Below are 115343 nucleotides of genomic sequence, written 5' to 3'. Positions count from 1 at the left end.
ATCAGGCCGCGGAGCGCGTTGTTGTCACCGTCACCGCGCGGGACGCCGAGGGCGCCCGGGGGATCGGACGTTGGGGAGGGCACTTCGGACATGTCGACCGCCAGCGCGTGCCTGGAACGCGAGGAGATCGCGGCGACGCCACGTGGCGCCGATGCGCGGGTCCTGGGGCTGGAGCCGTATCTTGGGGATATGGATGCTCCAGCCGGGACCAGCGCAGGGAGGCCGACGGGCTTGGAAGAGGGCCAGGAGACAGCACGTGAGCGGGAGGAGCGCTTCGAGAGGGATGTGCTTCCCTTCCTCGACCAGCTCTACTCCGCGGCGCTGAGGATGACCCGTAATCCCGCCGACGCGGAGGACCTCGTTCAGGAGACGTTCGCCAAGCGTTCGGTTCGTTCCACCAGTTCAAGCGGGGGACGAACCTCAAGGCGTGGCTGTACCGCATCCTCACCAACACCTTCATCAACTCCTACCGCAAGAAACAGCGGGAACCGAAGCAGGCCGGGACCGAGGACGTCGAGGACTGGCAGCTGGCGCAGGCCGCCTCGCACACGGCCGCGGGGCTCAAGTCGGCCGAGGCCGAGGCGCTCGAACACCTGCCCGACACGGACGTGAAGCGGGCGCTCCAGGAGCTGCCCGAGGACTTCCGGATCGCGGTGTACCTCGCCGACGTCGAGGGTTTCGCGTACAAGGAAGTCGCCGAGATCATGGGCACGCCGATCGGGACCGTCATGTCCCGGTTGCACAGGGGGCGCCGGCAGCTCCGGACCCTGTTGGAGGAGTACGCGGTGGACCGCGGTTTCCTTCCGGTGGCGAGGGCCACGGCCTCCGCCGTCGCGTCGGGCGCGTCCGCGGTGGGTCGGGGACAGGCGAACGGGTCGGATCGAGGAGATCGGCAATGAGCGGCGGCCACGGCGAGGACAGCGAGACCCCGTGCAGCGAGGTGCTCGACAAGCTGTACACCTACATCGACGGTGAGCTCGAAGAGGACAACTGCGAGCAGATCCGGGAGCACCTGGACGACTGCGTACCCTGTCTCGACGAGTACGGCCTGGAGGAGGCCGTGAAGAAACTCGTCGCCAAGCACTGCGGATGCGATCCGGTCCCGCTGGACCTGCGCGACAAGGTCCTCGGTCGGCTCGCGCGCGCACGCGAGGAGTCCCTCGCGCGCGAGGTGAATGCACGCGAGGAGAATGCGGACGCGGAAGACCTCGTGCGCGAGGCGCGTTCGGAGTAGTCCCGGAAGCCTCGACCACGTGACCTGGGTCGGGCGGTGACGACACCCGAAGCGGTGGCTGGAATTCCAGCCACCGCTTCTTCTTTTCCTCTATGTATGTCGTTATCTGGAATTATCACCTCATATCGGTCTGTGCGTGGTCTGTAGGTGTTTGTGGGCATGTCAGGTTGGATTCCCCGTGTCTGCGCTGGTTTTGGTCACGCGCCGGTCGGGGCGGGGGTGGAGGGGCTGTCCGACACGCCCGGCGGGCTCGGGTGCTTTCGCGTCGTGACCGACTCGGAATGATTTTTCCCGGGGCGGGAATCGGAACGCACGTGTTGTGACTATGAGTAGTCACCGCAGGTTGATGCTGCCGTGCGGGCGGAGGAGGATCGTCCCCGGCGTCGGATTTCCCGCGTCGGCGATCCGCCTCGCCTGGTCACGCAGGGTTATCGGATGTGATTACGAGTTGAATTAGTAATTCCATAGTCCGGAAATAGACGGCGTTGTGGGGACGGTTGTCGTCCTCGGTTCGGGTTGGGGGTAATCGGGGAGCTGTGTTGGCCCGTTAAACTGGACGCCATATCCAACGAATGGGGCAATTCGCGCCGCGCGTCCAGGGGAATGGGCGAGGTGCGGCGTTCGGAGAGAGGGGACCACCGTGTTCATCGGCATGCTGCACGTGATGATGGTCGTTCTTTGGTCAGTATCCGCCTCGGTGGATGGTCTTGGTGGTAGAACGGAACCGGTGAAATCATGACAGTCCGGTCGTCGTCGGCGGGGGGTGAACGGGGGTGCGGGCTCTTCCTAGGCGCGCGCGCGTCTACGTCGGAATCATCGTTGTCAGTGCTGTCACCATCGTGCTGGTCGGGCCGTATTCGGGCATCAACCTGAAGACCCTGGTCCTCGTGGCCGTGCTTTTCATGGTCGCGGAGTCGATCAGCACCATCGTCGTCTCCAACGGCAGGATGGGGATGTCGCCGAGCTCGGCGGTGTCGCTGGCCGCGGTCGTTCTGGTGGGACCCGTCGGGGCGGCGGTGGTCGGTTTCGCCTCCTGCCTGACCATTCGCAAGCAGATCCTGGTCAAGCGGGCCTTCAACGGCTCGCAGTTCGCCCTGGCCGCGTACGCGGCCGGCCACGTCTACCTGCTGTGCGGCGGCACGGTCGGCGAACCGGTGCGCGAGGACTTCCCCGTGGTCCTGCTGCCCTACGTGGCGGCCGTGCTCACCCACACCGTGGTCAACTCCGTGCTCGTCGCGGCGCTGATGTGCACGCTCGGCGCGGTCCAGACCCGACGCAAGAGGCCCATCCACTGGCGACCGCTGGCCGCCGTGGAGCTGTCGTCGATCGGTTACCAGATGCTCGGCCTGGCCATCGCCGCGGTGTGGGGCGGGGTCGGGGTCATCGCGCCGCTGCTGGTCCTGTTGCCGCTGTTCATCGCGCGCTGGACCTTCGCCCAGCAGGCCGACGAGGCCCGCGCCCACGAGGCCACGCTCGCCACGCTCTGCCAGGCGGTCGAGACCAAGGACTACTACACCCGCGGCCACTGCATGCGTGTCGCCGAGGCCTCCGCCATGATCGCGCGGGAACTGGGTATGCCCGCCGAACGGGTGCAGAAGATCCGCTACGCCGGGATGCTGCACGACATCGGCAAGCTCGGGGTGCCCACCAAGGTGTTGCAGAAGACCGGGAAGCTCACCGACGAGGAGTACGCGGCGATCAAGCTCCACCCGACCCGCGGCTACGAGATCGTGCGCGAGATCAGCTTCCTCGACGAGGCACTCGCCGGAATCCGCCACCACCACGAGCGCCTGGACGGGCGCGGCTACCCCATGGGACTGGTGGGGATGGAGATCCCCGAGTCCGCCCGCATCATCACCGTCGCGACGTGTTCGACTGCCTGACCTCCACGCGTTCCTACCGCAAGGCCTGGTCGGTGGAGGACGCCATCGCCGAACTGCGGGCCTGCGTGGGAACCCAGTTCGACGGGCGCATGGTCGAGGCGCTCGTCCGGGCGGTCGAACGGGAGGGCTGGAAGACGCCGGACATCGCCGAGCCGCCCGGCGGCTGCTACGAGAGCGCCGACGCAGAGCCGACCGCCGGTGGGACGGCCGCCGAGCCAGCCGCCGACGCGCCGGGCGCGCGGCCCGCTCCCGCCGAGGCGGTAACGGGCGGGCGTGACCGATGATGACGCAGCGGCAGTCCGACGAAGCTCCGTCGCCCCGCCCCCCGCTCTCCGGACCGGAGGACGGAGCCCTGGGGCTCCCCCGGCGGAGGGGGCCGATCTGGCGCACCACGCGCCCCATCCGCGCCGTGCTGGTCGCGGTGGCGGGGGCCGGCGCGTTGGCGGCGGTCGTGTGGACCGCCGTGCACGGCGCCGTCGATCCCTATGTCGCACTCACGTTCTGCCTCGTCATCGCGGTCGGCGAGTTGGCCCGTATCACGCTGCCCGGGCACCGGGAGGTCGCGCCGATCGCCTCCGCCGGGGCGATCAGTTACGCGTTCCTGGTCAGTCTCGGCAACGCGCCCGTCGAGCACACCGCGTCCCAGGTCGTCGCCGTGGTCGGCCTCGGCCTGGCGCTGGGCGAGTTGCCGCACGTCGCGGTGGGACGGAGCCCGCGCCTGGAGGACCTGGCCCGCCGGGTGCTGGACGCCATGCTCCTGGCGGCGGCGTTCCGGCCGCTGGTGGCCGGGTTGTCGCTGGCGGAGCCGTCGGTGGGCGTCGCGCTGCTGATGACCTCGCTCGTGATGGCCGTCTGGCTCGTGGACGCCGCGATGGCCGGGATGATGCGCGCCGAACGGCTGCGGACCAACCTGCTGGTCGCGGTGCGCGACGAGGTGCGCGCCCAGTTCGCCACGGGCGCGGCGATCGGCGCCAGCGGCGTCCTCATCGCGCTGGCCTGCACGGTCACCGGCCTGGTGGGGCTGCTCGTGTTCAGCGCCCCCCTGCTGGTCTCGCAGGTGGCCTTCCGGCGGCACGCGGAGGTGCGCCGCACCTATCTGGAGACCGTGCGGGCGCTGTCACGGGTCACCGAGGTCGGCGGCTACGTGGAGAACGGGCACTCGCGGCGGGTCAGCCACCTGGCCCACGGGATCGCCTGCGAGCTGGGCTTCTCCGAGGACCAGCTGCTGGAGCTGGAGTACGCCGCGCTCATGCACGACATCGGCCAGCTCTCGCTGCGCGAACCCATCGCGGGCGGTGCGACCGTGCTCGCCTCACCCCGGGAGCAGCGGCGGATCGCCGAACTGGGGTCGGCCATCATCCGCGAGACCGGGGTCCTCGACAACGTCGCCGAGGTCGTCCGCCGCCAGTGCGAGCCCCTGGCGGGGGACGGGGACGAGGGCGTGCCGCCGCTCGGCAGCCGGATCATCAAGGTCGCCAACGCCTTCGACGACCTCGTCGGGGAGAACGGCGACGAGGAGCGGCGCGCCGCCGTGCTGGAGCGCCTGCGCATGGACACCGACAGCGAGTACGACCCGAAGGTCGTCGACGCGCTCGCCACCGTCCTCGCCCGCGTGTGAGGCGACCGCGGCAGGGAGCGGGATCAGTCCGTCGGCGGGCGCAGGCGCGTGACGAACTTGTACCGGTCGCCGCGGTAGAGCGAGCGCACCCACTCCACCGGGTGGCCGTCGGCGTCGAAGCTGTGCTGGCAGTGCAGGACGAGCGGCAGACCCACGTCGACCCCCAGCAGCCGGGCCTCGTTGGGGGTGGCCAGAACCGTTTCGATCGACGCCTCGGCCTCCGCCAGAGAGACGTCGTAGGCGCTCGCGAGAGCCTCGTAGAGCGACGCGTAGCGGTCGAGCTGGCGTCGTAGGCCGGGAAAGCGACGGGCGGCCAGGTGGGCGGTCTCGACGGCCATCGGCTCACCGTTGGCCAACCGGAGCCGTTCGATCCTCAGCACCCGACCGCCCGAACGGATCGCCAGCATCTCCGCCAGGTGGTCGTCGGCGTTGATGTAGCTGACGTCGAGGATCCGCGTGGCCGGGTGCAGTCCGTGCGCCCGCATCTCCTGCGTGTAGCTGGTCAGCTGGAGGATCTGCGCGACCTTCGGCTTGGCCACGAACGTGCCCTTGCCCTGGATCCGCAGCAGACGGCCCTCGACCACCATCTCCGTGAGCGCCTGGCGCACCGTCGTCCGCGACGTCTCGAACTGCGTGGCCAGAGCGCGCTCGGGCGGGACCGGGTTGCCCGCGGGCATCGCCTCGATCAGCTCCAGCAACTGCTTCTTCACCTGGTAGTACTTCGGCACCCTGGGGTTGCCGTCCAGTGTGCTCTGACCTGTCATCGGTGTCCTCCCACGCGTCCCGCTCCGTCCACACACCCCTCCGGTGTGGTCGGCGCGGCGGGCCCTCCGGCCGCCGACTGGTGTGGACCACTGGTCGAGTGCGTACCCCTTGAGTATGCACGCCTTCATGGGATGATTTGTGAGTGCCTCACCTCAGTGATCTCATCCGACGCCACACCTCGCTCAAGCAGGCGGACCTGGAGTGGATCCACTCGCTGGTCTCGGACTGGCAACTGCTCGCGGACCTGTCGTTCGCCGACCTCGTCCTGTGGGTGCGGTTGCGGGATGAGGACGGCTGGGTGGCGGTCGCCCAGATGCGGCCGACGACGGGGCCCACGGCCTTCCAGGACGACCTCGTCGAGACCGTGCTGCTCGACGACCTGACCGACATGACCTCGCGCTCGGCGCCCCGGGTGATCGGGCGGCGCGCCCTCATCGACCGGGCCTGGGCCGAGGGCCGGATCTGCCGGGACGGCGACCCCGACTGGTCGGGCGGGGTCCCCGTGCGCGAGGAGACCGTCCCGGTGCGCCGCGCGGGCCGGCTGATCGGGGTGATCCAGCGCAGCACCAACCTCAGTTCCGCGCGCACCCCCAGCCGCCTGGAGCTCACCTACCTGCAAAGCGCGGGTGACCTGGCGCAGATGATCGCCGAGGGCGCGTTCCCGTTCAGTGACCAGGAGCCGCTCATGGTGCGCTCGCCCCGGGTCGGCGACGGCCTGTTGCGGCTGGACCAGAACGGAGAGGTGGTCTACGCCAGCCCGAACGCCCTGTCCGCCTACCGGCGCCTGGGCCTGGCCGCCGACCTGGTGGGCGCCCGTCTGGACCGCACGACGCTCGAACTGGCCGCGCAGGGTGAGGCCCGCGACGAGGCCCTCACCTACACCGCGAGCGGCCGGGCGCCGCAGGAGGCGGAGGTGGAGGCGCGCGGGGTGACCGTCCAACTGCGCGCCATACCGCTGGTCATCGACGGTGTGCGGATCGGGGCGCTGGTGATGGTCCGAGACGTCACCGAACTGCGGCGGCGCGAGCGCGAGCTCATGACCAAGGACGCGACCATCCGCGAGATCCACCACCGGGTGAAGAACAACCTCCAGACGGTGGCGGCGCTGCTGCGGTTGCAGGCCCGGCGGCTGGACGTGCCCGAGGCGCGCGCGGCGCTGGACGAGGCGGTCGGGCGCGTGGGATCGATCGCGATCGTGCACGAGATGCTGTCGCACACGCCCGACGAGGTGGTGGACTTCGACGACATCGCCGACCGCGTCATGCAGATGGCCGCCGAGGTCTCCTCGACCGGGAGCACCGTGGTGCCGCGCCGGGAGGGCGGGTTCGGTCTGCTGTCGGCGCTGGTGGCCACACCGCTGTCGATGGTCCTGGCCGAACTGGTGCAGAACGCGGTGGAGCACGGGCTGGGGCAGGGGCCCGGTGAGATCGTGGTGCGGGTCCGCCGGTTCGACGCGGTGCCCGGCCACCCGAGGGCGAGCAGTCTGGAACTGGCGGTGTGCGACAGCGGCGGCGGGCTGCCGGCGGATTTCGACCTGGAGGGGACGACGAGTCTGGGTCTTCAGATCGTGCGCACGCTCATCGTGGGCGAACTGGGCGGGACGCTGGCGATCAAGCCCCGGGACGACGGAGGGACCGAGGTGGCGATCAGCCTGCCCCTGGAGCAGGAGGAGGCGGAGCTGCGCTGATCCGGCCCTCGCCGAGGGAGGTGTTCGGGGGCGTGGGCGGCCCGCGTTCGGCGTCGTGGGGGCGGCGCGCGGCCTCGCTCGTGTCGGCGCCGCCGTGCCTCCCCCTGGGGCACGGGCTCGGGTGACCGGTCGGGGCGCCTAGCTTCGGACCATGGAGCGGCGCACGGTGCCGCGCCCGCGCATCAGGCGGCGCTCGTCCTCGCTGGTGCCGCCCCAGACTCCGCCGTCCTGGCCGCTCTCCAGCGCCCACTTCAGACAGGCGGAGCTGACGGGGCAGCGCTGACAGACCGCCTTGGCTTCCTCGATCTGGATCAGTGCGGGGCCGAAGTTGCCGATGGGGAAGAAGAGCTCGGGGTCTTCGTCACGGCAGGCTGCTTCATGGCGCCAGTCCATGCGGTCCACTCCTCACAGTGAGGCGATCGGGGGTTGTGAACACTTTCACGATCGTGCTCGGGGCGCCCAGCGGATGGTTTCCACCGGGGGTTCAGGGCCGAGACGGCGAGGTTTCACCCCACCGCCATGTGGGAGGCGCCCCAATTAACTCGCCCGTAACTCGTGGCGATAGTTTGAGCGTGACAGGCTTGAAGGGCCGGTGCAAGAGCTCCCGGGACCTAAGGTCCTGATCGGCGTGTCGGGTGCGTCACAGTGGGCGGGAATGGTGTCTTTCCGGTCAATTAACAGATGATTCGTAATGCCTTCGGTACCGAGTGGAAGTTGACCCGTTCACGCTCTCCCAGGTACTCCCCGTCGATTTGGAAAGCCCGGGGATGGGTGGACGAGATCTCAAGTGAGTCCAGGTCGTGCCAGGTGAGGTATCCGTCGCCGATGGCGGGCAGACCCTTGGGAAAGAACATCTGCGAAAGTACCCACCCGGTGAGCGGGTGCGAGGAGTTGGTCAGCGCGAAAGCGTCCAACCCCAGCTCGAAACGGGACGAGGGCGTCGGTTGGAGGGGCAGCGACCCGGCGTAGGTCCACGGCGTGGTGTTGGTGACGAGGGCGAAATAGACTCCGTCCCGGGGCGGTCCACCCGCGGACACGCGTAGTGACGGGTCCCGGATATCCCCGCGGAAGAAGAGCTTTACCGCCACTTCGGCGTACAGGGCGGGCGTGGCCCTGCGCCCCTGGGCGCGCGCGTGCTCGACCTGCTGGACGACGTCGCGTCCCATCCGAAACCGGCGCAGAACGTGAAATGCCGGTCGTCCTCATCGCTCGTGATCCGGCCCAGGTTGATCTCCCGCTCCCGGCCCGCGCGGATGGCCTCCAACACCGCGCCGGCCGCCTCGACCGGTTCGCCGGGCACGCCCAGGGAACGGATGAAGACGTTGGCGCTGCCACCGGGGATCACGGCGTACCGGGGGCGCGGAAGATCGTCCGGGGTCGCCAGGAGCCCGTTGACGACCTCGTTGACCGTGCCGTCACCCCCCAGGCTGAGCACCAGTTCGAAGCCGTCCGTGGCGGCCTTGCGCGCCAGTTCGCTGGCGTGGTCGCGGTGGGTGGTCTCGACGACGGTGAGGTTCAGCTCCGCGGCCAGGGCCCCGACGATCACCTCACGGGTGCGTGACGTGGTCGTGGTCGCCTGGGGGTTCACGATGAAAAGGGCGCGCACGCCCTCAGTCTAGGGCGTGCGCCGCGGAGGCCGCCCGTCGCGAGCGGCGTTCCGGCGGCCGGGCGCACGCCGCCGTGCGCCCCGCGAACCGGTGTGAGCTGGGCGCAGACCCGGGGGCGGCGGTTCACGGTTCGCGTATAGGCTCGACGGGTGTCCACACGTCCCGTCACCGTCGTCGTCGCCGCCGCGTTGGAGGCCCTGATCGGGCTCGCCGTCGCCGTCGGCGGCCTCTACAGTTTGGTCACGGCGGCCACCGGTCAGGCCGCGTCGGTCACCTCGGCGATCCCGCTGGCCGTCCTCGGACTCGGATCGGGCGCCGTCCTGGTGTTCGTCGCGCGCGGTCTGTGGCGGCTGCGCGACTGGGCCCGCACGCCCGTGGTGGTCACGCAGCTCTTCCTCGCGGTGGTCGCCTACTACATGTTCACCAGCGACCAGCACGCGATCGGCGGGGTCCTGCTCGCCGTGGCCCTGTGCGCGGCCGGGGCGGTCCTGGCGCCACCGACGACCGCGGCGCTCTTCCCCCCGCCGGAGAGGAAGTAGCCCCGCGATCGCCGGTGGCCACCCTCGGGCCGCTCAGTCGTCCGTGGTCAGGGCCTGGCGCAGCTGGGCCAGCGTGCGCGCCAGCAGACGTGACACGTGCATCTGGGAGATGCCCAACTCCTGGGCGATCTGCGACTGCGTCATGTTGCCGAAGAAGCGCAGCAGCAGGATGCGCTTCTCCCTCGGGGGCAGTTGTTCCAGCAGTGGTTTGAGCGACTCGCGGTATTCCACACCCTCCAGGGACTCGTCGACGATCCCCAGCGAGTCGGCCACCGCGGGGGCGTCCTCGTCGCCGCTGTCGGGCGCGTCCAGCGACACGGTCGAGTAGGCGTTGGCGGACTCCAGGCCCTCCAACACCTCCTCCTCGGTCATCTGCAGGTGTGCCGCGAGTTCGGCGACGGTGGGCGAGCGTCCCTCCCGCTGCGACAGGTCGCTCACCGCCTTGGTCAGCGAGAGCTTGAGCTCCTGGAGACGGCGGGGCACCCGCACCGCCCAACCCTTGTCGCGGAAGTGCCGCTTGATCTCGCCGACGATGGTCGGTGTGGCGTAGGTGGAGAACTCCACCCCGCGCTCCAGGTCGAACCGGTCGATGGACTTGATCAGTCCGATCGTCGCCACCTGCGTCAGGTCGTCGAGCCACTCGCCACGGTTGCGGAACCGCCGGGCCAGGTACTCGACCAGGGGCAGGTGGAGCTCCACCAACTCGTCACGGATCCGACGCCGCTCCTCGGAGTCCGCCTCAAGTTCGTTCAGGCGCTCGAACAACTCTCTCGCGCGAGCCCGATCGGGCACCGCGTGCTCGGTCTTCGCTGTCAGAGCGGGCCCCCTTTCGCTCACGCGGACTCCAGCGTGCCGCGGCGCTTGTACAGGACGATGTGAACGCGGTCGTCCGCTCCGACGCCCGCGTCGACCTCGCCCGCCAGGGCGGACAGGACGGTCCAGGCGAAGGTGTCACGCGCGGGGAGGCGGCCGTCGGCGGTGAGCACCGACACGCAGATGCGCATGCCCTCGGGCGTGAGTTCGAACTCCGTGGTCAGTTCGGTGCCCGGCAGCGCCTGCGCCAGGAGCATGGCACAGGCCTCGTCGACCCCGATGCGTAGATCCTCGATCTCGTCGAGGGTGAAGTCGAGGCGGGCGGCCAGGCCCGCCGTCGCCGTCCGCAAGACGGACAGATAGGCGCTGTCCGCGGGCATGTTGACGGTGACGGCGTCCCGGACGCGATGGCGTCGGCCGTGGGCACAGCGGTTTCTTCGGTCACGTCCCTCCTTCGGGGGGCGAGGTTGCCGCTTGAATGCAATGTATCTCGTTTCACCCCGCCACTGCCGCAGGGAAGTGAGATCGTGTCCGTCCGATCCGGTACGAACGTGAGACGAACGGCGGTTCTCTGTCCTATCGTGAACCCAGAGCGCGCAGTGCGTCGCCGTCCAGACGGCGAACCGTCCACCCGTCCATGGACGTGGATCCGAGCGCGGCGTAGAAGTCGATGGCGGGCGTGTTCCAGTCCAGGACCGACCACTCCAGACGGGTGTAGCCGCGTTCCACGCAGATCCGCGCGAGCGTCCTGAGCAGTGCCAGGCCGTAGCCGTGGCCGCGCAGGTGCGGGCGGACGTAGAGGTCCTCCAGGTACACGCCGTGTCTGCCGGTCCAGGTCGAGAAGTTGAGGAACCACAGGGCCATCCCCGCGGGCTCCGACCGCCCGTCCTCCCCGACGTGCTCGGCGACGTGGCCGTACACGGCGCGCCCGGACCGAAGAGGGCGGTGCGGATGTCCTCCTCCGTGGCGGTGGCCGACCCCGGTTCCTTCTCGTACTCGGCGAGCTCCCCGATCATCCGGTGGATGAAGGGAACGTCGTCGGAGCGGGCTGGCCGGATCATCGGATCACCTCGGTCAGGGAGGAAACGAACCGTTCCAGCCTATGCGCGGAGCGGGGTGCTCCCGCGGGGAAACGGGTCAGGTGGGTCGGTGGGCGACCATCCGTTCCACCAGACCGAACAGGAGACGGTCGTGGTGGCCCACCTCGAATCCGACCTCCAGCGCGACCTCAAGGGGGAGCCGGCGCGGACGCGCGCGCCGGGCCCCCATCAGGCGGGTGGGCAGGCGCGCGTGCTCGACGCGGTCGACCAACAGGAGCCGGCCGCCCGGGACGAGGACGCGGAACATCTCCGCGAGGGCGGCGGTCTGGTCGGGCGCGATCCGAGCGCGAGGGTGGACACGACGGTGTCGAAGCACGCGTCGGGGAACTCCAGCCGACCCACGTCGCCCTCGACCAGCTGGACCGGGCGGCCCAGCCCGTCGGCGCGGGCCTGGGCCCTGGCCAGGGCCCCCGGGTCCGGGTCGACCCCCGTGAGGCGGATCTGGGGAGGGTAGTGGCGCAGGTTCCGGCCGGTGCCGATCGCCACCTCCAGGGTGCGTCCGCGTGCGCCCGCGCACAGGATCTCGCGGGTACGGCGGAGGGCGGCCCCCTGGAGGGCTCCGCCGAGGCCGTCCAGGGCCGCTCTGCGGTTCCGGGTGCCGCGTTCGCGCTCGGTGCGCGCCATGTCCTCCCCCGAAGGCCGTGTGGATGCCCCTGCGTCACGACTCTCGTGGCGCGGCGTCGCCGGGTCAAGCTCGGGAAGGGCGTTTCTTCGCCCGTTTCGGCCAGTTCGTTCGTCCGTTGGGCCCGGTGTCCCTGGTCGGTCCCCCCTCCCCCTCTACCCGTCCCGGGGCCGTCCATGGCACTCCGTGCCCGACTGTCCCGATCCGGCCATCACACGCACGTGACACACAGGCGACGGGAGCGGGCGCGCGCGAGGCGCGGGGCGCCCGGGGTCACAGCACCTTGGACAGGAAGGCCCGGGTCCGCTCGTGCCGGGGGTCGGTCAGCACGTCCTTCGGGGAACCCGACTCGACGACCACGCCCTCGTCCATGAAGACCAGGGAGTCGCCGACCTCGCGGGCGAAGCCCATCTCGTGCGTGACCACGACCATGGTCATCCCGCCCCGGGCCAGGTCCCGCATCACGTCGAGGACCTCGCCGACCAACTCGGGATCCAGGGCGCTGGTGGGCTCGTCGAACAGCATCAGCGACGGCTCCATGGCCAGGGCCCGGGCGATCGCCACCCGCTGCTGCTGTCCGCCCGACAGCTGCTCGGGGTAGGCGTCGGCCTTGTCCGGCAGCCCCACCTTCTCCAGCAGTTCCCTGGCGGTCGCGGTCGCGGCCACCTTCGGCACGCCCTTGACCTGCACGGGCGCCTCGATGATGTTGCCCAGCACGCTCAGGTGCGGGAAGAGGTTGAACCGCTGGAACACCATCCCGATGTCGCGTCGCTGGGCGGCGATCTCGTGGTCGCGCAGCTCGTGGAGCCTGCCGCGCCGCTGCCGGTACCCCATGAGTTCGCCGTTGACCCAGAGCCGTCCCGCGGACAGCTTCTCCAGGTGGTTGACGCACCGGAGGAAGGTGGACTTGCCGGAGCCGGAGGGCCCGATGACGCACATGACCTCGCCGCGTCGGACGGTGAGGTCGATGCCGCGCAGGACCTCCAGGCGGCCGAAGCGCTTGTGGACGTTCTCGGCGACGACGAGGGCGTCGTTCGTCTCGGTCATCAGTGCGCACCTCCGACGAAGCGCCCGCGGAGTCCGCGCTGGCCCGGGTTGAACCTGCGTTCGATGAAGTACTGGCCGACCATCAGGACACTGGTGATCGCCAGATACCACAGACACGCCGCGACCAGCATCGGGAAGATCTGGTAGCTGCGCGTCCCGATCGCCTGGAGTTGGTAGAACAGCTCGATGGTCACCGGCACGTAGGCGAGCAGCGCGGTGTCCTTGAGCATCGCGATGGTCTCGTTGCCGGTGGGCGGGATGACCACGCGCATGGCCTGCGGCAGGGTGATCCGCCACAGGACCTTGGCACGGCTCATGCCCAGCGCCTGGGCGGCCTCGGTCTGCCCCTTGTCCACGGACTGGAGACCGGCCCGGATGATCTCGGCCATGTAGGCGCCCTCGGAGAGGGACAGGGCGAGCAGACCGGCGGTGTAGCCGCTCAGCAGGGTGCGCGCGTCGATCTCGAAGAACCGGAGATCGCCCTCGACGCCGATCCAGGCCATGAGGTAGTCGTCGAACGGCACGCCCAGCTCGATGGTCGAGTACAGGATGGCGAGGTTGCCGAAGAGGACGGCCAGCACCAGGCGGGGCACGCCGCGGAAGAACCAGGTGTACAGCCAGGAGACGGAGACCAGGACGGGGTTGCCGGACAGCCGCATGACGGCCAGCACGACCCCCAGGACGACGCCGATGAGCATCGACAGCAGGGTCGCGCTGAGCGTCACGCCCACACCGCGCACGACCGGCTCGGAGAACATGTTCTCGAACATGAACGGCCAGTCGAAGGCGTCGTTCGTGACCAGCATGTTCACGAACATGGCGGCGAGGACCAGGATGAACGCCGCGGCGACCCAGCGTTCCGGATAGCGGACGGGTACTGCGGTGACGGGCTCGACGGGGCGGTCCGGGGCCGTGATGGGGACCTTCGGACCGCCCGTCGGTGCGCTCGGTGAGGACACGGTGGGGTCTTTCACTCGATGGGCGGAACGGGCGTTCGGGCGCCGTCGGGTTTCTCGAAGGCCAGGACCGCGCCGAAGACGTCCGTTGAGGGCGGTGGGTGGCGGGCGCACCCGGCCGAGGGGCCGAAGCGCGGCGCGGGCCGCGGGCCGACCCCGCTACCCCTCCACGGGCGGGTTGACCTCGGCCGCCTCGATCGCCCCGGCCTCGATGCCCCAGTCGGTGAGGATCCCGTCGTAGGTCCCGTTCTCCATGATCGTGCCGAACGCGTCCGCCAGCTCCTGCGCGAACTCCTCGTCGTCGAGGTGCACGACGATCCCGTAGGGCGCGGCGTTGTACTGCTCGCCGATGAACTCCAGGACACCGTCGCCCGTCTGCTCCAGCGCGTAGGCCGAGGTGGGCATATCGGCGAGCGACGCGTCGTTGAGACCGGAGACGACGGTCTCGGTGGCCTGCGGCTGGCTCGGGAAGCGCTCGATCGTGACGGCCTCCTCGCCCGCCTCGACACACGCTTCGCCGCGGGCGGTGATGTCCTCGTCGTGCGTGGTGTTGGACTGCACGGCGATGCGCATGCCGCACGGGTTCTCCGGGTCGACGCCCTGGGGGTTGCCCTCCTGGGCGAACCACTGCGTACCGGAGGAGAAGTAGCTGACCATGTTGACGGCCTGCATACGCTCCTCGGTCACGGTGAACGAGGAGGCGCCGAGGTCGTACTCCCCGCTCTGCACGCCGGTGATGATCGAGTCGAAGGCCGAGGGCACCCACCGGGCCTCCATGCCCATCTCGGCGAGGGCCGCCTCGACCAGGTCGACGTTGAAGCCCTGGACGGTCTCGCCGTCGTCCTCCAGGAACTCCCCGGGAGGGTACGAGGCCTCGACACCGATGGCCACCGTGTTGGAGTCCTGCTCTGATCCGGAGGAGTCGCCGTCGTCACCGCTGCCGCCGCCGCAGGCGGACAGGGCCAGGATCCCGGCGAGGGAGAGGGCGCCGAACGCGGTGCGGCGTGCGTGGTCGGGCGTGTGGGTGGCCATGAGTGGGGTCTCCTTCGAACGCACATCGTGCCTGGCCAGGGTCCGGGAAGGGGGCCCGATCGCCAGTTCCCAGGCAACATCCACGACATTCTGTACAAAAAGGGGGTACTGAGACTCCGTCCATGGTTGCCACCCGCGATGTTCCTCCGGTCACCGTTGTGAGAGGATTGCGTAACGGGTCAACCCCGTGAGAGGCGGCCGCGCAGTACTCGCATAGGAGTCCGGCGAAGCACGACCCTTCTCGGAACGCACCTTGGGTCCGACGGGACCGGGGCCGAGGAGGCTCCCCTAGCGCTCACACGTCTTCGCGCGCAGCCCCGCCGCTACCAAGTCCGCCCCCGTCATGGCCGACGCCGGGCGTACACGCGAAACCTGAGGGGTTTGAGAAGTTGTCCACTGATTCGCACACCAAGACGCCCGCACACCTGGACCAGGATCCCGCCTTCGCCCTGCACCGCGGCGGCAAGCTCCACGTGACCTCCTCCGTCGACGTCGACGACCAGGCGAGCCTGTCGCTCGCCTACACGCCCGGCGTCGCCCGCGTGTGCGACGCCATCGCCGAGCACCCGGAACTCGTCGAGACCTACACCTGGAAGAGCAACCTGGTCGCCGTCGTCACCGACGGCACCGCCGTCCTGGGGCTCGGCAACATCGGTCCCGAGGCGTCCCTGCCCGTCATGGAGGGCAAGTCGCTGCTGTTCAAGCAGTTCAGCGGTGTGGACTCCGTGCCGATCGCCCTGGCCTGCACCGACGTCGACGAGATCGTCGAGACCGTCGTGCGCATGGCCCCGTCCTTCGGCGGCATCAATTTGGAGGACATCTCCGCGCCGCGCTGCTTCGAGATCGAGCGCCAGCTGCGTGAGCGGCTGGACATCCCGGTCTTCCACGACGACCAGCACGGCACCGCCATCGTGGCCGTCGCCGCGCTGCGCAACGCCGCCCGCGTGACCGGCCGGACCTTGGGAGACCTGCGCGTGGTGGTCTCCGGCGCCGGTGCGGCCGGGGTCGCGGTCACCAAGATGCTCCTGGACGGGGGCATCGGCGACGTCGCCGTGGCCGACTCCAAGGGCATGATCTACGGGGGCCGCGAGGGGCTCACCCCGGTCAAGCGGGAGCTGGCCGCCCTCACCAACAAGGCGGGGCTCCAGGGCTCGATCGAGAGCGCCCTGGACGGCGCCGACGTCTTCATCGGCCTCTCCTCCGGAGAGGTGCCCGAGTCGGTCGTCGCCACGATGGCCGACAACGCCATCGTCTTCGCGATGGCCAACCCGAACCCGGAGGTCCATCCGGACGTCGCGCGCAGGTACGCGAGCGTCGTCGCCACCGGGCGCAGCGACTTCCCGAACCAGATCAACAACGTCCTGGCCTTCCCCGGCGTGTTCCGGGGCGCGTTCGACGCGGGCGCCAGCGACATCACCGAGAGCATGAAGCAGGCCGCCGCCACCGCGCTGGCCGAGCTGGTCGGCGACGACCTGTCCGCCGACTACATCATCCCCGGTCCCTTCGACGAGCGGGTGGCCCCCGCCGTCGCCGCCGCCGTCGCCGCGCAGGCGCGCGAGGACGGTGTCGCGCGGAAGTAGCGACCACACGACGGGTGGGCCCGCAGCGCGTCCTCGCGGCTGCGGGCCCGACGTGTTCGCTCGGGGTTCCTACGCCTTCGTGTCCCCGGTCCGGTCGTCCCCGCCCTCCTGCTCGCTGACCGCGGTGCCCCAGGGGTCGGCGGCGGTGCCGCCGTCGACGGGCGGCATCGGCCGGGCCTCCTCGGCGGGCTCCTCGGGGCGGGGCCTTCCGGCCGCCGGTCCCGCGTGTGCGTCGGCGCCCTCGGCCCCCTCGGCGGGCTTGCCCTCCTCATCCTCCTCGCGCCCGTCCTCCTCGGCGCGGTCGCGCGGCGGACCCCACCGGCGCACGTCGCGGCGGATCACCTCGACCGTGTCGTCGAGGATGCGCCGCAGGTCGGTGGCGGCCGCCTCGCCGACGTGACCCGCCTCCCGGACGACGTCGCGGACGCGCTCGGAGAACTCGCGCAGGGCCTGGTCGAACTCCGGGGTGTGCGAGCGGTCCGAACCGCGGCCCCAGGCCGCGCCGAACGCGCCGCTGAACCCCTGGGCGAAACGCTCCCACTCGCGGGCCCACGGGCCGCCCTCGCAGGACCGTTCCCGCTGGTCGCCCCCGTGGCGCCCCTCGTCCGCCCCGGGTTCCCCGCCGGTCGCCGTCGCGGGCCCGTCCGCGTCCTCGGGCGTCTCGGGCTCCGTCTGGGGAGCACCGCCGCCCGCGGCCCCCGCGGACGGGCGGCGCGCGCCTCTGGCGGCGTACTTCAGCTCCTCGCGCAGGGAGCCGATGGTCGCGCGCACGTCCTGCTTGACCGCGCGGGCGACGTCGCGGACCGAGTCGGTGATCTCCCGTTCCAGGTCGTTCAGGTCACCGCTGCGCTCCCGCAGCTCCTGGCGCCCCTTGTCGGTGAGGCGGTAGACCTTGCGGCCGCCCTCCTCGGTGTGCGTGACCAGTCCCTCCTCCTCCAGGCGGGACAGACGCGGGTAGACCGTGCCGGGGGAGGGCGAGTACACGCCCAGGAAGCGGTCGCGCAGGAGGCTGATGATCTCGTAGCCGTGGCGCGGGCTCTCGTCCAGCAGTTTGAGCAGGTAGAGCCGGAGTCTGCCGTGACCGAAGATGGTGCTCATTCAGGCTCCCTCGGGGATCGCGGCGGGTGTGGCGGGCGCGCGGCGCAGCAGCGCGGTTCGGGCCGACACGGTGGTGGTGGTGACGGCGGCGGGATCGACCCCGGGGCCGATCTTCCCGCTGAGCACGTTGCGCGCCGGGGCGCTGCGCCGGTCCAGGGAGAAGTCGCTGTCGAGGGCGCCGGTGACCGAGCGCATCTCGACGTTCGCCGACGTCTCGGCGGGAACGCGTAGGGCGATCTCGCCGGAGACGGAATTGAGCCGGACCCGCCCGGAGGGGGACAGGTCGGTGTCCGCGAGGATCTGGCCGGACGCGGTCTTGGCGCTGAAGTCCGACAGGCGTCCGCCCGCGACGGCGAGCTGGCCGCTGACGCTGTTGAAGGTCAGGGATCCGGACGGGTTGCGGACCGAGGCCTGGCTGTTGGCGGTGGTGACGTCGGTCGCGCGGAGGGGTCGTCGAGGGTGATCTCGCCGGAAGCGGTCCGGATGCTGGTGCGGGCCCCCAGGCCGGCGGCCACGACGGGCGCGCTGACCGTGTTGATCTCCACCGGGCAGTCCTTCGGGAGACGCAGGTTCACGGTGGCCTTGCGGCTGCCCATGCTCCTGTAGCTGTTGAGCTGGATGGGACGGAGGCGGTCGAGGAGACCCTGGCTGGTCAGGTCCTCGTAGTGGATGGTGAGGATTCCCGCCTCCTGGGTCACCAGGACGGGTTCGCCGACGATGTCGGTGACCTCGAAGGTGACCGGGTCGTCGGTGGGGAGGATGTTGACGTGACCGCCGATGATCCTGACCTTCAGCGCGACGATCCCGTCGAGTGTGTGGGTCATCGGCTTGTCGATGGTCCAACGTGCCATCGTGCACCCTTTCGCTCGCTCGATGTCATCACGATATGTCGCGAGTCGGGCGAACTCAAGATATGTCGCGGATCTCGGGGAGGGTTCAGGGGAACGTCGGGGATCACCCCGGGACCGCCAGGTGTCCGGTGTCCGTTATGTCATCTCTGGGCGGTTCGCTGAGAGGGTCGCGCGGCGCTCCCACCGAACGCGGTGTCGCGGTTGACACCCGGGGATCGGGCTGTCTCGGTCACGTCCCCGGTCTCGGCCAGCTGGCCCAGGAACCGTTCCCGGAGACGGGCCAGTTCCTGCTCGGAAAAAGGCACGGTGGCCGCAACCTCCTGAAAGTCAGAGTGTTGCGACCACCGTGGGAACCCAGGATGACCCGGGCCCTTCCGCGTTCGGCTCGGACCTACTCGTCGTCCTCGTCGTCCAACCGGGCCAGCCAGGTGGCCAGGCGGTCGACGGGCGTCTCGAACTCGGGATTGACGTCGGTGAACGTCCTCAGCTGCTCGGCGAGCCAGGCGAAGCTGACCTCCTCGTCGCCGCGGCGGTTCTCCAACTCCTCGATTCCGCGATCGGTGTAGTACACGTCGCCCCGCCCGTCCTAGTCGGCCGGCGGGAACACCGTGTCCACCAGGGCGCGCTGCTCGGCCTCGTGCCGCTTGGCCGACCCCGCCGCCGGGGCCGAGGAGGCCGGGCGGGAGATCCGGGTGAACGGTCGGTCGAGCTGCTCGGAGAAGACCAGCGCCACGAACGGCCACGGGCCCATGTTGGCGGGCTCCTCCTGGACCCACAGGACCTCGCCCGCGTTCGGGAAGGCCTTGAGCTGCTCCCTGATCTCCTCGATCGGCAGCGGGTACAGCCGCTCCGCTCGGATGATCGCGGTGTGCTTGTCGCCGCTCTTACGACGGGCCGCGTCCAGGTCGTAGTAGATCTTGCCCGAGCACAGCACCACGCGGCGGACCTTGTCGGGGGCGATGGTGTCGTCCCCGATCAGCGGTCGGAAGTGGCCCGACGTGAAGTCGTCGGCGGCCGACGTGGCGGCCTTCAGCCGCAGCAGCGACTTCGGCGTGAAGATCACCAGGGGGCGCTCCAGCCGCGACATCGCCTGCCAGCGCAGCAGATGGAAGTAGCTCGCCGGGGTGGTCGGCAAGGCGACCGTCATGTTCTCCTGCGCGCACAGCTGGAGGAACCGCTCGATGCGGGCCGACGAGTGGTCGGGCCCCTGGCCCTCGTAGCCGTGCGGCAGCAGCAGGGTCACGCTGGAGCGCTGGCCCCACTTCTGCTCGCCCGCGCTGATGTACTCGTCGATGACGGTCTGGGCGCCGTTGACGAAGTCGCCGAACTGTGCCTCCCACATCACCAGCGCGTCCGGACGGGTCAGCGAGTAGCCGTACTCGAAGCCCAGCGCCGCGTACTCGCTCAGCAGCGAGTCGTGCACGTGGAACCGGGTGGTGCCGGAGTCGAACTGCTTGAGCGGCGTGTACGACTCACCGGTTTCTCGGTCCATCAGCGTGGCGTGCCGCTGGCCGAAGGTGCCGCGGCGGCTGTCCTGGCCGATGAGGCGGACGGTGTGGTCGTCCAACAACAGCGACCCGAAGGCCAGCAGTTCACCGGTGGACCAGTCGACCGAGTCGCTCTCGACCAGCTGCGCGCGCCGGGTGATCTGCGGCGCCAGCCGCGGGTGCGGCGTGAAGCCGTCGGGCAGGTTGACCTGGGTGTCGATGACCCGCTTGACGGTCTCGGTGCTGATGCACGTCTCGACCGCCGAGTGGTCCAGGCGGCCCTCGGTGAACACCTCGGGCTTGACCACGGCGCCGGGCTCGATCGGCCGCTTCTCGACCTCTCGGGTCTCGGTGAAGGCGCGCTCCAGTTCGCTCTGGTAGTCGCGCAGGGCCGACTCGGCCTCCTCCACCGTGATGTCGCCGCGGCCGATGAGGGCCTCGGTGTACAGCTTGCGGGTGGAGCGCTTGGCGTCGATGACGTCGTACATCAGCGGCTGGGTGAACGCGGGGTTGTCGCCCTCGTTGTGCCCGCGGCGCCGGTAGCAGACCATGTCGATGACGACGTCCTTGTTGAACGCCTGCCGGTAGGCGAAGGCCAGGTGCGCGACCCGGACCACGGCCTCGGGGTCGTCCCCGTTGACGTGGAAGATCGGCGCCTGCACCATCCGCGCGACGTCGGTGGCGTACACGCTGGAACGGCTGTCCGACGGCGAGGTGGTGAAGCCCACCTGGTTGTTCACGATGATGTGCACCGTGCCGCCGGTGCGGTAACCGCGCAGCTGGGACAGGTTCAGGGTCTCGGCGACCACGCCCTGGCCGGCGAACGCCGCGTCGCCGTGGATGAGGATCGGCAGCACCGTGAAGCCGTGCGGGCCCTTGTTGAGCAGGTCCTGCTTGGCGCGGACGATGCCCTCGGCGACCGGGTCGACCGTCTCCAGGTGGGACGGGTTGGCGGCCAGCGAGATCCGGATCTTGTCGCCGTCGCGGGTCTCGAAGAAGCCCTCGGTGCCCAGGTGGTACTTGACGTCGCCGGAGCCGTGCGCGCTGCGCGGGTCCAGGTTGCCCTCGAACTCACCGAAGATCTGCGCGTAGGACTTGCCGCAGATGTTGGCGAGCACGTTGAGCCGGCCGCGGTGGGCCATCCCGATGACGGCCTCGTCCAGCTCGGCCCTGGCGGCCTTGGAGATCACGCCGTCCAGCAGCGGGATCAGGGACTCGCCGCCCTCCAGGGAGAAGCGCTTCTGACCCACGTACTTGGTCTGGAGGAAGGTCTCGAACGCCTCGGCGCTGTTGAGCCGGTGAAGGATGTGCAGCTGCTCGTCGCGGTCGAGCTTCTCGTGCTCGCGCTCGACGTGCGCCTGGATCCACTCCCGCTCCTCCGGGCTCTGGATGTGCATGTACTCGATACCCACCGTGCGGCAGTAGGTGTCGCGCAGCACGCCCAGCACGTCGCGGAGCTTCATGACCTGCCTGCCGCCGAAGCCCCCGGTGGGGAACGAGCGGTCCAGGTCCCACAGCGTCAGCCCGTGCTGGAGGACGTCCAGGTCGGGGTGGCGGCGCACGTCGTGGTCGAGCGGGTTGGTGGCCGCCATCAGGTGGCCGCGCACGCGGTAGGCGTGGATCAGCTCCTGGACCCGGGTGGTCTTGTCGAGCTGGGTGGCCGTGTTGACGTGGATGTCCTGGACCCAGCGGACCGGCTCGTACGGGATGTGCAGGGACCGGAAGATCTCGTCGTAGAAACCGTCCTCGCCCAGCAGCAGCTGGTGGATCCGGCGGAGGAACTCACCGGACTGCGCGCCCTGGATGATGCGGTGGTCGTAGGTGGACGTCAGCGTCATGACCTTGCTGATGCCCAGCTCGCTCAGGGTGTCCTGGGAGGCGCCCTGGAACTCGGCCGGGTACTCCATGCGCCCACGCCGAGAATGGTGCCCTGGCCGGGCATCAGACGCGGCACGGAGTGCACGGTGCCGATGCCGCCGGGGTTGGTCAGGCTGATTGTGGTGCCCTGGAAGTCCGCCACGCCCAGCTTGTTGTTGCGGGCCTTGCGGACCAGGTCCTCGTAGCCGCTCCAGAACTCGGTGAAGTCCATCCCGTCCGCGCCCTTGATGGAGGGCACGACCAGCTGGCGGGATCCGTCCGGCTTCTGGAGGTCGATGGCCAGACCGAAGTTGACGTGCTCGGGCTTGGCCACACCGGGCTTGCCGTCGACCTCGACGTAGGAGTGGTTCATCTCCGGCATCGACCTGAGCGCCTTGACCATGGCGAAGCCGATGAGGTGGGTGAAGGAGACCTTCCCACCGCGCCCGCGGCGCAGATGGTTGTTGATGACGATGCGGTTGTCGAACAGGAGCTTGACCGGGACCGCGCGCACGCTGGTCGCGGTCGGCAGCGCCAGACTCGACTCCATGTTGGTCGCGGTCCGTGCGGGAGCCCCGCGCAGACGCTCCTGCTTGACCTGGAGAGCATCGTCGCTCTTGGGTTCGGCGGCCTTGGGGGACTTCTTCGGCGCGGGGGCCGCGGGAGCCTTGCTCTGCTGCGCCTTCGCGGGCTTGGCGGCTCCTCCGCCCTTCGCGCCGGAGTCCGCGGGCTTGTAGTCCGCGAAGAAGTTCCACCAGCCTTGTCAACGGAGTTGGGATCGGTCAGGTACTTCTGATAAAGCTCCTCGACCAACCACTCGTTGGGGCCGAAATCTGTCAGGGGTTGAGACGCCTCAGACGACACGGCGGAGATCGCCCACTTCCGCAGCTCGCTAGTGAATGTGTATGGAGACGGGTGGCTGCTGGCAAGGCGGGCTCAATGAACACCTGGGATGGCTCCCGCTGTCCGGGGAGTATCTGACCTGGCCAGCACTCGTCCTGGTCCCAGGCTACTTGTACCGCCCTCCAAGCGGGGAACCCGAGCGTTGTTGAAACTAGGAGATAGCTAACAATCTTTCACAGCCGCATTGCCTCTGCGTGGCGGCGTCTTCGCGGAGCGTGCCAGGCATGTCGCGAATGTACTTGTTTGTAGGGGTTTTGGTGTGCGGCCGCGATGACCGGGTTCGGCCATGTCGGATGTGGCGCGTCACACGGGCCCCGCCCCGCGGAGCCCGCGCGCCCGGATCCGCCACGGTCCGGAGGCGGCACGGCGTTCCTTCCGCGCCCACCGCGCCGTCGCGGGTCGCGAAACGCCGGTGAACCACGCCACGGGTGTGCGGATCTGTGCGCTCTCCGGCGTTTTCCCACGCGAGAGCTGTCGTCGTGCCTACGATCGCGGTACGAACTGGGGACACACAGCAGGGGGTGGGCACCGTGAGGGGGCTCGGGGAACTCGAGGCGGCCATCATGGACGCGCTGTGGCGGGCCGAGGAACCGCTGTCCGTGCGCCGTGTCCGCGAGACCATGGTCTACGACCGGGAGATCGCCTACACGACCGTGATGACCGTCGCCAACATCCTCTTTCACAAGGGCCTGTTGGACCGGGAGAAGTCGGGCCGCGCCTGGGTGTACTGGCCGCGCGAGTCGCACGCCGAGTACACCGCGCGCGTCATGGACGAGGTGCTCAACGCCGGGCCGGACCCCGGGGCGACCCTGCGCAGCTTCGTCGAGCGGTTCAGCGACGAGGACATGGCCAGGTTCCACCGGCTGCTCGACCAGGCCCGGGACCGCAGGGGCATCGCGAGCTGACCGTGCCGCGGCCCTGGGCGCCGGTCAGCGGCGGCGCAGGGTCCGCACGCTCCGGGACGAGAGCGCCGCCAGCGTCGCGGCGACGGTGAGGCCGGCCATCAGCGCGATCGCGGGTCCGGGCCCGACGCGCTCGGCCAGCGGCCCCGCCGCCACCTGGCCCACGGGCATGGCCACGAACGACCCCAGCGCGTCGTAGGAGTACACCCGCGACAACCGCTCCGTGGGCACGTTCTCCTGGACCGACACCTCCCAGGCAACACCGAACTGCTCCACCGCGATCCCCGCCACGACCATCGCGAACAGCAGCGGGAGGAACGGGACCGAGCCCGCCAGCGCGAACAACGGCACCGTCTGCACCAGGATCAGCGCGACCCCGAACGCCAGCGCCCGCCGCGGCTGCCACCGCGCGGCCAGCGCGCCGCCCGCCAGGAGCCCCGCCGCGTTCGCCGCCATCAGCAGGCCCCACTCCGTCCGGCCGAAGGAGGCGTCGGCGATCGCCGGTCCCAGGACGGACGTGGTCGCGGTCCACGTGGCGTTGACCACCATGAACTGCGCCACCACGATCCACACCCAGCGTCGGGCGGTGAACTCCCTCCACCCCTCCAGGAGGTCACGGAGGACACCACCGCCGTCGTCCCGTCGCGGGCCGCTCGGCACCCGCAGGAGGGTGAAGGCGACCCCGGCCAGCGCGAACAACGCCGCGTCCGCCGCGATCGCCCACCCCGAGCCCGCCGCCCCCACGACCGCGCCGCCCAGGCCCGCCCCGGCGAACATGCCCGCGTGCACTCCGACCCGCAGCACCGCGTTGGCCGGACGCAGCAGCGCGGCCGGGACGGTCTGCGGGGTCAGGGCGGCAGCGGCGGGCAGGTTGGCCGCGGCAGCGGCTCCGTTGACCAGACTCAGCCCGATCATCAGCGGGAGCGAGGCGGCCCCGGTGAGCAGAGCCGCAGCGAGCGCCGCCTGGGAACCCGCCGCCAGCACGCATCCGCCGCGCAGGACGAGCGAGCGGGGCAGACGGTCCGCGAGCACCCCGCCCAGGAGCAGCAGGCAGACGTTGGCCAGCGACCGCGCGCCCACCACCAGCCCCACGTTCACCAGGGAGCCGGTCGCGTCCAGCACGGCGAAGGCCACGGCGACGGAGGCCATGCCGTTGCCCAGGAACATCAGCGAGCGGCCCAGAGCCAGGGCCCGGAAGGCCGGATGGCGGAGGGGACGGAGGGCACCGGTGTCCGGATCGCTCGCCTCGTCAGCCCGCGCCACACCCCACCGCCCCCGCCTCGACCACGTCGACCGGGACACGATGCCAGGGCGCGGGGCGCGGAGTCCACCGGATTCAACGCTCGGAGTCCGAGCGGAAGGTCAGGAGGCGACGGGCGGTGACCCCAGCACCCAGCTGCGCCCTTCGGCGGCCAGCTTCTCCACGAGCGTGGCGCTGTCGTGTTCCTTGGCGAACAGGTGCTCGGGCCGGGTGATCGGCACGATCCACAGCCACCGCACCGGATCGCCCTGGAAGGACAGGCCCGCGGTGTCCGGCGGCCGGTGGTCGGGGCGCGCCGCCAGCGCTGACGGGTCCTCCAGCAGCAGCACCGCCCCCGCGTCGCCGCGCATCGCCCGGTCCTCGGGGTTGTCCAGCCACTTGACCGTGTGCCCCGTGCCGAACCACGTCACCGCGCGCCACGGGAACGCGCCGATCCACCGGAAGACCCGGGCGGCCCGGTGCGCGGGCAGGGTCGTGGCCAGCGCGAGCTCCACCCGCGCGTACCGGGAGGTGTCGGCCATGTACCGGTCGAGGGTCGGCATCCGCTGACCGCACATCCCCACGGTGGACAGCACCGTGAACGGGCGTTCGGCGGTGGGCGGCCGCTCGGACAGCCGCAGCAGCGGCGGATGCCCGTCGGACACGTCCCAGTAGTGGCCGGGCTCGCCCACACGGCGGTTGAGGTGGCTGAGGACCGTGCGCTGCACGCTCCGCCACGCGCCCGCGGCCCGCCGCCAGTCCCAGTAGGCCTCGGCGTGCACGACCCTCGGCCGCAGCTGCCCGAGCACCGAGTCCAGCTCCCAGGCGAAGGCACTGCGTCCGACCGCCTCGCGCGCGTAGCCGGGGAGCCCGCTGTCGGCCTCGGCCCAGCCGGGGATGACCGCGAGCAGCCCCTCCTCGTCGATCAGGGCGACCCCGTCCCCCTCCTCGAACCACACCGCGCGCAGGCGCGCGGGGTCCAAACGCGGTCGGCCCTGCGGGTGCTTGGTGTAGGCCTCGGGCATCAGCGGGGCGCGGCCCTCGAACAGGCTCCCCTCCTCGCTGGCCAGAGGGGCGACGTCGTGGTTGGCCAGCCACACGGGGACGCGGATGCGGCCGCGCGCGTCGAGCAGGTAGGCGGCGGTGGTGCGGGAGTCGCACTCGACGACCACACGGCGGCTCTGGTAGGGACTGACCTCGTCGAGCAGGACATCGATCCCCGTCACCGGTCCTCCCGCCTGCCGCACCCGTGCCATCGCCCCCGTCCCGGACCAGCCCGATCCGCCCGGACGGCGCGTAGAATCGACGGTAGTGCCCTGACAGGCGGAGCCGCACCGCGGCAGCGTATAGGTCGTATAACGACCGCAACCGCGCCGCCCCCACACCGGGCGCAGACCACCGACGCCACCCCTTACGGATACCTATGCCCGCCGAGCTCACCTTCGTCGCCCCCCGCCGCGCCCAGCCGCCGCGGCACCTCGCCGACCTCAGCCCCGAGGAGCGGGCCGAGGTCGTCGCGGACCTGGGGGAGAAGCCCTTCCGCGCCAAGCAGCTCGCCAAGCACTACTTCGGCCACCTGGAGTCGGACACCTCGGCGATGACCGACCTGCCCGAGGCCTCCAGGGCACGGCTCGGGGAGGCGCTGCTGCCGACCCTGATCACACCGGTCCGGCACATCACCTGCGACAACGGGATGACCCGCAAGACCCTGTGGAAGGCCTTCGACGGGGTGCTGTTCGAGTCGGTGCTCATGCGCTACCCCGACCGCGTCACCCTGTGCATCTCCTCCCAGGCCGGATGCGGGATGAACTGCCCGTTCTGCGCCACCGGCCAGGCGGGACTCACGCGCAACCTGTCCACCGGCGAGATCGTCGAACAGGTGGTGGCCAGCGCCCGCGACCTGGCGCGCGGCGAGGTCGCCGGAGGCCCGGGGCGGATCAGCAACATCGTCTTCATGGGCATGGGCGAGCCCATGGCCAACTACAAACGGGTCCTCCAGACCGTCCGCCGGATCACCGACCCCGTGCCGAACGGGCTGGGCATCTCCCAGCGCGGCGTCACGGTGTCCACGGTGGGACTGGTGCCCGCCGTCGACAAGCTCACCGCCGAGAGGATGCAGGTGCGCCTGGCGATCTCCCTGCACGCCCCCGACGACGAGCTGCGCGACGAGCTGGTCCCGATCAACACACGGTGGAAGGTCGCCGAGGTCCTGGACGCCGCGTGGCGGTACGCGGGGACCACCGGGCGCCGGGTGTCGATCGAGTACGCGCTGATCAAGGACGTCAACGACCAGGCCTGGCGGGCCGACCTGCTCGGCGAGCTGCTCACGGGCCACCTGGTGCACGTCAACCTCATCCCGCTCAACCCCACGCCGGGGTCCAAATGGACCGCCTCGCGTCCGGAGGACGAACGGGAGTTCGTCCGGCGGCTCCAGGCGCACGGGGTGTCGGTCACCGTCCGCGACACGCGCGGCCAGGAGATCGACGGCGCGTGCGGGCAGCTCGCCGCGGCCGAGGGCTGAGGCCCCGAGCGGCCGGGGGAGTTCGGTGACCGAGACCCTGTTGGCCTTCGCGGTCGCCTCTGTCTCCGGCCTGGTCCCGGTCGTCAACATCGAGGTGTACCTGGTGGGCGCCGTCGCCCTGGTGGACGACGGCGCCCTCGCCGCGATGGCGGTCGCCGCCGGGCTGGGGCAGGCCCTCGGCAAGCTCCCCTACTACTACGTGGGCCGGGGAACGATCTCCACGCCGTGGCTGCGCAGGAGGGCCGAGACCCCCGGGCGCTGGACGGAGCGGGTGGCGCGCTGGCGGCGCAAGGCCGAGGAACGTCCGGTGTGGGGCGCGGGTCTGGTCGCGCTCAGCTCGTTCGCGAGCATCCCGCCGTTCATGGTGGTCTCGGTGCTCGCGGGTGTGGTGCGGCAGAACGCCGCGCAGTTCTTCCTGGTCACCTGGGTCACCAGGACCGCCCGCTTCCTCGTGGTGGTGTTCGCGCCCGCATGGGCGATGTCCTTCCTGCCCGGTTGAGGCCGGGACGTGCTCGCCCGCGGGGCGGACCGAACCGCACCCGCGGGCGGGCGACCGCGACGGAGAGATCTCAGACGCTGACCAGGTCGCGGCGGCGGAAGCCGCCCAGCCCCACGGCGACGGCGGCGGCCGCGGTCAGCAGGACCAGGGCGAACGGCACCGCGTCGAACTCCTCGGCGGGCGGCTGCGCCAGGATCTGGAACGGCCCGGCGTCCAGCATCCAGTCGGGCAGGTCCATGAGGATGCCGAAGACCGTCACGACCAGTCCGTACCCGTACCAGGCCCACACCAGGCCGACCAGGCGGGGCGCGGTCCCCAGGAACAGGGTGGTCAGGCCGACGAAGAGCAGCACCGCCGGCGCCTGGGCGGCGCTCGCCGCCGTGACGTCGCCGATCCAGTCGGCGTCCCCGGTGACCAGCCCGGCGCCCAGCCCCATCGCCAGCCCGCCCAGGAGCAGCATCAGGGTCGCCGCCAGGCCGCTGACCAGGACCGCCGTCCCCATCCAGCGGATGCGGCCCACGGCGGCGGCCAGCGTGAGCTCCGCGCGTCCGGCGTTCTCCTCGGCCCGCGTGCGCAGGACCGAGAGCACGGCGAAGGCGACCGTGGCCATGACGACGTACAGGACGAGCATGCCGAGGAACCCGTCGGCCATGTTCCCGGCGTCCAGGCCCATCCGCCCCAGGAGTTCGGGGTTCTGCTCGACCATGGCGTCGATCTCGGAGACGAGCGTGCCGAAGGACAGCGCGAACAGCGCCACGGCCGTCGTCCAGGCGATGATCGACGTGCGCTGCTGGCGCAGGTGCAGGGCGAGCACCCCGTTGAGCAGCGGGCTCGCCCCGGCCGGTCCGGGCCTGGTTGCCACCAGCCCCGCGCCCAGGTCACGGCGGCCCGCCAGGGAGTAGGCGGCGGCGAACAGCACGGTGATGAGCAGCGCGTACAGCGCCAACGGCCACCAGCGCAGGTCATCGAACATCCTGGTCTGCTGCGCCCAGGCGAAGGGCGAGAACCACGACGGGGCGCTGCCGCCGCGCTCGGCGACGTCGCCGACCACGCGGAAGGTGAACAGCACGCCCACGACGAGGAACGCCAACCCGCTGGCGCCGCGTGCGTGCTCGGAGACCTGGGCGCACACGGCGGTGATCGCTCCGAAGGCGACCCCGGCCAGGGCGATGCCGCCGCCGAAGGCCACCGAGTCGGCCACGGTCAGGTCGTTGCCGACCATGACCAGCGTCAGCAGCGCTCCGACGGCGCCGCAGACCAGGGCGTTGGTGGCGAGCGCGGCGGTCATCTGGGCGCTGGAGCCGACCACGCTGGCGCGCAGCAGTTCGGCGCGCCCGCTCTCCTCCTCGGCCCGGGTGTGGCGGACCACGTGCAGGACGCTCATGACCGCCAGCGCGACCAGCAGGCTCATGGTCATCTCGTTGGCGACCATCGCGCCGAGGCCGTAGTCGTCGAGCCCGTACCCGGGGCCGCCGAAGACGATGCCGGTCGGCGTCGCCATGACGGCCGCGCGGGCCATCCGCTGCTCGGGGTCGGCGAACATCTCCGCGAGGGTCGGCACGGTCATGGCGAGCATCCCGCTGAGCGAGAGCGTCCAGACCGTCATGCGCAGGCGGTCGCGGCGCAGGATGAACCGGATCAGGTGCCCGGTCCCGGTGAACGTGCTCATGCCGAGCCCCTCCCCTCGCCGTTGAGGGCCGCCAGCTCGTCGCCGTAGTGGCGCATGAACAGCTCCTCCAGGGAGGGCGGGTTGCTGACGAGCGACCGTACGCCGAGGTCGGTCAGGGCGCGCAGGGCCTGGTCCATGCGGTCGTTGTCGACGTCGAAGGTCACGCTGCGGCCGTCGACGGACAGGCCGTGCACGCCGGGGAGCCCGTCCAGAGCGCTCGCGTCGCCGTCGGTGGTGGCGCGGACCGTGGAACGGGTGAGGTGGCGCATCTCGTCGAGGGTTCCGGACTCGACGGTCCGGCCCCTGCGGATGATCGTGACGGTGTCGCACAGCTTCTCGACCTCCGCCAGGATGTGGCTGGACAGCAGGACCGAGCGGCCCTGGGCGCTGGCCTCGCGCACGCAGTCGGTGAAGACGGACTCCATGAGCGGGTCCAGGCCCGAGGTGGGCTCGTCGAGGATGAGGAGTTCGGCGTCGGAGGCCAGGGCGGCGACGAGGGCGACCTTCTGCCGGTTTCCCTTGGAGTAGGTGCGCGCCTTCTTGGTGGGGTCGAGCTCGAAGCGGCCGAGCAGCTCCCGCCTCTTGACCGTGTTGACCGATCCGTGCAGCCTCCCGAGCAGGTCGATCGCCTGGCCGCCGGTGAGGTTCGGCCACAGGGCGACGTCGCCGGGGACGTAGGCCAGGCGGCGGTGCAGGGCGACGGCGTCGCGCCAGGGGTCGCCGCCGAGCAGGCGGACGCTGCCGCCGTCCGCGCGCAGGAGGCCGAGCAGGACGCGGATGGTCGTGGACTTGCCCGCTCCGTTGGGGCCGAGGAACCCGGCGACCTGTCCGGGCTGGACGGTGAGGTCGAGGCCGTCGAGGGCCGTGAACGAGCCGAAGCGCTTGTCGAGTCCGCGCACGTCGATGGCGGGGGTTGACATGGGTGTCCCTCCTGGTGGGTGGTGATCGTGAACGTGGGCGCCGGGGGTTCAGGACGGTTCCTCCGGTGGGTCGCTCACGTACAGGAGGTAGGCGTCGAGCATCGACCGGTCGGCGAGCAGGCCCTCGCTGTAGACCTCCAGTGCGGGGAGCGCGAACTCCGCCGTCCACTCGCGGATGACCTTGCGGAAGTCGACGTCGGGGCCGGGTTCGCGCAGTGTGACGAACATCAGGAGCGCCCCGGCGCTGTTGGCGGCGAGCCAGTGGGCCCTGGCCCTGGGGTCCCGGCTCGGGCGGACGGTGCCCGCCCTCACCCCGGCGTCGAGGTAGGCCTCGATGTCGGCGGCCATGCGCTCGTACAGCGTTCGGGCCAGGTCCCCTCCGGCCTGCAGGCACCGGAAGAGGAACGCCATGTAGGGGGCGAACTCCTCCGCCTCCGCCATCTGGTGCAGGACCGTCCGGTGGTCGCGGTCGGTGACCGACGCGGTCTTGGTCTCGCGGATCAGGCGGGTGACGTGGTCCTCGCAGGCGGCGAGCAGCTTGGCCTTGGTGCCGAAGTGGTGGATGACCAGCGCGGGCGAGACCCCGGCGCGTTCGGCGATGTCGCGGACCGGGACGTTGAGCCCACGCTGCCCGAAGCAGTCGATGGCGGCGTCGCGGATGCGCGCGCGTGCGGTGAGGTCCTCCTCGCGGTCCGGAGGCTTCCTCGTAGCTGAACTCATGTTCAACAGACTAAACGCTTGTTCAGCATTCTGACAAGTTGTTCAATCTGACGGGAATGGGGCCGGGCGTGCACGCCCCGGACCGGGCGCGGCGGCCGTAGACTGCGGTGCACGGTCCGGGGCGGCCCAGACGCTCCGGCGTCGAAGAGGGGAGCCATCCATGGTGCGGGTCGCGGTCGCCCAGTTCGCGCCGGGGCAGGACAAGGCGGAGAACGCGCGCTCGGTCGCCGAGTTGGCGGCCAGGGCCGCCGCAGAGGGCGCCGACGTGGTCCTGCTGCCCGAGTACGCGATGTTCACCGCGCCGCGGACCGACCACCGCTACGTCGAGGCGGCCGAGCCCCTGGGCGGACCGTTCCTGGAGGCCGCCGCCGAAACGGCCCGGTCGCAGGGCCTGCACCTGGTGCTGGGAGTCAACGAGACGGCCGACGGGGCGGGCCCGGACGAGGTCGCCCGGGAGGCCGCACACTTCACCAACACCCTCGTCGCGCTCGGTCCGGACGGTGAGCGGGCCGCGCTCTACCGCAAGATCCACCTGTACGACGCGTTCGGCGTCCGCGAGTCCGACGTGGTTCGACCGGGTCCGATCGAGGAACCGGAGACGTTCACCGTGGACGGGGTGGTCTTCGGTCTGCAGACCTGCTACGACCTGCGCTTCCCCGAGGTGACGCGGCGGATCGCCGACGCGGGGGCGCACGTGCTGCTGCTCGCGGCCCAGTGGGCGCCGGGGCCGCTCAAGGAGGACCACTGGCGGACGCTGACCCGGGCGCGGGCGATCGAGAACACCGTCTACGTCGCGGCGGCCGGGCAGTCGGGGCCGGCGGGGGCGGGCAACAGCATGGTGGTGGACCCGATGGGGACCGCCGTCGCGGCGTTGGGGGAGCACCCGTTCGCGGTCGCCTCAGCTGAGGTTTCGGCTGCCCGCGTGGAAGAGGTGCGAGCCGTCAATCCCGCACTGTCCCTGCGCAGGTTCGCAGTCAGAGCGCGCGGCTTGGGCTGAGGTCCCGTACCCCTACCACTCAGTAGGCATCGGGCAAATCATGTGAAATTACATCTATGAACTGGGGTCTTCCCAGAGTTCGTTACTTAGGGTTATGATCTCCGTGCACGGAGTGATTTGGATCGGTCCGGGCACTTTCCAGTGCCGAGAGCCTCTGATTCGATAAAGAGCCGGTAACTATCGGCCCGCCAGACTGTCCTAAACCACGGGGGGAGCAAGGACATTGCGCGGAACGAGCACGGTGTGTGCAGCGGATGCACGGCCTGACGACACCTCGGAAACCTACGTCTACGACCCGGAGGTGTTGACCGGGGACCAGCGTGTGGGGGATGCCTGCGCCGTCTGCCACGCGCAGTGGCCCCGACCCCGTCGCGTCCTCGGTCGGCTCCCGGACGGCGCTCGTGTGTTCGGCTGCCATGAGTGCGCGGACATCATCGGCGCGGATCCCGCAGCGGCCTCCGGCCACCGCGTCTACGCCGTCCGCTAGGCGTGTGCCGTGGATGCCGCCCGTCGCGCGGCAGGGTAGGCGTCCGCGGAACACTCCAGGCGAGCCCCCGAGGTGGAGCGTGTCCGCGCGGCGGGGTGCGCGGTCGGGCGGGAACGTGGGGGGCGACCTCGCGAACGCGGTCGCGCTCCGGGTCCAGGGGGAGAGTCGGACCCGGAGCGCTTCCGCCGACGCGCCCGCTTCCATGGGGAGGAGGGGAATTGAGCGCGTCCTTCCAGGATGGTCTCCGTGGCCTCCTCCGCAGCCGACCACGCCAGGGTGGCCGCCACCAACGATACTCCGTGTCGTCCACCGTCGACCGTCAGTGAGAGAGATTCATCCGGTGTTTCCGGTAACGGGGCCTAACCGTTCGTGGGGAACCCCAGGTCGACACCGCCCTCGGGACGTGCGCCGGGGTCCGTCCAGCGGGCGGTGACCGCCTTCGTGCGCGTGTAGAAGTGCACCCCCTCCGTGCCGTGCGCGTGCGAGTCGCCGAACAGCGACTGCTTCCACCCTCCGAACGAGTAGTAGGCCATCGGCACCGGGATCGGCACGTTGATGCCGACCATGCCGACCTGGATCTCGTTCTGGAACCGCCGGGCCGCTCCGCCGTCGTTGGTGAAGATGGCGGTGCCGTTCCCGTAGCGGTTGCCGTTGATCAGCGTGACGGCCTCGTCGTAGTCGCGGACCCGCACGACGCTCAGCACCGGACCGAAGATCTCGTCGCGGTAGCAGTCCATCTCCGGGGTGACGTGGTCGAGCAGAGACGGGCCGAGCCAGAAGCCCTCCGTCTGCCCGCCCAGGACCGGGTGCACACGGCCGTCGATCGCCAGCGACGCGCCCTGCTCGACCCCCGAGTCCAGGTAGGAGGCCACCTTGTCCCGGTGCTCGCGCGTGACGAGCGGGCCCATCTCGCTGCGGTCGTCGTCGCCCGGACCGACGCGCAGGCGCTCCACCCGCTCGCGGATCCGCGCGACCAGCTCGTCGGCGACCGAGTCGACGGCCGCGATCGCGGAGATGGCCATGCAGCGTTCGCCGGCCGAGCCGAACCCGGCGGAGACCGCCGAGTCCGCCGCCAGGTCGAGGTCGCGTCGGGCAGCACGACCATGTGGTTCTTGGCGCCGCCCAGTGCCTGCACGCGCTTGCCGTTCTCGGCCGCGCGGGCGTAGATGTACTGGGCGATCGGCGTCGAGCCCACGAAGCTGACCGCCGCCACGTCCGGGTGCTCCAGCAGGCCGTCCACCGCGACCTTGTCGCCCTGGAGCACGTTGAACACGCCGTCGGGCAGCCCGGCCTGCGCCCACAGCTCGGCGAGCAGCAGGGACGCCGACGGGTCCTTCTCACTGGGCTTGAGCACGAAGGTGTTGCCGCAGGCGATCGCCACCGGGAACATCCACATCGGGACCATCGCCGGGAAGTTGAACGGGGTGATTCCGGCGACCACGCCCAGCGGCTGGAGGAGGGAATAGGCGTCCACGCCGGTGGACACGTTCTCGGAGTAACCGCCCTTGAGCAGGTGCGGGACGCCGCACGCGAAGTCGACGACCTCCAGGCCGCGCTGCACCTCGCCCGTGGCGTCGGAGACGACCTTGCCGTGCTCGGCGCTGATCGCCTCGGCGAGGCGGCCGGTGTTGGCGCGCACCAGTTCACGGAAGCGGAACAGGAACTGGACGCGCTTGGACAGCGACGTGTCCCGCCAGCCGGGGAAGGCCTCCCAGGCCGAGCGCACGGCGGCGTCGATCTCGGCCGGTCCACCGAGGTCGACCGTGCCGGAGACCTTCCCGGTCGCGGGGTTGTACACGTCCGCGCGGCGCTCCGCGGGACCCTGGTGGCGGGCTCCGCCGATCCAGTGGGTGACGTTCTCGCTCATGTGTTCCTTCTTCGTCGAATGCCGGCCCGTCCACGGGAACCCAGTCCACGACTGGCGGACTCGCGACACACCGTGTCTGCTGACTGACGACGGGGCGCTCGACCGCCGCCGACCCCCGTCTTCGCGCCGTCCGGGCCTCGCGCTCCCGCCGGGCCCGACCCCTCTCGCCTCAGGCGTCTCTCAGGCCTCGGACGCCTCCGCGTCGACCGCGCGCACCGCGTCCAGGAGCAGGTCCCGCCCCTCGGCCGCCTCGTCGGCGGACAGGGTCAGCGGCGGCGCCATCCGCAGCACGTTGCCGTGCACGCCGCCCTTGCCGACCAGCAGCCCGCGCTCACGCGTTCCCTCCAGGACCCGACCGGCCAGCTCCGCGGAGGGGGCTCCCGTGTCCGGGTCGACCATCTCCACGGCGAACATCAGACCCTTGCCGCGCACGTCGGAGACGCTCGGCAGGTCGGTCAGCGGGCGCAGACCGTCGATGACCAGCGCGCCCTGGCGCAGCGCGTTGCCCTGGAGGTCGTGCTCCAGCACGTAGTCCAGGGTCGCTCCGGCAGCCGCCATCGAGACCGGGTTGCCGCCGAACGTCGCCACGCCCAGGGCGTGCAGGCGGTCCATCAGGTCGCCGCGCGCCACGACGCCGCCCACCGCGAAGCCGTTGCCGAGCCCCTTGGCGAAGGTCATCGCGTCGGGCGTGACGCCGTGGTTGCCGATCCCGAAGAAGCTCGATCCGGTGCGGCCCCACCCCGTCTGGACCTCGTCCGCGACGAACAGGATGCCGTGCTCGTCGAGGACCTCCTGGTAGGCGGCGTACAGGCCGTCCGGCGGCATCGCGAAGCCGCCCACGCCCTGGATCGGCTCCGCGATCAGGCACGCGACGTTGGGCGCCGTGGTGTCCAGGACGTCGCGCAGGTCGGCGACGCAGGCCGTGACGTACTCCTTCTCCGACATACCGCGAAAGGCAGGGGCGCCGCGGTCGGTGCCGTGCAGGTAGTGCACGTTGAGCGGCGACAGCGAGGAGTTCTTCCAGCCCCGGTTGCCGGTCACGGCCACGGTGCCGAACGAGCGGCCGTGGTAGCTGCCGCGCATGGCGAGCACCTCGTCGCTACCGCGCGCGTAGGTGGCCAGGAGCAGGGCGGTCTCGTTCGCCTCGGTCCCGGAGTTGGTGAAGAAGACCTTGGCGTCGGGGATGCCGGACAGCCGGGCGATCTTCTCCGCCAGTTCGACCTGGCCGCGGATGAGGTACAGGGTGGAGGTGTGCACGACGCCCTTGGCGATCTGCCGCTCCACGGCCTCGCGGACCTCGGCCACGTCGTAGCCGATCATGTTGGTCACGATGCCCGTGAAGAAGTCGAGATAGGTGCGGCCGTCGGCGTCCGTGACGCGGGACCCCTTCCCGCTGACGATCTCCAGGGGGGACTCGTAGTAGAGGGGCAACCAGGAGGGCATGACCGCGCGGTGGCGCGAGAGAAGTTCCGACATGCCCCCAGTCTCTCCGTGCCCCCGGCGGATGACCAGGATCACCATGTTGACAACATGCCGGTCGGTGTTACGACGTGTAAGGCCGAACTCGTGTCGCGCTTGCCGTGGTCAGGGCACGGGCCGTGCGTGCAGGGTGTAAGGCGCCAGCGTCCTGCTCCTGACAGTGCGTCCTAGAATGGCAGGGTGCTTCCCACTCTCGCCGAGGTCCTCGAACTGCCCGCACTCAAACGTGCGCGCCCACGCGTCGTGGTCGGTTCCGACCGTCTGGACGTCCCCGTGCGCTGGGTGCACATCGCCGAGGTCACCGACCTGGCCCACCTGCTGCGCGGCGGTGAGCTGGTGCTCAGCACCGGCATCGCCATGCCCGACGACCCCGACGCCCTGCGGCGCTACATCGACGACCTCGCCGCCGCCGGGGTCAGCGGCATCGCGGTCGAACTCGGCCGCAAGTACCACGCCGAACTCCCGCCCGCCTTCCTGGACGCCGCACGCGACGCCGGGGTCCCCGTCGTCCTGCTCGACCGCGAGGCGCGGTTCGTGGAGATCACCGAGGCCGTGCACATCCGGGTGGTCAACGAGCAACTGGAGGAGCTGCGCGAGTCGGAGAAGCTGCACTCGGTCTTCACCCAGCTCTCGGTGGAGGGCGCCGACACCGCCCAGATCCTGCACGAGGTCGCCCAGCTGTCCGGGTGCCCCGTGGTGCTGGAGAACCTCACCCACCAGGTGCTGGCCTGCGACCTCAACGGCGAGGACCCCGGCACGCTGCTCACCTCCTGGGAGAGCCGGTCGCGCGCGATCCGCTCGGGCAGCCACACCGTCCACGCGCCCAGCACCGGTTGGCTGGTCACCACGGTCGGGGCGCGCGGTCAGGACTGGGGCCGCCTGATCCTCATCGCGGGCGCCAAGCCCACCCAGCGCCAGAGCATGCTCATCGAACGCGCCGCCACCACGCTGGCCCTCGGCCGCCTGCTCGAACGCCACCAGGAGAGCCTGGAGCGCCAGACGCACCGAACGATCATCTCCGGCATCATCGACCGCGCCTACTCCGACCCCGAGGAGGCGCTGGTCCGGGCCCGGGCGGTCGGGGTGCCGCTCAAGGAGCGCGAGCTGGTCGGACTGGTCCTGCGGCTGCGCGAGAGCGGGACCGGGCTGGCGGCCCAGGCGCGGCTGTCGGACACCGCGGAGGGCGCCGCGCGCGCCTGCCGCGAGCTGCGGCTGCCAGCGCTGGTCGGCTCACTCGACGACCTGAGGGTGGGCATCCTGCTGCCGCTGTCGAGCAAGCAGCGGTTGGAACCGACCCTGCACATGCTCGCCGAGCGGGTGCGGCACACCACCGGGGACGCGGCCGTGCTGGCCGTGGGCTCCTCGGCGGACGGCATCCGGGAGGTGCGGCGGTCGTTCCTGGAAGCGCGGCAGGTCGGCGACGTGGCCGTGCGCCAGAACGACCAGCGGCCCTTCTACCGCCTGCCCGATCTGCACCTGCGCGGGCTGCTGCACCTGTTCCGCGACGACGAGCGGCTCCAGACCTACGTCGAGCGTGAACTGGGCCCGCTACTGGACCACGACGCCCGGCACGGCGACGACCTCACCGCCATGCTGCGGTGCTACCTGGGCGCGGGCCGCAACAAGGCCCTCGCCGCCAGCCGCGCCCACCTGTCGCGGCCCGCCTTCTACGAACGGCTGCGACGGATCGCCAACATCCTCGACGCCGACCTGGAATCCGTGGAGACGTGTCTGTCGCTGCACGTGGCCCTGTTGTCCCTGGACTCGGTGCGCGACGAGCGCTGACCTGGTCGGACAGCGTGTTCGCGCAGAAGTCTTCCACCGGGAATCAACCGTGCAGTAACGTGGAATCCGTCGTTGTTGGCTGGCGCAGCGGCGAATTCCCTAAGTCGCCAAGCCAGAATTCATCGGATTCTTGCGGTAGCAAGCGGAGGATCATGTGACCGACCAGGGGGACTCCGGTCCCGCGCGCAGGAACAACGGCGTCGTCCTCGACGACACGGCCAAGCGCATCATCGAACTCCTCCAGGAGGACGGGCGGCGGTCCTACGCGTCCATCGGCAAGCTGGTCGGCCTGTCGGAGGCGGCGGTGCGCCAGCGCGTCCAACGGCTGCTGGAGGCCGGTGTCGTGCAGGTCGTCGGCGTCACCGATCCCATGATGCTGGGCTTCAACCGGCAGGCGATGATCGGCGTCCGCACGACCGGCGACCTCAACCGGGCCGCCGACGCCATCTCCGACATCCCGGGCGTGGAGTACGTGGTGATCACCGCGGGCTCCTTCGACCTGCTGGTCGAGGTGGTCGCCGAGGACGATCCCCGGCTGCTGGAGATCCTGGCGCGGATTCGGGACGTCGACACGGTCGACTCCACCGAGACCTTCCTCTACCTCAAGCTCCGCAAGCAGACCTACGCCTGGGGCACGCGCTAGCCGTGTAGGCCGCAGAGGCGCGCGAAGCGGGAGTGGCCCCGCCCGCGTCCAACGAGGCGCGCGGGCGGGGCCACCGTGGCGGGATCACGGAGGACGCGGGCCTGCCAGGCCCGTCGCCCGAGGCCGTGACCGGGCGAATTCCGCCAGGGCTGTCGGGGCGGGGCGTGCGTCGTCGGACGCCCCCGGGGTCGGTTCGCCTACAGTCGGGCGAAGGCCTCGTCCAGGATGTCCAGCCCCTCGTTCAGGAGCTCGTCGGAGATCACCAGCGGCGGCAGCATGCGGATGACGTTGCCGTAGGTGCCCGCGCTCAGCAGGATCAGGCCCTGGGAGTGCGCGTAGGAGAGCACCCTGCCCAGCGCCTCCGGGTTGGGTGTCTTGTCCGCGTCCTTGACCAGCTCGATCGCGACCATCGCGCCGCGCCCGCGCACGTCGCCGACGATGTCGTGCTTGGCGGCCAGCTCGCGCAGGCGCCCCAGCATCAGCTCGCCGATCCGGCGGGCGCGCTCGACCAGGCCGTCGGTTTCGATGGCCTCCAGGGCGGCCAGGGCGGCGGCGCACGCCGCCGGGTTTCCGCCGTAGGTGCCGCCGAGGCCGCCGCCGTGGACGGCGTCCATCAGCTCGGCCCGGCCGGTCACGGCGGCCAACGGCAGTCCGCCGGCGATGCCCTTCGCGGTGGTGATGAGGTCGGGGACGACGCTCTCGTGGTCGCAGGCGAACAGGTCGCCGGTACGGCCGAAGCCGGTCTGCACCTCGTCGGCGACGAACACGATGCCGTTGGCGCGGCAGAAGTCCACGATCGCGGGCAGGAACCCGGCGCCCGGCTCGATGAAGCCGCCCTCGCCCTGGATCGGCTCGATCACCACGGCGGCGACGTTCTCGGCGCCGATCTGCTTGGTGATCTGGTCGACGGCGGCCCTGGCGGCCTCGGGGCCGCAGTTCTCGGGGCCGGTCGCCCAACGGTAGGGGTAGGCCATCGGCACGCGGTGGATCTCGCTGGCGAACGGCCCGAAGCCCTGCTTGTAGGGCATGTTCTTGGCGGTGAGGCCCATGGTCAGGTTGGTGCGGCCGTGGTAGGCGTGGTCGAAGACGACGACGGCCTGGCGACCGGTGGCGCTGCGGGCGATCTTCACCGCGTTCTCCACCGCCTCGGCGCCGGAGTTGAGCAGGACGGAGCGCTTGTCGTGGTCGCCCGGGGTGACGCGGTTGAGCGCCTCGCACACCTGCACGTACGCCTCGTACGGGTTGACCATGAAGCACGTGTGGGTGAACCGGCCGAGCTGCTCGGCGGCGCGCTCGACGACGCGCGGATCGGCGTTGCCGACGTTGGTGACCGCGATGCCGGAGCCGAAGTCGATCAGGGCGTTGCCGTCGACGTCCTCGACGATCCCGCCGCCCGCGCGCTCCACGTAGACGGGCAGGACACTGCCGACGCCCTGGGCGACCGCGCCCTCGCGGCGCTCCTGGATCACGCGGCTCTTCGGGCCGGGGATCTCCGTGACGATCCGACGTGACTGGACGACCTCGGACGTGGCCATGCGGCTGCCTCCTGTGAACGGACTCGGTGAGGGTGTCATCCGACTGCCACGACCCTAGGCGGCGCGGACCTGGCCAGACATGGACGCGGTGGATAATTGGGGCATGAAGCTGCGCCAATGAGGCGTGCGACACGCGGACGGAGGGAGAGCGGATGCCCCCGACCCTGGGCGCCCTGCTGCGGACGCCGCGCCTGAGGCTGCGCCTGCTCACGGGCGAGGAGCGGCTGGACCGGCGGGTCGGGTGGGTCGCGGTCAGCGAACTCACCGACCCCACCCCGTACCTGGCGGGCGGTGAACTCGTGCTGACCACGGGCGTCAGGTGGACCGACAGCGTGCCGGACCACCGCGACTACGTCCGCCGACTGGCCGATCGGCGCGTGGCTGGGCTCGGCTTCGGGGTCGGCGTCGTGCTGGAGGAGACCCCTCGGCCGCTGCGGGAGGCCGCGGCCGAGTTCGGTGTCCCGCTCGTCGAGGTGGCGCGCGAGACGCCGTTCATCGCGGTGGGCAAGGAGGTCTCGCGGCTGCTGGCCAAGGAGGAGTACGAGGGCCTCACCCGGGCCTTCGCGGCGCAACGGGAGCTGACGCGGGCGGCACTGGCGGGAGCGCCCTCGATCATCGACCGGCTGGCCCGCGACCTGCACGCCTGGGTGCTCCTGCTCGGCGGCGACGGCGCCGTCACGCACGCGGCGCCCGCCGCGGCCCGAAGGCACGCGGACGTGGTCGCCGCGGAGTTGCCCCGGCTCAGGCAGGCGGGCGTGCGCGCCAGCGCGTCCGTGGAGACCGGGGGCCAGCGGGTGTCCGTGCAGCCCCTGGCCACGGGACGGCGGGCGCGCGGGTACCTGGCCGTGGGGGCCGGCGGGCCGCTGGGCTCGGACGAGCGCACGCTGGTCAACGCGGCGGTGTCGCTGCTCTCCCTCGAACTCGAACGCGGTGGTCGCGGTCCCTCCGTCCACGCGGGCGAGGGCGTCGTGGTCGCGCTGCTGGCCGGGGCGCTCGACCCCCTGCACGAGGGCGCGGCACCCCTGCGCGAGGCGCTCCCCAGCGAGCCGGTCGTGGTCGGCGTCGGCGCGGCGGCCGGGGCCGGACACCCGCCCGCGGGGGTGCTGGTCGCCGAGCACGAGGGGCGGGCGCTGCTCCTGGCGGAGGCGGCGACCCCGGGCGCGGTGATCCGCGACGTGCTGGACGGGCCGATCGGGGTGAGCGGGCCCAGCGGGTACGCGGACCTGGACACCGCCCTGGCCGAGGCCGAACGCGCCCGGGCCGCCGCCCTGGAGGGGGAGGGCGGCGTGGTCCGCGTCGGCGACCTGCCCGGGGGGCTCCTCGGCATGGCGGAGACCCCCGTGGGCGCGCGCATGGCGAAGGACCTGCTCCGACCGCTCAGCGACCAGCGCACCGGCGCGGAGTTGCTGGCGTCGCTGCGCGCGTACCTGGCCAGTGCGGGCCGGTGGGACGCCGCGGCCGAGGCGCTCGGCGTCCACCGCCACACCCTGCGGTACCGGATGACCCGGATCCGGGACCTGCTCCCCGGGGATCTGGACGACCCTGACTACCGGGCCGAGCTCTGGATCGCCCTGCGCGTGCGCGGCGTCGAATGACGCACGCGCGGACCGCTCCCGCCCGAGCGCCCCCGTCCGGGCCACTCCGCGAATAGTCACTCAGCGTGAAAGTCTGTGCGGTTTCCGTGGTTCCTCCGGCTTGGGTCGGGCTGATCCACAAGAATGGCCTTGCTGGCGGGCGGTAATCACCCGATCACGGGAAGGCGGGCCGGGGGGCGACGTGAGGTCACTGCGCGACGACGAACTGCAGATCGGCGGGCCGATCGGCCCCGGAACGGTCGCGGGGGCGCCCGGAACGCCCTCCACCGCCACCCGGGTCGGCAGGTCCGGGGTGGGGGAGGCGCCGGCGCGGTGGAAACCCTCGATCGACCGCGAGCACATCGGGTCCGTCCTCGCCTACCTGCGTGCCTGCCTGAGCAGGGAGGGTGTGCAGACCCACGTCGTGCGGGCCGAACACCTCGGCTCCGACGTCTGCGCCTGCCTGCCGCCCGGCCCGGAGCTCCTGTTCAGCGGCGCCCAGGACACCGTCCCCCTGCATCCCGGGGGCGCCCGCGTCCTGCACCTGGCCCGACTGCGCGGCCAGGCACTGCGGTACGGGTACCCGCTGGTCGTCCTGGGGGAGGGCGCCGACCGCGTCGCGCTCCCGCTGCTCACCACCGCGTCCGCGCCGCGGACGACCTCGACGGACTGCCGCGCGATCCCGGATCGCGTGCCGAGAACGGGACCGCGGTCCGCGCGGTCGGCCCGCCCGACGTCAACGTCGCCCTGCTCGCCCGCCTCGGGATAGACGACCCGGACGACCTGTTCGAGCTCCGCGCCCGCCTGAGGGCCGGCGCGCCCGACACCGCGCCCCGCCCGGCCGCCGTCGCCGACCTCGCCGCCAAGGTGCGCACCCTCCTGACCCGGTTGGAGGTCGAGCGGGTCGACGACATCGACCCCCTGGGCACGCGCGGACTTCCCACCGCGCTCGTGCACGGAGCGCACAACACCGCCGTACTCTTCCGGGCCGGGCCAGGCGCCCAGTCCGCCGGAGACGACCACGAGCCCGGTTCGGTCGAGGGCGTGCTCGCCGACCTCGATCCCTCCGACCGTGACGGTCTCGACCCCGAGGCGGCCGTCGGCACCGCACTCGAACTCCTCCTCGGACGCGGCCCGCGGCCGCAGGTGGGCGGCGCCACCCGCCAGGCCGCCACCCCGGCCACGGAGGAGCCCGACGAGGGCGACGGCGCGTCGGTCCCGGTCTCGGCCACCCCGCTCAACCAGTCCCAGTACGCGGTCCTGGACGCGGCCATGCGCGAACAGCTCACCGTGGCGGCGACCCCGCCCGGCAGCGGCGTCCACGACCTGGTCGACGCCCTCGTGCGCACCGCCGTCAGCAACGGCCAGCGCGTCCTGGTCTGCGGGGGCTCGGAGAACGACCTCGCCGAGGTCGCCCGGCGCGCCCGGATCGCGCCGGGGCACCCGGTCGTGCGCGTCGGCGGATCCGAACACCGCGCCGCCGAGATCCGCCAGCTCAGCCGGCTGCTCCTCGACCACGCCGGTGCCCCGCCCCCGGTCACGCCCGACCCCCCCGACGGTGCGGCCGTCTCCCAGGCCGACCTCGCCGGCGACTGGGCGCGCGTGCGCCGGGCGTGGTGGGCCATGGACTCCATGGCCTCGGGAGGGCACGCGCTCGCGCGGCTGGCGGAGGAGCGCGGGCGCAGCATCGCGGGAGGCTGGGACCCCGACGCGCTGTTCACCCCCGAGCGAGGCGGTCCCGAGTACTGGTTGAACCGCGCCGAACGCGCCGGGGCGGGCGGCTTCGTCGGTCTCCAGCACCGCGCCGCCATCCGCCGCGAGCTGGGCGTGGGCACCGATCCCGACACCCTCGCCCGGTTGTGCGCCGTCGCCCGGATGGAGAGCGAGTGGCGGGCGGCCGTCGACCGGCGGACCCGCTGCGCACCGCTGGGCGAGCTGACCGGTGGACTGTCCGACGCTCTGACCGGCCACCGCCGGTCCAGCTCCGCCTGTCTGAGCGCGGCGACCGAGCCACGGCTCCAGCGTGGCCGGGCGGCCATCGAGAACCGTCTGGAGACCCTCAACTGGCACCACGGCACCGGGTGGCCCGGGGTGTCCAACCTGCTGGACACCCTGCCCACCTGGATGTGCCGCACCGACCAGGTCCGCGCCCTGCCGCCGCAGGCAGGCCTGTACGACCTGGTCATCGTGGTGGGCGCCGAGCGCACCCGGGCCGCCGAGGTGCTGCCCGCCCTCTACCGCGCCAGCCGGGCGGTCGTGCTCGGGGACCCCGTCCACCCGGGGCCGCCGAGCGTGCTCGAACCCGCCGAGGAGCGGCGGGCCCTGACCGCCGCCGGGTTGACCGCGGACCAGCTCGACGACCGGGGCCTGCGACACGGGGCGGGGTCGGCGCTGCGGGCCGCCTACAAGGCCGCGCCGCCGCTGCTGTGGCTGGACGAGCACGTCGGCGCGGCCCCGCCGCTCGCCGCGGCGGCCTCGCTGCACTGCTACGGGGGACGCGTGGCCGTGCGCTCGATCCCCGATCCGGCGGGCGGCCCCGCCTTCGAGTGGCACGAGGTGCACGGCACGTGCGAGGCGGCCCCGGGCGCGTCCTACGTCAACCGCGACGAGGCCTACAGGGTGGCGGTGGTGGTGGACGAACTCGACGCCACGCTGCCCGCCGACCACGTGATCGCGGTGGTGGCCCCCACGCAGCCGCAGGTGGCGCTGATCCGCCGCCAGCTCCGCCAGCGCCAGCCACGCCACGACGTGCGCGTCGGCGGCCCCGACCTGCTCGCCTCCGACCGGGACGCCGTCGACGTCACCGTGCTCTCGCCGATGCTCGCGGCCGGCGCGCCCGCCATCGCCGAACGCCGGGTGCGGCGGATGGGGCACCTGTGGTCGTCGGTGCTCACCCGGACGCGGCGGCGGCTCGTGGCGGTGGGCGACCGGGGGTACTGGATCGGCGGCGACGGACCGTTGGCCGACCTGGACACGTCGGTGTCGGGCACGCACGTGGCGGCCTCGGCCGATCCGGCCAGGGACGCCCTGGTGGACGAACTGCGCGGCGCGGGCACGTCGGTCGCCCTGCTCCAGACCGTCCAGGGGTGGACGGTGGACCTGGTGGTGCGTTTCGCCGCCCGTCGGTTGATCATCCTGCTCGACCGGGAGCCGGACGGCCGCGCGTTGCGCCACCTCATCGTCCGGGGCGAGGCGCTCAACCGCGTCACCGGCGACCCCGTCGTTCTGGTGCCCGCCTGGCGCTGCCTGGCCGACCCCCGTGCCCTGGTGGAGGAGATCCTCGCGGCGTACTGAACGCGAGCGAGGACGGGGCAGCCGCCAGCGAGACGGGAACCCGCGGACGCCGCTCCCTGGGGCACGCCCGAGCCCGGTCGCGCGCCCGTTCTGGACGCGGGCGCGCGGCACTACCCTGATCGGAGCATCGTGCCCGGCTGGTGGCGGTCCGTCCGCCGTGCCGGGCGGAGAGGGGAGACACGCGTGCCCGAGGGCCACACGCTGCACCGGTTGGCGGCGCACTTCGACAAGACCTTCGGCGGCGGCGCCGTGCGCGCCTCCAGCCCCCAGGGCCGGTTCGCCGACGGCGCAGCTCGGGTCGACGGGCGGGTGCTCGCCGAGAGCGAGGCGCACGGCAAGCACCTGTTCCTCGGGTTCGACTCCGGGGAGTGGCTGCGGGTGCACCTGGGTCTGTACGGCGCGTGGACCTTCGGCGACGCCGACGGCGAGCGCCATCTGGGCGCGCCCAGGGCCGAGGGCGCGGGCCGCCGCGAACTGGAGCGGGACGCCGAGGGCATCGTCCTGCCGCCCACCCCCCTCGGAGCGGTGCGCGCCCGGCTGGTCAACACCTCGGGCTGGGCGGACCTGCGCGGCCCCTCGGCCTGCGAGGTGATCACCGACGACGAGAAGCGGGCGGTCCAGGACAGGCTGGGCCCCGACCCGCTGCGCGCCGACGCCGATCCCGAACGCGCCTGGCGCCTGATCAGCCGCTCCCGGACGAGCGTCGCCGTGCTGCTCATGCGCCAGGACGTCATCGCGGGCATCGGCAACATCTACCGCGCCGAGTCCCTCTTCCGCGCCGGGATCGACCCGCTGACCCCGGGCCGCGACCTCGCCCGCGACCAGTGGACCGCCCTCTGGGACGACCTCTCGGCCCTGCTCCGCGACGGCGTACGCGACGGGTACATCGTCACCACCCGTCCCGGGCACCGGCTCGACCCCGGGGCCCACCCCGTGCCCCGGCCGGACACGCTCTACGTCTGCTACCGGACGGGGGAGCCCTGCCGGGTGTGCGGATCGCCCGTCGCCTCCGCGGACCTGGCCGGACGCACCCTCTACTGGTGTCCCGGCTGCCAGCGCTAGGTGTACGGACCACGCCGCTGGGCGGGCGTGCCGGGGCGGCCCGAGGGGGAGTCGCCGACCGTCGAAGGAGTCGGGGAACGGTCGTGGTGGTTCTCCGTCCGGGACCGGGATCTCGACCACCCAAAACCGGAATTCGACGTGCGAACGCGCGTGCGTGGGAGGGATATGCGGGTGCGGATCCGCGTCGGCGCGCCGCTGCGGGATCCGGTCGTCGAGACCGCCCGCCTCGACCCGGCGGCCACGGTGGCCACGGCCGCGGTGACGCTGCTGTCGGGGGAGGAGCACGCGTTCGTGATCACGGACGGTGCGCGACTGGACCCCTCCGTCGTGCTGGCCAGACCTGCTCTGAGGTGCGTCAACGACGTTCCGGCGACACCGGGGCGAGCAGAGGGTGACACTCCGGTGACCTCTGGGGCGGCCGTGCGCGCTGGCCCGGGTGGACGGGGTATTCCCGCGGCGCCCGTGCGGGTTGCCACACCGAAATCCTCCGCCGGTGCGTCCGGCTGTGATACGTTCGATGGTGATTGTTAGTCGTTGAATTTCGCAGTTGGTGTATGCCCGCGGAGTTTGTGACCGGCGGGCGGTTTCGATCGGCTCGCGGCAATTGCTCGTACGCGTGTGTAAGCGTTCGAGCACACCGAGCTGAAGGAGAGAACATGGCTCAGGGCACTACGGTTCAGGGCACTGTGAAGTGGTTCAACGGCGAGAAGGGCTTCGGCTTCATCTCCCCCGACGATGGTGGGCCCGACGCGTTCGTCCACTACAGCGCCATCGTGGGTTCGGGTTTCCGTAACCTTGAGGAGAACCAGCGCGTGGAGTTCGAGATCGTCGCCGGCACCCGCGGCCCGCAGGCCGAGAACGTCGTCGCCCTCTAGGCTTCGCGACTCAGTACGCCCCCGGAAGGTCAGCCTTCCGGGCGTACACGTGTTCGGCCCCGCGTCCGCGGAACACGCTCCGGACGCGGTGACGTCCCGCGCCGGGGTCAGGAGCCCGGCGCCGGGACGTCGCGGACCGGCAGCCCCTCCAGGGAGTGCGGGGCGGCCGGAGTCCAGGTCAGTCCCGCAGCATGGCCTCGGTGCGCTGGCGCACCTCGGAGGTGTCCAGCCCGCGCACGGTGACGGTGGTGCGGCGGCGCAGGACGTCGTCCACGGTGACCGCCCACTCGCGGTCGCGGGCGAAGACCACCTGGGCCCAGATGTCGGGGCCGTCGGGGTGGATGCGCTCGCCCAGCCCGGGCTCGTCGCGCACCAGGGCGGCGATGTCCATCGCCAGGCTGCCGTAGTGCGAGGCGAGGTGCCGCGCGACCAGCGGGTCGAGGCGGGCGCCCGGATCGCGGTCGATGATGATCCGGTGGGTGATCGCCTCGGGGCTGGCCAGGCCGGGCAGCGGCACTGTCTTGAGCGGGTCGGACATGTCCTCGGCCAACGGCACGGCCGTGACCTTGCGCAGCTCCTCCAGAATGGCGCGGCCGATGTGCCGGTAGGTGGTCCACTTGCCGCCCGCGACCGACAGCATGCCGCCCCGGCCCTGCGTGACCACCGTCTCGCGTTTGGCGGAACTGGTGCCTCCGGGACCGCCGGGAAGGACGCGCAGGCCCGCGAAGGAGTAGGTGATGTTGTCGGGGTTGAGGTAGGGGGCGTCGATGCCGAGCGCCGCCTCGCCGAGGATCTGGTCGACGTCGCCCGGGACCACGCCGACCTCGGCGGGGTCGCCGGTGTACTCCTCGTCCGTCGTGCCCAGCAGGAGGCGGCCCTCCCACGGGATGGCGAAGGAGACGCGGTACTTGTCGACGGGGATGGTCAGCGCGGCGCGCCACGGCTCCGGGGTCCTGAGCACCAGGTGGGCGCCCTTGGACAGGCGCACGCTCGGCGCGACGCCGGGCTGCTCCATGTCGCGCAGGCGGTCGACCCACGGGCCGGTGGCGTTGAGCACCAGGCGCGCGTCGATGCCGAACTCCTGCCCGTCGACCCGGTCGCGCAGGTCGGCGCCGGTCACCCGGCCGCGGGTTGTGCGCAGACCCACGACCTCGGCGTGGTTGAGCACGACCGCGCCCGCGTCGACGGCGGCGCGGACGGTCATGACGGCCATGCGGCTGTCGTTCATCTGGTGGTCGCTGTAGGCGGCCACCGAGCGGAGACCGTCGGTGCGCAGGCCCGGCGCCAGCCGCTTGGCCTGGTTGGGGGAGAGCAGGCGGCCCATGCCGTCACCGAAGGCCGACAGAGCCGAGTACAGGAACACGCCCGCGCCCATCTTCGCGGCGCCGTGGGGGCCTCCGGAGTAGATGGGGACGAGGAACGGCATGTGGTTGACCAGGTGGGGGGCCACGTCCGAGGCGAGGGAGCGGCGCTCCTTGTGGTTCTCGGCTACCAGGCGCACGTTGCCCGTCTGGAGGTAGCGCAGGCCGCCGTGCACGAGCTTGGAGGAGGCGCTGGAGGTGGCTCCGGCGAAGTCGCCGGAGTCGACCATCGCGACGCGCAGACCGGCCTGGGTGGCGGTCCAGGCGGCGGACGTGCCCAGGATGCCGCCGCCGATCACGAGGAGGTCGAACGTGCCCCTGGCGAGTTCCTCGCGCGTGTGGGCGCGGGAGGAGGCGGTGTCGTGTTGGTGGGTTCTGGCGGTCATGGCTGGTGCTCCGTCCGTTCGGGAGGGATGGCGGGTGCCGCGCCTGTACCTGAACGGGCTCCGACGTTTCAGGCAGGTGTCATCTGCATAATACGACAATGCCGCACGATGTTGAAGATAGACCCTCCCTCTACCGACGAGTGGTCGCCCTAGTGGGGGTCTGGCCATGATTTCGCGCGAAATTCGTTGCACTCGGTGTTGAATCATGTGCATGGAGCTTCGTGTGTTCGGTATTGTCGAACGCCTTGGCCGGCGTGAATCCGGTCCGGACCCCGGCCAGACGAAGGAGCCGGGTACCGCCCCCCGTGGCGGTACCCGGCTTCCCCGGCGGAGCGGACGTCAGCCCCCGAACCCGGTCAGCTTCCAGATCCAGGCGCCGAGCACACCGCCGACGATCGGCGCGACGACGGGGATCCAGGCGTAACCCCAGTCCGAGGAGCCCTTGCCCGGGATGGGCAGGAGCGCGTGCGCGATGCGCGGGCCCAGGTCACGGGCCGGGTTGATCGCGTAGCCGGTCGGGCCGCCCAGGGACAGGCCGATGCCGAGCACCAGCAGACCGACCAGGAGCGGGGCCAGGCCCGTGGAGAACAGGGCCGACAGGTCCACCTCTCCGTCGCGGATGTGCTCGCTGTTGGCGCCGATGCCCAGGATGCCGATGAGCAGCATCGCCGTGCCGATGACCTCGGTGACGAAGTTGGCGACCGGCTTGCGCACGGCCGGGGCCGTGCTGAACACCGCGAGCTTGGCGTCGGCGTCCTCGGTCGGAGCCCAGTGCGCGTGGTAGACGAAGTACACGAGCACCGCGCCGGTGAAGGCGCCCGCCAGTTGCGCGCCGATGTATCCGGGGACCAGCGACCACTCGAACGAGCCGATGCTCGCCAGGCCGATGGTGACCGCCGGGTTGATGTGGGCGCCGCTCGTGGTGCCCGTGACGTAGACGGCCATGGCGACCGCCATACCCCAGCCGAACGTGATGACGATCCAGCCGGCGTTGTTGGCCTTGGACTTGGCCAACACCACGCCGCGACGACGCCGCCGCCGAGCAGGATCAGGATCGCCGTACCGACGAACTCTGCCAGATAAACCATGTGGACCTCCGCCCCGTGTGGGGCATGCGGGGTGCGGGAGGTCCGTCGCTCCGTGTCCGGGGGGCGCGGGACACGGGCGACAAGCGGACTCACCCGTCACTCGATGGGGATGGGCGGGGCACGCGGTGTGCCCCGAGGGCCGCCCCCGAGATCCCCGGCGGTCGCCGGGGACCCCTGGGAGCGGTCGTCAGAGGGGATCGCCGAGGCGTCCTACTTCGCGTCGCGCGGGTGCTCCACCCAGCCGAGGGTGCGCTCGACGGCCTTGTTCCAGTTGCGGTACTCCCGGTCGCGGACCTCGGGCTCCATCTTGGGCGTCCACTCGGCCGCCTTGTGCCAGTTGGCGCGCAGGGTCTCCACGTCCGGCCAGTAGCCGACGGCCAGCCCGGCGGCGTAGGCCGCGCCCAGGCAGGTGGTCTCGGCGACCATCGGTCGGACGACCTCGGCGTCGAGCACGTCGGACAGGATCTGCATGAGGAGGTTGTCCGCCGTCATGCCGCCGTCCACCTTGAGGGTGGTCAGGTCGATCTGGGCGTCGGCGTTCATCGCGTCGACGACCTCGCGGGTCTGCCACGCGGACGCCTCCAGGACGGCGCGGGCGATGTGGCCCTTGTTGACGTAGCCGGTCAGGCCGGCGACGACGCCGCGGGCGTCGCTGCGCCAGTGCGGGGCGAACAGGCCGGAGAAGGCGGGAACGATGTAGCAGCCGCCGTTGTCCTCCACCGTGCGCGCGAGGGTCTCGATCTCCGGGGCGGTGGAGATCAGGCCCAGGTTGTCGCGCAGCCACTGGACGAGGGAGCCGGTGACGGCGATCGAGCCCTCCAGGGCGTACACGGCGGGCTCGTCGCCCAGCTTGTATCCGAGCGTGGTGAGCAGACCGTTGTCGGAGGTGACCGGCTCGGTGCCGGTGTTCATCACCAGGAAGGTGCCGGTGCCGTAGGTGCCCTTGACGTCGCCCGGGTCGAAGCAGGTCTGGCCGAACAGGGCCGCGTGCTGGTCGCCGAGGGAGGAGGCGACCGGGGTACCGGCGAGGTAGCCGCGGGCGGCGCCGTAGACCTCGGAGGAGGAGCGGATCTCGGGGAGGATGGCCGCGGGGATGTCCATCGCGTCCAGGACCTCGGGGTCCCACTCCAGCGTGCGGAGGTTCATCAGCATGGTGCGGCTGGCGTTGGTCACGTCGGTGACGTGGTGGCCCGTCAACTTCCAGATGAGCCAGGTGTCCATGGTGCCGAACAGCACCTCGCCGCGCTCGGCGCGCCCGCGCAGGCCCTCGACGTTGTCCAGCAGCCAGCGGAGCTTGGGGCCGGAGAAGTAGGTGGCGAGGGGGAGGCCGCACGCGGCGCGGAAGCGGTCCTGGCCGCCGTCCTCGCCGAGTTCGCGGACGATGTCGTGGGTGCGCGTGTCCTGCCAGACGATGGCGTTGTGGACCGGCTTGCCCGTCTCGCGGTCCCATACGACGGTGGTCTCGCGCTGGTTCGTGATGCCGATGGCGGCGACCTGGTCGGGGGTGATGTCGCTCTTCTGGAGGGCCTGCTGCACGACGACCTCGACGTTGGTCCAGATCTCCTCGGCGTCGTGCTCCACCCAGCCGGCTGGGGGAAGATCTGGCGGTGCTCGCGCTGGTCGACCGAGACGATCCGCCCGTCCCGGTCGAAGAGGATGCAGCGGCTCGACGTGGTGCCCTGGTCGATCGCGGCGACGTACTGCTGGCTCATCGGGATGTTCGCCTTCCGGTGGACGGCTGCGGGTGGGAAGCCGGGATGGGTGTCGGACGGGTGAACTCGGTGGCTACCGAACGGCGTACGACATTGACGTATGAAGTACGCGTCAGTTTCATCCGTCTCTCCTTCCCATGTCAAGACGGCGTGACGCAATCGTGTCGCGTGGATCACACACCACGGAGAGTGACCGCCACCGGGTGCACAAGAACTGTGTCAGGGCGGGGGCTGGCGCGGAACACACCACTCCGACCTGCGGATACCGCGCGACACGGCGGAGGAGGGCCGCGTGGGCGCGGGGTGGCGGTCAGTAGGGGGTGGCGCCCAGGTCCCGGGATATGGCACGGGCGGCGTCGCGCACGTAGGAGACCTGCTCCATGTCCGGCTTGCCGTCCTCGGCCGCGAGGCGCTCCACCGCGCCGCGCACTCCGATCCCGCCCACCGTGACGCCCCGCCGGTCGCGGATGGGGGCGGCGATGGAGACCTCGCCCTCGACGAGTTCCTCGGCCTCCCACGCCCAGCCGTTGTCGCGCACATCGACCAACTGCTCCGCCAAGACGGCCGGGGAGACGATCGTGCGACGGGTGAACGCGGGGAGCGAGACCACCCCGTCGGACTCGGAGGCCGGGGGGTCCTCCTCGGGTGTGGCGAGCGGGTCGAAGGCCATGAGGACCTTGCCGATGGCGGTCGCGTGCAGGGGCAGCAGGTCGCCCACGTCAAGTGTCTGCCGGGTCGAGTCCGGGCGGAAGACGTGGTGCACCACCAGGACCTGGCTCTTGTGCAGGGTGCCGATCCGCACGCTCTCACCGCTGCGGGAGGCGAGGGTGTCTGCCCAGTTCAGGGCTCGGGTGCGCAGTTCGTTGCCGTCGAGGTAGCGCGTGCCCAGGCTCAGCATGCCGCCGCCCAGCCGGTAGCGCCCCGACTCCGGGTCCTGCTCGACGAAGCCCACGTGCTGGAGGGTGCGCAGGATGCCCAGGGCGGTGCCCTTGGGCAGTTCGAGGGACCGGGAGATCTCCGCCAGGCTCAGCCCCCGGGCGCCGCTGGCCAGGAGCCGGAGGATGGCGGCGGCGCGTTCGATCGACTGGATTCTTCCCGGCATGAGGGTGCAACCACTCTCTAGTACGACAATGTCATACGCGAAATGCTACTACGCGATGTGACACGTCACACCTCGCGTGCGTTCCGGCTCCGCGTGCGGTCGGGCAAGTGTAGCCCTCGACCCCTGCCCTGACCTGCGGGGAGAGGAGGGTCACAACTCCGCGGCGGCCTTGGCGATCCCCTCCGCGGCGGCGTCGACATCGCTGTCGGTGATGTCCAGGTGGAGGACGAGCCGGATGCGGGAGGGGCCGATGGCGAAGGCGGCGACACCGTGCTCGGACATCAGCTGCACGAACCGGTCCGCAGCCCCGTCCGGTGTCCGAACCAGCACCATGTTGGTCCGGGCCCGCGCCGACAGCCCCGGCGCCTCCCCGACGCGCTCGGCGAGCAGTTCGGCGCGGCTGTGGTCCTCGGGCAGCCGCTCACGGTGGTGGCGCAGCGCGTGCAGCGCGCCCGCGGCGATGATTCCGACCTGCCGCATCCCGGCGCCCAACAACGTGCGGGCGCGCCTGGCCCGTCGGACGGTCGCGGCGTCACCGGCCACCGCGGAGCCGACCGGAGCGCCCAGCCCCTTGGAGAAGCACACCGACACCGTGTCGAACCCGGCCGCGACCTCCGCGGGGGACGCCTCCAGCGCCGCCGCCGCGTTCCACAGCCGTGCTCCGTCCAGGTGCGCGCGCATGCCGTTGCCGTGCGCGAACGCGACCACCCGGCGCTGTTCGGCCAGGGGCACGACCTGCCCGGTGAAGGTGTTCTCCAGCCACAGCAGCGCCGGTTCGGCGCGGTGCGCGTCGTCCTGGCGCGCACCGCGTGTCCACGCGGTCAGGAGGTCGTCGTCGGGAACCGGGGCGCCGGAGTACAGGCGGGGCAGCGCCCGGGACAGGACCGCGGTGGCGCCCTGCTCGTCGCCGATGACGTGGTGGTGCTCGTGCGCCCACACCTCCTCGCCGCTGCGCGTGGACACGTACAGCGCGACCTGGTTGGCCATGTGCCCCGACGGCACGTAGACGGCGGCCTCCTTCCCCAGAACGACCGCCGTCTCCTCCTCCAGCGCGCGCACGGTCGGGTCCTCGCCGAACACGTCGTCGCCGACCTCGGCCGCGGCGATGGCACGGCGCATGGCCGCGGTCGGACGGGTCACGGTGTCGGAGCGCAGGTCGATCATCGGAGTCCTCTCGCTGGGGCTGAGCCGGTCTCCGGGGCGGAGCCCCCGAGCCGGTGGAACCGACGATACTGGGACGATCCAGGCGAAGTCAGGACTCTTCGATCCGGTCCAGGGCCTGGGACAGCAGCCGCAGCGACTCCAGGGCGCGCTCGGTCTCCTCCTCTCCCAACTCGTCCACCAGCGCGTCCGCGACCCGGGCGTGGTCAGGGCGGATGCGGCGCATCGCCGCCACCCCCTGCCCGGTGAGGGCCAGCAGCTTGGCCCGGCTGTGCGCCGGGTTGGGCCGGTACTCGGCCATCCCCTGTTCCACCAGCAGGTCCGCCATGCGCTGGACGCTCTGCCGTGAGATGCCGAACCGGCGGGCGATGGCCGACACTGACAGGGGTTCGTCGTCACCGCGCCCAGCACCTGCCATCGTGCCGCCGTCAGCCCCACCGGTCTGGCCAGGCTCTCGGCCACGCTGAGGAGTTGCCCGTTGAGGCGGAACACCGTGAGTGCGGTGCCCGACAGCAGGTTCGAGTGGTTCCCGTCCGCTGAGGTCATGCGTGCGACGCCTCCGCGAGCACGGCGAAGGCCTCCGGGTCGTGGTCGGCGAAGAGCCGGTACCACGCGTCGAGGACGCGCGGCGAGTACAGGTCCAGCGCCGCGAAGATCGCGCGCGCGAACTCCATCGGTGCGGTGGGGCTCGCGGTGATCAGGTCCCCGTCGGTGACCACGAGCTCGGACCGGTAGTGCGCGATCCCGGCGTATCCGGTGGCCAGGAGGTACTCGGGGACGGCGCTGGTGTGGGCGCGGTCGTCGAGGAGCCCCTCGCGGGCCAGTCCGGCGGTCGCACCGCAGATGGCCGCGACCGGGACGCCGGAGTCGAGGAAGATCCCGGCGGCGGAGGTGAAGGGCGTGAGCGCCTCGGGGTCGGCGTCCCAGAGGTCGGAGCCGGGCAGGATCAGCATCGCGCTGGCCGAGGGCTTGAGCTCGGGGAGGACCAGATCGGGCAGGACGGTGAGTCCGCCCATCGTGGTGACGGGGGCGCCGGTGAGCCCGACGGTGACCACGTCGTGGCGGCCGGGGTGCTGGTGGGCGTGCCCGTTGCGGATGTGCGCGACGGCGTGCCCGATCTCCCAGTCGGCCATCTGGTCGTAGACGGCGAGGTGGACGATGCGCTTCGCTTCTTCGTTCATGACATCATCCTGTCATGTTGACAGTATGCTGTCAATAGTGGGAGTGGTCGACGGGTGTGCCCGCCGGACGTGCGTTTCCCGTACATGATGCGGGTCCTTCGAGGTGATCGGCGCGCGCATGGCCCGCGGGGGCCACTTCATGCCCCCGTGCCGCTGGAGTCGCAGCCGGCCACCCTGGAGACCTGGGTCCCGACGAAACCGGGGGAGTGCCCGACACGCGTGAGGACGTCGACGTGCTCACGGGGCGCACGGCGTCTGTCCCATGTCGGCCGCCAGCCGCGCTCCGCCGGGGCCCGAACTCCCCGCCGGAACGTTCGCGACCTGCGACCTCCGATCGGCGGACGCTGTTCGCTCGCGGTTGGGGGCCTCGGCCCGGGGTGGATACGGACCATCCCCGTGTTGCGCCGTGCCCGCACGGCACGCGACCCTGTTCGGCATGGATGAGACGGCTCCCTCCCCCTCCGTCACCGAGCAGCGCCCCGACACCGCCGCGCCTGCCCCCGGTCTCCTCTCCGGACGCCGCCCAGGCGAACGGGCTCCGTCGGACGTGCTGCACGCCTGCGTCCTGATGTTCGTCGCCGCTCCCTTCTTCGCCCACCTGGCGTACACGGCCTGGGACCGCCTGGCCGCCGGAGTCCCCGGCCCGGTGGCCACCGGTCTGTGGACCGTGCTGGTCGGATCCGCCGCGGCGGGGGCGGCGATGGCCGGGCTGGCGGCGCCGGTGCTCAGGGCCGTGCCCCTGCTGTGGCGGATGTCCCAGGCGGGCGCCCTCCTGGGCATGGCCGCGGCCCTGTCGGGTCTGCACCGGGCGGCCCAGATCGCCAGCACCCCGCTCATGGTCGCCGGGGCCCTGGCGGCGCTGGCCGCCATCCTCGTCAACGTCGCCCTGTGGACCACGGTGGTCCGCCGCTGGTGCTCGGCGGACCCGGCGGACTCAGCCGGCCGCCTCGTCCAGGAAGACTGAGAGCGTCTCTCCCTGCCCGAGGATCGCGTGTCCGGTCCCGGGCAGGACGGTCACCGTGCCGCGTGGGACGTGCGCGCGGACGCGACGGGCGGTCTCGCGGGAGTCGAACATCGCGTCGCGGTCGCCCACGATCACCAGCGTCGGCATGGCCAGACCGCGCAGGTCTGCGTCGGAGAAGACGGGCAGACGTTCGGTGCGCGGCCGGAACCCGGCGAACGTCTCCTGCACCGAGTCCAGCACCTCCCGGTGCCCCGGATCCCTCAGGCCCGTCATCGCCCTCACCGAGCGGCGTGCGCCCCACGCTCCGAACAGGCGCAGCAGCAGGGCCCCGAGGATCCTGCCCGTGGCCGGTCGTCCGATGCCGCCCGGGCACAGCAGGGCCAGGGCGCGGACCCGTTCCGGGCGCCGGACGGCGTAGTCGAGGGCCACCCAACCGCCCAGGGACGCCCCGACGAGCGCGGTCCCGTCGATCCCCAGCCCGTCCAGGACCTCGTCCAGCCACGCGGACAGGGCGTCGGAGTCCAGGGGCGGGCGTGAGGGCGCGCTCAGGCCAGGCTCGCCGATGAGGTCGACGCAGTGGACCCGGTGCCGTCGAGCCAGGGCGGCGGCGTCCTCCCGCCACAGGGTCGTGTTGGCGCCGGAACCGTGCAGGAGCACGATCGGGGGCGCGTCCCGCGGGCCGCAGACCACGGTGAAGGTCTGGCCCTGACGGGTGGGCACCCGCCGGTGTTCGACGGGGACCGGCCAGTCGGCCAGGTCGCGGCGGTAGCGGTCCCGGATCGCCCGCTCGCCTGCGGGTGAACGGTAGATCGCGCTCACGGCGCGAGCACCCCCTCCAGGCAGTCGAGCATCCGGGCGGTGTCCGCCAGTCCGCCCAGGATGACGACCTTCATCCGCGACCGCTCGGCGTCGAAGACCGTCCTGACGCTCAGCGGCGGGCCGTCCGGGCGGGGGCTGGCCGACACGCTGGTCAGGAGTGTGCTCACCCGGTCGGCGGTCTCCCGGTCCACGCCTTCGACCTCCACGATGCTCGACACCTCGCCGCGCCGCGGTCCGGACGCCGCGTCCGGAGGATCGGGCATCGGCCGCCCGGTGAAGGCCTCCAGATCGGACTGGGCGATCCGGTACTGCTTGCCGATGCGCACCGCGTTGAGCCGCCCGTCGCGCACGTAGTTGCGGATGGTGCGGACGTGCAGGCCCAGCCGCTCGGCGACCTGTTCCACGGAGTAGAGACGATCGTTCACAGGAGTAATGTAACCTTCCTCATCTTCCACGTCAACAGGGAAGTTTTGGGAATCTTAGAGTATCTTGACTTCCCGTGCCGCGCCCGGTGTTGGACCGGGGCTCCAATGCGACATTAGTGGACAAAGAAGACAAAAATTGAACGTCCCATCATCCCTTTAAATCTGGACACTCGGCTATCAATAACCACATTATTCATCAAAGGGTTTCTTTTTCGCGGTCCGCGTGATAGAGGGAGTTGCCTTCACGGGGCGCGCAGGAAAACCAACCTCTGGATAGCGGCACAGAACTGAAACGGTTGTATTAATACCCAGCCGTCCATCTTCCCCGGCGGACTTCACGCGGTTTAGGGTCCGACCTATCGACCAGGGCCTCGACCCCCCCGCCCACACCGAGGTGGACCATGTTCAGGAAGTCTTCCCGAAGGCCGCTCGCGCTCCTCGCCGCGGCCACCTCACTCGTGCTGGTGGCGACTGCCTGCGCGGAGAGCGACCGTGAGGGGTCGGGTGGCGATGACTCCGAGCCGTTCGTCTTCGCGAGCGCAGGCGACATCAGCACCCTCGACCCCTTCTTCACCAGCGACGGAGAAACGTTCCGCTACAGCAGGCAGGTCTTCGAGACGCTGCTGGAACACGAATCCGGCGGCACGGAGATCGTCGGCGGTCTCGCCGAGGACTGGGAACAGTCCGAGGACGGCACCGAATGGACCTTCTACCTGCGGGACGGCGTCACCTTCCACGACGGCGAGGAGTTCAACGCCGAGGCGGTCTGCGCCAACTTCGACCGCTGGTTCAACATGACCGGCCCCTACCAGGACGGGAACAACTCCTACTACTGGCAGACGATCTTCGGCGGGTTCGCCGAGAACGAGAACGAGGATCTCGACGAGCCCCGCTTCGAGTCCTGCGAGGCGACGGACGATCTCACCGCGGTCATCACCGTCTCCGAGTACTCCTCCGTCTTCCCCGGCGGCTTCTCCCTCGCCGCCTTCGGCATCATGAGCCCCGCGGTGATCGAGCGCGTCGCCGACGAGGAGATCACCGGTGAGCCCGGCAGCTTCACCCTCCCCGCCTACACCCAGGAGGCCGGGACGGTCGCGGGCACCGGGCCGTTCCGCGTCACCGAATGGAACCAGGACCAGGCCGAGGTCACCCTGGAGCGCCACGACGGCTACTGGGGCGAGCCAGCGGGGTTCGAGACCATGATCCTGCGCGCCATCCCCGACGAGAACGCGCGCCGCCAAGCCCTGGAGGCGGGCGACATCCACGGCTACGACCTGGTCGCCCCCGCCGACGTCGAGCCCCTGGAGGCGGCCGGGTTCCAGGTCCCCACGCGCGGAGTGTTCAACGTCCTCTACATGGCCTACCAGCAGGAGACCAACGAGGCCCTCGCCGACCTGGAGGTCCGACAGGCACTCGCGCACGCGGTCGACCGTCAGCGGATCGTCGACACCATCCTCCCCGAGGGCGGCGAGGTGGCCAGCCAGTTCATGCCCGACACCCTCGACGGCTGGTCGTCCGACGTCCGCACCTACGAGTACGACCCCGACCTGGCGCAGCGGATGCTGGCGGACGCCGGGCAGGAGGACCTGACGGTGGAGTTCTGCTACCCCACCGACGTCACCCGTCCCTACATGCCCGCGCCGCGCGACATCTTCGACGTCATCGCCGCAGACCTGGACGCCGTCGGCGTCACCGTGGAGCCGACGACCTACGAGTGGACCGAGTACATCCCGCGGACCAACGCGGGCGACTGCGACATGTACCTGCTCGGCTGGACCGGCGACTACAACGACGCCTACAACTTCATCGGCACCTGGTTCAGCGGCCCCTCCGACGAGTTCGGGCTCCGGGACGAGGACCTGTTCGAGGCCATGGCCGAGGCCAGCTCCAACCCGGACACCGGGCAGCGGATCGCCGCCTACGAGGAGCTGAACGAGCAGATCATGGAGATCCTGCCGGGGCTGCCCGTCTCCAGCTCCCCGCCCTCCATCGCCTTCGCGCCCGACGTCGTCCCGCCGAACGTGAGCCCGTTGACCCAGGAGGCGTTCCGAGAGGCCTCCTGGCAGTGACCCGAGCCCCCTCCCCCTGACGGGGGGAGGGGAGGGGCCCGACCACGACCCGGGTCGGGCCCCTCCCACCGTGCGCACCGGCGCTCCCTCACGACCCCGTCCGGGCTCGTCTCATCGTTCTCACCGCTGACGAAAGGCGGCGAAGGTGCTGCGATTCATCGTCAGGCGCACCCTCCAGCTGATCCCCACCCTGGGGGGCCTGTCGATCCTGCTGTTCGCCTGGCTGCAACGGCTGCCCGGCGGCCCCGAGTACGCCCTGCTCCCCGACGACGCCACCGAGGAGCAGCGCGAGGCGCTGCGGCGCGCGCTCGGCCTGGACGAACCCTTCACCGTCCAGTACCTCGCTTTCCTCCGGCGGATCGCCCAGGGCGACCTGGGCGTCTCCCTCCAGACCGGCAGGCCCGTGCTCACCGAGTTCCTGACACGGTTCCCCGCCACGTTCGAGCTGTCCGTCACGGCCATGCTCATCGCCGTCTCCGCGGGCATCCCGCTCGGCTACCTGGCCGCGCGCAGGCGCGGCTCGGCCCTCGACTTCGCGGCGGTCGGCGGCTCCCTCCTCGGGATCTGCACACCGGTGTTCTTCCTGGCGTTCATCCTCAAGGCGGTCTTCGCCGAGACCTTGGGCTGGCTGCCCTCCGCGTTCCGACTCTCCCCGGGCCTGACCCGGACCGACATCACCGGGTTCGTCCTGCTCGACGCCGTCATGACCCGCGAGTGGGACGTGCTCTGGGACGGGTTCGTCCATCTGATCCTGCCCGGCCTCGCCCTCGCCTCGATCCCGCTGGCCGTCATCGTCCGCATGACCCGCGCCAGCGTCCTGGAGGTCCTGGGCGAGGACTACGTGCGCACCGCCGACGCCAAGGGACTGTACCGCCGCACCGTGCGCACCCGTCATGTCATGCGCAACGCGATGCTGCCCGTGGTCACCGCCGTCGGCCTGCTCACCGGCAGCCTCTTCGCCGGGGCGGTCCTGACCGAGAGCGTCTTCGCCTTTCCCGGCATCGGGTCCTTCGTCTACTCCGCCACCCAGGAGCGCGACTACCCGGCGCTCACCGGCTTCATCCTGCTCATCGCCACCATGTACGTCTTCATCAACCTGCTGGTGGACATCTCCTACAGCCTCCTCGACCCGAGAGTGCGGGCCCAGTGATGCCGACGACACCCAGCTCCCCACTTCTCAGCCGCAAGGCGGCGAAGGTCGACCGGCTCGCCGAGCTCATGGGCGAGCGGACCGACGACGGCCACGGCGCGAGCGTCTGGCGGGAGGCCCTGTCCCGCATGCGACGCAGCCCGATGGCGATCACGGGCGCCGCCATCGTCGTCGTGTTCCTGCTCATCGCCCTGTTCGCCCCACTGATCGCGCCCTACAGCCCCGTGGCCCAGACGTGGGGCGACGAGGTGTTCCCCAACCGCAACGTGTTCGTCGGCCCGCGCGCCGAGAACTGGTTGGGACTGGACAACCTCGGCCGCGACCAGTTCTCCCGTATGGTGATCGCGCCCGGCAGACCCTCCTGGTCGGGGTGGTCGCCACGGTCGTCGGCTTCGGCGTGGGCGCCCTGCTCGGCGGGACGGCCGGCGCCGCCTCCGTGCTCGGCGGACGCTGGGGCCGCCAACTCGACAACGTCGTCATGCGCGTCATCGACATGATGCTCGCCCTGCCCACCCTGCTGCTCGCCGTCACCGTCGCCGCGCTCGTCGGTCCCAGCCTGCTGACGGTCATGCTGGCGGTCGGTGTGGCCCAGGTGCCGATCTTCGCCCGCCTGCTGCGCGGCGCGATGATCTCCCAGGGCGGCCGCGACTACGTGCTCGCCGCGCGGGCGTTGGGCGTGGGCGAACGCAGGATCGCGCTGACCCACATCCTGCCCAACTCGATGGGGCCGGTGATCGTGCAGTCCACGCTCACCCTGGCGACCGCGATCATCGACGCCGCAGCCCTGTCCTACCTGGGCCTGGGCAACCCGGACCCGTCCTTCCCCGAGTGGGGGACGATGCTCGCCGACGCCCAGCGCTTCCTGTCCAGCGCGCCCTCCCTGGCGGTCTACCCCGCCCTGGGCATCATCGTGACCGCGCTCGGCTTCACCCTCCTCGGTGAGGCGATGCGGGAGGCCCTCGACCCCAAGCTGAGGAAGTAGCCATGAGTTCCAGCACGCCGCTGCTGAGCGTGGACGAGCTGTCCGTGGTGTTCCGGCGGCGCGGGGCCGACGAGACCCGCGCCGTGGACGGGGTGTCCTTCACCCTGGAGGAGGGCCGGGTCACCGGTCTCGTCGGCGAGTCCGGATGCGGCAAGAGCGTCACGTCGCTGGCGCTGATGGGGCTCCTGCCCGACCGGGGCGTGTCGGTCGGCGGCTCCGCCGTGCTCCGCCTGCCGGACGGGGACGTCGACCTGCTCGCGCTGTCCCAGAAACGGATGCGCGACCTGCGCGGCTCCCGGCTGGCGATGATCTTCCAGGACCCGCTCAGCTCGCTCAACCCGGTCGTGCCCATCGGCCGCCAGGTCACCGAGATCCTCACCCGCCACCGCGGCCTGAGCGGCGGACGGGCCCGCAGGGAGGCCGCCGACCTGCTGTACCGGGTGGGCATCCCCGATCCGACGCGGCGGCTGCGCGAGTATCCGCACCAGCTGTCCGGCGGTATGCGCCAGCGCGCGCTGATCGCGATGGCGGTCGCCTGCCGCCCACGGCTGATGATCGCGGACGAGCCGACCACGGCGCTGGACGTCACCATCCAGGCGCAGATCCTGGAACTGCTGCGCGATCTGGTCGTCGAGGAGGGCACCGCCCTGCTGATGATCACGCACGACCTGGGCGTGGTCGCCGGCCTGTGCGACGACATCAACGTCCTGTACGCGGGCAGGGCCGTGGAACGGGCGCCCCGGTCACGGCTGTTCGCCGACCCCACCCACCCCTACACCGTCGGGCTGCTCGGCTCGATCCCCCGGCTGGACGCCCCGCGCGGCGAGGCGCTCACACCGGTGCGGGGGTCGGTGAACGACAACATCGCCTGGGCCGACGGGTGCGCCTTCGCTCCGCGCTGCGACCACTACGCGACGGCGTGCCTCCAGGGGCCTCCCGCGCTGGTGCCGACGGAGGACGGCGGCGACCACGTGCACCGCTGCGTGAACCCCCGCGCAGACGCCGAGGCGGCGGATGAGGAGCCGGGCGGGGCGGCCGAGGACGAGGAGGAGCGGGCATGAGTCTGCTGCGGATCGAGGATCTGAAGGTGCACTTCCCGATCAGGCAGGGGGTGGTGATCGACCGGACCATCGGCCACGTGCGCGCGGTCGACGGAGTGAGCCTGGCGGTCGAGCGCGGCCAGACCTACGGGCTCGTGGGCGAGTCGGGCTGCGGCAAGACCACTCTGGGCCGTGCCGTGCTGCGCCTGACGGACATCACCGGCGGCGCGGTGTGGTTCGACGGCCGGGACCTGGCCGGGCTCGACGCACGGTCGATGCGCCGGGAACGGCGCAGACTCCAGATGGTCTTCCAGGATCCGCTGGGCAGCCTCAACCCCCGTCAGAACGTGGGGTCGATCCTCATGGAGGGGTTGCGCACGCACGGGATCGGTGGGCCGGACCGGGGAGGGGAGGCACCGCGCGGCCGTGAACACCGGACCCTGGTGCTGCACGAACAGCGCGGTCGCGTGGTCCAGGCCCTGGAACGGGTCGGACTGTCGGCCAAGGCGCTCACCCGCTACCCGCACGAGTTCTCCGGCGGGCAGCGCCAGCGCATCGGGATCGCCCGGGCGCTCGTGCTGGAACCGGACCTCATCATCTGCGACGAACCGGTGTCGGCGCTGGACGTGTCGATCCAGGCCCAGGTGCTGAACCTGCTGGAGGAGCTCCAGGGCGAACTCGGGCTGACCTACCTGGTGATCGCGCACGACCTGGCGGTGGTCCGCCACGTGAGCGACGTGGTCGGGGTGATGTACCTGGGCGGCCTGGTCGAGGAGGCCGACAGCGACGACCTGTACCGGACGCCGCTGCACCCGTACACCCGATCGCTCATGTCGGCGGTGCCCGTCCCGGACCCGGAGGTGGAGGACGCCCGGGAGCGGATCCTGCTCGCCGGGGACCTGCCCTCGCCCGCGGACCCGCCGTCCGGGTGCCGCTTCCACACCCGGTGCCCGTGGCGGCAGGACGAACGGTGCGCCACGGAACGGCCGGAACTGCGCCGGCTGGAGGGCGTGCCGGAGACGGGCACCCACCGGGTGGCGTGCCACCACGCGGAGAGGATCCTGTCCGGCCAGATCCAGCCGAGCGAGGAGCGCGCCGAACGCATCGTGCACGGGGCCTGAGGCCCGCCCGGGTACGGGTACGGTCCGCGGCGGGCACGTCGGCGCTGGTCAGGCCGGGCGCAGGGCCGCGCAGACGTCGAGCAGCCGTCGCCGGAGCCCGGCGCCGCGCTCGGCGAACCCCTGTTGCGCGGCCAGGTACTCCGCCTTGCCGTCGGCCGTCTCGATCCGGACCGGCTCGTGCCCCCACGCGCGCAGGTCGTACGGGGAGGCGCGCATGTCGAGGGCGCGAATGTCCCGGGACAGCTCGAAACAGTCCACCAGCAGCTCGGATGGGACCGCCGGGGCGAGCTTGTACGCCCACTTGTACAGGTCCATGTTGGCGTGCAGGCAGCCCGGCTGGTCCAGGTCGACCTGGGACTCGCGGGACGGCCGGAGGGTGTTGAGCGGCCGGGCGGGCTCCGTGAAGAACCGGAAGGCGTCGAAGTGGGAGCACCGGATCCGGTGCGACTCCACGACCCGGTCGGTGCCCTCCCGGCCGAGCCGCAACGGCACCCGGCCGTGCCGGACCTGGTCGGCGCGGTACACCATCGCCCATTCGTGCAGTCCGAAGCACCCCAGGTGGGCGGGGCGGTCGGCGACCGCCGACAGCAGCCGTTCGACGAAGTCCACGACGCGCCGGGCCGCGCGGAAAGCGTCGACGTCCAATCCCACGGCCCCGCCGGATCCGTCGGCCCGGGGGACCTCGGTGTAGAAGCGCTCCTCCAGGCGGGCGCGGGCGGCCGGGCCCAGCAGGACGGTTCCGACGCCGGGGTGCCAGCGCCGCATCCGCGAGGGCTTGAGGCTGTAGTAGGTGAACAGGAAGTCCTCCACCGGGTGGTGTTCGCCCTCCGCGCGGCGCCGCAGGTGGTCGGCGAGCAGCGTGTCCACGCGCCGCTCGTGCCGAAGGGCGCGCTCGCGCCACTCGTGCTCGGTGAGGGCGGTCACCGCCCCGGTCGTCGTTCCCGTCACGGCCCCCAGGGTACGCGCGGGCCCGGGAACGCGGCGCCCGGAGTCAGTTCGACTGCTGCACCGGCAGGTGGCGGCCGAGGTAGCCGACGTAGACGCGGTTGGTGGTCCCCGGGCCCAGGTGGGGGTAGAAGTACAGCCTCGGGCAGATCCCGTACTCGGTGTCGAGCTTGATGTGGGCGTACATGGGCACCCGACCGCTCGGGTCCACCTCCGTCGGGACGCGGAACAACCGCTTCTCGTTGAGCTTGCCCCGGTTGCGCACGTAGTCCGACTCCTGGGACGCCAGCCGCTTGACCGGGATCACCTGGTACCCGTCCGGGGTCTCGCGCAGGTAGGAGTGGAAGCCCAGCCCGCTGCCCGGGTTGTCGAACTGGTAGCGGGCGTAGTCGTTGAGCGCCAGCAGTGCCTCCCAGGCACGCGTGACCCACAGCCCCTCCTTGCGGCTGTCCGAGAGTTCGTACACCGTGTCGTGGTCCTCGATGGTGAAGAACAGGTGAGGCAGGGCGGAGCCGTCGGTGATCTGTTCCAGGAGCTCGCCCACGCAGGTGGGGGGAGGACGCCGGGTGTCACGTGGCGCGGACGCGGCCGCCAGGCGGTAGAGCCCTGCGTCGCGGGCCTGGGCGCGCAGCCACCGGGTCTCGTGGCGGGCGGCGCGCAGCTGTTCGCGGGCGGTGTCGAGCTCGTCGGTGAGGTCGGTGGTCTCGGCGACCAGTTCCTGGCGCTCGTCGGCCAGTTCGCTGATGCGTGCGCTGAGCCGCTTGACCTCGTCGCGCAGGCGTTGGGTCAACTGCTCCTTGGCCTCACGTTCCTGGACGGCGGAGAGTTCGGCGGAGGCGATCGAGTCCGGGGCGGACTGGTGCGCGTGGTTCGCCGGGGGCGGGGGCGCGGGGCGCGCGCGACGGGCGGGGCGTGGGAGCGCAGGTCCGCCGTCTCCTCGGTCAGAAGGGCGTCGATGGCGCGCAGGGGGTGGGGCAGCGTCACGCCCACGGCGTTGTCCCGGACCTTGCGGGCGAGCGCCGCGCCCACCCAGTTGCGGATGCGGTCGCCGTCCCGCGCACTGTCCAGCGTGGTCGGGCTCATCCGGGGGTGGCGCGCGCCGTCGGCCTCGTTCGAGGGATCGACCCCGGGTAAGAAGGTGCGCACCCCGCCCGCCGGGACGTCCAGCGACTCCGGCAGCAGTCCGCCGATCCGCTCCAGCGCGGCGGCGTCGAGCACGTATCCGGCGCACATCCCGGTGCAGCGGGCCAGGGCTGTGGCCATGGCACCGCGCCAGCCCGCCACGGTGACGTCGCGCGGGGCGCCCGTGGCCACGATCGCCATCCGCCGCCCCGGGTCCTGGATGGTCGACACCAGCGCCGCGACCACGGCGTCGTCCCGGCCGCGGACGATCCGGGGGGACGACGGCATGGGCCAGCGGCCGTCGTGGGCGTCGACCGCCTCCAGGATCATCCGGGCGGCCTCGGGCGGCATGACGTCCGGGCGCGGCGCGTCCGAGGGGACGTCGGCGCGGTCGAGCGGATCGACGCTCATGTCGATCCACACGTGGTGCCAGGGGGAGAGTTCGGGATCGACGACCGCGGTGGCCACGGTGCGCCAGACGCCGTCGGTTTTGTCCGACTCGGTGGTCAGCCGGAGGAACGTCAACCCCTCGTCGGGATTGTCGTGCCGCACCACCAGCGCCCGCGACCGGTTGCTCAGTTCGAAACGCCCCGAAGCGGAGAAGTCCACGCGCGCGCCCGAGTTCCCCCTCTTTCTCAGCCACCGGGACAGGACCGTCGACGTGACGGTGACCAGGTCACCTTCGATCTCCGGGACCGAGACGAGCGTGCGGTAGACGAGTGGCAATGAGCGCTCCCGGGTTTCCCGTCGGTGTCGGCGGACCCGAGGGCCGACCCGAACGCGCAGGCTGGGCCCTCACCAACCACTGTGAACGAAGGCGTCCGCCGACGCTAGTCGGTTGACCAAAGATCCCATCTCGGGACGTTCAGCTTAGACGTGTCGCCGCCTGTCCGACGGTGCGCGGTATCCCTTGTGAACCAAGGGTTCCGGCGCGTCCGGGGGAGAGGGCCGAGCAAGCGGTGAGAGCCCGTCCCGTGCGCCAGTGTGGCCAAGTCAGGGGAACGGCTTGGCCACGGTGGACAAGGCGCGCCAGCGCGGTGGCGGTTAGCGTTCCTGGCATGTCTACGCGTCCGTTCTGGCTGGCCGGCACCGCCGCGACCGGCGACACCGAGATCACCGTCGTCAACCCCTACACGGGTCGACCCGCGGGCACCGTCGCGGTGCCCTCCGCGGCCCAGATCGAGGCGGCCGTGGCCGCCGCGCACGCGGTCGCCGGCGAGGCCGCCGCCCTGCCCGCGCACGTGCGCGCCGACGCCCTCGCGCACGTGTCCCGCCGGATCGGCGAGCGCGCCGAGGAGATCGCCCAGACGATCACCGCCGAGAGCGGAAAGCCGATCACGTGGGCGCGCGGCGAGGTCGGGCGCGCCGTGTCCGTCTTCCGCCTGGCCGCCGAGGAGGCCCGCAGGGACAGCGGCGAACTCCAGCGCCTGGACACCGACGCGACGGCACGGGCCGCATGGCGCTCATCCGCCGGGTCCCCAAGGGGCCGGTCCTGGGCATCTCCCCGTTCAACTTCCCGCTGAACCTGGTCGCGCACAAGATCGCCCCGGCCCTGGCCGTCGGCGCGCCGATCATCCTCAAGCCCGCCCCGGCCACGCCCATGACGGCGCTCCTCCTCGGCGAGATCGTCGCCGAGACCGACCTGCCCGGCGGCGTGCTGTCCGTCCTTCCGATGCCCAACGAGCGCGCCGCCCCGCTCATCACCGACGAGCGCCTTCCGGTCATCTCCTTCACCGGAGGCCAGTTCGGCTGGGAGCTCCAGCGCCGCGCCCCGCACAAGCACGTCACCCTGGAGCTCGGGGGCAACGCCGCCGCCGTCGTCCTGGCCGACGCCGACCTGGACTGGGCCGCCCGGCGCGTCGCCCTGTTCGGCAACATCCAGGCCGGCCAGGTCTGCATCGGCGTCCAGCGCGTGATCGTCGAGGACTCGGTGCACGACGCGTTCGTCGGCAAGCTGGTCGAGCAGGTCGAGGCCCTGCGCGTGGGCGACCCCGCCGACCCGGCCACCGAGGTCGGGCCGCTGGTCGACGAGGCCGCGGCCGAGCGGGTCGAGGCCTGGATCGACGAGGCCGTCCAGGCCGGGGCCACGATCCTCACCGGCGCGCCCGCGACGGCGTGACCCTGGCCCCGACCGTGGTCGCCGGTGCTCCCGCCGACGCCAAGGTCGTGCGCGAGGAGATCTTCGGCCCGGTCCTGGTGATCCAGCGGGTCGCCGACACCGACGCCGCGTTCGCCGCCGTCAACGGCAGCGACTTCGGTCTCCAGGCGGGCGTGTTCACCCGTGACCTGCCCACCGCCTTCCGCGCCCACCGGGAGTTGGAGGTCGGGGGCGTGGTGATCGGAGACGTCCCCACGTTCCGCGCCGACCAGATGCCCTACGGCGGCGTCCGCAAGTCCGGCGTGGGCAAGGAGGGCGTCCGTTCCGCGATGGAGGACCTCACCTACGAGCGCGTTCTGGTGCTCACCGGCATCGACCTGTGACGCGTGCGGCGGCCCCGCCTCGCGCGGGGCGCCGTGCCTTCCGGCGCGGGAGCGGGTCAGAGCCGCGCGGCGCCGTCGTAGAGCCGCCGCGCCTCCTCGCCGAAGCGCGGTCCGTACTGCGTGTTCCGGTCGTTGGCGTACTTGAAGCTGACCACCGAGGAGATCGTCCCCCGGCCGGTGCTCGTGTCGAAGTCGGTGAACCACGGGCCCCCGCTGGAGCCCTGGGTCATGCGGCAGCGCACGCCGTTGGCCGTGGTGCCGCCGCTGTCGGGCTTGGTCCGGCCCGAGCAGTAGTGCAGCAGCCGCCCGTCGTAGGGGGAGGCGGCCGGGTAGCCGAAGGAGTACACCTGGACGCCCTTGCGCACCCGCTGGTCCGACCAGGTGGAGAACGAGACGCGCTGCGCGCCCACCCGGTCCTGCACGGCCGCGCCGTCGTCGGTGTTGAGCACGACCATGGCCACGTCGTGGCTGTCGTCGGCCTCGCGCGACCAGTGGGGCGAGACCAGCATGTCGCGTGCGGTGTAGCGGCCGTGGGGGCTCTTCCCGTCCCGGTAGCCGGGCACGAACGTCCAGTTGCGCGCCCACGAGCCGGTCCCGTCCTTGGCGCAGTGCCCGGCGGTGACGACGGTGCTGCGGTTGCTCGCGTCGATGACGGACGCCGAACACGTGAAGTCGCGGCCGTCCATGGTCAGGTACACCTTGCCGGTGGTTCGGGTGACCAGGCCGCCGATGCCCCACACGTCCCCGGGGCTGTCCTCGCGCGGCGCCGCCTGGTGATCGGTTCCGGCGCCGGTGGAGGTCGCGGGGGCGTCGACGTCGAGGGCGTCCTCGACCAGGCTCGTGATCGGCCGTGCGGCGGCCATCCGCTCGCTCGTCCAGTAGTCGAGCACGGCCTTGCGCTGGGCCTCGGTCACGGCGGCGCTCTGGTGCGACACCCCGTCCATGCGCGAGAGCGCCACCCGTTGCCGCTCCTGCCCGGGGTCGGTCGGGTGGGACGTGTGGACGGCCTGGGTGACGGCGGAGGCCGCTCCGGCCGGGAGGTCGAGGAGGGCCATGCCCCCGAGGGCGAGAGCCGCCGCGGCGACGGGGGCCAGGATCTTGTGTGCGGTGGACGAGGTCATGCGCCGATCCTCGCACACTTTCAGTAACTCAGTGACTACTTTGCGTTTGTGTCCCGTGTGTCGCGGGAAGAATTCTCCGTTCCGGAGACGAGGAGCCCGGTCGACGCCGCGGGAGCGGTGCCGACCGGGCTCGCCCGTCGTCGGGCGACCTGACCCCGGTGCCTAGCTAGGCGAACGGGATCGAGATCTGGGACGGGGCGCTCTCGGGGGAGGACACCTCGACCTCGTTGAAGAAGTCGCTCTCACTCCAGTAGCGGGGGTCGGCGCTGTCCACGACCACGGCCAGGCGGTGGCCCGCCGGGACGTCCCACACGACCGGCTGGAGCTCGGCGGTGACCGTCACCGGCCCGTCCGCGTCCCCGCGCAGGGTGTACGGGGTGTGCGAGACCAGCGAACCCGTGCCGTGCTTGTTGATGTCGTACAGGTACACGAACACCGACTGCTCGTCGTCGGTGGGCTCCAGGGTGAGCGTCACCTCGGGGGTTCCGGCCACGCGCGCCCCGTTCGACAAGGAGGGGCTGGTCCACACGGCCGCGCGGTAGCGGTTCACCGTCGGCAGCAGGACCCCGGTGGGCACGTCGAAGAACTGCTGGAGCGCCCCGGACAGCAGGACCGTGCCGCTGGTCGCGGTCGTGGTGATCCCCGTCCGGAAGTCGTAGTTCCACCCCGTGGAAGGCTCCTCCAGCATGTCTCCGCTGCTCTGCCAGCGGAACCAGTTGGTGCTGGGCCGGTCCAGGTAGTAGGGGCGGGACTCGCCGGTGACCGAGGCCCAGTCCGGGTGCGAGGTCCAGCCGCCGCGGCCGTTGTTCGGCTTGACGTGGACCGATCCCTCGGCGTCGACCTCGTTCGCCTCGCCCTTGAGGTGGTGGTCGAACCAGTCGCCGGCCGCCTCCCAGATCTCGTTCGGCAGGCCCGCCGCGCCGAAGGCCTCGGCGGTGCCGTGGTCGCCCGGGGTGAGCATGAGCCGCTTGGGGCCTTCGAGCTGCTCGTAGAAGTCGGTGATCTGCCCCGGCGGGAAGAACCCGTCGTTCCAGGCGTTGGCCAGCATCACCGCGGTGCCGTTGGCGTTGATCTGGTCGACCTTGGTGGCCACCGAGCGGTCCGGGGCCATGTCCAGCGCGGGCTGGACGTTTCCGCGCCGGTACTCGCGCTCGACCTCGCGCATGACGTCACCGGGACGGCCGGTGAGGTTGCCCAGGCCGAACAGCACCTCGACGGACTGCATGTCGATGGTCTCGTTCGGGTACAGCGACGGGATCAGGTCGGTCCAGCCGCTCATCGCGGCCACCGCGCGCACGCGGTCGTCCTCGGCGGCGGTCAGCATGCTGATACCCCCGCCGTAGGAGATACCGCCCATGCCGATCCGCTCGGGGTCGCGTCCGTGTTCTCCAGCGCCCAGTCGATGACGGCGCTGGCGTCAGCCCGGTCCTCGGGGCCGGCGATCTCCACCTCGCCTTCGGAGTCCCAGAAGCCTCGGGAGGTGTAGGAGACCACCTGGTAGCCCGACTCGTAGGCCAGGCGGTAGGCGGCGCCCACGTAGAGGAGGTTGTTCGTGCCCCACGCGGAGGGCATGACCAGCAGCGGGTGCGGTCCGGGGGTGGTGGGGGTGATCACCTTGGCGCCGAGTTCGGTGCCGTCGTGGCTGACGATGGTCTCGTACCTGGTGGTCGCTCCGATCGAGGCGGAGGCGGGAGCCGCGGGCAGGAGCACGGCGGCGAGCACCGTCGCCAGGGCGAGGGAGAGCATCCGGGCGAGCGCGCGCTGGGGTCTCGCGCGCGCCGCGAAGAGCGGGAGCGGGCGTGTCTGTTCGACGCATGCGGGGGATCCTCGGGGATGGTTGGGGGAAGTGAAGACGCCCGACGGGTCGCGCCATCGCCATCGGGTCGCGGGGTCGGTCTTCGGTCCGACAGAACGGTGTGACGGAAGGCATTCCGTACCGTGAGGTAACTTACTAACGGGTAAGGTAAACCACGGACACCCGCTTGTAAAGTCCCCGCAACCCAGCAGAAGCCTAAGCCGGTGCGCGCCGTGCGGAAGAATGTAGACGTGCGACAACAACAGCAGCGAACCGTAGTGGTCCTCGGCTCGACCGGCTCGATCGGCACCCAGGCGATCGACATCGTCCAACGCAACCCCGACCGCTTCCGGGTGGTCGGTCTGGCCGCGGGCGGCGGTCGGACCGACCTGCTCGCGAAGCAGGCCGCCGAACTCGGCGCCCGTCTGGTGGCCGTGGCCGACGCCGACCGCGCCCCCGGACTCGCGCGCGCTCTCGCCGAGCACGGCAGCACCGCCGCCGTCCTGGCCGGCGCCGAGGGGGTCGCCGAGTTGGCGGGCGCCGAGTGCGACGTCGTCCTCAACGGCATCACCGGTGCGCTGGGCCTGGAGTCCACGCTGGCCGCGCTGCGCGCCGGGCGCACGCTCGCACTGGCCAACAAGGAGTCACTCATCATCGGCGGACCGCTGGTCCGCGAGGTGGCCGCCCCCGGCCAGATCGTCCCCGTCGACTCCGAGCACTACGCCATCGCGCAGTGCTTCCCGCGCGTTCCCGAGGACGAGCTGACCAGCCTCGCCCAGGGCCACACCCACGCCCGCCGCGACGAGGTGCGCCGCCTCGTGGTCACGGCCAGCGGGGGCCCCTTCCGCGGTCGGGGCCGCCGTGAGCTGGAGGCCGTCGCCCCCGAGGACGCGCTCAACCACCCCACGTGGAGCATGGGCCCGGTCATCACGGTCAACTCGGCCACCCTGGTCAACAAGGGGTTGGAGGTCATCGAGGCCAACCTGCTGTTCGACGTCCCCTTCGAGCGCATCGACGTCGTCGTCCATCCGCAGTCCATCGTCCACTCGATGGTCGAGTACGTGGACGGGTCCACCATCGCCAAGGCCAGCCCGCCGAGCATGATGATCCCGATCGCCCACGCATCGGCGCTCCCGACAGGGTGCCCGACGCCGCCCCCGGCCTGGACTTCACGCGCGCCCAGGAGTGGACCTTCGAACCGCTCGACCACGAGGCCTTCCCGGCCGTGCGCCTGGCCGCGGAGGTCGGCGCGGCGGGGGGGACCGCCCCGGCGGTGTACAACGCGGCGAACGAGGAGGCGGTCGCGGCCTTCCTGCGCGGAAACCTCGCTTTCCCGGCCATCATGGACACCGTGTCCCGGGTAGTCTCGGAGCATCAGCGGTCGGAGCGCTCCTCCGGTGCCTCCTCGGTTGACCTGACCCTTGACGATGTGTACGCCGCTGACGCCTGGGCCCGTGCGCGCGCGCGTGAACTGCTGACGGGCCGGGCCTGACACCGGCTTGAGGAGAGTGCATGGTCGCGTTGATGACCGTGATCGGGATCGTCCTGTTCGTCCTCGGACTGCTGTTCTCGATCGCCTGGCATGAGCTGGGCCATCTCTCCACCGCCAAGATGTTCGGGATCAAGTGCACCGAGTACATGGTCGGCTTCGGCAGGACCCTGTGGTCGGTGCGCAAGGGTGAGACCGAGTACGGCCTCAAGGCCGTTCCACTGGGCGGGTTCGTGCGTATGGTCGGCATGCTCCCGCCCGCCCGGCGCACGGGTGAGGACGGCCCGCGCAGGCTCTCCCGCTGGCGCGCGATGGCCGAGGACGCGCGCGAGGCGTCCTACGTCGAGGTCGGCCCCGAGGACGCGGACCGGCAGTTCTACCAGCGCTCGCCGTGGAAGCGGCTGATCGTCATGTTCGCCGGTCCCGGCATGAACGTGGTCCTGGCCGCGATCCTGCTCGGCGTGCTCTTCATGGGCATCGGCGTCCCGCAGAGCACCACCACGATCGGCCTGGTCACCGAGTGCGTCGCCCCGGCGGGCGAGTCCGTCACCGAGTGCACCGACGAACCGCCGACCCCCGCGGCCGAGGCCGGCCTGCGGGCCGGTGACGTTATCGTGGAGGTGGACGGCGAACCCATCCCGGACTGGAACGCCGCCAACCAGGCCATCCGCGGCTCCTTCGGCGGTACCGAGATCGTCGTGGAGCGCGACGGCGAGCGGCTCCCGTTCGACGTCGACGTCATCGAGAACGAGCTGCCCGCCCGCGACGCCGAGGGCGGGATCCTCTACGAGACCGACGCCGACGGCGACTTCGTCTACGACGAGCAGGGCTACCGCGTCTACCAGACCGAGACCGTCGGTTTCCTGGGCATCGTGTTCGCCACCGAGCGCTCCTCCCTGACCCTGGGCGAGTCCGCCGCCGAGATGGGGACCATGCTGGTCGGCGTGGGTGAGGCGCTCATCGCCCTGCCCGGCAGGGTGCCCGAGGTCTTCGGTGCGGCGTTCCTCGGAGAGCAGCGCACCCAGGACTCCCCGGTCGGCATCGTCGGCATCTCCCGTATCGGCGGCGAGATCATGTCCCAGGGCCTGCCCCTGGTCGACACCGCCGCGCTCATGATCCAGATCCTCGCCGGGGTGAACCTGTTCCTGTTCGCCTTCAACATGCTGCCGATCCTGCCCCTGGACGGCGGACACATGGCGGGCGCTCTGTGGGAGGCTGTCAAGCGCGGCTGGGCCAGGCTGACCCGGCGGCCCGACCCGGGGCCGGTGGACGTGGCGATGCTGACACCGGTGGCCTACGTGGTGGTGGCGTGCTTCCTGGTGTTCAGCGTGGTCCTGCTCGTCGCCGACCTGTTCAACCCGGTCCGGCTGTTCGGGTGATGCCAGCGCCATACTCGCCCCGTCGCCCCCGCGGGTGCGGGTAGTCTGGGCAGCGCGATCCGGGACGACGGCGCGATCGGCGCCGCGGGGGAACCGGCCCCCCGGACGCGGCACCGCGCAGGGCGCCCTCCCTTTTCCGCATCCGGACGAATCAAGTGCCGCCCCTCCGGTGGCAGACGAGGTGAAACAAGCGTGACCGTCGATCTCGGTATCCCCGCAGCTCCGCCGCGCCCGCTGGCGACCAGGCGCACGTCGCGGCAGATCATGGTCGGAGACGTCCCCGTGGGCGGGGACGCACCGGTGTCGGTCCAGTCCATGACGACCACCCGCACCTGCGACATCAACGCGACCCTCCAGCAGATCGCCGAACTCACCGCGACCGGCTGCCAGATCGTGCGGGTGGCCGTCCCGACCAACGACGACGCCGAGGCCCTGCCGATCATCGCGAAGAAGTCGCAGATCCCGGTCATCGCCGACATCCACTTCCAGCCCAAGTACGTGTTCGCCGCGATCGACGCCGGCTGCGCGGCCGTGCGCGTCAACCCGGGCAACATCAAGAAGTTCGACGACAAGGTCGCGGAGATCGCCAAGGCCGCCGGCGACGCGGGCGTCCCGATCCGGATCGGCGTCAACGCCGGTTCCCTCGACAAGCGGCTGCTCGCCAAGTACGGCAAGGCCACGCCCGAGGCGCTGGTGGAGTCGGCGCTGTGGGAGTGTTCCCTGTTCGAGGAGCACGGCTTCCGCGACATCAAGATCTCGGTCAAGCACAACGACCCCGTCGTGATGGTCAACGCCTACCGGCAGCTGGCGGCGGCGTGCGACTACCCGCTGCACCTGGGTGTGACCGAGGCCGGTCCTGCCTTCCAGGGCACCATCAAGTCCGCGGTGGCCTTCGGCGCCCTGCTGGCGGAGGGGATCGGCGACACCATCCGCGTCTCGCTGTCCGCGCCGCCCGCCGAGGAGGTCAAGGTCGGCACGCAGATCCTGGAGTCGCTCGGCCTGCGCGAGCGCGGCCTGGAGATCGTCTCCTGCCCCAGCTGCGGCCGCGCCCAGGTCGACGTGTACACGCTCGCTGAGGAGGTCACCGCCGGTCTGGAGGGCATGGAGGTGCCGCTGCGCGTGGCCGTCATGGGCTGCGTCGTCAACGGCCCGGGTGAGGCGCGCGACGCCGACCTGGGCGTGGCCTCCGGCAACGGCAAGGGGCAGATCTTCGTCAAGGGCGAGGTCATCAAGACCGTGCCGGAGTCCAAGATCGTGGAGACCCTCATCGAGGAGGCCATGCGCATCGCCGAGGAGATGGGCGAGGCCGGCGCCGAGCCGGGCGAGCCCACGGTGGCCGTCGCGGGCTGACCCCGTCCCCCTGTGAGCCTTCCTCCGGCGCCGTCACCCGAGGGGGCCCGCCGTTCGGGTGCTCCAGGGTTCCTGGGAACGCGCCCGTGCAGCGGGCGTCCGTTGAGGGTGACGACGGGCGGGACGAGGCGCGGGCCCCGGGTGAGCAGCCGTTCCGAGAAATCCCGGCGGACGTGTCGATTCCGTCCGGTCCCCTTCGACCTGGGAGTGAGAGTCCACCACGACGCAAGGGGATCGGAACATGACTACCGCTCACATCGACCACGCAGTGAAGAAGAACGCCCCCGGCCGCGCGGCCAACGCCGCCCTGTGGGTTCTCCAGGTCCTGCTGGCCGGGGCCTTCCTGATGGCGGCCCTGACCAAGCTCGCGGGCACCCCCCAGGCGGTCGCCGGTTTCGAGCAGATCGGCCTGGGCCCGTGGTTGATGTACGCCATCGGCGTCGTCGAGTTGGTGGGCGCGGTCGCCCTCCTCGTTCCGGCGCTCAGCGGCCCCGCGGCGCTGGGACTGACGGCCCTGCTGGTGGGGGCGACCGTGACCCAGCTGCTGGTGGCCGAGCCGGTCCTCGCGCTGATCCCGCTCGCCTACCTCGTCCCGATGGCCCTGCTCGCCTGGGGCCGCCGTGCGCGGACCGAGCGCTTCGCGCGTCTGGTGGGCGTCCGGGCCTGACCCCGCCCACCCGCACCCCCGTCCCGCGCCACGCGCGCGGGACGGGGGTGCGTCGTCACATGGGCTTCTGGCAGTTGTCCATGATCGACTGCGACGAGAGCCTGCTGCCGGTCGACCACTGGACCGCGATCGAGCGGACCCACCACATGGAGTCCTCCAAGCTGTTCGTGCCGGTGGACCGCGCGTTCTGGCGGGACAAGGACCCGAGGACCGGCCGCGACGTCATGAGCATGACGCTCACCGACCGCATGACCCGGGGCACCTACCTCCTGGAGGGGGAGGCCCCGGACGCTCCGGCCGCGATCTGCATGTCCCACACGTGGTGCGACGACCACGGTGAAGCCGCGCACGGCGCCGGACTCGATCAGCCGGTCCACGCGGCGCTTGACCGCCGAGGGGCTCAGCCCGACCTCGCCGCCGATCTCGGCGAAGCTCATCCGCGCGTCCGCGCCGAGTATCGCGATGATGCGCTCGTCGACACGATCCAGACGCATTGTGCCCCTTATGTCCCAGTCTGACCTAACCAGGGCACATGTTACCGAGGAGGTACCACATGGGGCCCGTGTCGCTTCCGCATGTCACGTTCGGTAACGGAGACAATGCCTCTTGACATCAGGACACACAGGGGGAGAACGCGAGTGCGACGACGAATCCGGGCCACCGTCACCGCCGGGGCCCTCCTGGCCTCGCTCGTGGGCGTCCCCGTACCCGCCCTGGCCGACACCGCCCGACCCGCGACGCGCGTCGACCGCACCGGGCTCGACTGGGGTCCCTGCAAGGACCTCGAACCCAGTGGTGACGAGGTCCTGGAGTGCGCCACCCTGACCGTCCCGCTCGTGCGCACCGCGGGTGGCGACCGGGTCCCCGGCGCCGACGAGACCGTCGAACTGGCGCTCTCCCGGGTCCGCGCGACCGGAACCACGCGGCACACCCTCATCGTCAACCCCGGCGGCCCCGGCAGCGGAGCCCGCCGCTGGGCCTCCATGACCCACGGGCGCATGCCCGAGGAGCTGCGCGAGGTATACGACGTGGTCGCCTTCGACCCGCGCGGCGTCGGCGCCTCCACCCCCGCCATCACGTGCGACCCCGACTACTTCACCCCGGTCCGCCCGGACACCGTGCCCGCCGACGGGGGCGAGGAGGCCGTCCTGCGCGCCGACGCACGCGCCTACGCACGGGCCTGCGCCGAGAACACCGGGCGCCTCCTGTCCCACACCCGCACCGAGGACACCGCTCACGACATGGACGCGGTCCGCCGCGCCCTGGGCGAGGAGCGGATCGACTACCTCGGCTACTCCTACGGCAGCTACCTGGGCACCGTCTACTCCTCGCTCTACCCGGACCGGGTCCGCTCGCTCGTGCTCGACAGCGTCGTCAACCCGGACAACCCCTGGTACGAGAGCAACCACGTCCAGAGCCGCGCCCTCCAGCGCGCCGCACAGCACTTCTTCGACTGGGCCGCCCGCCACCACGCCACCTACCGCCTGGGCCGGACGGGCGACGAGGTGGCCGAGGCCTACTACCGCCTGCGCTCCGAGCTGCGCGCGGACCCGATCGAGGCCACCGTCGGGCCCACCGAACTGGAGACCGCCGTCCTGGTGGTCGCCTACGCCGAATCCACCTGGCCCGGTGTGGCCCGAGCGCTGTCCGCCTGGATCAACGACGGCGACGACACCGGGCTGCTCACCCTCCACCGGACCTACGGCGACCACGCCGACAGCGACCGGAGCTACGGCGGCTACCTCGCTGTCCAGTGCACCGACGCGCACTGGCCGACCGACTGGTCCGCCTGGCGCACCGACGCCCGCATGGCACACGAGGAGGCGCCCTTCGTCGGCTGGCACAACGCCTGGTACAACGCGCCGTGTCTGGACTGGGGCGCCGACTCAGGCAACTGGTACCAGGTCGGCGACGCGCCCCACGAACACCGGGCCTTCGACGGCCCGGCCCTCATCGTGCACGCGTCCGGAGACGGAGCCACCCCCGTCGAGGGCGCCCACACCCTGCGCGACCGGCTGCCCGGTTCGGTTCTGGTCATGGAGGAGGGCGGCCACACGCACGGCGTCGCCTTCACCGGGAACATGTGCGTCGACGAGATCGTCGCAGCCTACCTGCTGCACGGATCCCTACCCGTCAGGAGGGCGAGCGGCCCCGACGTCGCCTGCGAGAGCCGGGCCGAGCCGCGCCCGAGTTCCCGTCGCGAGGACCTCAGGGCGGCGACGGAGGGCGTCGCCGCGATCATCGCCGATCTGCCCGGTGAGCGCGGATAACCCGTCGAATAGTCTGTAACCGGCGCGAACTGGATCGGGTCGAATCCTCCGGAACCACCGGGGGCCGACTGGACGTTGGGGGAGAAAGCGATGCTTCGGACCTCGCCGGTACGGATCCTCGGAGAGCGTGACCGGGCGGCCGTCCGCGCGCTTCTGGACACCGACCCCGTGGGCAACGTCTTCGTCGCGTCGCGCCTGATGACGACCGGGATCTCCTCGCGCTTCAGCGGGACCGAGGTGTGGGGGCACGTCGAGGACGGCCATCTCACCGCCCTGTGCTACTCCGGCGCCAACCTGGTCCCGGTCAACGCCGGACCCGCCGCGATCCGCAGCTTCGCCGACCACGCCCGGTGGCGCGGGCGCCGGTGCTCCTCGATCGTCGGGCCCGTCGACGCGGTCCGGGAATTCTGGGAGCAGGTCACTCCCGCGTGGGGACCCGCCCGCGTCATCCGCACCAGCCAGCCCGTTCTGGAGATCGACGCTCCCTCACCGGTGCCCGCCGACCCGGAGGTGCGCCGCGTCCGGCCGGCGGAGTTGAACACCCTGGTCCCGGCCTGCGTGGCCATGTTCACCGAGGAGGTCGGCGTGCCGCCGGACTCCGGCGACGGCGGCGCCCTGTACCGGGCGCGGATCGAGGAACTGGTGCGCACCGGCCGGGCGTTCGCGCGGATCGAGGGCGGCCGGGTGGCGTTCAAGGCCGAGATCGGCGCGGTCACTCCGCACGCCTGCCAGGTCCAGGGTGTGTGGGTCCACCCGGACCTGCGCGGCCAGGGCTACTCCGCGTCGGGCATGGCAGCGGTCGTCAGGTACGCCCTCGCCGAGATCGCGCCGCGCGTCACGCTCTACGTCAACGACTTCAACACCCCGGCCCGGGCCGCCTACCGCCGCGTCGGCTTCCGCCAGATCGGCGAGCACATGTCGGTGCTCTTCTGAGGGGGCGGGCCGGGACGCCGTGCCTGCCTCGTCCCGCCCGTATCCCTCCACCGGCCTCATGGGACGCCCGCGGCGCGGCACTCACTCGGCTCGGGCGCCTCGCCCACCTCCTCAGGTCAACGCACCTGGTCCGCGGTCGCGGCGAAGGATGGCTGGAAGTCCGGGGTGTCGGCGATGAGCGCACGCGTGTACTCGTGCCTCGGCTCGGCCATCACCCGGCCGACCGGCCCGTACTCGACGATCCGTCCCTGGTTGAGCACCGCCACCCGCTGGGCGATGTTGGACACCAGCGCGATGTTGTGCGTGACGAACAGCAGCGCCATCCCCGCGTCCTGGAGGTTTCGCAGCAGCGTCACGATCTCCGCCTGCACCGACACGTCCAGCGCCGACGTGATCTCGTCGCACACCATCAGGTCCGGCCCCGTCGCCACCGCGCGCGCGATGCACACGCGCTGGCGCTCGCCTCCGCTGAGCTGCTCGGGGAACCGGTCGGCGTAGGAGGAGGACAGGGCCGCGCGCTCCAGGGCCTCGGCCACCACGCGTTCCGGGTCGTCCGGGCGACCCACCAGGTGCCGGTAGGGGCCCAGGATCTGGTCCCGCACGCGTTTGCGGGGGTTGAGCGCCTCGTACGGGTTCTGGAACACGTACTGCACACGGCGCCGCTGCTCGGGGGTGCGCCGGTAGGCGCTGCGCGCCAGCGGTCGGCCGTCGAAGAGCATCCCGCCGGTGAACTGGTGGTGCAGCCCCGCCACCGACCGTGAGAGCGTGGTCTTGCCCGAGCCGGACTCGCCGAGCAGGGCCACGCACTCGCCCCGGGAGACCGACACGTCGATCCCCTCCAGGACCCGTGTCCGCCCGTACCCGGCCGTCAGCGCGGAGACCCGCAGCAGCGGGGGCTCCTCCGTCTCCTCGGCCGGCCCGTGCCCGTCCGTGCGCAGAAGGGGGACGGCCGACAGCAGTCGTCGGGTGTACGCGTGCCGGGGCTCGGCCATCACCTCGTCGGTCCTGCCGCGCTCGACCAGTCGTCCCCGGTACATCACCGCGATCTCGTCGGCCAGGTCGGCGACCACGGCCATGTCGTGGCTGATGTAGACCCCGGCGGTCCCGTACTCTCGGGTCATCCGCCGGATGGTCTCCAGCACGTGCGCCTGCGTGGTGACGTCCAGGCCCGTGGTCGGCTCGTCCAGGACGATCACGTCCGGGCGGCCGATGAAGGCCATCGCGATCGCCACCCGCTGCTGCTGTCCGCCGGAGAGTTGGTGCGGATAGCGGCGGAGGAACCGGTCGTCGTCGGGCAGCGCCACCTCGCGCAGCACCTCGCGGACCCTCTCCAGGGCCGCCGCGCGGGACAGGGAGGCGTCGTGCAGGGCCTCGCCCAACTGCGTCCGCAGCCGCAACGCCGGGTTGAGCGCCGAGGCCGGGGACTGCGGGATGTAGGCCACCGCCCGCCCGCGCAGTCGACGCACGCCCTTCTCCGACAGGGTGGCCAGGTCGCTGCCGTCCACCTCCACACGACCGCGGGCGATCGCCGTCGCCCGCTTGCAGTGCGCCAGCAGGGACAGCCCGAGGGTGGTCTTGCCTGAGCCGGACTCGCCGACCAGACCGAGGATCTCGCCCCGCCGCACGCTGACCGACACGTCGGAGATGATCTCCACGTGCGACGGACGGCCGATCACCGTCAGGTCGTCGACCCGCAGAACGGTGTGTTCACTTCGCGTCACTTCTCGACCCCCCGGTCGATGCCGATGGCCGCGCGCGACAGCCCGTCGGTGATGAGGTTGGCGCCGATGGTCAGGACCGCGATCGCGGCCACCGGCAGGGCCACCGGCCACGGCTGCACGGCCATGCCCTGGCGCGTCTCGTTGATCATCAGTCCCCAGTCGGCAGTCGGCGGCTGGAGGCCCATGCCCAGGAAGCCCAGGACCGCGACCACGCCGATCGAGTAGGTCAGCCGCAGCCCCAACTCCACCAGGAGCGGGCTGGTGACGTTCGGGAGGATCTCGACGGCCATGATCCGCCAGCGTGGCAGGCCGATCGCCTCCGCCGCCTTGACGAAGTCCTGCTCGATCACCGTGCGGGTCGCCTCGCGGATCACACGAGCCACGCGCGGCACGTGGGACACGGCGATGACCGCGACGATCAGCCACACCTTCGGCCCGATGATCGACATGACCAGCAGCGCGGCGATCAGCTGGGGGAAGGCCAGCAGGACGTCGTTGAACCGCATGAGCACGTCGTCCAACCACCCGCGCCGGTAACCGGCGACGACGCCGACCACCGTGCCGGCGGCCACACCGATCCCCGCGGCCGAGACGGCGAGCAGCAGCAGCGTCCACCCGCCCCACAGGAACCGGGTCAGCACGTCGCGGCGAGGTTGTCGGTGCCGAACACGGCGCCGTCCACATCCGTCTGGTACGGCAGGCCGATGAACTCGGTCGGTGTGTACGGGGCTGTGAACGGACCGAGGGCGGCGACCAGGACGACGATCCCGGCCAGGACCGCGCCCACCCTCGTGCGGCCGAAGCCCCACGCGGTCCGCAGCAGTCCGGGCCCACGTCCGGCCGCCGTCGCTCCGGCCGTTGTCGCCCCGGCCACGGGTTCCGTCGTCGGCGCGCTCATCACGTCGTCACCTTCACCTTCCCGGCCCTTGGGGCCGCGCGGCGGGCCGAGACCCGGACCTTGGGGTTGGCCGCCAGACCGATCACGTCGGCGAGGAGGTTGACCAGGATGTAGATCCCCGCGATGAGCAGGACCACGGCCTGGATCAGCGGAACGTCGCGGTTGGCGATCGCGTCCATGAGGACCTTGCCGATGCCCGGGATGTTGAACAGGAACTCCACGGCCACGACTCCGCCCGCCAGCCAGGCCAGTTGGAGCGCGATCACCTGGGCCACCGGGCCGATCGCGTTGGGCGCGGCGTGGCGCCACAGCACGACCCGTTCGTCCAGTCCCTTGAGCCGCGCCTGCTGCACGTACTCGCTCTCCAGGACCTCGATCATCGTCGCCCGCATCATGCGCACGATCGGCGGCGCCACCGCCAGCGCGAGGGTCAGCGCGGGAAGGATCCACTGGTCGGGCCCGCCCGTGCGCGAGTACACCGACGCGAACAGGTCGAGCCCGCCCGGCCCGAGGACGAGGATCAGCAGGATGCCGACCACGAACTCGGGCACGGAGGCCAGCACCAGAGTCCCCAGGGAGGAGGTGTGGTCGAAGCCCCGGTCCCGGCGCAGCGCGCTGAACGCCCCGACGGCCAGTGAGGCCGGCGTCGCGACCAGGGCCGCCAACCCCATGAGGGTCAGCGAGTTCCGCAGCGGCGACTCCAGGAAGTCGGCGACGGGCTGGCGGTTGGAGAAGGAGGTGCCCAGGTCCCCCTGGAGGAGGCCCTGGAGCCACTGCGTGTACTGCACCGCCACGGGCTGGTGCAGGTTGAGCTGGTCGCGCAGCGCCTCCAGGCGCTCCGGCGTGGCGTCGCGGCCCAGGATCAGTTGGGCGGCGTCGCCCGGCAGCGCCTGTGTGGCCGCGAAGACCACGACGGACACCGCCCAGAGCGTCAGCGCGCCGAAGAGGAGGCGGACGGCGATGAGTCGAGTCATGGTGTGCTTTCGGTGGCGGTCTCGGCTGTGGGTTCCCGCTGTGCCGCTACTGCTCCATCCACATCTCGTGGAAGGCGTAGGAACCCAGCGGGTGGCCGGAGACGGAGGGCGCCAGGCCGTTCAGGCGAGTGGAGTGGGCGTCGAGCAGGTTCACGAAGCCCCACACGATGTAGCCGCCCTCCTCGTACTCGATCCGCTGCGCCCCCCGGATGAGCTCGTTGCGCTCGTCCTCGTCGGGGGTCTGGCGCGCCTGTCCGACGAGCTCGACCCACTCCTGGTCCTCGCCCCACATGGTCTCGTTGTAGGGGGCGCCCACGACGGAGCCCTGCGCGGTCTGCGTGATGTAGTTGCGCGCGCTCCAGAAGTCCTGGCCGAAGGCGTAGGGGAAGCCCTCCTCCGGATTCCAGTAGTCGCTGGCGTTGACGCGGCGCAGGTTCACGGTGACCCCGGCCTCGCGCGCCTGCTCCTGGAACACCTCGGCGGCGGCCACCACACCGGCGTTGATGTCACCAGTGACCAGCTCGACCTCCAGGCCGTCCTCGTGCCCGGCCTCGGCGAGCAGGCGGCGGGCCTCGTCGATGTCCTGATCGCGCTGCTCGAAGTCCTCGGGGTAGGACGGGTCCATGCGGGCGTACATGTCGTTGCCGATCTGCCCGTACCCGGCCAGCGCCTGGTCGACCATCTGCTGGCGGTCGACGATGAGGCGGAAGGCCTGGCGGACCCGGACGTCGTCGAAGGGAGCCTGGTCCACGCGCATGGTGAACGGCAGCCACATGCCGGTCTCGGACTCCATGATCTCCATCTCGGGGTTGCCCTCGATGATGGCGACCTGGGCGTGCGGCACCTGGCTGATGGCGTCCACGGATCCGCTGCTCAGGGCGTTGACGCGTGCGTCGTCCTCGGGGAAGTCCCGGATCTCCAGCTGGTCGACGTAGGGCAGGCCCTCGACGTGGTAGCCTCGTGCCGTTCGAAGAGGCTGTACTCGCCGACGACGAACTCCGAGTAGCGGAACGGGCCGCAGCCGACGGGCTCGTCCGGGTCGTAGCCCTCGGGGACCACGCAGTTGTAGTACTCGGCGAGCGCCTCGGGCAGGGTCACCAGCGGCTCGTCGACGCGGATGAGGAGTGTGCGCTCGTCCACGACCTCCAGCGCCTCGGGGTCGACCCCGGGCATGTCGCCCGCGCCGCGCTTGGGGTCGTCCGGATCGAGGATGCGGCGCAGGGAGAAGGCCACGGAGTCGGCGGTCACCGGAGAGTCGTCGTGGAAGGTGAGCCCCTCCCTGAGCACGACGGTCCACTCGGTGGCGTCCTCGTTGGGCTCCAGCGACTCGGCCAGGTCCATCTCGATGGCGCCGTCCTTGGTGTACCTCACCAGGGTGGCGTAGAGGGCGTGGTTGCGCGCGATGTCGACGTTGTCGGTGGGCACATGCGCGTCCAGCGTGTCGCTCGCCCCGCCGCCGGCGACGCCGACCCGAAGGAGTCCGCCCCGCTGGGGCTCACCGCCCGCGGTCGAGCCGTCCGGCTCCGAGTCACCGCCGCAGGCGGCCAGGACCGGCGCGATGGCCGCGCCGGCGGCGGAGGCCTTGAGCAGGGAGCGTCGGGTGGGTGTGTGCGGGCGGGCGGGCGTGGGCTCTTCGGACAGCGACGACACGGGACACCTCGTGTGGGGTACGGAATCTTCGACGGGCCGACACCGCTGCCTGGGCAGGTGCCCGAGCAGGGGCATGGCCTGGGAGTACTGGCTGGTATCGGTCCTGCTTTCGATACTTGTGTCACCCCCGTGAGGCGTCAAGCGAGGGCGACACCGCCATGGGGGCACGTCGCGGGGCGCTGGTGGGCGCCGTCGGCGCGCGGACGCGACGGCGCCGCAAAGCCTTGGTGGCCTGCCGTTTCGGGGCGGTTCCCGTGGGCGTCAGGCGCAGTCGTGTGCGCATGCCGCCCACGGGGCGTTCACGGCGCGCGGCACGCCCAGGTTGTGCCCCAATCGATGTCGGGGGGAAGTGAAACCGTGGCGTTTAACAGGTTATTTGTCCGTTTTGTCTGTTTCATGCGAGGGGCGCTTGACTTCGAGGGCGTCCGGCCCCATGAGGAAGTCGGGGTCGATCTGGGCCGCCAACTCCGCCGCGTCGGTCCGGCTGCGGCAGTAGCGCAGGTGGAACTCGGCCGACTGCCGAGTGAACCTCGCCCAGTCCTTGCCGGTCGCGTCGACCATGTCCCGCAGCCGTCCGAGCGTCTTGACGTTCTCCTCCTCCAGGTCGGCCAGTTCCGGATGGCGGCCCTTCTCCATCGACCGCACGAACCCCGAGTGCGACATCCACGCCGCGAGCGCGTCGCCGACGTGCTCGCGAAGGAACTCGACGTCCTCCTCGTCGCGCACCTTGTTGCCGACCACGCGGATCTCGACGCCGTGGTCGCGCGCGTAGTCGGCGTACTGCCGGTAGACGCCCACGCCGCGCAGGGTCGGCTCGGCCACCAGGAAGGTCATGTCGAAGCGGGTGAACAGTCCGGAGGAGAAGGAGTCGGCGCCCGCGGTCATGTCCACGACCACGTACTCGCCGGGCCCGTCGACCAGATGGTTGAGGTACATCTCGGCCATGCCGACCTTGGAGTGGTAGCAGGAGACGCCGAGGTCCTCCTCCGCATAGGGTCCCGTGACCATGAGCGTCGCTCCGTGGGCGGGTGCGCCGAACCGGGCGTGCACCGGGTTCTCGCCGGTCACCCCCAGCAGGAGCGACCCCCGGCCGGGCGGCGTCGTCTTGATCATCGCCTCCGCCGAGGCGATCCGCGGGTTGTCCCCGCGCAGGACCTCCTTGATCTCGGTCGGGTGCGCGCCCAGCGCGGGGAGGCGGTCCAGGCGGTGTTCGGGCACGCCGAGGGCCGTGCCCAGGTGCTGGTTGATGTCGGCGTCGACCGCCACGACCGGGACGCCCCGCGCGGCGAGATAGCGGGTGAAGAGCGCGGAGAGCGTGGTCTTGCCGCTGCCGCCCTTGCCCGCGAACGCGATCTTCATGGTGTCCTTCGCGTCGGGTGCGGGTCGGAGCGCGCTCCGACCCGCACGATGGAGGGTCGTGCCGCGACCCCACGGTTCGAGAACGATTATCGTTCCTGATTGGGGCGCCTGGCGGGCGAACGGCCGCACTCGCCGGCATTGCCAACGTGTTGCACGTCACATGGGTGCTTCTGGGCTGTCCGCAGTTTCCTTTGTCCTCACGGGGGAGGACACATGACGGCGTTTTGTGGCCGATCCGCGACGGCGGGACGCCGGGTGTGCTGTTCTGGACCAAGCCCACCCTTGTCTAAGGTGAGTGCAGGCTGCGCGACCCGCGCGCCGTCGCGGGTGATGGGAGTGACCGGATGGCTGAGGCGAGGCAACTCCGGGAACACGTGCCCGCGGAGGTTCCGGAGGACACCGCGCCGACACCGCCGGTCACGCCGCCGATCGAGCTCGGAGACCTCCCCGGCGACGCCACCGACAACACCGTCTGGAGCTGCGCGGGCAACCTCACAGCCGTCCGCTCCATCCGCGCGCGCGTACGCGGGTTCCTCTCTGGGAGGGGCCATGGCGAGAGCGCCCTGGACGACGCCGAACTCGCCGTCAGCGAACTCGCCACCAACGCGCTCCTGCACTCGCGCTCGGGGCAGACCGGCGGGGTGATGACGCTGTTCCTGCGCTCGGGCCCGGGACGGCTGCGGGTCGCCGTCGCCGACCAGGGCGAGCGCGACGGCGTCGACGGGCACTCGCGCGAGGACGGCGAGGACTACGGGCGCGGCCGTCTCATCGTCGACAGCTGCGCCAGCCGCAGCGGCGAGTACTGGAGCGGAGCCACCCACGTGGCGTGGTTCGAGATCGACGACTCCGGCACGGCACCGCCCGACGCCGTCTGACGACCGGTGACCCCGGGGGGTCTCGGTTCGGGCGCCGGCAGGGTTCCGCGAGACGAGGCTGGCCGCGAGCGAGGATCAGGCGGCAGGCGCCGCCGGGGACGAAGCATCCCCGCCGACACCCGAACACGGTCCGAAGCCGAGCGGAGGACCAAAGAGAACACGGCTCAGTACATCGAGTCGGCGTGCGGGTGGGCCACCCGCGTCGGTTCGGGGGCGCAGCGGACCGTCACCTGACGCCCCTCCGGCACAGCGGAGCCCTCCCCGGCCACGACGCACGCCCCCGTCCAGAGCGCGAGCGCCACCAGCGCCACCCGTGTGGGCTCGTCACCGCCCTCGTCCACGGCGACCACGTCGTCGGAGGCCAGGTCCAGTCGGCCCCGCAGTTCGCCGAAGCGCGCCATGAGGTCGCTGTGCGGGTAGAGCGTGGCCAGGACGCCGTCACTGGTGCGCTCGTAGCCCAGGATGCCGTTGTCGAAGAGCCCTCGGGTGGGGCTGTAGCCGCTGCCGTCCGGGCTGGGCTGGAGGAGGTCGTCGAAGGGGGTCGTGCCCAGGGCTTTCCCGAAGGCGATCACCTGGCGCACCCGCGAGCGCTCCGCCAGTTCCAGGGCGGTCTGGGCCAGATCGGCGGTGACGAGCAGCAGCCGCGTGTCGGTCTCGGCGAGGATGGCGCTCTGTGTGTCCAGGTCGGAGGAGGTCGCCAGCGGCAGGGCGCGACCGCCGACGGACATCACGGTGTAGGTGGCCAGGAAGCGCTCGGGTGAGACGGGGGCCAGCACCCCCACGACGTCGCCGAAGCACATCCCCCGGCGGCTCAGTCCCGCGGCCGCCCGCTCCACGGTGGCGGCGAAGGTCAGCGCGTCCATCCGGCCGTTCCGCCCACGGATGGTGCCTCCCCGCGCGGGGCGCAGCCGCAGTCGCTCGCACAGTCCCCCCGTGAGGGAACCGATCGGGTCGTCCCTACGTGGCAGTTGGTGTCCCGGCCGTCCGGCTCCCGCAGTCAGTGCTACCCCCATGCGTACCCCCAGTCGTCCCAGGCGGAGGTGGTTCGGCTGTCCGGGCTCGTCACGCCCCCTCCACGTGGCGAGCCCGGTCCACCGTGCCGGTTGGCCGACGCCGATCCCCTCCCCTGGGAGCGCTTCGTCCTGACACGGTTCTCCGCCGACCCCGGGTGGTGTCGGGCCCGAGGTCCCATGGCTGGAAGCCTAGCGTGTTCACGTCCAGATGCACATGCATGTTGCGATGCAGATGCATATGTAGATTGAGTGCGTGCGCCTGCGGCGTGGCCGGGGAGCAGCCGCTTCGGCCTCACCGGGGCTCAGCCCGGTGAGCCGTGCCGCTCGATCCAGGAGGTGATCTGGGTACGCGAGTTGAAGCCCATCTTCCGGTTGATGTTGGCGACGTGCCGGGCAGCCGTCGACGGTGTGATGTACAGCGCCCGGGCGATCTCCGGGTTGCTCTTGCCCGTGCTGACCAGGCGCGCGATCTCCAGCTCCCGCCTGGTCAGACGCTGTTGAGGGCTGGTCGACTCGGGCGAGGGCGCGGCGGGGACCCCCGCCCGCTTCGCCCGAGTCCCGCCCCGCCGTGCGCTCGACGGGCGCCGCGGCGGTCGTCGGCCCTCCTCGGACAGGCGCTCCGCCTCCCGGACGGCCTCGGCCAGGTCCAGGACGCGCCCCTGCTCCCACCACCCGACCAGCTGCCGCCGCCGGCGGCGGACCCGCTCCTGGTCCGCGAACGGCCACGGCGCGGGGTGCGTGGTCAGCCCCAGACGGCCTCGCACCTCCATGGCCGCGCCCGCCAGGCGGCAGGCCGACTCACGCTGGTTCCGCGCGAACGCGACCCGCGCGAGCGCGGTCAGGGTGCGCGCGGCCTCCGCCCGCTGCCCGGTGGCGTGGCTCAGGCCGAGACCCTCGCTCAGGTAGTCGTAGGCCTGCTCGGTGTGCCCCTGCGCGTGGGCGACGCGCCCGATGCCGGACAGGCAGCGGGCCTCCTCCGCCGCCGCGCCGATCAGCCGCTGGGTGTCCAGAGCCTCCCGGTAGCAGCGGTCGGCGGTCATGAGGTCGACGTTGGCCTCCGCCGCGCCCGCCTGGCCGATGAGGATGACGCCGACCCCCCAGCGGTGGTCGATCCCCCGCAGCAGGGTCAGCGCCGCGTTGTAGTGGTGGTCCGCGCTCGGGTAGTCGCCCTGCTGCGCGACCAGGGCGGCCCGGGTGCCCAGGGCGATCGCCTCGCCCCACAGGTCCCCCGCGTCCCTGCACATCCGCAGGGCCTCCTCCACCCGCACCGCGGCGCGGTCCCCGGCACGGGTGCGCACCTCCACCAGCGCGAGGAGGTTCAGGCACGTGCGCACGAACGCGTCGTCGCCCGCCTCGCGGCACAGCCGCAGCCCCTCCTCACCCAGGGCGAGGGCGCGGTCGTGGTCCCGCCGCACCCGCGCGAGCTGGGCCCGCCCGACCAGGGCGCGGGCCCGTGAGGGAGCCTTGGCGGCGTCCTCCAGCCCGAGAAGCAGGTCCATCCAGTGCGCGCCCTCGGAGTAGCACTGGTAGCTGACCCAGTGGGCGGCCAGGCCCACGCACAGCCGCAGGCCCGGTTCGGCGGCCCCGTGCTCGTGCGCCCAGCGCAGCAGCGAGCGCAGCGTCGAGCACTCGGCGATCACCCGCTGGCGCCCCGAGTCCCGCTCGGTCCATGGCATCGCCTGGCTCGACTCCAACCGCCGCCCGAGGTCCTCCACCAGCCGCAGCATCCGGGTGAACAGCCGCTCCTGGAACCGCTCGGCCTCGCCGCGGGCGACCAGCCGCCCCCGCGCGAACCCGCGCACCGCCTCGGGCAGCCGGTAGCGCACCCGCCCCTCGAACTCACCGGTCACCGTGATGAGCGACCGGTTGAGCAGCGAGGTCAGCAGATCGAGGATCTCGGTCTCCGGCAGCTCCTCGTCGGCGCACACCTGCTCGGCCAGCTCCAGGTCCCACCCGCGAAACACCGACAGGCGGCACAGAAGCAGGCGCTGCTGCTCGGTCAGGTTGGCGTACACGAAGTCCAACACCAGCGGCAGCACCTCGCTGCGCGCCACCGCCTGACCCGGGCCCGGGCGCACGTCCGGCGAGGCCAGGTGGGCGCGCAGGTCCTCGGCGAGGGCGTCGGGGCCGGGCCCGGGGGCGCTCGCGCCGAGCACCTCGATCCCGAGCGGAACCCCTCCGGTCAGGTCGCACAGCACCGCCACCGACTCCAGTTCCGGGGGCGAGACGGTGAAGCGGGGGTCACGGGCGCGGGCCCGGTCCAGGAACAGGCGGACGGCTTCGGCGCCGGCGGGGTCCGGCGGCGGGGCGTTGCGCGTGGCAACGGGCAGGGCCATCGGCGGCACCCGCCACACCGTGCCGCCGCTCAGCCGGATCGGTACCCGGCTGGTGAGCAGCACCGTCACGGACGGGCACTCCGTGAGCAGGACCTCGCCGACCTCGGTGACGACGTCGGCGACGTGTTCGCACGCGTCCAGGATCAGCAGGAGGCGGCGCGAACGCAGAGCCTCGACCACCGTCGTCGACATCGGCTGTCCGGGCTCCTCGACCACGCCCACCGCGTTCGCCACGCGCGCGTGGACCTCCAGGGCCGTGCCCGCGTCGGTGAGGTCGGCGATCCACACGCCGTCGGGGAAGGAGACGGTGGACTGCTCCGCGACCCGCAGCGCCAGCCGCGTCTTGCCGAGACCGTCGGATCCGCACAGGGTGACGGAGCGGCTGGAACCCAGCAGTCGGAGCAGGTCGCTCAGATCCCGCTCACGGCCCACGAAGCCGGTTCCCGGCCGAGGGAGGTTGTGCCGCGCGGGCGCGGTCAGAGGTGCCATGGCCTTCACATGTAGGGACGGTCGGGGAAGGTCTTCACCAGTGCGGAGGAAAAGGGGGCGGAATCGAACACGTAGGGAGGTGGGACGTGGTACTTGGAGTTTCTGGTTTAGCGCGTGCACGCGCACTGTGCAAGTGCTTCCGGGCAACACGCCGACCCTCATCCAGAGTCCGCCGCGAAACTCCGGCCGGTCAACTGCGTCCTCGACGAAATCGAGAGTTTCCTGAAAATGTTCGCGACGTGGCGGGCGGCGGTGGCCTGACTGATGGTCAGCCGTCCGGCGATCTCCCGGTTGGACAGGCCCTGACTGACCAGTTCGGCGATCTCGCGCTCCCGGGGCGTCAGGGACTCGGGGCCCGCGGCGCGGCCGGGAGCCCGGGGGAAGGCCAGGGCACGGTCGCGGACCTGCTCCAGAGGGAGGGCCCGCCAGGCGTTCCACGCCTCCGCGGCCCGGGCCGCGCCCACCCGCCGCTCCACCGCCGACCGCAGCCGGACGGTCTCGGCGGAGGGGCGGCCCAGCGACGTCCTCAGGTCCGAGGCCACACCCGCCAGGGCCGCCGCGCGCTCGGACTCCCGTTCCTCCAGCGCCAGCTCCGCCAGGGCTTCCAGGGCGCGGGCGACCGCGATCCGCTGCCCGGACGTGAAGCTCAGACGCAGGCAGGCGGACAGGGGATCGCGGGCCGCCAGGACGTCGCCGTCGTTGAGCAGGAGCCTGCCCAGGGTGCGGGCGCAGTGGGCGGCGGCCGGAGCGGCCTCCAACTCGCGGAAGACCGCCAACGCCTCCGACAGCAGTTCCCGGGCCCGGTCGTGGTCGCGTTCCTCGGCGGCGATCGAGCCCAGGCCGTGCAGGCTGCGCGCCACGCTCCACCGGTCGCCCAGACCCTCCGCGACCTCCATGCTGTGCTCCAGGTGCCGGACGGCCCCCTCCGTGTCGCCGCGGCGGCGGGCCAACTGGGCCAACACGCCCAGCGTGCTCCCGTCGGTGATCGGGTCGCCCACGCTCCGGGACCACTCCCGGGCTTGGTCGGCGTACCGCAGCCCCTCGTCGAGCGCGCCCGTGCGCAGGGAGAGCGCGGCCAGGGTGGTCAGCGCGGAGGCGGCCGCCCCCGCCTCACGGCAGGCCCGCGCGGCCTCCAGCGCGCACTGGGCCAGCGCGGAGACGCGCGGCGCGGGATCCAGGTCCAGGCGCAGCTCCGCGTGGAGCGCCAGGGCACGGGTCCGCAGGACGGGCGACTGCCGGTCGGGTTCGGAGTCCAGGACGCTCTCCAGGGCGCGGCTGCCCTCGGCGGCCAGGTCCCGGATCAGCCAGTAGGGGCGCAGAGCCACGCACACCCGCAGGGCGTCGTCCACCCGGCCGCGCGAGAGCGCCCACTGGGTGACCCGCGCGTGGTTGTCGCGGTGGTGGTCGAGCAGGCGCAGCTGTCCCAGACGTTCCTCCCAGGCCAACGGCTTGGCGACGCCCGCGGCGATCTGCTCCAGGCGCTGGACGCTGAACCGCAGGTAGCGTTCCCAGCGCTCGTCCTCGTCGCCCTCCTCGGCCAGGCGCTCGGCGGCGTAGACGCGGACGGTCTCGGTGAGGCGGTAGTGCGTGGTGCCGTCGATCTCGGCGTCCATCACCACGAGTGACTTGTCCACGAGCGAGAAGTGCAGCGGCAGGATGTCCGCGGGATCGACCCCGTCGCCGGAGCAGACCTCCTCGGCGGCCTCCAGGTACCACGTGGTGAACACCGACAGCCGGTGCAGCAGGCGGCGTTCGGACTCCGACAGCAGGTCGTGGCTCCACTCCAGGACCGCGCGCAGCGTGCGCTGGCGGGCGGGGAGGTCGTCGGAGCCGTCGCTGGTGAGCAGGCGGAAGCGGTCGTCCAGGCGGCGCAGGATCTGCTGGACGGACAGCACGCGCACGCGGGCCGCCGCCAGTTCGATCGCCAGCGGCATTCCGTCGAGCATCCGGCAGATCTCGGCGACGTAGCCGGAGTTCTCGCGGGTCATCTCGAACCCGGAGCGGGCGGCGTGCGCGCGGGTGACGAACAGGCGCACCGACTCGTAGCGCTGGGTGTCGCGGCGGGGGATGGGCGCGGGGTCGGCCGCGTAGGGGTCGGTGGGCGTCGGCCGGGCGGGGAGGGAGAGCGGCGGAACCCGCCAGATGTTCTCCTCCGGCACGTGCAGGGGCTGGCGGCTCGTGGCCAGGATGCGCACGCGCGGGCAGTCGCGCAGGACGGCCTGGCACAGTTCGGCCATCGGCCCGACGGCGTGCTCGCAGGTGTCCAGGAGCAGCAGCAGGTTCTGCGTGCGCAGCGCGGTGATGATCGCCTCCATCACCGTGCGGGCGTCGTCCTCGACGGCCTGGAGGCCGCTGGCGACCGTGCGCAGCGCCTGGTCGTGGGTGGAGGCCTCGCTCAGGTCGATGAAGCGCACGCCGTCGGGGAAGCGGCGGAGCACGCGCTCGGCGAGGTGGAGCGCGAGCCGCGTCTTTCCGATGCCGCCGGTCCCGGTGAGCGTGACCATCCTGGCGGTCCCGAGAAGGCGGCCCAGATCGACGATGTCGCGCTCACGTCCGACGAACCGGATGAACTCGCCAGCGGACAGGGGCAGGTTGTGGCGGGGATGAGACATGGCCTCGATTACTTGGACACCGAATCGGCCCGAGGCGCGCACGCCTGGCGGGCGCGGCAGCACGGAGAAAAGCCTTCCCCCAGTCTCGCATCGTCCGGTCGGGGCTGTCTCGCGAATGGCCGGTTCCGGCACGAGCGGCCAGAAACCGCCCATGCCGGAACCGATTACTCGGCGGTGCCGACAGGCCGCCAGGTGGCCGGGTCGGCCGGGACCTGCTCGCCGTTGGTCATGTCCTTGACCTCGTGGGCCCCGTCCACGCCGAAGGGCGGGAACCAGACGAAGGGGATGCCCTTCTTCGACGCGTACTGGATCTGCTTGCCGACCTTGGCCGTGGAGTGGAACACCTCGGTGTTGAACCCGCGCCCGCGCAGGAGCGCCCCGGTGCGCAGGGCCTCCGTGCGCTGTTCGGCGCTCGGCACCACCACCATGACGTCGGTCGGGCAGACCCGCCCCCCCTGGATCCGCCCCTCGGCCACGAGCTTGGCGAAGATGCGGGTCAGGCCGATGGAGATGCCCACGCCGGGCAGGCGGCGGCGGATGAACTGGCCCGCCAGGTCGTCGTAGCGGCCACCCGCGCAGATGCTTCCGTAGCCGGGGTCGTCGTCGAAGGACGCCTCGTAGACCGTCCCGGTGTAGTAGTCCAGGCCGCGGGCGATGGACAGGTCGGCGACCACACTGCCCTCGGGCAGGTCGGACAGCTCGTCCAGGACGAAGGTGAGTTCCGCCAGGCCCTCGGAGAGCAGTTCGGAGGCGACGCCGAGCGCCCCGACCTCACCGGCGACGTCCGTGCCGCTCCCGCGCACGCGCGCCAGGGCCAGGCAGGCGTCGGCCTGCGCGTCGTCCAGGCCCTCGGCGATGAGGACGCCGCGCACGCCGTCCTCGCCGATCTTGTGCAGCTTGTCCACCGCGCGGATGACCACGACGGGGTCCTTGACGCCCAGTCCCTCGTAGAAGCCCTGGAGGACCTTGCGGTTGTTGACGTTGAGCGTCCAGGCGGGCAGGTCCAGGCCGGCGAGCACCTCGTGGGCGATGCGCGGCAGTTCGGCGTCGAAGTGCAGCGGGACGGAGTCGACGTTGATGACGTCGATGTCGCACTGGGTGAACTCGCGGTACCGGCCCTCCTGCGGGCGTTCACCGCGCCAGACGCGCTGTGTCTGGTAGCGCTTGAACGGGAAGGTCAGCTCGTTGAAGTGCTGGGCGACGTACCGCGCCGTCGGCACGGTGAGGTCGAAGTGGAGCCCGAGTTTGGCGTCGGAGTCGTCCCTGGCGTCCGCCTGGAGCCGCTGCAGGGTGTAGACCTCCTGGGAGGTCTCGCCCTTGGCGAGCAGGACGTCCAGGTTCTCCACCGAAGGAGTCTCCACGGACGCGAAACCGTAGGACTCGAATCCGGCCCGGATATGGTCCAGCCAGCGCTGCTCCACGGCCCGGACCTCGGGGGTCCACTCGGGGAAACCGCTGATGGGAGTGGGGCGGACGACGCGCTGCTCGGACATGTGGGGTTCTCGGCTCCCTTGGGAGAGATCGACGTCGGGGTCCGTGCGCCCTCGCTCCCGCGCGCCGCGACGGGCGGCGGTCCGCGGGAGGGGGCCGCGTCCATCCTACGGCCAACCCGACTCGCGGCACGGGTCGTCCGCGGCGGGGCCGCGAGGGGCGGGCCCGCCGACCCACGTGGACGGATGTGGGCCGACGGGTTCCCCTGACGTCGGCCTCGGGCCGCCGACCGCCCCCGACACCGAAGAGCGAGGCGTCGGTGCGCGGACGGACGCCCGGAGGCGCCGCCGGGGCGCCCGCTCTGGCCGCCTGCTCGTGCCAGGAGTCCTGACGACCGTGTTCCGACGGGTGCCCTGCCCTCCACCGTAGACTCCGCCGCCGGTCGCGGACAGGGATCGGCGCGGCCGAAAGCGGCCGAATACGGCCGCTCACAAAGTCGTAAAGTCGGTCCACACGGGTACGGTTTCGTGCTTGGTTGGTCACGGTGCGTCCGTGCTCGCGGACACCCCGCCACGGAGCGCCTCCCCAGGTCCCGTGGCCCCTCGCCGTGTCCAGGGGGCCGCGAGCCACCCAGGGGTCGCGGGTTGGGTCTCGCGTCACACTGCGCCGAATCGCCTTCACGGACGGCGATCCGGTGCTAGGTTCCAGGGGCGGTGCCCCTTGTGGTGGTACGGATCCGGGGGCGTCGCGCCCCTCAAGCCCGGGTCGTGCCAACCAACCGTCCGCAGTGCGCGCCCGGCACTCTCCGCTAGGACTAACTGTGATCCAACCAGCCAACAGCTCGAAACAGGTCCGGGCAGCGACCGAACTCTCCACGAAGATCATCGTGGCCGGTGGCTTCGGGGCCGGCAAGACCACGTTCGTCGGAGCCGTCTCGGAGATCCCCCCGGTCCGCACCGAGGCCGCGGTGACCGAGGCCAGCGTCGGGGTCGACGACCTCTCCCACACACCGGACAAGACCAGCACGACGGTCGCGATGGACTTCGGCCGGATCTCCCTGGAGACCGACCTGACCCTGTTCCTGTTCGGCACGCCCGGACAGCAGCGCTTCTGGTTCATGTGGGACGACCTGGTCCGGGGCGCCCTGGGGGCCGTCATCCTGGCCGACACGCGTCGCCTGGAGGACACCTTCCAGGCACTGGACTACTTCGAACGGCAGTACCGCCTCCCGTTCGTCGTCGCCGTCAACGACTTCGACCCCGAGGCCTCCTACACCGCCGAGGAGCTGCGCGACGCCCTCGACCTGACCCCCGACGTGCCGATCGTCCACTGCGACGCGCGCGACCGCCAGTCCGTCGTGACGGTCCTGGTCACCCTCGTCAAACACGCCATGGCCCTGGAGGCCCGCCAGCGTCCGCACCGGCAGCTCGCCTGACCGTGCTTGTTTCGGGGCCGCCGCTTCGCTTCGGCCCGCCCGCCGCCCACCGCCGCCCCTCCCCGGCGGGGCGGGCACCCTCGAACGGACGCCTTCGGTGCGGTGTCCGCTCTCGTCGGGCGCCCCGGACCAGGGATTTCCCATGCTCTCCCTCGCCTGACGCTCGTTCCTCGCTGGCGGCGCCCGAGCGCACAAACCCCGCGGATTCGGGCGCGTTGGGAACACGGGGCTCTTGAAGGGAACCCGGGGGTTGTGCTCGGCGTTACCCTGGCGTGGTGTTCGGACGAATGGCGGAAAGCGTCCGCCGCCTCCTGGGCAAGCCAGGCGCGGTGGATCTGCGGCCCTATACCAAGCTCCTGCCGGCGATCGAGGCCGAGGAGGACGGTCTGCGTGAGCTCAGCGACACCGAGCTGACGGACCGCGCCATCGACCTCGGCAACGCCGAGCTCCCCTACGAACGCGACGACCTCGTGTCGTTGTGCGCCGTCGGCCGCGAGGCCGCCCGGCGAACCCTGGACGAGCGCCCCTTCGACTCGCAGCTGCTCGGCGTCATGGCCCTGCTCGACGGACACGTCGCGGAGATGGCCACGGGCGAGGGCAAGACCCTCGCGGGCGCGCTCGCCGCGGCCGGTTTCGCGCTGCGCGGCAAGCGGGTGCACGTCCTCAGCGTCAACGACTACCTCGCCCGCCGCGACGCCGAGTGGATGCGGGCGCTCTACGACATGCTCGGCGTGACCGTCGGGTGGATCAACGAGGAGTCCACCTCCGACGAGCGCCGCGCCGCCTACGCCTGCGACGTCACCTACGTGGCCGTGAGCGAACTGGGCTTCGACGTCCTGCGCGACCGCATGGTCACCGACATCGGCGACCGCGTCGTGCCCGAGCCCTCCGTCGCGATCGTCGACGAGGCCGACTCCGTGCTCGTCGACGAGGCCCGCGTGCCGCTCGTCCTGGCCGGCGCCGCCGAGGCGGTCGCCGCCGACGTCGAGATGGCCGACGTCGTCCGCGCCCTCAAGCCGCGCCTGCACTACGAGATCGACGGCGAGGGGCGCAACGTCCAGCTCACGGACGCGGGCATCGACGCCGTGGAGAAGGCCCTGGGCGGCGTCGACCTGTACTCGGAGGACGACACCTCCGTCCTTCCCCAGGTCAACCTGGCCCTGCACGCCCACGTCCTGCTTCAGCGCGACGTCCACTACGTCGTGCGTGACGGCGAGGTGCGGCTGATCAACGAGTCACGTGGCCGCATCGCCCTGTTGCAGCGCTGGCCGGACGGCCTCCAGGCCGCCGTGGAGGCCAAGGAGAAGGTCGCGCTCAGCGAGACCGGCGAGGTTCTGGACTCCATCACCGTCCAGTCGCTCGTGCTGCGCTACCCGGTGCGCGCCGGGATGACGGGCACGGCCATGGCCGTGGCCGATCAGCTGCGCGAGTTCTACGAGCTTGAGGTCGCGGTCATCCCCGACAACAAGCCGTGCGTGCGCGAGGACCACGGCACGCGCCTGTACGCCACGCGCGAGGAGAAGGAGGACGCCCTCATCGCGACGGTCGAGGACGTCCACGGGACCGGGCGCCCGATCCTCATCGGCACGCAGGACGTCGCGGAGTCCGAGCTCCTGGCCGCGCGGTTGCGCAGGGCCGGGCTGGAGTGCGTGGTCCTCAACGCCAAGAACGACGCCGACGAGGCCGCGATCATCGCCGAGGCCGGCACCCACGGCGCGATCACGGTGTCCACGCAGATGGCCGGGCGCGGTACCGACATCCGCCTCGGCGGCAGCGACATGTCCGACCGCGACCGTGTGGTCAAGGCGGGCGGTCTGTACGTCATGGGCTTCGGCCGCTACCCCTCCAGCCGTCTGGACGGGCAGCTGCGGGGACGCGCGGGCCGTCAGGGCGACCCCGGCGACTCGATCTTCCTCGTCAGCATGGACGACGACCTGTTGGTCAACCACGCGTCGGAGACCACCGGCTACCGCACGACCGACGACGGCGAGATCACCGACAGCGGCTGGCTGGCCATGGTCGACCACGCGCAGCGGGTCGCCGAGGGGCAGTTGCTGGAGGTGCACCGCAACACGTGGCGGTACAACCAGCTCATCGACGTCCAGCGCGACGTGGTGCTGGAGCACCGCGAGAAGGTGCTCACCGGGGACGAGGGCGCCCGCCACATCAGGGCGGACCGCCCGGACCGGCACAGGGAGCTGGCCGAGGAGCTCGACGACGAGAGCGTGGCCAGGGCGGCGCGCCTGATCACCCTCTACCACCTGGACCGTGGCTGGACCGACCACAACGCGTTCCTCGCGGAACTGAGGGAGGGCATCCACCTGCGGTTCCTCGGCCGCCGTGACCCCCTGGACGAGTTCAACCGGGAGGCTGTGCCGGTCTTCAAGGGCTTCCTCGACGAGGCGCGGGCGCGCGCCGCGGAGAGCTTCGAGGAGCTGGAGGTGCGCGACGGTGAGCTCGACGTCAGCGAGGTGGGCGTCAAGCGCCCGTCAATGACGTGGACGTACATGGTGCACGACCACCCGTTCAGCTCGGCACTGGAGACGCTGGTGGGCCGCTTGAAGGGTGGTAGAGGCACCGCCGAGCGTGGTTGAGAACTGCGTCACACCCTCTGTTTCGGTGCGCGGGTCGGGACCAAGGTCCCGCCCGCGCATTATTTCCGTGGGCTAGTCTTCTGAATTAGCGGCCCGGTGGGAAAGCATCGTGAACGTTCACGCTGCCGGGCCGCATGGCTGCGTTTTCAATGGATTCCGAGACGGGTTGGGACTGAAACCACGGTGGTCCACGAGATCGGTGCGCAGGAGAAGATCAGTTACGGGCGAAACGATCGTTTCGCTGGCGGTCCGGTCGGCGGCGGCCAGTTCTGGATCGCGGACGACGGCCAGCCGGTGGCCAAGATCGGCGGTCCGAAGGAGTGGCGGCCCACGCCGATGATCGACGTTCGCGTCGGTGACGTCTTCACCGTCGGCGGGCAGGCCTGGAGGGTCACGCATATCGTCGACGCGGATTCCCCGTCCGCGTATCTACTGGCGACACGCATAAGTTGACCAGGTGCCCCGGGAAACCCCCGGGGCTTTCTTTGTTCCCCCATTCGGTCGGAATTGCAACCCCCTGCAACCCCCGGTGGATTTCGTGGCGGTGCGGTGACGACGCCACGTCCTCCCGGTGCCGGTTCGGCGTCCGTCCGGGCTTCTGGGGCCCATGGCGCGTGTGTGCCGACCGGGGGAGATGGTGCCGCGGCGTCGGTGTGACATTGTGTCGCCGCAGGTCAGCACGGTGTGCGCGCGGCGCCGCGGGCTGAATCGAGATGTTCCGGTTACCTCTTGGAGGGTGTTCGCGTTACCGGCGCCTCGTTAACGTCAGTGGTGTGAGGTGCGCCCCGTCGCGTTGGGGAGGGCCCTGCTCTCGGAGAGTCCACGGGTCGCGGCGCCTCGCCGCCCCGGTCGGTCCCAGGGGCTGTCCCCCGCCCCTGGGCCTGGCCGGTCCCGTGTCGAGGAGGGGAGTAGGTTCTCCCGTATGGGAATTCGACACATCGCACTGTTCCGCTGGCGGGACGACGTCACCCCCGCCGGGGTCGCCCGGGTGGAGGAGCTCCTCGGTGGGCTGCCCGACGCCATCCCCGAACTGCGGGCCTACGCCTTCGGCCCGGACGCGGGGATCAGTGAGGGGACCTACGACTTCGCCGTGGTCGCCGACGTCGACGACGAGGCGAGTTTCGTCACCTACCGGGACCATCCCGCGCATCAGGCGGCGTTGGACGTCATCCGGCCGATGTTGGCGGACCGTGCCGCGATCCAGTACCCGGTCGAGATCACCGGATAGATCACGTTCCAAGGGACCACTGAACCCCGCTCGCTGGGCCAATCCGGCGTTCTGGGCCAGCAGGGGACTTGCGGTAGAACGCGTTTCAGTTTAGCCTCGGCGTATACCTCGCCCGGTGAGGGCGCCCGGTTGTTCGGTCATCGGGCGTCAACGGACGGCGAGTGCACGCCGCCCGGTGCGGTCGGATCGCGCCCCGACCCCGCCGGGCGGCGCCGTGTCCGCGGTCGCGGCCGTCGGGCCGCCGGAGGGCTCCGCGGCCGGGATCAGCGCAGCAGCCGCCTGAGCTCGCCGAAGGTCAGGCACGGCCATGGCAGCCCGCAGCCCAGGCACCGCCGTTCTCCGGGGTCGCCGTCCTCCTCGGGGCGGTGCAGGAACAACAGGTCGACGCAGACTCCGGCGAGGGCCGCGACCTCCTCGCGCGCGTTCGCGTAGAAGGCGACGTCGTTGATCCGGGCCAGGGCGCGGTCGGAGCCGCCCGCGCTGGGGAGGCCGACCGTGTCGGGCTCCCACGGCACCGCGCGGGCCGAGCGCTCCCGGATTCCCTGGACGCACCGCAGCAGTCGCGCGTGTTCGGAGGCGGCCCCTCCCCGTGCCGCTGGCGTCGTGAACGATGACATCGCTGATCTCCCCCCGCCGGGTGGATGCGCGGCCCCGCAATGTCACACAGGGTATATCCATCGTTGCTCGATGTCGCGGCGCATGGGGGTGGAGCACGAGCGCCCGCAACGGCGGCCCGTCCACGGAGTGTCGGTGTGGTGGTCCGGCGGAGCGCTATCCGCACTTGCCGCCGCAGCTGCAGGAGCCGCCGCTCTGGCAGCCGCAGCCACAACTGGATCCGCAGCCGCAGCCGCTCAGTTCGGGGGTGGTGGTCTGGGAGTGAGTCACGGTCCCTCCTCCGGGCTCGGCGGCGTCCGTGGCCCGTCGGAGTCCTCTGACCCGACGGGGGACGCCACGGACGCGTGTCCCGACCAAGAGGTGCCCCCTGGCCGGCCGCCCCAATCCGGCGGCGCGACCCCCGCCCCGCCGCTCCGGGGAGGGACGGAGCCCGCGGGTCGTCGCGCGAAGCAGCGGTGACCTGTGTCCTCTCCGACGTCCGGCGATGGGTGGGGCGCGAGCGCTCAGGCGAAGAAGGTCGGCTCCGGCGCCGGTTGGCGTGTCATTCGGTAGAGCCAAACCTGCCCGATGACCATGACCGGAACCATCGGAGCGAGCGTCGCCCACACGAACGCGCCGGTCGTGGCCGGGATCGCCGCCACCGGGAGGTCCGCCGCCAGGACGACGAACAGTCCCGGGACCGCGATCGCGACCGCTGACGTGTGGCGGGACAGCATCGGCCCCGTCAGCCCGCTCGTCGCGGCGAGCGCGCCGACCAGGACCGCCGCCAGGACGAGGGACACCACCGCGGCCCCGCCCGTCGGGCCTCCGGGCAGGAACGCCGCCGCGGCCGCGGCGACCGCCAGGCCCAACCCGGCCCTGGCCAGCGGACGCGTCGCCCGGGCCGCAGCGTCCGCGCTGTCGCACTCGTCCGCGCCGACCAGGCGCTCCGCGCCGAACGCCGCGCCCCGAAGGGCGAACAGGCAGACCACGGCGGCCGCGCACGCCACGGTGAACGGGCTCGCGGCCGGACCCCCGGTGAGCAGGCCGGCCACGATCAGCCCCCACGCGAGGGCCACCGTCCAACCGCCCGCGACGATGGCCCCGTCGCACACGGCCCGCCAGTCCGGCCGGTCGACCCGCGCCCGCGACCACAGTCCGGCGTCGCGGACCAGCCACCCGGCGAGGAGGGCGACGAGCACCGGCCACAGCTCCGCGACCACGTGGTGCTCGGTGGCGGGGAACAGCCCGGCCAGCACGCCCACGGCGGCGACCAGCCACACCTCCGAGGCCAGGAAGTAGGGGGCGATCGCGGCGACCACCCTGCGGCGCTGCCCCGGGGCGCGTCCCACGACGGGCATGAGCATGCTCAGACCCACATCGGATCCGGCCAGGACGAGATAGCCGACGAGGAACAGGGCGAGGAGTGCGGAGGAGAGGACGTCCATGGTGGGCTCCCTGGTGTCAGAACGGGTGGACGGGGGCGGCGGGCTCCTCGGACGCGGTCTCCCCGCGCTCGGCGAGGGGACCGCCGTCGGGACCGAGCCGGGCGTAGCGCACCAGGAGCCAGCAGGTGACCGAGGCCAGCACCGCGAACGCCCCGGTGAAGAGCGAGAAGGAGACCAGGGCCGTCCCCGGCGACAGGGGGGTCATCGCGTCCGCCGTGGTCAGGTGGTGGACGACGACCCACGGCTGCCGGCCGGTCTCCCGGAACACCCAGCCGCCGGCGCTGGCCGCGTACGGCAGGAGCGGGGCCGCCACGAGCGGGGCCAGGAACCAACGCCACCGGTCGAGCCCGCCGAACGGCCACGCCAGCAGCATCAGCGGACCCATCAGGGCGATGAGGGTCCACGCCAGGACCATCGTCGTCTCGCCGGCCAGGCCCGCCACCTCGGCCGCTCCGCCCTCGGCCGTCGCCTCGATCGCCGCGATCTCCTCGGCCGAGTAGGTCAGACCGCTGGTCGGCGGCGCCTCGCCGAAGTACTCGAACTGCGTCCCGCCGAAGGCCGCCACGGGCAGGACCAGGAGGGTGACCGTGATCGCCGCGTAGCGCACGCCCCGCCGGAAGATCCCGTGCGGGTCGTCGCGCCGCATCAGGTGGTAGGCGCTCACGGCCGCGATCACCAGGGCGCCCACCAGCGCCGCGCCGGTCACCACGTGCCCGAACGCCAGCGCCGAGGCCGGGTTGGCCAGCAGCGCCGCCGGGTCCGTCAGGTGCGCCACGCCGTCCACCGTCTCGAAGCCGACCGGGTGGCGCAGGAACCCGTTGGCGACCAGCACCCACCACGCGGACGCGTAGGCGGTGGTCGTGACCACGGCGAAGCACGCCAGGTGCGCCCACCGGCCCATCCGGTCCCAGCCGAAGACCCACAGCCCGAGGAACGTGGACTCGACGAAGAACGCGGTCATCGTCTCCACCGCGATCGGCGCGGCGAACGAGTAGCCGAAGACCTCCTGGAGCCCGCTCCAGTTCAGTCCGAGCTGGAGTTCCATCACCAGGCCGGACAGGACGCCCATGCCGTAGTTGACCAGGTAGAGGCCGCCCCAGAACCGGACCGCGGCCATCCGCGACCGGTCGCCGCGCACGGCGGCGACCGCCTGCGTGACCAGGATGTAGGGGGCGAGGCCCAGGGTGAGGGCCACGAACATGTAGTGCGTGGCGGCCGTCAGGGCGAACTGGAGCCGCGCGAGCAGGAGTGGATCTTCGAGCATGGGCGGGCCTCGGGGTCGGGTGCCGTGGACGGGGTTCAGCATCCGACGCGGGTCCGGCTCCGCGCGTCGTCCCGTCGGCGTCACCCAATCCACGCCCGCGTGGTAGCCGCCGCCGCGCGGCTACTCCGGGGCGGGTAGGGGATGCCCCTGAGGCAGGGTCAGGGGACCCCGACGCCGAGCCGCCGGTCCGGGGGCGCCGCTCACTCCCCCTGGCTCCACTGGGGCGTGACCAGCGCGGTCTCGTAGGCGATGACGACCAGCTGCGCGCGGTCGCGCGCCCCCAGCTTCACCATCGCCCTGCTCACGTGCGTCTTGGCCGTGGCGGGGCTGACCACCAGGCGCGCGGCGATCTCCTCGTTCGACAGGCCCTCTCCCACCAGCGCGACCACCTCGCGCTCGCGTTCGGTGAGCCCGTTCAGCCGCGTCGACGGCTGGGGCGCGCTCCTGGGGCGGCGCGCGTAGTCGGCGATGAGCCGCCGCGTGACCCCCGGTGAGAGCAGCGCCTCGCCCCCGTGCACGACCCGCACGGCCTGGAGCAGGTCGCCCGGCTCGGTGTCCTTGACCAGGAACCCGCTCGCCCCCGCCCGCAGCGCCTCGAAGATGTACTCGTCCAGGTCGAACGTGGTGAGGATGACGACCCGCGTGCGCTCCAGCGCCCGCTCCGCCAGGATGCGCCCGGCCGCCTCCAGCCCGTCGACGCCCGGCATGCGGATGTCCATGAGGACGACGTCGGGCAGCTCCTCCCGGGTCAGCCGCACCGCCTCCGCGCCGTCTCCGGCCTCGGCGACCACTCGGATGTCCGGCGTGCTGTCCAGCAGGGCGCGGAACCCGGCGCGCACCAGGGCCTGGTCGTCGGCGAGCAGCACCCGGATCACGGTGACTCCGTTTCGTCGGCGGTCGCGGCCTCGTCCGAGAGCGCGGCGGAGGGGGGCTCGCCGCCGTTCAGCGGCAAGCGGGCCCGTACCCGGAATCCTCCACCCGCCAGCGGTCCCACGTCCACCGAGCCGCCGACCAGGGCGGCGCGCTCGGCCATGCCCGTGACGCCGTTGCCCGGCACGGGAGGGCCGACCGTGCCGTGCCCGTCGTCGGTGACCTCGACGTCCAGCGTCGCGGCCCCGTACCGGATCCGCACCGTCGCCGAGGCGGCCCCCGAGTGCCGGACCACGTTGGTCAGCGCCTCCTGCACCGTGCGGTAGGCCGCCATGTCCGCGCCCACGGGCGGGTGGCCGCGGCCCTCCGTCACCACCGTGACGTCGACGCCCGCCCGGCGCGCCCCCTCCACCAGCTCCCCGACCCGGTCCAGCCCCCGGACCGGGGAACGGGGCGCGGACTCGTCGGCGGACCGCAGCACCCCCAGCATGGCGCGCAGCTCGGTGAGCGTGTCCTTGCTGGTCGCCTTGATGGTGGCCAGGGCCTCGGCGGCCCGTTCCGGTTCGCTCTCCATCAGGTACAGCGCCGTCCCGGCCTGCACGTTGATCAGGGAGATGTTGTGGGCGACGGTGTCGTGGACGTCGCGGGCCAACCGCAGCCGCTCGTCGGAGGCCCTCCGCAGCAGCTCCTCCTCCCGGGTGCGCACGGCCTCGGCGGCGCGCGCGGCGTCGGCGCGCTGGTACTCCGCCCGCCAGCGCATCACCTCGGCCGTGCACAGCAGGACGAGCACCCAGGCCACGAGGCCGACCACCTCCAGACGCACCGTCCCGGACGAGACCAGCTCGTACAGGTTCATCGAGGCGAACTGGCCGATCCCCAGCACCCAGCCGAAGACCCGGCGGCCGTGCCGAACGAGGGAGTAGAGCATCACCGCCGCGGCGAGCATCACCAGGCCGTCGGGGAACCCCAGGGGGTAGTACTGGGACGCCGCGGCCATCGACGCGGCCGTGCCGATCCGTGTCGGCAGGCTCCGCCAGAACAGCGGGACGCACGCGACCACGATCAGCGCGTACCCCCACGGCCAGGCGTGGCGGGGCGCCCCGGCCGTGGCGACCAACGCGTCCGGCTCCAGCAGGAGGGTGCTGGCCAGCGCGAGGGCCAGGACGGCCAGGGCGGTCCAGGTGTCGGTGCGCGTCGGGCGCGGGAGTAGTGCTGCCACACCGTCGACAGTACGGGGCGCCCCTCGGGGGCGCGCGTCGTCCACGGGAGGCTTCTCCGCCGCGCGTACTCCCGCGGGAGCACGCGGGGGCGGCGGGGGAGACGGAGGGCGCGGTCAGAAGGCGCCGTCGGGGGGAGCGGGGGAGTCCACGGCGTCGGCGTCCCGCACCGGTCGCCGACCCGACGCGAACCGGTCCAGGTCCCCGCCCGCGAGCAGGCGCGTCGTCTCCGTGTCGCGGTGGGCGCGGCGGCACAGGTCGTCGACGGGCAGGGGCCGGTGCCCGGCGACCAGGACCAGGTTGCCGAACCGGCGCCCGCGCAGAACCCCCGGTTCGGCGGTCAGCGCCAGGTGCGGCAGCACCGCCGCGGCCGTGGCGACCTGGGCGCGCGCGTGGTCGAGCGTGTGGCCGTCGCCGATGTTCACCACGAGGAAGCCGCCGGGACGCAGCACGCGCGCCGCCTCGGCGTAGAACTCCGCGGACGTCAGTCGAGCGGGTGTCCGGGCTCCCGCGAAGACGTCGCTGACCACGAGGTCGGCGGTGGCGTCGTGGCGGGCCGCGATCCACTCGCGTGCGTCGCCGATTCCCACGCGCAGGTGGGCGCGCCGGTCCCAGGGCAGCCTGCGGCGTACCAACTCGACCAGCGGGGCGTCCACGTCGACCGCGCGCTGCCGCGAACCCGGGCGGGTGTGCGCGACGTAGCGCGCCAGGGTGAGCGCGCCCGCGCCCAGGTGCAGGGCGTCGATCGGCTCGCCCTCGGGGGCGACCAGGTCGGCGGCGTGGGCGATCCGCCGGACGTAGGAGAAGTCGAGGTGCGTGGGGTCGGTGAGGTCCACGTGCGACTGCGGGGTGCCCTCGACGACCAGGAACCAGGACTCGGGGCGGTCGGCGTCGGCGAGCAGCTCGGCGCCGGGCGGTACGGGCGGCGCCGACGCCTCGCCCGGCGCCGGGCCCCCGTCCCGCTGGCGCGCACGTCGCCTGCCCATGTCCACGCCCCCCGGTTCGACGGTCCCCCCAGGCTAGGGCACCGTCAACCGCGGTCGATCCGGTCGCACTCCCGCGGGGTCAGGTCCAGGTCGGCGGCGACCGCGCTGCGCCGGATGTTCTCCGGACGGGAGGCTCCGGGGATCGGGATCACGGTCGGCGACTTCGCGAGCATCCACGCCAGGCACACCTGGTAGGGCGTCGCGCCACGGGCGGCGCCGATCTCCTCCAGCACGGGATGCCGTTCCGACAGTCCGCCGTGCCGGTGTCGGCCGCCGAAGGGGCTCCACGGCAGGAACGCGATCCCCAGCTCGGCGCACAGTTCCAGCTCCGGCTCGCTGGACCGGAAGTCGGGGGAGAACTCGTTCTGCACCGCCGCCAGCCGACCGCCGAGGATCTCGTGCGAGATCCGGATCTGCTCCGGGTCGGCGTTGGAGATCCCCACCATCTCGACCTTGCCCTCGTCCACGAGCTCCGCCAGCCCGCCCACGGACTCGGCGTAGGGCACTCCCGGGTCCGGACGGTGGAACTGGTACAGGCCGATCGCCTCCGCCCCCAGCCGCCTCAGCGACTCCTCGCAGGCGCGCCGCAGGTACTCCGGCCGGCCGTCGAGCCCCCACCCGCCGTCGGCGTCGCGGGTGTGCCCGCCCTTGGTGGCGACGAGGACGTCCGAGACGTCCCGGCCGTACGCGCGCAGGGCCTCGGCGACGAGGAGTTCGTTGTGCCCGCGGTCGGTGGCGTCGAGGTGGTAGGTGTCGGCCGTGTCGATCAGGGTGACACCGGCGTCCAGGGCGGCGTGGACGGTCGCGATCGCCTGCTCCCGGGGAGGACGGTCCCCCGTGGACAACGGCATCGCGCCGAGCCCGACAGCGCTCACCGTACGGTGGCCGATCGTCCTGGTGCGCATGGCCTCTCCTCGCTCTCGGAGCCCGGGGACGCCCGCGGCGTCCTGGCGACCGGTCCCTACCCGCGCGCAGTGCGCTCGAACGCCTCGCCGCTCCCGACAGGGCAGGCCAGGGCGTGTTCCGCGGTGCGACGCCCGTGGTCCTCCACCGGCCGCCCGTCGTCCGCGGCGGCTCCCCCCGCCCGCCGACGCCCACGGCGCGGCCCTGCCTCCGCGACGGACGGCGTCCACCGAACATGCCCTAGCCTGGGATTCCCGAGAATCCCCACCGTGCGCCGTTCGGGCGCCAGCGACGAGGAGTGGCCGTGCTACTGCGGATGTCGAACCTGTTCCTGCGCACCCTGCGTGAGGACCCGGCGGACGCCGAGGTGCCGAGCCACAAACTGCTCGTGCGCGGGGGGTTCGTGCGCCGCACCGCTCCCGGTGTCTACACGTGGTTGCCCCTGGGCAAGATGGTGCTGGAGAACGTGTCCCGCGTCGTGCGCGAGGAGATGGGCGCCATCGGCGGCCAGGAGGTGCTCCTGCCCGCGCTGCTCCCCAGGGAGTACTACGAAGAGACCGGACGCTGGACCGAGTACGGCGACACGCTCTTCCGTCTCCAGGACCGCAAGGGCGCCGACTACCTGCTCGGCCCCACCCACGAGGAGCTCTTCACACTGCTGGTCAAGGGCGAGTACTCCTCCTACAAGGACTTCCCGGTCATCCTGTACCAGATCCAGGAGAAGTTCCGGGACGAGGCGCGGCCCCGGGCGGGCGTGCTGCGCGGACGCGAGTTCCACATGAAGGACTCCTACTCCTTCGACATCGACGAGGAGGGCCTCCAGGCCTCCTACGACGCGCACCGCGATGCCTACATCCGCGTCTTCGACCGGCTCGGTCTGGACTACGTGATCGTGTCGGCCACGTCCGGGGCGATGGGCGGTTCCGCCTCCGAGGAGTTCCTCGCCGTCGCGCCGACCGGGGAGGACACCTTCGTCCGCAGCACGGGGTCCGACTACGCCGCCAACGTGGAGGCCGTCGCCACCCCCGCGCCGCCCGCCCTGCCGATCGAGGGGCTGCCCGAGGCCCGGGTGCACCACACCCCGGACACCGCGACGATCCAGACCCTGGTGGACTTCCTCAACGCCGCCGACCTGGGCCGGGACTTCACCGAGGCCGACACCCTGAAGAACATCCTGGTCAAGACGCGGGCGCCCGGAGTGGACGAGTGGGAGTTGCTCGGCGTCGGCCTGCCCGGCGACCGCGAGGTGGACCTCAAACGCCTGGAGGCCGCCCTGGAGCCCGCCGAGGTCGCGCTCCTCGACGAGGCCGGCTTCGCCGCCAACCCCTTCCTGGCCAAGGGCTACATCGGCCCGCGGGCGCTCCTGGACAACAAGGTCAGGTACCTGGTCGACCCGCGCGTGGTCACGGGGACATCCTGGGTGACCGGCGCCGACGAGACCGACCACCACGTGGTCGACCTGGTCGCCGGACGCGACTTCGCTCCGGACGGGACGATCGACGTCGCCGAGGTGCGCGACGGCGACCCGTCGCCCGACGGCCAGGGAACGCTGTACACGGCCCGCGGCATCGAGATCGGCCACATCTTCCAGCTGGGCCGCAAGTACACCGACACGTTCCAGGTGGACGCGCTGGGCGCCGACGGCAAACCCAGGCGCGTGACGATGGGCTCGTACGGGATCGGCGTCTCCCGCGCGGTGGCCGCGATCGTGGAGCAGTCGCACGACGACAAGGGCATCGTGTGGCCGCGCGAGGTCGCCCCGGCCGACGTGCACGTGGTGGGGACCGGCAAGGGCGACCAGATCGGGGAGGCGCTGCGGATCGCGCGGGAGCTTGAGGCCCGGGGCCTGCGCGTCCTCGTCGACGACCGCGGGGGCGTGTCGCCGGGCGTGAAGTTCACCGACGCGGAACTGCTCGGGATCCCGACGGGCGTCATCGTCGGGCGCGGGCTCAAGGACGGTGTCGTGGAGCTGCGCGACCGGGGAACCGGCGCCCGCGAGGAGGTCGCGCTGGCGGAGATCGTCGACCGCGCGGTGGCCGCCTGCCGGGCGTGACCGGTGCCGTGACCCGTTCCTGACCGGTCCGGACGCCGGGGACCGGAGCGGTCAGGCCTGCTCGAATCCGGGCAGGGCGTCGAGTGCGCCGCCCCACCGAAGGGCCCGGACCGTCGTCTCCTGGAGCGCACGGGCGGCGGTCGAGCGCAGCTCGGCGTCGTCGGAGGCGGCCAGCCACAGGTACGCCCGCGCCGCCGTCTCCTCCAGGCCCGTCGCGTAGGCGTCGAGGCTCGCCTGGTCCCGCTCCTCCGGCAGCGGGTACGACGGCCGGGCGGGCTCCGGCTCGACGCCCCGGTCCACGGCGGCGGCGTGCAGCGTGTCGCGCAGCGCCTTGTGCCGGCGGGCGTGCTCACCCGCGGAGTCGCGGCGGGGCGCGCTCTCGGCGACCCCGCGCAGAAACTCGTACCCGTGCACGGCCGCGTGCTCGGCGGCCAGTGCCTCGGCCAGTGCCTCGGGCTCGACGGAGTGCTCCTCGCCCTCGCTCAACCTCGGTCCTCTCCGTGTCGGCCCAGCAGGTAGGCGTGTCCGGCCTCGCACGCGCCGATCCCGCTGATCAGCTGCGCCAGTCCGGGATCGCGACGGCGAGTGCCCGGTCCACGCGCGAGCTCGCCGCTGCGGCCTCCAGAGCCGTCAGCTCCGCGAGGTCCAGGACGTCGTCGGGGAGCGCGGAGGACTCGCCCTCCGGCGGCCCGGCCGAGGCGGGGGAGGAGTCCTCGGGCAGGGCCTCCGCAAGGGAGTCCAGGTGCGCGAGGTGCCGTTCCAGGATGGGGCGCAGCAGGTCCTCCGGCCCCGCTCCCGTGGCCAGCGCGGTCTCGTAGCGCGCCACCGTTCTGTTCTTCTCCCGGATCAGGGCGCGGAGCGTGAACTCCTCAGGGGTCACGTCCGACGGATACCAATCCGCGCGGCCGCATCCGGCCAGACCCAGAACCACCGCCGCGCCCAGCACCGTGCGGCGACTGACGCCGTTCAGACCCACCTGCTCTCCCCCCGCGTTCCCCGGCCGACGACCATCTTTCCACGGTGTCCGACACGCCAGCGACCTGGAACGCGTCCAGGTGTGGATACCCTTGCAGCACAGCCGCGCCCGAACGAGGACGCGGCGGAACCGATAAGCAGACTACGTACAGAGCTGGACCGCCCCGAACGCGGGCGGAATTTCGCTGTTGGAGGGGCAGACACGACATGGGAGCGCAGGGGCGCGACGAGCGCATCGCCGAGCTGCTGGAGCCGGTACTGGCCAAGGCCGGGCTGGACCTGGAGGCCGTCGAGCTGACACCCGCCGGGAAACGCCGGGTCCTGCGTGTGGTCGTGGACTCCGACGACGGGGTCGACCTGGACACGGTGGGCGAGGTCTCCCAGGGAGTCGACGACGCCCTGGACGCCTCCGACGTCATGGGTGAGCTTCCCTACGTCCTGGAGGTCACCTCTCCCGGCGTGGATCGTCCCCTGACACAGCCGCGGCACTGGCGGCGCTCCCGCGGCCGACTGGTGAGGGCCACCCTCGCCGACGGCGGCGAGGTCACCGGCCGGGTGACCGGAGCCGACGACCAGGGGATCACGCTGGACGTCGAGGGTCAGCCCCGAACCTTCGCCCACGCCGAACTGGCCAAGGGCAAGGTGCAGGTGGAATTCCGTCGCGACGCCGACGCGGCGGACTAGAGGGGAAGCCCCGTGGATATTGACATGAGCGTCCTGCGCAGCCTGGAGCGCGAGAAGGACATCGCGGTCGAGCTGGTCGCCAAGGCCATCGAGGACGCCCTGCTGATCGCCTACCACCGTGAGGAGGGCGCCGACAAGCGCGCCCGCGTCGAGCTGAACCGCTCCACCGGCCACGTGACCGTGTGGGTGGCGGAGCTCGATGAGGAGGGCGAGGTCGCCGGCGAGTACGACGGCACCCCCACCGGGTTCGGCCGGATCGCCACCTCGACGGCGAAGCAGGTCATCCTGCAGCGCCTGCGCGACGCGGAGGACGAACTGACCCTCGGCGAGTTCGCCGGGCGCGAGCACGACATCGTCTCCGGCATCATCCAGCAGGGCAAGGACCCCCGGAACGTGCTGGTGGACCTCGGCAAGATCGAGGCCATCCTGCCTCCTCAGGAGCAGGTGCCGACGGAGACCTACACGCACGGCGAGCGGCTGCGCGCCTACGTGGTGCAGGTCCGCAAGGGCCACCGGGGCCCCTCGGTCACCCTGTCGCGGACCCACCCGAACCTGGTCCGCAAGCTCTTCGAGCTGGAGTGCCCGAGATCGCCGACGGCACCGTGGAGATCGCCTCGATCGCTCGCGAGGCCGGACACCGCACCAAGATGGCCGTCCGGTCCCACCGCGCAGGCGTCAACGCCAAGGGCGCCTGCATCGGCCCGCTGGGCAGCCGGGTCCGCAACGTCATGGCCGAACTGCACGGGGAGAAGATCGACATCGTCGACCACTCCGACGACCCGGCCGTCTTCGTCGCCAACGCCCTGTCGCCCGCCCGGGTCAACTCGGTGGAGATCCTGGACATGGCCGCCCGTGTCGCCCGCGTCGTGGTGCCGGACTACCAGCAGTCGCTGGCGATCGGCAAGGAGGGGCAGAACGCCCGTCTGGCCGCGCGGCTCACCGGTTGGCGCATCGACATCCGCTCGGACGCCGAACCCGCCGACCGGGCCGACGACGGGGCCGATGGCGATTAATGGGGTCGCGTCCGTGTCTCGACGCGATAAGGTGGAAGCAGGCGGTCTTGACCGACCCGTGCGCACGTGCGTGGGGTGCAGGTCACGGGCAGTCCAGTCCGACCTCGTGCGGCTGGTGGCCGAGGGCACGGTCATCACGCCCGACACCCGGGGTCGACGACCAGGGCGTGGCGCCTACCTGCACGACGACCGGCGGTGCTTCGAACTCGCCGTGCGTCGCAGGGTGTGGGCGCGCGCCTTCCGCAGCCGAGACGGAGAGGGCTCCACCGCGTGGGACCTCTCACGTGTGGAGGCACTGATCGAAGCCACCCCGGGTGGCCGATCGGGGCGCCGCTCCGGTTAGGGTTGGAATGTCTGAGCCGGCCGACGGTGTTGTACTAGCCGTGGTCGGCGTGCGGTGCTGTGTCGGCACGCAGAACCGGCCCATTGTTGTGTAGCGATGAGGAAGCAGGTCGAGATTGCGATGAGCGCCTGATGAGTACGCAGCGATGAGTAACTCGAGCTAACGACGGTCCGGCACGTGCCCATGTCCCGGACCGAAGCTGAAGGAGAGTAGTGGCGAAGGTCCGGGTGTACGAACTCGCCAAGGAGTTCGGCGTAGAGAGCAAGGCCGTCCTGGCCAAGCTCAACGAGATGGGCGAATTCGTTCGTTCGGCGTCCTCGACGATAGAGGCGCCTGTCGTTCGACGCCTGCAAGAAGCTTTCAACCAGGGATCCGAGGGCGGCAAGAAGAGCGGCTCGTCCCCCAAGCCGGGCCCGCGCCCGGCCGCGTCCGAGGTTCCGCGCGCGCGGCGGCCCCCAAGCCGGGGCCCGCGCCCAAGCCGGGCCCGCGCCCGGCCGCCAAGCCCGCCCCGCAGGCCGAGCCGGCCCCGAAGCCCGGCGCCGCCAAGCCCGGCCCGAAGTCCTCGCGGCGAGGCCGGTCCGCGCCCCGGCGGTGCTCCCAAGCCCGGACCGCAGTCCGGTCGCGGTGAGCGTCCGCAGCGCGGCGAGCGAGCCGAGCGAGCCGAGCGAGGCAGCCGTCCGGAGGGTGGCCGCGGCCCCCGTCCGGCGGGCCCGCGTCCGGCCGGTCCGCGTCCCGGCAACAACCCGTTCGCGTCCAACGAGGCCGCCACGGTGCGCTTGGGGACGTGGTTGCCGTCGGCGTCAATCGGCGCGGTGACCTGCGTGCGTGTGGCGAACGATGTGACGGCGGCGACCAGGAACATGGCCGCCGCGAGCTGGTCCGCCGACAGGTCCACACCGAACGCCAGCACGAGAGCCAACCCGGATTCGGCAAATCCCATGAGGGCCGGCACGAGCTTCTCGCGGGCGACGACGACGATTCGACGAGACCGAATCCGGCAGCCGCTGCGGCGATGATCGCCGCGGACACGTGCTCGGGGACCGGGAGCACGAAGACAGAGGTGACGTAGAGGGCCGCACGCAGCAGCCCGAGCCATAGCACGGGGTCGCGGCCGAAGACGCGGAAGGCGGGGGAGGGCGGTGTGGACATGGGGTCCTTCCTCTTCTCTTCGCTCCCTGCTATCGAGGGAGTGGTGGGTGATGACCCGCCCGAGCGATCCGTCAGTCCGGACGATCGGACGGGTGGTGGGACCGGGCACGCAGTCGGCTTTCTGCGTGGAGGCGTCGTGCTCGATCAGGTCACCGACCGGGATGACGCGGGCGGTACCGCTCATCAGGTGATGGGCTTGGTGAACGCCTGGTCCCAGGTGCGCTCGTCGAGCAGTCCGGTACGTGGCAGGCCCTGGTCGCGCTGGAACGCGGTGATCAGGCTGCGGTACTCGTCCCCGTAGATGCCGTCGTTACCGAAGGCGCGCAGGTAGGTGCGGCCCTTGCCGACGGACCAGCCGCGCCGCCTGAGCTGGGTGCCGAACTCCTGTAGCCACTGCCGGTCCGTGCGGCCCTTGAAGGCCCGCCGGTACCAGCCGGACACGGACCTGTCGGGTCCCGACTTGGGGCCGAAGTAGTGACCGGAGGGCAGCGGCCACGGGTGCTTGGGGCCGGGTACGGTGCCCGCGTCGGGTGCGGGCTTCGGCTTGGAGGGCGGCGACACGATGAGCGATCCGGGCTTCTTCGCGAACGTCCCGTCTCGGACGAGCCTGTACGCCTTCGTCCCGGGGCAGGACGTCGAGGTGAAGTCCCGGTGGCCGAGCACCTTTCCGCTGATGGAGGACGCGGGTTCCATCAGCCATGCGCGGAGCTCGCGGACCGCTTCGATCTGGGCGTCGGGGATCGGGTCGTTGGGGCCGCTGCCCAGCGTCACGGAGTAGTAGTCGCGGTTGCCCGGCGTTGTCCCCTGTGCCGCCTGGTAGCGGAACAGTCCGCGGCCTTCGAGGACATGCCCGTGGGCGCATGCGAACCAGGAGTAGCCGATATCCGTCCACCGTCTGCTGGGTCCGGTGTGGAACCTTCTGCACCAGTTCCAGTACTCGATGCAGGCCTCGTGGTCCTTCTTGTGCAGGCCCCGGTCAGAACTGTCGTAGTGGACGACCAGGCCCTTCTTGGGGTTGGCGTAGTCGGCTGGGGACTCGGCGGGCCAGCCGAGCTCGGACCGCCATACGAGCAATGTGGGTTCGGGCATCGGGGTTCACTCCTTGGGTCGCTTGCCGACACGCTGGGCGCGAAGGAACAACAGGATGAGGCGGGTCAGGGCGAGCAGAGCCGCCAGGTAGAGCAGGGTGCGGGCCACTTCCAGCACCGGCCCGCTTGCGACAGCTAGGCGGATGCATCCGAGGGTGAGGATGAGCGCGCTGATGAGGGAGATGAACAGCAGGCCAGGGCCTGCCTCGGTGGCTTCCCATCGGGCGGTGACGCCGTACAGGACCACGAAGGTCCACAGCAGAGCGGTGACACTCACAAGGGCGATGTCGCCGATCAAGGTCACGATGTCGGCGCTCATCGGCGTTCCTGGATCGCGCGCAGGACGAGCGCGCTGAAGTGGTTCTCGCAGCGTTCGCGGCGCAGATGGTTGGACAGGCGGGTGACCTCGCCTCCGCGGGCGCGGGTGCTGGCCAGGTCTTCCTCTCCTTCGCGGCGTGCCTCGGCAGACTGCTCCGCCGTGACCAGCGGTTCGGGGTGTTGACGCTTGCGGTTCCAGGACCAGGTCATGGTGTTGGCTCCTCGCCGGATTGCGGGAGGTCGATCTCGCTGCGGTCGGAATCAGTGCCGACATCGCGCAGGGCCTGGAGGACGTGGACGCTGGTGCGGGAGTGTTCCAGCAGTTCGCTGATCTGTTCGTCCTTCAGCCGCCCCGACTCCTTGAGGTCGTCGTTGGCGGTGATGTAGTCGGCGAGTCTCTCGTCGCGAGCCTGGAGAAGGTCTTCGACCGTGGACCGGGGGACGAGACGGCCGGTGAGGATGAGGTAGACACCCAGACTGACGAGCCCTGCGAGACCGAGGTCTGCCCAGGGAATCAGGTCGGCCAGAGCAGCAATGTCCACCGTGGGCCTCTCATGTCCGGATCGGCAACGCCGTTAGTATGCATGAGAGTCATCAATTAGGACTTATTGATTCATTCTGATTATGATCGCGACGCGCCTGGTGAGGCGTCCGGAGAGGCCCTGACGTTGTCGTACTGGGGGGTAGGCGCGTCGGGGCCCTCTCGCTGTGTGTTCACCGCAGTTCGGGGTGGCCTCCACCGACACCCGGATCCGATCCGGTGTTGCGGTCGGCCCCGCCTCGGAAGGATGTCGGCAAGGCGATACTGGTCGGCGGCGACCGCTGAGTTCGGCGGCGCGGGAGATCTCATCGATGCCGACCAAGGGGGGCGGATCTGGCGGGGGCCGGTGATCGAGTAGTCGGTATTCGCCCCTCCCCACCTCCTGCGGTCACTTTGCGTGGTCGTCGGGGGCGTAGTGGGA

77 protein-coding genes and 23 pseudogenes are annotated in these 115343 nt (G+C 71.6%); 42 read left to right on the top strand and 58 right to left on the bottom strand.

Annotated features, from left to right (window positions below; translation table 11 throughout):
• Window positions 1-231: 231 nt before the first annotated feature.
• The 4 genes and pseudogenes from BJF83_RS10990 to BJF83_RS10975 all read left to right on the top strand — a co-directional run bounded on the left by BJF83_RS10990 (window position 232) and on the right by BJF83_RS10975 (window position 4735).
• A pseudogene (locus BJF83_RS10990) lies at window positions 232-899 on the top strand (sigma-70 family RNA polymerase sigma factor).
• Window positions 896-1234 (top strand): mycothiol system anti-sigma-R factor, encoded by a 339-nt coding sequence (gene rsrA, locus BJF83_RS10985; RefSeq protein ID WP_075926203.1) that lies wholly within the window; start codon window positions 896-898, stop codon window positions 1232-1234. The pseudogene BJF83_RS10990 and the gene rsrA overlap by 4 nt, the downstream one beginning before the upstream one ends.
• Before the next feature lie 839 nt (window positions 1235-2073).
• A pseudogene (locus tag BJF83_RS10980) lies at window positions 2074-3401 on the top strand (HD-GYP domain-containing protein).
• Window positions 3401-4735, top strand: coding sequence for an HD-GYP domain-containing protein (locus tag BJF83_RS10975; RefSeq protein ID WP_187347128.1), 1335 nt, complete (start codon window positions 3401-3403; stop codon window positions 4733-4735). Before BJF83_RS10980 ends, BJF83_RS10975 begins: the two are co-directional and overlap by 1 nt.
• Window positions 4736-4758: 23 nt before the next feature.
• Here BJF83_RS10975 and BJF83_RS10970 read toward each other — a convergent pair whose 3' ends face one another.
• Entirely contained in the window at window positions 4759-5499 is a 741-nt protein-coding gene (locus BJF83_RS10970) for a GntR family transcriptional regulator (RefSeq protein WP_075926201.1), read from the bottom strand.
• A gap of 143 nt (window positions 5500-5642) precedes the next feature.
• Between BJF83_RS10970 and BJF83_RS10965 the strand changes: the two genes are divergently transcribed.
• A complete protein-coding gene (locus BJF83_RS10965; protein WP_075926200.1) occupies window positions 5643-7187 on the top strand; it encodes a PAS domain-containing sensor histidine kinase in 1545 nt (514 codons plus the stop codon).
• Window positions 7188-7325: 138 nt separating this feature from the next.
• On the opposite strand, the gene BJF83_RS10960 is transcribed toward BJF83_RS10965, so the two are convergent.
• Both BJF83_RS10960 and BJF83_RS10955 read right to left on the bottom strand, forming a co-directional pair.
• On the bottom strand, window positions 7326-7580 hold the full coding sequence (locus BJF83_RS10960; protein ID WP_075926199.1) for a WhiB family transcriptional regulator: 255 nt from the start codon (window positions 7578-7580) through the stop codon (window positions 7326-7328).
• A 281-nt stretch (window positions 7581-7861) separates the two neighbouring features.
• Window positions 7862-8793, bottom strand: a pseudogene (locus tag BJF83_RS10955) (diacylglycerol/lipid kinase family protein).
• A gap of 150 nt (window positions 8794-8943) precedes the next feature.
• Between BJF83_RS10955 and BJF83_RS10950 the strand changes: the two are divergent.
• Entirely contained in the window at window positions 8944-9333 is a 390-nt protein-coding gene (locus BJF83_RS10950) for a hypothetical protein (protein WP_075926198.1), read from the top strand.
• A gap of 33 nt (window positions 9334-9366) precedes the next feature.
• On the opposite strand, the gene BJF83_RS10945 is transcribed toward BJF83_RS10950, so the two are convergent.
• From BJF83_RS10945 to BJF83_RS10915, 7 genes and pseudogenes are all read right to left on the bottom strand, one after another.
• Window positions 9367-10125 carry an RNA polymerase sigma factor SigF gene (locus tag BJF83_RS10945; protein ID WP_075926197.1) on the bottom strand — a complete coding sequence of 253 codons (759 nt, stop codon included), beginning with the start codon at window positions 10123-10125 and terminating at the stop codon, window positions 9367-9369.
• A 41-nt stretch (window positions 10126-10166) separates the two neighbouring features.
• Window positions 10167-10591: pseudogene (locus tag BJF83_RS10940) on the bottom strand (anti-sigma factor).
• Window positions 10592-10722: 131 nt separating this feature from the next.
• Window positions 10723-11207 (bottom strand): annotated as a pseudogene (locus BJF83_RS10935) (GNAT family N-acetyltransferase).
• A 76-nt stretch (window positions 11208-11283) separates the two neighbouring features.
• Window positions 11284-11870 (bottom strand): annotated as a pseudogene (locus BJF83_RS10930) (class I SAM-dependent methyltransferase).
• 271 nt (window positions 11871-12141) lie between these two features.
• Window positions 12142-12915 (bottom strand): amino acid ABC transporter ATP-binding protein, encoded by a 774-nt coding sequence (locus BJF83_RS10925; RefSeq protein WP_075926195.1) that lies wholly within the window; start codon window positions 12913-12915, stop codon window positions 12142-12144.
• A complete protein-coding gene (locus tag BJF83_RS10920) occupies window positions 12915-13874 on the bottom strand; it encodes an amino acid ABC transporter permease (RefSeq protein WP_083678487.1) in 960 nt (319 codons plus the stop codon). The genes BJF83_RS10925 and BJF83_RS10920 overlap by 1 nt, the downstream gene beginning before the upstream one ends.
• A 156-nt stretch (window positions 13875-14030) precedes the next feature.
• Window positions 14031-14903, bottom strand: a complete 873-nt coding sequence (locus BJF83_RS10915; RefSeq protein WP_075926194.1) for an ABC transporter substrate-binding protein — start codon at window positions 14901-14903, stop codon at window positions 14031-14033.
• 389 nt (window positions 14904-15292) lie between these two features.
• On the opposite strand from BJF83_RS10915, the gene BJF83_RS10910 reads away from it, so the two are divergent.
• Complete coding sequence (locus tag BJF83_RS10910; RefSeq protein ID WP_075926193.1) at window positions 15293-16483, top strand: NADP-dependent malic enzyme; 1191 nt, start codon at window positions 15293-15295, stop codon at window positions 16481-16483.
• A gap of 69 nt (window positions 16484-16552) precedes the next feature.
• Here BJF83_RS10910 and BJF83_RS10905 read toward each other — a convergent pair whose 3' ends face one another.
• The 4 genes and pseudogenes from BJF83_RS10905 to BJF83_RS10890 all read right to left on the bottom strand — a co-directional run bounded on the left by BJF83_RS10905 (window position 16553) and on the right by BJF83_RS10890 (window position 22640).
• Window positions 16553-17581, bottom strand: a complete 1029-nt coding sequence (locus BJF83_RS10905) for a PadR family transcriptional regulator (RefSeq protein ID WP_075926192.1) — start codon at window positions 17579-17581, stop codon at window positions 16553-16555.
• A pseudogene (locus tag BJF83_RS10900) lies at window positions 17582-18432 on the bottom strand (DUF4097 family beta strand repeat-containing protein). It abuts the gene before it with no gap.
• A 391-nt stretch (window positions 18433-18823) separates the two neighbouring features.
• Entirely contained in the window at window positions 18824-19003 is a 180-nt protein-coding gene (locus tag BJF83_RS10895) for a DUF6104 family protein (RefSeq protein WP_075926191.1), read from the bottom strand.
• Between the two features lie 15 nt (window positions 19004-19018).
• Window positions 19019-22640: pseudogene (locus BJF83_RS10890) on the bottom strand (multifunctional oxoglutarate decarboxylase/oxoglutarate dehydrogenase thiamine pyrophosphate-binding subunit/dihydrolipoyllysine-residue succinyltransferase subunit).
• A gap of 569 nt (window positions 22641-23209) precedes the next feature.
• On the opposite strand from BJF83_RS10890, the gene BJF83_RS10885 reads away from it, so the two are divergent.
• Window positions 23210-23584, top strand: coding sequence for a BlaI/MecI/CopY family transcriptional regulator (locus tag BJF83_RS10885; RefSeq protein WP_075926263.1), 375 nt, complete (start codon window positions 23210-23212; stop codon window positions 23582-23584).
• 24 nt (window positions 23585-23608) lie between these two features.
• Here BJF83_RS10885 and BJF83_RS10880 read toward each other — a convergent pair whose 3' ends face one another.
• Both BJF83_RS10880 and BJF83_RS10875 read right to left on the bottom strand, forming a co-directional pair.
• Window positions 23609-24844 (bottom strand): MFS transporter, encoded by a 1236-nt coding sequence (locus BJF83_RS10880; protein WP_075926190.1) that lies wholly within the window; start codon window positions 24842-24844, stop codon window positions 23609-23611.
• Window positions 24845-24943: 99 nt separating this feature from the next.
• Window positions 24944-26047 (bottom strand): suppressor of fused domain protein, encoded by a 1104-nt coding sequence (locus tag BJF83_RS10875; RefSeq protein WP_075926189.1) that lies wholly within the window; start codon window positions 26045-26047, stop codon window positions 24944-24946.
• Between the two features lie 197 nt (window positions 26048-26244).
• On the opposite strand from BJF83_RS10875, the gene rlmN reads away from it, so the two are divergent.
• Window positions 26245-27342, top strand: coding sequence for a 23S rRNA (adenine(2503)-C(2))-methyltransferase RlmN (gene rlmN, locus BJF83_RS10870; RefSeq protein WP_075926188.1), 1098 nt, complete (start codon window positions 26245-26247; stop codon window positions 27340-27342).
• Window positions 27343-27367: 25 nt separating this feature from the next.
• A complete protein-coding gene (locus BJF83_RS10865; RefSeq protein WP_075926187.1) occupies window positions 27368-27841 on the top strand; it encodes a VTT domain-containing protein in 474 nt (157 codons plus the stop codon).
• A 70-nt stretch (window positions 27842-27911) separates the two neighbouring features.
• On the opposite strand, the gene BJF83_RS10860 is transcribed toward BJF83_RS10865, so the two are convergent.
• From BJF83_RS10860 to BJF83_RS10850, 3 genes are read right to left on the bottom strand one after another with little or no spacing between them, the layout of a single operon-like run.
• On the bottom strand, window positions 27912-29510 hold the full coding sequence (locus BJF83_RS10860; RefSeq protein ID WP_075926186.1) for an ABC transporter permease: 1599 nt from the start codon (window positions 29508-29510) through the stop codon (window positions 27912-27914).
• On the bottom strand, window positions 29507-30430 hold the full coding sequence (locus BJF83_RS10855; protein WP_075926185.1) for an ABC transporter ATP-binding protein: 924 nt from the start codon (window positions 30428-30430) through the stop codon (window positions 29507-29509). Before BJF83_RS10855 ends, BJF83_RS10860 begins: the two co-directional genes overlap by 4 nt.
• 48 nt (window positions 30431-30478) lie before the next feature.
• Window positions 30479-31150 (bottom strand): TetR/AcrR family transcriptional regulator, encoded by a 672-nt coding sequence (locus BJF83_RS10850; RefSeq protein ID WP_075926184.1) that lies wholly within the window; start codon window positions 31148-31150, stop codon window positions 30479-30481.
• A 160-nt stretch (window positions 31151-31310) separates the two neighbouring features.
• Here BJF83_RS10850 and BJF83_RS10845 point away from each other — a divergent pair, with 160 nt between their 5' ends.
• Complete coding sequence (locus tag BJF83_RS10845) at window positions 31311-32147, top strand: carbon-nitrogen hydrolase family protein (RefSeq protein ID WP_075926183.1); 837 nt, start codon at window positions 31311-31313, stop codon at window positions 32145-32147.
• 846 nt (window positions 32148-32993) lie between these two features.
• Here the strand turns inward: BJF83_RS10845 and BJF83_RS10835 are convergent.
• Window positions 32994-34501, bottom strand: a pseudogene (locus tag BJF83_RS10835) (CoA-acylating methylmalonate-semialdehyde dehydrogenase).
• Window positions 34502-34681: 180 nt separating this feature from the next.
• On the bottom strand, window positions 34682-35977 hold the full coding sequence (locus tag BJF83_RS10830) for an aspartate aminotransferase family protein (protein WP_075926262.1): 1296 nt from the start codon (window positions 35975-35977) through the stop codon (window positions 34682-34684).
• A gap of 183 nt (window positions 35978-36160) precedes the next feature.
• Here BJF83_RS10830 and BJF83_RS10825 point away from each other — a divergent pair, with 183 nt between their 5' ends.
• Together BJF83_RS10825 and BJF83_RS10820 are read left to right on the top strand one after the other, a co-directional pair.
• Window positions 36161-37765, top strand: a complete 1605-nt coding sequence (locus BJF83_RS10825; protein ID WP_075926181.1) for a PucR family transcriptional regulator — start codon at window positions 36161-36163, stop codon at window positions 37763-37765.
• A 154-nt stretch (window positions 37766-37919) separates the two neighbouring features.
• Entirely contained in the window at window positions 37920-38408 is a 489-nt protein-coding gene (locus tag BJF83_RS10820) for an Lrp/AsnC family transcriptional regulator (protein WP_075926180.1), read from the top strand.
• A gap of 197 nt (window positions 38409-38605) precedes the next feature.
• On the opposite strand, the gene gabT is transcribed toward BJF83_RS10820, so the two are convergent.
• A complete protein-coding gene (gene gabT, locus BJF83_RS10815; RefSeq protein ID WP_075926179.1) occupies window positions 38606-39943 on the bottom strand; it encodes a 4-aminobutyrate--2-oxoglutarate transaminase in 1338 nt (445 codons plus the stop codon).
• Between the two features lie 152 nt (window positions 39944-40095).
• Between gabT and BJF83_RS10810 the strand changes: the two genes are divergently transcribed.
• The 5 genes from BJF83_RS10810 to BJF83_RS10795 all read left to right on the top strand — a co-directional run bounded on the left by BJF83_RS10810 (window position 40096) and on the right by BJF83_RS10795 (window position 46748).
• Window positions 40096-41538 (top strand): PucR family transcriptional regulator ligand-binding domain-containing protein, encoded by a 1443-nt coding sequence (locus tag BJF83_RS10810; protein WP_075926178.1) that lies wholly within the window; start codon window positions 40096-40098, stop codon window positions 41536-41538.
• 181 nt (window positions 41539-41719) lie between these two features.
• A complete protein-coding gene (locus BJF83_RS28925) occupies window positions 41720-42286 on the top strand; it encodes a hypothetical protein (RefSeq protein ID WP_262391464.1) in 567 nt (188 codons plus the stop codon).
• A 98-nt stretch (window positions 42287-42384) separates the two neighbouring features.
• The gene (locus BJF83_RS10805; protein WP_262391463.1) at window positions 42385-44811 is read left to right on the top strand and encodes a DNA helicase; all 2427 of its coding nucleotides are present in this window, start codon (window positions 42385-42387) and stop codon (window positions 44809-44811) included.
• Between the two features lie 183 nt (window positions 44812-44994).
• On the top strand, window positions 44995-45873 hold the full coding sequence (locus BJF83_RS10800) for an Fpg/Nei family DNA glycosylase (protein WP_075926177.1): 879 nt from the start codon (window positions 44995-44997) through the stop codon (window positions 45871-45873).
• Window positions 45874-46529: 656 nt separating this feature from the next.
• A complete protein-coding gene (locus tag BJF83_RS10795; protein ID WP_075926176.1) occupies window positions 46530-46748 on the top strand; it encodes a cold-shock protein in 219 nt (72 codons plus the stop codon).
• A gap of 178 nt (window positions 46749-46926) precedes the next feature.
• Here the strand turns inward: BJF83_RS10795 and BJF83_RS10790 are convergent, their stop codons facing one another.
• The 7 genes and pseudogenes from BJF83_RS10790 to BJF83_RS10760 all read right to left on the bottom strand — a co-directional run bounded on the left by BJF83_RS10790 (window position 46927) and on the right by BJF83_RS10760 (window position 54739).
• Window positions 46927-48495: a glycerol-3-phosphate dehydrogenase/oxidase gene (locus BJF83_RS10790; protein ID WP_075926175.1), complete on the bottom strand. Its 1569-nt coding sequence runs from the start codon at window positions 48493-48495 to the stop codon at window positions 46927-46929.
• Between the two features lie 339 nt (window positions 48496-48834).
• Window positions 48835-49583: pseudogene (locus BJF83_RS10785) on the bottom strand (MIP/aquaporin family protein).
• A gap of 210 nt (window positions 49584-49793) precedes the next feature.
• Window positions 49794-51295, bottom strand: a pseudogene (gene glpK / locus BJF83_RS10780) (glycerol kinase GlpK).
• Window positions 51296-51605: 310 nt separating this feature from the next.
• Window positions 51606-52397, bottom strand: coding sequence for an IclR family transcriptional regulator (locus BJF83_RS10775; RefSeq protein WP_075926174.1), 792 nt, complete (start codon window positions 52395-52397; stop codon window positions 51606-51608).
• 150 nt (window positions 52398-52547) lie between these two features.
• A complete protein-coding gene (locus tag BJF83_RS10770) occupies window positions 52548-53561 on the bottom strand; it encodes a low specificity L-threonine aldolase (protein WP_075926173.1) in 1014 nt (337 codons plus the stop codon).
• A gap of 88 nt (window positions 53562-53649) precedes the next feature.
• Window positions 53650-54104 (bottom strand): annotated as a pseudogene (locus tag BJF83_RS10765) (MarR family winged helix-turn-helix transcriptional regulator).
• Entirely contained in the window at window positions 54101-54739 is a 639-nt protein-coding gene (locus BJF83_RS10760) for a DJ-1/PfpI family protein (RefSeq protein WP_075926172.1), read from the bottom strand. The pseudogene BJF83_RS10765 and the gene BJF83_RS10760 overlap by 4 nt, the downstream one beginning before the upstream one ends.
• A 436-nt stretch (window positions 54740-55175) precedes the next feature.
• On the opposite strand from BJF83_RS10760, the gene BJF83_RS10755 reads away from it, so the two are divergent.
• Entirely contained in the window at window positions 55176-55703 is a 528-nt protein-coding gene (locus tag BJF83_RS10755) for a hypothetical protein (RefSeq protein WP_083678492.1), read from the top strand.
• On the opposite strand, the gene BJF83_RS10750 is transcribed toward BJF83_RS10755, so the two are convergent.
• Both BJF83_RS10750 and BJF83_RS10745 read right to left on the bottom strand, forming a co-directional pair.
• Complete coding sequence (locus BJF83_RS10750) at window positions 55674-56522, bottom strand: alpha/beta fold hydrolase (RefSeq protein WP_075926171.1); 849 nt, start codon at window positions 56520-56522, stop codon at window positions 55674-55676. The genes BJF83_RS10755 and BJF83_RS10750 overlap by 30 nt on opposite strands.
• The gene (locus BJF83_RS10745; RefSeq protein WP_075926170.1) at window positions 56519-56947 is read right to left on the bottom strand and encodes a helix-turn-helix domain-containing protein; all 429 of its coding nucleotides are present in this window, start codon (window positions 56945-56947) and stop codon (window positions 56519-56521) included. Before BJF83_RS10745 ends, BJF83_RS10750 begins: the two co-directional genes overlap by 4 nt.
• Window positions 56948-57348: 401 nt before the next feature.
• Here BJF83_RS10745 and BJF83_RS10740 point away from each other — a divergent pair, with 401 nt between their 5' ends.
• From BJF83_RS10740 to BJF83_RS10720, 5 genes and pseudogenes are all read left to right on the top strand, one after another.
• The gene (locus BJF83_RS10740; RefSeq protein ID WP_075926169.1) at window positions 57349-59016 is read left to right on the top strand and encodes an ABC transporter substrate-binding protein; all 1668 of its coding nucleotides are present in this window, start codon (window positions 57349-57351) and stop codon (window positions 59014-59016) included.
• A gap of 145 nt (window positions 59017-59161) precedes the next feature.
• Complete coding sequence (locus BJF83_RS10735; protein WP_075926168.1) at window positions 59162-60166, top strand: ABC transporter permease; 1005 nt, start codon at window positions 59162-59164, stop codon at window positions 60164-60166.
• Window positions 60166-61148 (top strand): annotated as a pseudogene (locus BJF83_RS10730) (ABC transporter permease). Before BJF83_RS10735 ends, BJF83_RS10730 begins: the two are co-directional and overlap by 1 nt.
• A gap of 2 nt (window positions 61149-61150) precedes the next feature.
• Window positions 61151-62209, top strand: a complete 1059-nt coding sequence (locus tag BJF83_RS10725) for an ABC transporter ATP-binding protein (RefSeq protein ID WP_075926167.1) — start codon at window positions 61151-61153, stop codon at window positions 62207-62209.
• Complete coding sequence (locus BJF83_RS10720; RefSeq protein WP_075926166.1) at window positions 62206-63309, top strand: ABC transporter ATP-binding protein; 1104 nt, start codon at window positions 62206-62208, stop codon at window positions 63307-63309. Before BJF83_RS10725 ends, BJF83_RS10720 begins: the two co-directional genes overlap by 4 nt.
• Before the next feature lie 48 nt (window positions 63310-63357).
• Here the strand turns inward: BJF83_RS10720 and BJF83_RS10715 are convergent, their stop codons facing one another.
• Together BJF83_RS10715 and BJF83_RS31015 are read right to left on the bottom strand one after the other, a co-directional pair.
• Window positions 63358-64257 carry a 3-methyladenine DNA glycosylase gene (locus tag BJF83_RS10715; protein WP_075926165.1) on the bottom strand — a complete coding sequence of 300 codons (900 nt, stop codon included), beginning with the start codon at window positions 64255-64257 and terminating at the stop codon, window positions 63358-63360.
• Window positions 64258-64300: 43 nt separating this feature from the next.
• Window positions 64301-66102, bottom strand: a pseudogene (locus BJF83_RS31015) (hypothetical protein).
• A gap of 332 nt (window positions 66103-66434) precedes the next feature.
• On the opposite strand from BJF83_RS31015, the pseudogene BJF83_RS10705 reads away from it, so the two are divergent.
• Window positions 66435-67857 (top strand): annotated as a pseudogene (locus BJF83_RS10705) (aldehyde dehydrogenase family protein).
• A gap of 56 nt (window positions 67858-67913) precedes the next feature.
• Here the strand turns inward: BJF83_RS10705 and BJF83_RS10700 are convergent.
• Entirely contained in the window at window positions 67914-68978 is a 1065-nt protein-coding gene (locus tag BJF83_RS10700) for a serine protease (RefSeq protein WP_075926164.1), read from the bottom strand.
• Between the two features lie 166 nt (window positions 68979-69144).
• Window positions 69145-70724: pseudogene (locus BJF83_RS10695) on the bottom strand (CocE/NonD family hydrolase).
• Window positions 70725-71051: 327 nt separating this feature from the next.
• On the opposite strand from BJF83_RS10695, the pseudogene dxr reads away from it, so the two are divergent.
• The 5 genes and pseudogenes from dxr to BJF83_RS10670 all read left to right on the top strand — a co-directional run.
• Window positions 71052-72265: pseudogene (dxr, locus tag BJF83_RS10690) on the top strand (1-deoxy-D-xylulose-5-phosphate reductoisomerase).
• A 20-nt stretch (window positions 72266-72285) separates the two neighbouring features.
• Window positions 72286-73641 carry an RIP metalloprotease gene (locus BJF83_RS10685; protein ID WP_075926163.1) on the top strand — a complete coding sequence of 452 codons (1356 nt, stop codon included), beginning with the start codon at window positions 72286-72288 and terminating at the stop codon, window positions 73639-73641.
• A gap of 192 nt (window positions 73642-73833) precedes the next feature.
• Window positions 73834-74991 carry a flavodoxin-dependent (E)-4-hydroxy-3-methylbut-2-enyl-diphosphate synthase gene (gene ispG / locus BJF83_RS10680; RefSeq protein WP_075926162.1) on the top strand — a complete coding sequence of 386 codons (1158 nt, stop codon included), beginning with the start codon at window positions 73834-73836 and terminating at the stop codon, window positions 74989-74991.
• Between the two features lie 241 nt (window positions 74992-75232).
• Complete coding sequence (locus tag BJF83_RS10675; RefSeq protein WP_075926161.1) at window positions 75233-75658, top strand: DoxX family protein; 426 nt, start codon at window positions 75233-75235, stop codon at window positions 75656-75658.
• Window positions 75659-75732: 74 nt separating this feature from the next.
• A pseudogene (locus BJF83_RS10670) lies at window positions 75733-75990 on the top strand (FAD-dependent oxidoreductase); the annotation flags it as partial.
• On the opposite strand, the pseudogene BJF83_RS10665 reads toward BJF83_RS10670, so the two are convergent.
• A pseudogene (locus BJF83_RS10665) lies at window positions 75976-76152 on the bottom strand (Lrp/AsnC family transcriptional regulator); the annotation flags it as partial. The pseudogenes BJF83_RS10670 and BJF83_RS10665 sit on opposite strands and share 15 nt — an antisense overlap.
• Before the next feature lie 144 nt (window positions 76153-76296).
• Here BJF83_RS10665 and BJF83_RS10660 point away from each other — a divergent pair.
• Together BJF83_RS10660 and BJF83_RS10655 are read left to right on the top strand one after the other, a co-directional pair.
• Window positions 76297-77928 (top strand): alpha/beta fold hydrolase, encoded by a 1632-nt coding sequence (locus BJF83_RS10660; RefSeq protein ID WP_075926160.1) that lies wholly within the window; start codon window positions 76297-76299, stop codon window positions 77926-77928.
• A 90-nt stretch (window positions 77929-78018) separates the two neighbouring features.
• A complete protein-coding gene (locus BJF83_RS10655) occupies window positions 78019-78861 on the top strand; it encodes a GNAT family N-acetyltransferase (RefSeq protein WP_075926159.1) in 843 nt (280 codons plus the stop codon).
• 116 nt (window positions 78862-78977) lie between these two features.
• Here BJF83_RS10655 and BJF83_RS10650 read toward each other — a convergent pair whose 3' ends face one another.
• The 5 genes and pseudogenes from BJF83_RS10650 to BJF83_RS10630 form a co-directional block, all read right to left on the bottom strand.
• The gene (locus BJF83_RS10650; protein WP_075926158.1) at window positions 78978-80582 is read right to left on the bottom strand and encodes an ABC transporter ATP-binding protein; all 1605 of its coding nucleotides are present in this window, start codon (window positions 80580-80582) and stop codon (window positions 78978-78980) included.
• Window positions 80579-81480 (bottom strand): annotated as a pseudogene (locus BJF83_RS10645) (ABC transporter permease). The gene BJF83_RS10650 and the pseudogene BJF83_RS10645 overlap by 4 nt, the downstream one beginning before the upstream one ends.
• Complete coding sequence (locus BJF83_RS10640) at window positions 81480-82454, bottom strand: ABC transporter permease (protein ID WP_075926157.1); 975 nt, start codon at window positions 82452-82454, stop codon at window positions 81480-81482. Before BJF83_RS10640 ends, BJF83_RS10645 begins: the two are co-directional and overlap by 1 nt.
• A gap of 46 nt (window positions 82455-82500) precedes the next feature.
• A pseudogene (locus BJF83_RS10635) lies at window positions 82501-84104 on the bottom strand (ABC transporter substrate-binding protein).
• Window positions 84105-84476: 372 nt separating this feature from the next.
• The gene (locus tag BJF83_RS10630; RefSeq protein WP_075926156.1) at window positions 84477-85463 is read right to left on the bottom strand and encodes an ATP-binding protein; all 987 of its coding nucleotides are present in this window, start codon (window positions 85461-85463) and stop codon (window positions 84477-84479) included.
• A 344-nt stretch (window positions 85464-85807) separates the two neighbouring features.
• Between BJF83_RS10630 and BJF83_RS10625 the strand changes: the two genes are divergently transcribed.
• Window positions 85808-86338: an ATP-binding protein gene (locus BJF83_RS10625; protein WP_075926155.1), complete on the top strand. Its 531-nt coding sequence runs from the start codon at window positions 85808-85810 to the stop codon at window positions 86336-86338.
• A gap of 164 nt (window positions 86339-86502) precedes the next feature.
• On the opposite strand, the gene BJF83_RS10620 is transcribed toward BJF83_RS10625, so the two are convergent.
• The 4 genes from BJF83_RS10620 to hisS all read right to left on the bottom strand — a co-directional run bounded on the left by BJF83_RS10620 (window position 86503) and on the right by hisS (window position 94281).
• Window positions 86503-87351 (bottom strand): AMP-binding protein, encoded by an 849-nt coding sequence (locus BJF83_RS10620; protein ID WP_075926154.1) that lies wholly within the window; start codon window positions 87349-87351, stop codon window positions 86503-86505.
• A gap of 302 nt (window positions 87352-87653) precedes the next feature.
• The gene (locus BJF83_RS10615) at window positions 87654-90167 is read right to left on the bottom strand and encodes a LuxR C-terminal-related transcriptional regulator (protein ID WP_075926260.1); all 2514 of its coding nucleotides are present in this window, start codon (window positions 90165-90167) and stop codon (window positions 87654-87656) included.
• 167 nt (window positions 90168-90334) lie between these two features.
• Window positions 90335-92788 (bottom strand): LuxR C-terminal-related transcriptional regulator, encoded by a 2454-nt coding sequence (locus tag BJF83_RS10610; protein WP_075926153.1) that lies wholly within the window; start codon window positions 92786-92788, stop codon window positions 90335-90337.
• Between the two features lie 164 nt (window positions 92789-92952).
• Window positions 92953-94281, bottom strand: coding sequence for a histidine--tRNA ligase (gene hisS / locus BJF83_RS10605; protein ID WP_075926152.1), 1329 nt, complete (start codon window positions 94279-94281; stop codon window positions 92953-92955).
• Between the two features lie 758 nt (window positions 94282-95039).
• Between hisS and BJF83_RS10600 the strand changes: the two genes are divergently transcribed.
• The 4 genes from BJF83_RS10600 (at window position 95040) to BJF83_RS10585 (ending at window position 99476) form a co-directional block, all read left to right on the top strand.
• A complete protein-coding gene (locus tag BJF83_RS10600; protein ID WP_075926151.1) occupies window positions 95040-95654 on the top strand; it encodes an ATP/GTP-binding protein in 615 nt (204 codons plus the stop codon).
• Between the two features lie 287 nt (window positions 95655-95941).
• Window positions 95942-98248: an accessory Sec system translocase SecA2 gene (gene secA2, locus BJF83_RS10595; RefSeq protein WP_075926150.1), complete on the top strand. Its 2307-nt coding sequence runs from the start codon at window positions 95942-95944 to the stop codon at window positions 98246-98248.
• 183 nt (window positions 98249-98431) lie between these two features.
• Window positions 98432-98701, top strand: coding sequence for a DUF6406 domain-containing protein (locus BJF83_RS10590; protein ID WP_075926149.1), 270 nt, complete (start codon window positions 98432-98434; stop codon window positions 98699-98701).
• 469 nt (window positions 98702-99170) lie between these two features.
• Window positions 99171-99476, top strand: a complete 306-nt coding sequence (locus BJF83_RS10585; protein ID WP_075926148.1) for a Dabb family protein — start codon at window positions 99171-99173, stop codon at window positions 99474-99476.
• A gap of 263 nt (window positions 99477-99739) precedes the next feature.
• On the opposite strand, the gene BJF83_RS10580 is transcribed toward BJF83_RS10585, so the two are convergent.
• The 7 genes from BJF83_RS10580 to BJF83_RS10550 form a co-directional block, all read right to left on the bottom strand.
• A complete protein-coding gene (locus BJF83_RS10580) occupies window positions 99740-100093 on the bottom strand; it encodes a hypothetical protein (RefSeq protein ID WP_075926147.1) in 354 nt (117 codons plus the stop codon).
• Window positions 100094-100594: 501 nt separating this feature from the next.
• Window positions 100595-101518 carry a cytochrome d ubiquinol oxidase subunit II gene (locus tag BJF83_RS10575; protein ID WP_075926146.1) on the bottom strand — a complete coding sequence of 308 codons (924 nt, stop codon included), beginning with the start codon at window positions 101516-101518 and terminating at the stop codon, window positions 100595-100597.
• 16 nt (window positions 101519-101534) lie between these two features.
• Window positions 101535-102782: a cytochrome ubiquinol oxidase subunit I gene (locus BJF83_RS10570; protein WP_075926259.1), complete on the bottom strand. Its 1248-nt coding sequence runs from the start codon at window positions 102780-102782 to the stop codon at window positions 101535-101537.
• Between the two features lie 200 nt (window positions 102783-102982).
• On the bottom strand, window positions 102983-103657 hold the full coding sequence (locus BJF83_RS10565; RefSeq protein ID WP_075926145.1) for a response regulator transcription factor: 675 nt from the start codon (window positions 103655-103657) through the stop codon (window positions 102983-102985).
• Entirely contained in the window at window positions 103654-104871 is a 1218-nt protein-coding gene (locus BJF83_RS10560; protein WP_075926258.1) for a sensor histidine kinase, read from the bottom strand. The genes BJF83_RS10565 and BJF83_RS10560 overlap by 4 nt, the downstream gene beginning before the upstream one ends.
• A 114-nt stretch (window positions 104872-104985) precedes the next feature.
• Window positions 104986-105855 carry a spermidine synthase gene (locus tag BJF83_RS10555; protein ID WP_075926257.1) on the bottom strand — a complete coding sequence of 290 codons (870 nt, stop codon included), beginning with the start codon at window positions 105853-105855 and terminating at the stop codon, window positions 104986-104988.
• 44 nt (window positions 105856-105899) lie between these two features.
• Entirely contained in the window at window positions 105900-106760 is an 861-nt protein-coding gene (locus tag BJF83_RS10550) for an aldo/keto reductase (protein WP_075926144.1), read from the bottom strand.
• A 314-nt stretch (window positions 106761-107074) separates the two neighbouring features.
• On the opposite strand from BJF83_RS10550, the gene BJF83_RS10545 reads away from it, so the two are divergent.
• Window positions 107075-108811: a proline--tRNA ligase gene (locus tag BJF83_RS10545; protein ID WP_075926256.1), complete on the top strand. Its 1737-nt coding sequence runs from the start codon at window positions 107075-107077 to the stop codon at window positions 108809-108811.
• Window positions 108812-108862: 51 nt separating this feature from the next.
• On the opposite strand, the gene BJF83_RS10540 is transcribed toward BJF83_RS10545, so the two are convergent.
• Together BJF83_RS10540 and BJF83_RS10535 are read right to left on the bottom strand one after the other, a co-directional pair.
• Window positions 108863-109297, bottom strand: coding sequence for a ferritin-like domain-containing protein (locus BJF83_RS10540; RefSeq protein WP_075926143.1), 435 nt, complete (start codon window positions 109295-109297; stop codon window positions 108863-108865).
• Window positions 109294-109787, bottom strand: a pseudogene (locus tag BJF83_RS10535) (hypothetical protein). Before BJF83_RS10535 ends, BJF83_RS10540 begins: the two are co-directional and overlap by 4 nt.
• 206 nt (window positions 109788-109993) lie before the next feature.
• Here BJF83_RS10535 and rimP point away from each other — a divergent pair.
• The 4 genes and pseudogenes from rimP (at window position 109994) to BJF83_RS10515 (ending at window position 112842) form a co-directional block, all read left to right on the top strand.
• Entirely contained in the window at window positions 109994-110470 is a 477-nt protein-coding gene (gene rimP, locus BJF83_RS10530) for a ribosome maturation factor RimP (RefSeq protein ID WP_075926142.1), read from the top strand.
• A 24-nt stretch (window positions 110471-110494) separates the two neighbouring features.
• Window positions 110495-111483 (top strand): annotated as a pseudogene (gene nusA, locus BJF83_RS10525) (transcription termination factor NusA).
• Window positions 111473-111826 (top strand): YlxR family protein, encoded by a 354-nt coding sequence (locus tag BJF83_RS10520; RefSeq protein ID WP_083678485.1) that lies wholly within the window; start codon window positions 111473-111475, stop codon window positions 111824-111826. The pseudogene nusA and the gene BJF83_RS10520 overlap by 11 nt, the downstream one beginning before the upstream one ends.
• Before the next feature lie 212 nt (window positions 111827-112038).
• Complete coding sequence (locus BJF83_RS10515) at window positions 112039-112842, top strand: translation initiation factor IF-2 N-terminal domain-containing protein (RefSeq protein ID WP_075926140.1); 804 nt, start codon at window positions 112039-112041, stop codon at window positions 112840-112842.
• Between the two features lie 316 nt (window positions 112843-113158).
• Here the strand turns inward: BJF83_RS10515 and BJF83_RS28910 are convergent, their stop codons facing one another.
• The 4 genes from BJF83_RS28910 to BJF83_RS10495 are packed head-to-tail and all read right to left on the bottom strand — an operon-like array spanning window position 113159 to window position 114923.
• Entirely contained in the window at window positions 113159-114064 is a 906-nt protein-coding gene (locus BJF83_RS28910) for an N-acetylmuramoyl-L-alanine amidase (protein WP_075926139.1), read from the bottom strand.
• Window positions 114065-114070: 6 nt separating this feature from the next.
• Window positions 114071-114382, bottom strand: a complete 312-nt coding sequence (locus tag BJF83_RS10505) for a hypothetical protein (RefSeq protein WP_075926138.1) — start codon at window positions 114380-114382, stop codon at window positions 114071-114073.
• On the bottom strand, window positions 114379-114591 hold the full coding sequence (locus BJF83_RS10500) for a hypothetical protein (RefSeq protein WP_075926137.1): 213 nt from the start codon (window positions 114589-114591) through the stop codon (window positions 114379-114381). The genes BJF83_RS10505 and BJF83_RS10500 overlap by 4 nt, the downstream gene beginning before the upstream one ends.
• The gene (locus tag BJF83_RS10495; RefSeq protein ID WP_075926136.1) at window positions 114588-114923 is read right to left on the bottom strand and encodes a hypothetical protein; all 336 of its coding nucleotides are present in this window, start codon (window positions 114921-114923) and stop codon (window positions 114588-114590) included. The genes BJF83_RS10500 and BJF83_RS10495 overlap by 4 nt, the downstream gene beginning before the upstream one ends.
• Window positions 114924-115343: the final 420 nt, after the last annotated feature.

This window comes from Nocardiopsis sp. CNR-923 (genome assembly GCF_001942255.1).
Taxonomy (GTDB): domain Bacteria; phylum Actinomycetota; class Actinomycetes; order Streptosporangiales; family Streptosporangiaceae; genus Nocardiopsis.
This window is presented reverse-complemented; position numbering and strand designations above follow the sequence as displayed.

Bases quoted from the DNA above. Each gene is read 5' to 3' on its own strand.
- rsrA (WP_075926203.1), top strand. From the start codon at position 896: ATGAGCGGCGGCCACGGCGAGGACAGCGAGACCCCGTGCAGCGAGGTG.
- BJF83_RS10975 (WP_187347128.1), top strand. From the start codon at position 3,401: ATGACGCAGCGGCAGTCCGACGAAGCTCCGTCGCCCCGCCCCCCGCTC.
- BJF83_RS10970 (WP_075926201.1), bottom strand. From the start codon at position 5,499: ATGACAGGTCAGAGCACACTGGACGGCAACCCCAGGGTGCCGAAGTAC.
- BJF83_RS10960 (WP_075926199.1), bottom strand. From the start codon at position 7,580: ATGGACTGGCGCCATGAAGCAGCCTGCCGTGACGAAGACCCCGAGCTC.
- BJF83_RS10925 (WP_075926195.1), bottom strand. From the start codon at position 12,915: ATGACCGAGACGAACGACGCCCTCGTCGTCGCCGAGAACGTCCACAAG.
- BJF83_RS10915 (WP_075926194.1), bottom strand. From the start codon at position 14,903: ATGGCCACCCACACGCCCGACCACGCACGCCGCACCGCGTTCGGCGCC.
- BJF83_RS10905 (WP_075926192.1), bottom strand. From the start codon at position 17,581: ATGAGCACCATCTTCGGTCACGGCAGACTCCGGCTCTACCTGCTCAAA.
- rlmN (WP_075926188.1), top strand. From the start codon at position 26,245: ATGCCCGCCGAGCTCACCTTCGTCGCCCCCCGCCGCGCCCAGCCGCCG.
- BJF83_RS10860 (WP_075926186.1), bottom strand. From the start codon at position 29,510: ATGAGCACGTTCACCGGGACCGGGCACCTGATCCGGTTCATCCTGCGC.
- BJF83_RS10855 (WP_075926185.1), bottom strand. From the start codon at position 30,430: ATGTCAACCCCCGCCATCGACGTGCGCGGACTCGACAAGCGCTTCGGC.
- BJF83_RS10850 (WP_075926184.1), bottom strand. From the start codon at position 31,150: ATGAGTTCAGCTACGAGGAAGCCTCCGGACCGCGAGGAGGACCTCACC.
- BJF83_RS10845 (WP_075926183.1), top strand. From the start codon at position 31,311: ATGGTGCGGGTCGCGGTCGCCCAGTTCGCGCCGGGGCAGGACAAGGCG.
- BJF83_RS10830 (WP_075926262.1), bottom strand. From the start codon at position 35,977: ATGTCGGAACTTCTCTCGCGCCACCGCGCGGTCATGCCCTCCTGGTTG.
- gabT (WP_075926179.1), bottom strand. From the start codon at position 39,943: ATGGCCACGTCCGAGGTCGTCCAGTCACGTCGGATCGTCACGGAGATC.
- BJF83_RS10810 (WP_075926178.1), top strand. From the start codon at position 40,096: ATGCCCCCGACCCTGGGCGCCCTGCTGCGGACGCCGCGCCTGAGGCTG.
- BJF83_RS10795 (WP_075926176.1), top strand. From the start codon at position 46,530: ATGGCTCAGGGCACTACGGTTCAGGGCACTGTGAAGTGGTTCAACGGC.
- BJF83_RS10790 (WP_075926175.1), bottom strand. From the start codon at position 48,495: ATGACCGCCAGAACCCACCAACACGACACCGCCTCCTCCCGCGCCCAC.
- BJF83_RS10775 (WP_075926174.1), bottom strand. From the start codon at position 52,397: ATGCCGGGAAGAATCCAGTCGATCGAACGCGCCGCCGCCATCCTCCGG.
- BJF83_RS10770 (WP_075926173.1), bottom strand. From the start codon at position 53,561: ATGATCGACCTGCGCTCCGACACCGTGACCCGTCCGACCGCGGCCATG.
- BJF83_RS10760 (WP_075926172.1), bottom strand. From the start codon at position 54,739: ATGAACGAAGAAGCGAAGCGCATCGTCCACCTCGCCGTCTACGACCAG.
- BJF83_RS10755 (WP_083678492.1), top strand. From the start codon at position 55,176: ATGGATGAGACGGCTCCCTCCCCCTCCGTCACCGAGCAGCGCCCCGAC.
- BJF83_RS10740 (WP_075926169.1), top strand. From the start codon at position 57,349: ATGTTCAGGAAGTCTTCCCGAAGGCCGCTCGCGCTCCTCGCCGCGGCC.
- BJF83_RS10725 (WP_075926167.1), top strand. From the start codon at position 61,151: ATGAGTTCCAGCACGCCGCTGCTGAGCGTGGACGAGCTGTCCGTGGTG.
- BJF83_RS10720 (WP_075926166.1), top strand. From the start codon at position 62,206: ATGAGTCTGCTGCGGATCGAGGATCTGAAGGTGCACTTCCCGATCAGG.
- BJF83_RS10700 (WP_075926164.1), bottom strand. From the start codon at position 68,978: ATGACCTCGTCCACCGCACACAAGATCCTGGCCCCCGTCGCCGCGGCG.
- BJF83_RS10685 (WP_075926163.1), top strand. From the start codon at position 72,286: ATGGTCGCGTTGATGACCGTGATCGGGATCGTCCTGTTCGTCCTCGGA.
- BJF83_RS10675 (WP_075926161.1), top strand. From the start codon at position 75,233: ATGACTACCGCTCACATCGACCACGCAGTGAAGAAGAACGCCCCCGGC.
- BJF83_RS10655 (WP_075926159.1), top strand. From the start codon at position 78,019: ATGCTTCGGACCTCGCCGGTACGGATCCTCGGAGAGCGTGACCGGGCG.
- BJF83_RS10640 (WP_075926157.1), bottom strand. From the start codon at position 82,454: ATGACTCGACTCATCGCCGTCCGCCTCCTCTTCGGCGCGCTGACGCTC.
- BJF83_RS10630 (WP_075926156.1), bottom strand. From the start codon at position 85,463: ATGAAGATCGCGTTCGCGGGCAAGGGCGGCAGCGGCAAGACCACGCTC.
- BJF83_RS10625 (WP_075926155.1), top strand. From the start codon at position 85,808: ATGGCTGAGGCGAGGCAACTCCGGGAACACGTGCCCGCGGAGGTTCCG.
- BJF83_RS10620 (WP_075926154.1), bottom strand. From the start codon at position 87,351: ATGGGGGTAGCACTGACTGCGGGAGCCGGACGGCCGGGACACCAACTG.
- BJF83_RS10610 (WP_075926153.1), bottom strand. From the start codon at position 92,788: ATGTCTCATCCCCGCCACAACCTGCCCCTGTCCGCTGGCGAGTTCATC.
- hisS (WP_075926152.1), bottom strand. From the start codon at position 94,281: ATGTCCGAGCAGCGCGTCGTCCGCCCCACTCCCATCAGCGGTTTCCCC.
- secA2 (WP_075926150.1), top strand. From the start codon at position 95,942: ATGGCGGAAAGCGTCCGCCGCCTCCTGGGCAAGCCAGGCGCGGTGGAT.
- BJF83_RS10585 (WP_075926148.1), top strand. From the start codon at position 99,171: ATGGGAATTCGACACATCGCACTGTTCCGCTGGCGGGACGACGTCACC.
- BJF83_RS10580 (WP_075926147.1), bottom strand. From the start codon at position 100,093: ATGTCATCGTTCACGACGCCAGCGGCACGGGGAGGGGCCGCCTCCGAA.
- BJF83_RS10575 (WP_075926146.1), bottom strand. From the start codon at position 101,518: ATGGACGTCCTCTCCTCCGCACTCCTCGCCCTGTTCCTCGTCGGCTAT.
- BJF83_RS10570 (WP_075926259.1), bottom strand. From the start codon at position 102,782: ATGCTCGAAGATCCACTCCTGCTCGCGCGGCTCCAGTTCGCCCTGACG.
- BJF83_RS10555 (WP_075926257.1), bottom strand. From the start codon at position 105,855: ATGGGCAGGCGACGTGCGCGCCAGCGGGACGGGGGCCCGGCGCCGGGC.
- BJF83_RS10550 (WP_075926144.1), bottom strand. From the start codon at position 106,760: ATGCGCACCAGGACGATCGGCCACCGTACGGTGAGCGCTGTCGGGCTC.
- BJF83_RS10545 (WP_075926256.1), top strand. From the start codon at position 107,075: ATGTCGAACCTGTTCCTGCGCACCCTGCGTGAGGACCCGGCGGACGCC.
- rimP (WP_075926142.1), top strand. From the start codon at position 109,994: ATGGGAGCGCAGGGGCGCGACGAGCGCATCGCCGAGCTGCTGGAGCCG.
- BJF83_RS10520 (WP_083678485.1), top strand. From the start codon at position 111,473: ATGGCGATTAATGGGGTCGCGTCCGTGTCTCGACGCGATAAGGTGGAA.
- BJF83_RS28910 (WP_075926139.1), bottom strand. From the start codon at position 114,064: ATGCCCGAACCCACATTGCTCGTATGGCGGTCCGAGCTCGGCTGGCCC.
- BJF83_RS10505 (WP_075926138.1), bottom strand. From the start codon at position 114,382: ATGAGCGCCGACATCGTGACCTTGATCGGCGACATCGCCCTTGTGAGT.
- BJF83_RS10500 (WP_075926137.1), bottom strand. From the start codon at position 114,591: ATGACCTGGTCCTGGAACCGCAAGCGTCAACACCCCGAACCGCTGGTC.